A 112,794-nucleotide genomic window follows, 5' to 3' on the forward strand; every position below is an offset into this window, starting at 1 on the left:
CGGCGAGTTCGGCGAACCAGTTCGCCGCCTCTTCCAGAGGTCCGCCCTGGCTGGGTGTGAGAAGACTCAAGACACCAGTTCCAGGCAATGCAGCATGGCCTGGGCCATGTACTTCTTCACCATCCGCTCCGATACGCCCAGACGCCCTGCGATGACGGCATAGGTGAGCCCTTCCAGCTGTGCCAGCAGAAAGGCCTGGCGCACCCGGCCAGGCAGGCGGTCGAGGAGCGCATCGAGTTCGGTGAGGGTTTCCAGGATGAGCGCCTGGGCTTCCGGCGAAGGCTGTACGGCTTGCGGTCGCGCGGCGAGCGCTTCGAGATAGGCGCGCTCCAGGGCCTGGCGCCGCCAGTGGTTGGCCAGCAATCCCTGGGCGATGGTCGCAAGGAAGGCACGGGGTTCACGCAGCCGTTCCAGCTCTCCTTCCCGGGCCAACAGCCGGACGAAGGTGTCCTGGGCCAGGTCGGCCGCCTGCCCCAGGCAACCCAGCCGCCGCTGCAGCCGCTCGCGCAGCCAGCCGTGGTGGTCCAGGTAGAGGGTCCGGATATGTCCGTGCCGGTCGGACTCGAGCGTCTGCATCACCATCCTCGGAAGCAGCTGACTTCCGATAATGATAATGCTTCTCGATCACAAGATACAGGCCTGTTGCCCTTTCAAGGCGGCGGGATAGCGCAACGCTAGAGCGAGATCGGCTTGCGCCCGGCAAAGGCGTGGGTCAGGGTGCCGCCGTCGACCAGATCCAGTTCGCCGCCCAGGGGCACGCCATGGGCGATACGGGATATGGTCAGGCCCTTGGGCGCCAGCAGCTGGGCAATGTAGTAGGCGGTCGCCTCGCCTTCCACCGTGGGGTTGGTGGCGATGATCATTTCGGTGAAGCTACCCTCGCTGACGCGCCGCTCGAGTTCGGGCACGCCAATGGCGTCCGGCCCCAGGCCGTCGATGGGCGACAGGTGCCCCTTGAGCACGAAGTAACGCCCGCGATAGCCGGTCTGCTCCACGGCGAAGACATCCATGGGGCCCTCCACCACGCAGAGCAGGCTGTCGTCACGCCGGGTGTCGGCGCAGAAGCCGCAGATCTGGTCTTCGCTGAGGGTGCGGCAGCGCTGACAGTAACCGACCCCTTCCATGGCGGCGCTGAGGGCAGAGGCCAAGCGCTGGCCACCCTGGCGTTCGCGCTCGAGCAGTTGCAGGGCCATGCGCTGGGCGGACTTCTGGCCGACACCGGGCAGGACCCGGAGCGCATCGATCAATTGGCGAATCAGGGGACTGAAGCTCATGGACTACCGTACTGGAAGGCGGGAGAAACGGGTGTCCGACGGACACCCGCTATTGAAGCGTCTTAGAAAGGCATCTTGAAGCCGGGCGGCAGCTGCATCCCGGAGGTCATGCCGGACATCTTGTCCTGGCTGTTCTGCTCGATCTTGCGCACGGCGTCGTTCACCGCGGCGGCGATCAGGTCTTCGAGGATTTCCTTGTCTTCCTGCATCAGGCTGTCATCCAGGCTGACGCGCTTGACGTCGTGTCGGCCGGTCATGACGACGCTGACCAGGCCGGCGCCGGATTGCCCGGTCACTTCGGCGTTCGCCAGCTCTTCCTGCATCTTCTGCATCTTTTCCTGCATCTGCTGGGCCTGCTTCATCAGGCCGGCCATGCCACCTTTCATCATGTCTGCTACCTCGAACTATGAATGGAAAACCGGTCAGGCTTGGGTGTCGACCGGCTCGATGGTACCCGCGCGCACCGTGGCGGCGAACTGTTGCATCATCTGGCGGATGAGCGGGTCGTCCTGAATGGACTGCTCCGCCTGCCGCTGCCGCTCCGCCCGGCGCCGCGCAGCGGCCTGGGCGGGCGTCTCCTGCTCGGGGGTCTGGATGGTGACCTCGAGCGTGATGGGTCGTCCCTGCTGCTGATTCAACGCATCGTTGAGCCGGCGCTGCTGGTTGGCGTTGAACAAGGCGCTCTGCGCCGGATCCAGGTGCAGGTGCCAACGATCACCGTCCACCGCCACCAGTGTGCAGTTGGCCGCGATGCTGGCGGTCAGACCGCCCAGCTTGAGGTCGGGGAACAGCGCCTGCCAATCGGCCGCGAGGCCCGTGGCCGGCTGCACCGCAGGCGCTGGAGCCGCGGCTACCTCGTCGACCACCGGTTCGCCAAGGCTGTCGAGATAGTCGTCCAGCCCTACTTCGTAGTAATCCTCGGCTGGCGGCGGCTCTTCGTCACCGTCCAGATCGTCACCGGAGGTGTCCGCCGGCAACTCGGCGATCACCGTCGCCGCAGGGGTCGTCTCGACCCGGGGCGTGGCGAGTGCGCTGGGCGTCGCCTGGGGCGCTGGCGTAACGGGCCGCGCCACCGGAGCCGGCGCCTTTGCCGCCTCGACTACTGGTTGCGCAGGTTCCTCCCAGGGAAGATCGACCAGCGACTCTTTAGGGGTGGTATTACCCGAAGATGGCGATGCCTGTTCCAGCGCGGGTGCCGTTTGAGGCGAGGCTGCAGGCGCTGCCGGCGTCGGGACCGCTGCGGCCACCAGACGGGGGTTGGAGTCAGCCGTGGCCGGGCTGGCTCCCGTCGTCTTTAAGGCCGGTCGCTCGGGGATGGCCGCACCCGCCGGCCGGAAGGCCAGCATGCGCAGCAGGACCATCTCGAAGCCGTGCCGCGGGTCCGGTGCCAAAGGCAGATCGCGCCGGCCAACCAGACCCAACTGGTAATAATACTGGACGTCTTCCGCCGGCAGCGTCTGCGCCAGGGTCAACACCCGCTCGCGATCGCCCTGGCCATTGTCCACCGCATCGGGCAACACCTGGGCGATGGCCACGCGGTGCAGCACGTTGAGCAGCTCGGCCAGAACACCGCCCCAGTCGGGACCCTGCTCGGCCAGATGACGGACCGCATCCAGCACGGCGCGACCATCCCCTTCCAGCAGGGCCTGGAGCACATCGTAGACCTGGCCATGATCGAGGGTCCCGAGCATGGCGCGCACATCGGCGGCCAGCACCTTGCCCTCGCCAAAGGCGATCGCCTGATCGGTCAGGCTCATGGCGTCGCGCATGGAGCCATCGGCCGCACGACCCAGCAGCCAGAGGGCGTCGTCTTCGAAGGGAATGCTTTCCGCGGCGAGCACCTGCTGCAGGTGGGCAACGACCCGCTCCGGCGGCATGTTCTTCAGCGAGAACTGCAGGCAGCGTGAGAGGATGGTGACCGGCAGCTTCTGCGGATCGGTGGTGGCGAGCAGGAACTTGACGTGAGGCGGTGGCTCTTCCAGCGTCTTGAGCAGCGCATTGAAGCTGTGGGTGGAGAGCATGTGCACCTCGTCGATGAGGTACACCTTGTAGCGACCGCGGGACGGTGCGTACTGCACGTTCTCCAGCAGCTCGCGGGTGTCTTCCACCTTGGTGCGACTGGCGGCGTCCACCTCGATGAGATCGACGAAACGGCCTTCGTCGATCTCGCGGCACACCGAGCAGCTGCCACAGGGCGTCGAGCTGATGCCGGTCTCGCAATTCAGGCACTTGGCCAGGATCCGCGCGATGGTGGTCTTGCCCACCCCGCGGGTGCCGGTGAACAGATAGGCGTGGTGCAGCCGCTCGTTGTCCAGCGCATTGATCAGCGCCTTGAGCACATGGGTCTGGCCGACCATTTCGCGGAACGACCGCGGGCGCCATTTGCGCGCAAGAACCTGGTAACTCATCGAGACCTGATCAGGAGAAGACGTGAGGGGAGCACATGCTAACGAAGAGGGGCCGCGAATGCATCCCGCGGCGTGGCATCGGAGCGATGCCGTGCGGGCTGCGGCTACCTCCCTAGATGAAGGCGGCCAAGCGGCTTTTCAAGCGATCAGGAGGGAAAGCGCCAGCGAAAAAGCCGTTTCAGGCACGCAGGCAGTGGTCTTCGCCATCGGCCAGGACCACGCTGGAGACGTAGGCTGCCAGGGCATCCAGCTGGCCACGCAGTCGGGTCACGGTGGCGTTCATCTTGAAGGGATTGCTTGCCTCCTCGTTGGTCAGGTCGATCCTGATCAGCAGCAGGGGCTCATTGGGATGGTAGATGTGGGCGATCAACGTCACCGCGGTATCGCGTCGGCAATCGATGCGATAGGGATGGAGACCATTGCTGAGGGCGCGTCCTGCGCTTTCGAGTCCGTTCTTCACGATGAATCCTTGGACATTTGTCCAGTAATGATGAGACGGCGCGCATGATGGCATAGAGCCATGAACCAAAACAGTGCATTTCGTCACGAAAGCCCTGTGGAGCGGTTAACCAGGCAGTGCGAGCGGAAGAAGGGAAGAAGGGAAGAAGGGAAGAAGGGAAGAAGGGAAGAAGGGAAGAAGGGAAGAAGGCAGGGAGAAAAAGCGGAGATGGGAAAAGCGGAGGGCAGAAATGGAGGTGGCCCCGCCAGCCACACCCCGGCACACGACATCACCGCTGCGGCTGCTCCCTTCCGGGCCTGACCGGGTTCACGGTTGATCGTTGCGGGGGGACCGACAGAGCCACCATAACGCCTCACCCTGAGGTGAGGTGCATCATTCTACGCGGTTGGGGCGAAGTTGCAAGCCATACAAGGACTTAGGTTCGCTAGGGTGCCGCCTGCAGGTCCCAGAGCGCGGCGAAACTGCCCTCCCCCTCGCGCAGCCGCTGCGGCGGGCCGTCCTCGACGATGACGCCCTGCTCCAGCACCAGGATGCGGTCGAAGCCGGTCAGGGTGGATAGCCGATGGGCCACCGCCACCACGGTGCGGCCCTCCATCAATTCCAACAGTGCCCGCTGGATGACCGTCTCGGAATGGCTGTCCAGCGCCGAGGTGGCTTCGTCGAGGATGAGGATGGGCGCATCCTTGAGAAAGGCCCGGGCGATACCCAGACGCTGGCGCTGACCACCGGAAAGCAGCACGCCGCGCTCGCCAACCGGGGTGTCGTAGCCCAAAGGCAACTCGCGGATGAAGTCGTCGCAATAGGCGTGGCGGGCCGCCGCCTCTACCTCGACGTCGCTGGCTTCCGGACGGCCATAGCGGATGTTCTCGCGAATGCTGCGATTGAACAGCGCGGTCTCCTGGGGCACCACGGCGATGCGCTGGCGCAGGCTGTCCTGACTGACCGTGCGGATGTCCTCGCCATCGATGCAGATCCGTCCCTGCTGGACATCGTCGAGGCGCTGCAACAGCCCGATCAGGGTCGACTTGCCGGCACCCGACGGCCCCACCAGCCCGATCTTCTGGCCGGCCGGCACCTCCAGATCGAAACCCTGGAACACCTGCCGCCCATCAGGATAGCGATAGTTCACGCCCGTAAAGCTCAGGGCGCCGCGCGCCTGGGTCAGGGGCCGCTCGACATCACTCTGGCCGTGGGGCTGGATAAGGATGCGCAGCGTTTCGCCGATGGCGCCCAGTTGCTGAGTGGTGTCCACCAGCGCCAGGGCCAGGTCACGGGAGCCGTGCAGGATGCGAAAGGTCAGGGCACTGACCATGACCACGTCGCCGGCGGTAATGCTGCCGCGGCTCCACAGTGCGATGGCCCAGGCCAGCATACCGCCGGCCATCAGCGACAGGCAGGTGTCATGGAGTACTCGGGCCTGCTCCAGATGCATCCAGCTGCTGCGCTGGGCACGCGCCTCGACGCCGATGGCCTGGGCCAGTCGCTGCACCTCGCGCTCCCGGGCGGAAAAGGCCTTGATGGTCCAGACGTTCTGCACCAGGTCCACCAGCTCGCCGCCGACATGGGCCGACTGGGCGGCGAAGCGCTGGTGCCGCGCCCGCCCGCGAATGCCGAAGGCGGTGATCACTAAGGCCACGATCAGCACGAAGGCCACCAGCGCTCCGGCCATGCGCAGGTCCACGGTGCAGAGCACCACCACCGCGCCGATGAAGTCGACGCAGGGCGGCATGATCTTCCAGGCCAGGCCGCCGTAGATGGCCCCCGCGGCCGCTCCGGTGGCGGAGATGCGATTGCCCAGGGCCCCGGCGAAATGCTGGGAGAAGTAGTGCATCGGATGGCCCGTGAGATAGCGGAACAGATCGACGCGCAGATCGGCGCAGCTGGCCACCACCGTACGGCAACCCAGCCAGCCACCGCTGCGCCAGAACAGGTTCTCCAGCACGATCAGCGAGATGAACAGCCAGAAGGGTCCCCACACCGCCGCCCGGCGAGCCGGATCGGCCATGGCATCGACCAGCAGCTTCATGCCGTATTGCACCGCCACCGCGCAGGTCGCCGCGCCGACCACCAGCAACAGCAGGCCGCCGAAGTGCCAGGGTCGCAGGCGGACATAGCGCCAGAGAAAGGCGCCGACCCGTTCCGGCAGGGGCCATTCGGCGCGCCGCCGCTCGCGGCGCCGGGCTGCGCTCATCGCCCCTCTCCGCCTGCCAGTATCTGGCGTTGGCGCTGCAGGACCTCGGCCAGGGGCTCGTGCAGCGCCCGGCGCCCTGCCCCGTCGGCCATGCCGAACAGCCCGGTGGGACAGAGGCGATCATCATCCCAGCCGGGATAGTCGAGCACCGGATACAGGCAGATGCCCTGCACCGGCACGCCCTGGCGCAGCGCCCGCCCGACCTGATCGGCGACGTGTTCCAGCCAGGCGGCCCGCGCCGGACCTTCGGCCCCCGTCTCGGCGATCAGCAATGGCCGGCCATAGCGCTGGTGGACTTCGGCCAGCATCCCCTGCAGGGGTCGATAGGCCGGATCGTCCGCCGCCAGGGTACCGCCGTCCAGATACCACTGGTTGTCGGAGTAGTAGTTCAGACCCAGGATGTCCAGGTAATCGGGGCGACCGCCCAGGCCGGGCCACTGACGCCCGCAGAGCAGGTCCCAGGCCTCAAACTGGGCCTGGCGATAGGCCTCCGCGGCCTGGCGCTGCTCGGGGCGGCGCGCGGCGACATGGATGAGCGGATCGATGGCAAGGAACCGCGCCTCGGGCAACTCGTCACGAATCGCCTCGATAGCGGCGATGCTGGCGCGCACCAGTTGATGCTTGAGCTCCTGACCGCGGCCTTGGGCGGTGGGATTGAACAGACCCTGGTCGCCGCCGGCCCAGGCCCAGTAGGAGATCTCGTTGATCGGCGCCAGGCAGGGATGGGTCTCGCCCTCCTCGCGCAACAGCCGGGCGAAGGCGGCGGCATAGCGGGCGAAGGCATCGACGAAGGCCGGTCGCCAGATATCCAGGTGATCGGGCCAGCCATAGTGACAGAGGTCCCAGATGACCTGGACGTTAGCCGCCCGCGCGGCACGCACCTGCGGCAGGACACTCGACCAGTCATAGCGCTCGGCTTGGGCCTCTACGCGGTGCCAGCGAACGCCGTCGCGCACGGTGCGTAGGCCCTGGGCGGCCACCGCGCGATAGTCTTCCGCGGCCCAGCGATCATGGCCAGTGCTGGCGAGCAGATCCAGGCGTCGGCCATCGGCGCGTCTATGGCTGGAGCATTCGAAGCCGGCCATGAAGAAACTCTGGAAGGGCGAGCGCTCGGCCATCACGTCTTTCATGGTGCCTGCCGTGCCAGGCTTTCGTGATGTTCGGCGCTCTCCCCCGCCGCCGGCCCCAGTTCCGCTTCCTCGATGCGCTTGTAGGCGGCCAGCGCCTGACCCACGACCTGGTCCATGTTGTAGTAGCGATAGGTCCCCAGGCGACCGATGAAGACGACATTGGGTGTCGCCTCGGCCAGGTGTTGGTAGCGCCGGAAGAGCTCGGCGTTTTCCGGGCGTGGAATCGGATAATAGGGCTCGCCTTCCGCACTGGGATATTCGTAGGTCAGGCTGGTGCGCTCGTGCGTCTGGCCGGTGAGGTGCTTGTACTCGGTGATGCGGGTGTAGGGCACCGCTTCGCTGGGATAGTTGACCACCGCCACCGGCTGGAAGCGCGGCGTATCGCGCGTCTCGTGCTTGAAGGTCAGGGAACGATACGGCAGGCGACCGAAGCGATAATCGAAGAATTCGTCGATCGGTCCGCTGTAGACCAGATGCTCATGAGGGATCAGTTCACGGATCTCACGGTAGTCGGTGTTCACCATCACCTTGATGTTGGGATGATCCAGCATCCGTTCGAACATGCGGGTGAAGCCGTGCAGGGGCATCTGCTGGAAGGTGTCGCCGAAGTAGCGATCGTCGGTGGTGGTTCGGGTCGGTACCCGCGCCGTCACCGAGCGGTCCAGTTGCGACGGATCCAGGCCCCACTGCTTGCGGGTATAGCCGCGAAAGAAGGTCTCGTAGAGTTCGCGCCCGACCTGGTTGATCACCACGTCCTCGGAGGTGCGGATGTCCTCGACCGGCTCGGCGCGGGCGGCGAGAAAGGCTTCGGCGCCCTGCTCGTCCAATTCCAGACCGTAGAGGCGATTGAGGGTGGTCAGGTTGATCGGGATGGGCACCTGTTGACCCGCGACGTCGGCCAGGACCCGGTGCTCATAGGGCCGCCACTCGGTGAAGCGTGACAGGTAGTCGACGATGCGCTGGGAATTGGTGTGGAAGATGTGCGGACCATAGCGGTGCACCAGCACCCCGGCATCGTCATAGTGATCGTAGGCATTGCCGCCGATGTGCGGGCGCCGATCCACCACCAGCACGCGCTTGCCCAGTCCTGCGGCCAGCCGCTCCGCCAGCACGCTGCCGGCGAAGCCAGCCCCCACGATCAGGTAATCGAAACGCTCCAGCGCCGTTACCGCCATTGGATCTTCTCCCGCATCAGGTTACAGGTGCTGTCCCAGGACATCCCGGTCAGCAGGGCATCGGCGCGCGCCAGAAAGGCTTCGCGCTGGTCTTGACTGGCCAGGGCCGCCTCGCAGGCGGCGACAAAGGCCTCGGCGCCTTCGGCGATCCAGACCACACCGCTGTCGCCGTAGGTGCGCACCACATCGGTGATGGGGGTCGACACCACCGGACAGCCTCCGGCCAGGTATTCGGGCGTCTTGGTCGGGCTGATGAAGCGCGTCGCCTCGTTCAGCGCGAAGGGCATCAGGGCCACGTCCCAGCCAGCCAGATAAGCCGGCAACTCGTCATAGGTCTTGCCGCCCAGGTAATGCAGATTGGGCAGCTGCGGCAGGCTGGTCGGATCGATCTTGACCACCGGGCCCAGGATCACCCACTGCCACTGGGGACGCAGCTGCGCTACCGCGGCCAGCAGGTCGAGATCCAGACGCTCGTCGATCACGCCATAGAAGCCCAGCCGCGGTCGCGCCAGACCGGCCTGGTCTGCAGGCTCCGACAGGGCCGCGCGAGCCTGACCGAAGTGCGCCACGTCCACGCTGCTGGGAAAGGGAAAGACCCGCGGATGGCGGTCACGCTTGGCCTCGTAGAGGCTGTAGCCCCCGGTAAACACCAGATCGGCGCGCTGCAGCAATTCCCGCTCCCGCTGCAGCAGGGTCGGGGGCGCGCCGCGAAAGGCCGAGAGTTCATCCATGCAGTCATAGACCAGGGTCTGCGCCGGGATCTCGCCGGCATAGTCCAGCGCCATGGGCGTGAAATACCAGGCCACCGCCACCGGTTGCCGCAACTCCTGCAGATAGGTTTGCAGCAGTTCCTGCTGGGCGCAGGCTCGGGCTTCCGCGGAGAGGCCGCGAGGCAGATGCGGCACCAATACCCGCACCCCGTTCTCTTCCACCCGCACCTCAAGGTGCGACCGGCCATCCGTGGCATCCAGGGGCTCTTCGCAATAGAGCACGTTGTAGTGCTCGGCGAAGCGCACCATCTCGTGCTGCGGACGCTGGTAGACGAAGCTCCAGCGCAGATGGGCCAGGCATAGCAGCAGGGGCCTGGCAGGATCCAGGGGGCGCTCCGCAACGCGCGCGGGCTGTTTGGTCTTGCCGATCGTTTCGGTATGGGGGCCGGCCCAACTCATGGTGTGCTCCTGTGAGATCGAACGCCTGGCCGAGCGCGGCAAAACAGCCGCGCCCCGGCCGGCACCTTGGCAACTTGCAAAACGTCCAGAGACCGTCCCGAAGGTATCGGCAGGCTGACTGCGCGATATCGAGCAACGTTATCGACTTATCCAATTGGCAAGGGTTCATAACTTTGTCGATCAACTCCCGCTTCGCTAGAACCAATATCTTCATTCACCTTCAGAACAACGTCTACTCGATGAATTGGCATAACTAACGCTTCGCTCGACAAGAACTAAAGCGAAGCGTTAGTTGCACTCGAGCCTGAACGAAACAGTTATTTCGAATTAATAGCTACAGGTTTGCCGAGGACGGTTGCATGTTGATGATCACGGGCGGCGCAGGCTACATAGGTTCTCATACGACGCTGGAGCTGCTCCGTGCGGGCCACGAGGTGGTGATTCTGGACAACCTGGTCAACAGCCGCGTAGAGGTCGTGCAACGCCTTACCACGCTCGCCGGGCGGGCGCCTCTCTTCGTGCGCGGGGACGTCCGGGATCGCGCCCTCCTGGATCGGCTGTTTCAGGAGCTGCCGATCACCGGGGCCCTGCATTTCGCCGGCCTCAAGGCGGTCGGCGAGAGCGTGCAACACCCCCTGCGCTATTTCGACAACAACGTCGGCGGTACCCTGGTGCTCTGCCAGGCCATGGCCGCCGCCGGAGTGCACCAGCTGGTCTTCAGCTCTTCCGCCACCGTCTACGGCCACTGCATTCCACCCATCAGCGAAAGCTGCCCAACCGCCGAGCCGACCAACCCCTATGGCCAGTCGAAACTCATGGCCGAGCAGGTGCTGCGCGGGCTGGCCGGCGCCGATCCGCACTGGTCCATCGCCGTGCTGCGCTACTTCAACCCCATCGGAGCCCATCCTTCCGGACTGATCGGTGAAGACCCCCAGGGCACCCCCAACAACCTGGTGCCCTATCTGCTGCAGGTGGCCAATGGTCGCCGGCCCTGGCTGGACGTCTACGGCGACAACTACCCGACGCCCGATGGCACCGGCGTCCGCGACTACATCCATGTCCAGGACCTGGCCCGCGGTCATCTGGCGGCGCTGAACGCCCTGGCCCGACGCCCGGGCGTCTCGACCTGGAACCTGGGCACCGGACGCGGACATTCGGTCAAAGAGGTGGTGGCGGCCCTGGAACAGCAACTGGGCCGCGACATCCCCTGTCACTTCGCCCCGCGACGCGCGGGCGACGTGGCGCAGTGCTGGGCCGATCCGGAAAAAGCGTGGCAGGAACTGGGCTGGCGCGCCGAACGCAGCCTCGCCACCATGCTGGAAGATGCCTGGCGCTGGCAGTCGCTCAATCCCCATGGCTATCGCCAGACGACCAAGGCGGCTATCGCTGTGGAAGAAGTTTATGAGAAAGAACAACGTGCGAGCGAACCCACCACGCGCTTCGCTTGAACCCAGAACTTTTTCTTCTTAAAAATAAGGCTTCGCTTAAACCAGGCGAAGCCTTACTTTTTAATTCGTTAACATGGCACTGCTTGACAGCAATTTTAAGCGAAGCGATTAATACGCAGAAGTCTTGGCACCGCTTCGTTATAACCCAATAACGCCTGCAGTTATTGGCAGGAACAGTAAAGATCAGACCCTTGCGGGCCTGATCCCTGTCGCTAGCGAACGCCTTGCGCCTCGAGGATCTGCAGGAAGGCATCCTCGTCCAGCACCGTGACCCCTAGCTCGTTCGCCTTGGTCAGTTTGGACCCCGCCCCCGGCCCGGCCACCACCACGGCGGTCTTGGCCGATACCGACCCCGACACCTTGGCACCCAGGGCTTCCAGGCGCTCCTTGGCCGCATCGCGACTCATGGCCTCCAGGGTTCCGGTGAGCACCCAGGTCTGACCGGCGAAGGGTAATCCCTGTACAACCTGGCGCGTGCTTTCCCAATGCATGCCGAAGGCCTTGAGCTGGGCCTCGATGGCCAGCGCCTGGGCGACGTTGTCCGCCTCGGCGAAGTACTCGCGCAACCCCTGCTTGGCCCGCTCGTTGAGGCCGGACAGGGTCTTGAAGGTCAACCAGTCCTGGGAGCCTTCGATCAGCGCCGCGAGCGTGGGAAAGGCCGTGGCCAGGGTCTTGGCGCCGGTCTTGCCCAGATAGGGAATGTGCAACTGGTCGAGGAAATCGGCGAAGGCGGCGTAGCCGGAGAATTCGGCGTGCACCTCGCCCTCGTCGGCCAGCTCGATGCCGTTGGCCAGCAGCGCCTCCAGCACGTCACGGTTGTGCGCGGACTGGAAGAAGTTATGGATCTCGAAGGCCACCTCCGGCCCGATGTCCGGCAGGTAGACCAGCACCTCGGGCAGGGCCTCGCGGATACGCTGCAGGCTGCCCAGGGCGCGCGCCAGGCGCTTGGCGGTCTCCTCGCCCACCTCGGGAATTCCCAGGGCGAAGATGAAGCGGGCCAGCGCCGGTTTGCGACTAGCTTCGATGGCCGCCAGCAGGTTGCGACTGGACACCTCGGCGAAGCCTTCCAGCTCGACGACCTGCTCGTAGGTCAGGGTGTAGAGATCGGCCGGCGACTTCGCCAGCTCCCGGTCTACCAGTTGCTCGACGATGCGATCGCCCAGGCCGTCGATGTCCATGGCCCGCCGCGAGGCGAAATGAATGATCGCCTGTTTGAGCTGGGCCTGGCAGGCCAGCCGGCCAACGCAGCGATAGACCGCACCTTCGCTGACCGACTCCTTGCCCTTGCCGCGCTTGATCAGTTGGGTGCGCTCCACCGCCGAACCACACACGGGGCAATGGGTGGGGATCTCCACCGGCCGGGCATCCGCTGGCCGCCGCTCCGGTACCACCTGCATGATCTGCGGGATGACGTCCCCGGCGCGGCGCACGATCACGCTGTCACCGATCATCACGCCCAGCCGCGCGATCTCGTCCATGTTGTGCAAGGTAGCGTTGGTCACGGTGACGCCGGCCACCTGTACCGGCTTGAGCCGGGCGACCGGGGTAATGGCCCCGGTGCGCCCCACCTGGAATTCGACATTGAGCAGTTCGGTCAGCTCTTCGCGAGCGGGAAACTTATGCGCCAGCGCCCAGCGCGGCTCGCGCGCGCGAAAACCCAGCTCGCCCTGCCAGTCGAGCCGGTTGACCTTGTAGACCACACCGTCGATCTCGTAGGCCAGGGCATCGCGCCGCTGGCCGATGTCCTCGTAGTAGGCGCGGCAGCCTGCCGCGCCCTGCACCTTGCGCAACTCGCGGCTGATGGGGATTCCCCATTCACGCAGCCGCTGCAGGATGTCGTACTGGGTGTCCGGCAGCGCCCCGCCCTCGACCCGCCCGAAACCGTAGCAGCAGAACTCCAGCGGACGTTGGGCGGTGATCCGCGAATCCAGCTGGCGCAGGCTGCCAGCGGCAGCGTTGCGCGGATTGGCGAAGGTCTTGCCGCCGCTTTCCATCGCCCGGGCATTGAGTGCCTCGAAGCCGGCGCGGGACATGAACACCTCGCCGCGCACCTCCAGCACCGCCGGCCAGCCCTCGCCTTGCAGGCGTAGCGGAACGTTACGGATGGTGCGCACATTGGCGGTGATGTCTTCCCCGGTGGTGCCGTCGCCGCGGGTGGCGCCGCGGGTCAAGATTCCCGCCTCGTACAGCAGGCTGACCGCCAGGCCATCGAGCTTGGGCTCGCAGGTGTATTCGACGCCGGAATCCGGCCCGGCGAAGTCGGTCTCGCCGAATTCCTCGCGCAGGCGCTTGCCGACGCTCCGGTCGAAGTCCTGCAGATTCTCATCGGCGAAGGCGTTACCCAGGCTGAGCATGGGCACCTCGTGGCGGATGGTGCCAAAGGCGGCCAGGGCCGCGCCGCTGACCCTCTGGGTGGGCGAGTCGGGCGTCACCAGCTCGGGATGCTCGGCCTCCAGCGTCTTGAGTTCGCCGAACAGCCGATCGTACTCGGCATCGGGCACGCTCGGTTCGTCCAGTACGTAGTAGCGGTAGTTGTGGGCGTCGATCTCGCTGCGCAGGGCGGCGATGCGGGTGACAGCATCTTGGGCGTCGGTCATGGCGGTCTCTCACTGTCGCCACCCCAGGGGTGGCCCTGACGGCACCAGCGGCGCCGCGGCAAAACTTACAAACAAAAAGAGCAGCCGAGGCTGCTCTTGGTTCGCTCCGGCGCGATCAACGCTTGAGCATCAGGCTCTTGCGTTCGAAATCGACGATGCGCTGGCGGTAGTGTTCGATGGTCTGGGCGGTCATGACGCTGCGCTGCTCGTCCTTCAGCTCGCCATTGAGTTCGGACGACAGCTTGCGCGCCGCGGCGACCATCAGGTCGAAGGCCTGCTTGGGATGGCGTGGACCGGGCAGACCCAGGAAGAAGCTCACCGCCGGGGTGTGGAAGTCGTCGATGGCATCCAGATCGAAGGTGCCCGGACGCACGGCGTTGGCCATGGAGAACAGCACCTCGCCATTGCCCGACATGCTCTCGTGGCGATGGAAGATGTCCATGTCGCCAAATCTCAGCCCACTTTCGAGGATGTTCTGCAGCAGTGCCGGACCGGAGAAGCCCTTCTCGTCACGGGAGATCACGTTGATCACCAGCACCTCGTCCACCGGCGCCATGGCCGCCTGACTGTTGCCGCTGCTGCTGACGGGTTCGCTGACCGACTCGCGCTCGGGTGCCTTGCTGCTCAGCGGCTTTTCCTTGCGCGGCTTGTCGCGACCACGGGTCACGACTTCATCGGAATCGGCGGCCAGGCCTGCCAGGCTTTCATCGCTGGACAGATCGAAGCTGTCGGCACTGGGTTCTTCACGGCGTTCTTCACGACGCTTGCGCTGCGTGGAGCGCGGTGGCGTCGGCTCGCCCGGATCGTCCAGGGAAGGCTCCCTGGGTTCTACCACCCGCGTCGGACCGACGATTTCCGGATCCTCGTCTTCGTTTTCCGGCTGATTGTTCAACGACTGGTCAAGTTTGAACTTGAGCTTGCCCTTGCCGCTCATGCGACGCCAACCATCGAACAGAATACCGGCGATGACGATGACGCCGATGATGATCAGCCACTCGCGCAGACCCATATCCATGAAAAAGACATACCCCTGTGAAAATAATGGACCGACACCCGTCGGGAAACTTTGGAAAGTCGACGCTTGCGAGGTCTTTCCAAAACCTCCGAAACCTACGCCAAGTCAGTGTTCTTCTTAGCTTTTTCCACTTACCGCTAGCGCGGCCATAAGCTAGCACGACTATTGCCAACTTTACACCGCCAAGCCGCGAGGCTGTGGGGCATTAGGCATCGACCATGGCCACGGCCTCTTCCACATCCACCGCCACCAGCCGCGAACAGCCCGGTTCATGCATGGTCACACCCAGCAACTGATCGGCCATCTCCATGGCGATCTTGTTGTGCGTGATGTAAATGAACTGCACCTTCTCCGACATGCTCTTGACCAAGCGGGCATAACGGCCGACGTTGGCGTCATCCAGGGGTGCATCCACTTCATCGAGCATGCAGAACGGCGCCGGATTCAACTGGAAGATGGCAAATACCAGAGCCAGCGCCGTCAGCGCCTTTTCACCGCCCGACAACAAATGGATAGTGCTGTTCTTCTTGCCCGGCGGACGCGCCATGATCGCAACCCCGGTATCGAGTAAATCTTCCCCGGTAAGTTCCAGGTAGGCACTGCCGCCACCGAAAACTTTTGGGAACAAGGCCTGCAGGCCGTGATTGATCTGGTCGAAGGTATCCTTGAAGCGATTGCGGGTTTCCCGGTCGATCTTGCGGATGACGCTTTCCAGGGTCTCCAACGCTTCCACCAGATCGGCGTTCTGGGCGTCCAGATAGGTCTTGCGCTCGGCCTGCTGCTGATATTCGTCGATGGCCGCCAGGTTGATCGGTCCAAGCCGGCCGATCCGCGCCGCGACGGCTTCCAGCTGCTCCTCCCAGGCTGCCTCGCTGGCCTCCGCCGGCAGGGTCGCGATCACCGTCGGCAGGTCATAGCCATCAGCCGCCAACTGCTCGGCGAAGCCGCTGCGCCGGGTCGCCAAGCCCTGCCATTCCAGGCGATGCTGCTCCAACTGGCCGCGCAGCAGCGTCGCCTGCTGTTCCGCCTGCAGCCGCCGCCGCTCGAAATCGCGCAACTCCCGATCGGCATCTTCCAGCGCCAGGCGCGCCGTGCGCATTTCCTCGTCCACCTGCAGACGTCGCCCCAGCAACTCTTCCAGGCGCAGGCGTAATTCATCGAGGGGCTCGCCGCCTTCCTCCAGGTTGAGATTGAGCTGCTCGCAGCGCTCGCCGAGGCGTGCGGTCTGCAACTCCAGCCGCTCCAGCGCCTGGAAGGTCGACTGACGCTGGGCTCTTAGGGTGGTCAGCCGCACCGTCAGCTGATGCAGTTGTTCCTGAGCCTGGCGCTGGCGCTGGCGCGCCGCTTCCACCGCCTGCCGATGACGATCGCGCTGTTCCTGCAATAGCGCGCGCTGCTCGGTATCCACCGCCATGGCATCGAGGGCGTCCTGCAGGCGCAGCCGGCATTCACCCAACTCCTCCTGCTCACGCGCCAATTGTTGCTCGACGTCCTGGAGATCGGCCTCCAGTTGCTGCCGACGGATGCTCAGCTGCTCGGCCCGTGCCTGCTGGGCAGAGAGCTGGGCACGGGATTCGGCCAGCCGCTGCTGCTCCTGCTGCTGGCGCCGCCGCGCCTCTTCACGCTCGCCTTCCAGCCGCTGCTGGGCCGCGCGACGATCCTCCAGCCGTTCTTCCTGGAGGGCGAGCGCCTCGCTCAACTCCAGGCGTCGCGCCTGCAGCTCCTCCAGTTCGCGGCCGCGCGCCAGGACACTGCCCTCGGCGGCCTGGGCCCGCCGCACACGCAGGAAATGCCGGGAGACCCAGTAGCCTTCCGGCGTGATCAGACTCTGCCCTGGGGCCAGGGCCGGCCGCCGCGCCAGGGCTTCGTCGTAACTGTTCGCGATCAGCACCTGACCCAGCCAGGGCGACAGGTCGCGCGGTGCCTGCACCTGCTCCAGCAGGCTGCCGGCGGCGACCGGCAGCGAGCCGGGCAGCGCCAGATTCAAGGCACCGCTGGCGAAGGTAGCGAGACGCAGAGGCGCCAGGTCATCCAGGCAGACCGCCTGCAGATCGCTGCCGAGGACGGTCTCCACTGCCAGCTCCCAACCGGGGGTGACCTGGACATCGTCCGCCAGCTGTGGCGCCTGAGTGAGACCCTCGGCCTCGAGCCACTGGGCCGCGCCGGTATCGGGGGCCAGGGCCGCCTGCTGCAGGGCCTCCAGCGAGGCGATGCGGCCTTCGAGCCGCTGCAATTCGCCCTGGCGCTGACTCTGTTCCCCCGCCAGCGCCAGCAATTCTTCGCGCAACCGTTGCAGCCCATCCGCGACCTGCAACTCCTGCTCGGCCAGGCCCTCCAGCAGCAACTCGTCCTCGGCGATCTGCTCTTCCAGCATGACCAGACGCTCGGAAGGCCCGTCCTCGCCCAGCAGAGTGCGTTCATCACGCAGCCGGCGCTGCCGGTCCATGCCGCGCTCCAGGCTCTGCTCCAGCGAGCGGATGCGCGCCTGCTGCACATCGGCCTCCCGTTGCGGCTCGACACTCGCGGCACTGAGCGCTTCCCAGCGTTGCTGCCAGTCCGCCAGGGCCAGCTCCGCCTCTTCCAGCGCGGCACCGCCCTCCTCGCCCAACTCACGTGCCGCCTCTTCCTCGGGCTCGAGCATCGCCAGCTCTTCCTCAAAGGTGGCGAGCAGCACCCGGTCGTGCTCCAGGTGGGACTCGGCTTCGCTGCGGGCCTGTTCGGCTTCGCGCAGATCGTCCTGCAACTGACGCTGGCGCTGCTGGCCATGCTGGATGGTCTGCTCCAGGCGGGCGATGTCACCCCCCAGGGAGTAGAAGCGCCCCTGCACCAGGTTGAAGGCTTCGCTCAATTCATGATGGCCATCGCGCAGTCTTTCGATGCCGGCGTCCGCCTGGCGCTGTTCGGCGGTCAGGGCTTCGAGGGCCGTCTCCTGGTCGCGGATCACCTTTTCGCGCTGCTCGACGCGGCCATCCAGCTCGCGCCAGCGCACCGCCTGCAACTGCGCTTTGAGTTGCCGCTCCTCCTGCTTGAAGGCCTGGAAGCGCTCGGCCGACTGCGCCTGGCGATGCAGCCGCTCCAGCTGCCGCTCCAGCTCCTCGCGCAGGTCGGTGAGGCGGGCGAGATTCTCCTGGGTGCGGCGAATGCGATTCTCGGTCTCGCGCCGCCGCTCCTTGTACTTGGAGATGCCCGCGGCCTCCTCGATGTAGTGCCGCAGATCCTCCGGGCGCGCCTCGATCAACTTGGAGATCATCCCCTGCTCGATGATCGAATAGCTGCGCGGCCCCAGGCCGGTGCCGAGGAAGATATCGGTGATGTCGCGCCGGCGGCACTTGGTGCCGTTGAGGAAATAGGTGTTCTGGCCTTCGCGGGTCACCCGGCGGCGGATGGAGATCTCCGCGTAGCTCGCGTATTCGCCCACCAGGGTGTGGTCGGAGTTGTCGAAGATCAGCTCGATGGAGGCCTGGGATACCGGCTTGCGACTGTTGGAGCCATTGAAGATGACGTCCGTCATCGACTCGCCACGCAGATTCTTGGCCGAGCTCTCGCCCATCACCCAGCGTACGGCGTCGATGATATTCGACTTGCCGCAACCATTGGGACCGACCACCGCTGCCATGTTGCTCGGGAAATTCACCGTCGTCGGATCGACGAAGGATTTGAATCCCGCCAGCTTGATCGACCTCAACCGCATATCAGGAGCCCTTGTTCACCGCGCCGTGCCCAACCGCAGGCGAAAGGGCGAAAGTCTACCATTGGCGGCCACGACTGCCGTCGCTGAGCATGAGCTTATTTCCAGCCGTTCTGCACGCCGCCGGGACGACAGGCTATAGTCCTGCACCCCCCACTCGCAGGATGCCCCCATGAAGATCCTTCGCTTCACCCTGCTCGCCGCCGCCCTGGCGGCCAGCGCCCAGGCCCTCGCCGCCCCGCCGCTGCTCAACGTCTCCTACGACGTCATGCGTGACTTCTACAAGGACTACAACCCGGCCTTCCAGGCACACTGGAAAGCCGAGCACGGCGACACCCCGGTGATCCAGATGTCCCATGGCGGCTCCAGCAAGCAGGCGCGCGCGGTCATCGACGGCCTGCAGGCCGATGTCATCACCATGAACCAGGCCACCGACATCCAGGCCCTGGCCGATCGCGGCCTGGTGCCCAAGGACTGGGAAACCCGCCTGCCCGATCGCAGCGCGCCCTTCACCTCGGCCACAGTGCTCATCGTGCGCCAGGGCAATCCCAAGGGCATCCATGACTGGTCCGATCTGCTCAAGGACGGCGTCCAGGTGATAGTGCCCAATCCCAAGACCTCCGGGAACGGTCGCTACACCTACCTCTCCGCCTGGACCTACGCCCTGCGCCAACCGGGTGGTGACGAGCAGAAGGCCCGCGGCTTCGTCGCCGAGCTGTTCAAGCACGTGCCCATCCTGGATACCGGCGGTCGCGCCGCCACCACCACCTTCATGAAGAATCAGCAGGGCGATGTCCTGGTGACCTTCGAGAACGAAGCCGAGATGATCGCCCGGGAATTCGGCCGGGGCGGCTTCGAGGTGGTCTACCCGAGCATCTCGGTGCAGGCCGAGCCGCCGGTGAGCGTGGTCGACAGTGTCGTCGACAAGAAAGGTACTCGCGCCGAGGCCGAGGACTACCTCAGGTATCTCTGGTCCGAAGAAGGCCAGAAGATCGCCGCGGACAACTTCCTGCGCCCGCGCAACGCCCAGGTCCTGGCGCAGTACGCCGACCGCTTTCCCAAGCTCGAACTGATCGATGCGCAAAAGGAATTCGGTCCCTGGAGTGGCATCCAGAAGACCCACTTCGCCGATGGCGGCGTCTTCGACCAGATCTATACGCCTCAATAGGACGCTCGCGCCCGGCTTGGTGCCGGGCCTCTGACCGACATAAAAGCCGCGCACACAAAAACACCGCCCTTAGGCGGTGTCTTTGTTTATTTGGAGCGGGAAACGAGACTCGAACTCGCGACCCCGACCTTGGCAAGGTCGTGCTCTACCAACTGAGCTATTCCCGCAATGTGGCGTCCCCTAGGGGACTCGAACCCCTGTTACCGCCGTGAAAGGGCGGTGTCCTAGGCCACTAGACGAAGGGGACGAAACCTCTTTCCGCAAGGCCTTTCACCTTGCATCCCACTGTCATGAAACCGTGAGATTGTGTTTGGAGCGGGAAACGAGACTCGAACTCGCGACCCCGACCTTGGCAAGGTCGTGCTCTACCAACTGAGCTATTCCCGCAATGTGGCGTCCCCTAGGGGACTCGAACCCCTGTTACCGCCGTGAAAGGGCGGTGTCCTAGGCCACTAGACGAAGGGGACGAAACCTCTTTCCGCAAGGCCTTTCACCCTGCATCCGCCCGCCCAAAGGCAACCGGATTGTATTTGGAGCGGGAAACGAGACTCGAACTCGCGACCCCGACCTTGGCAAGGTCGTGCTCTACCAACTGAGCTATTCCCGCAATATGGCGTCCCCTAGGGGACTCGAACCCCTGTTACCGCCGTGAAAGGGCGGTGTCCTAGGCCACTAGACGAAGGGGACCAGGTAGAATCCCTGAGGACTCTGGCCTACCACTCGGCTGCCGCTTGCCGCCGTTGGGAGTGCGCGCATTCTAGGGAGCCTTACCCTGGGCGTCAATAGCTGATTAAATACTTTTCAAATCAACGACTTCGCTCGTACGACAAACGGCGGGCAAGCACCATGGAGAAGGTCATGTCCTCAACGATGATTGCAGCGGTAGTGGGGCTTGGCATCCTCTTGTTGATCATGATCGCCTTCGTCAACCAGAAGCTCGAAGCGGGCCGCTTGGAAAAGCAGCGTCTGGTCGCCGACCTCACCGACCGCATCAAGCGCTGCGCCCAGCTGGGCAGCAGTCTGCCCGGCCAGCTGATGACCCCGGCGCTCAAGCAGCTGTTCCACCGTATCGAACTCGGCCTGATCGCCCGCCTTGCCGCCCTGCAAGCCCCTTCCGCCGGCCTTACCGCACGCAAGACCGAACTGGAAGACGCCCTGGCCAAAGGCGATAACATCGAACTCACCAATGCCGCCAGGCCAGTGCATACCGAGGCGCGGGTCAAGGAAGTTCGTGGCTATATGGAGATGCTGCACGCACTCGTCGCCCATGCCAATCAGATCGGCATTTTGGACGGCCAGGAAGCCCAGCGCTGGGTGGGCGAGATGCGCTACCTGCTCACGGCCACCTATGTGGAATTCTTTCGCTACCAGGCCGAACAGCAGATCAAGAGCGAACACTATATCCAGGCACGCCAGTCGTACGAACGGGCGATCATGCAGATCCGCAAGCAACAGCAACCCGAGCGCTATACCGAGTTGCTGGCCTATCTGGAAGAGCAGATTGCCCAGGTGAAACGCCAGCAGAGCGAACTGGTCGAGCAGGCCAGCAGCAGCGCCAACGAGCTGTCGGACAGCGTGGATACGCTCAAGGACGACAGCTGGCGCAAGAAGAACGACTACGAGTGAGGGCTTCCCTGCCCTCCCCCGCCGATCAGCAATCGGTCGCGGCCAGAAAGGCCTCTACCATGGCTTCGATACCCGCCTGATCCGCCGCGCTGAAGCGCGCCGGATGCGGGCTGTCCAGATCCAGCACGCCGATCAGGCGACCGTCCTGCACCAGCGGCACCACCAGTTCGCTGCGCGAGGCCGCGTCACAGGCGATATGCCCGGGAAAGGCGTGGACATCCTCGACGCGTTGGGTGCGGCGCTCCCGGGCGGCCGTGCCGCACACGCCCTTGTTGAAGGGAATGCGCATGCAGGCCACCTTGCCCTGGAAGGGGCCGAGCAGCAGCTGGTCTTCACCCTCGACGAAATAGAAGCCGGCCCAGTTCAGGTCCGGCACTTCCTGATAGATGAAGGCCGACAACTGGGCGGCATTGGCCACCAGGTTGCGCTCACCGGCCAGCAGGGCTTCCACCTGGGCGGCCAGCATGGCGTAGCCCTCGAGTCCTGCTCCTACGCCCGTCAGTTCTACGGTCATGCGTTCTCCAACAGTTTGAGCCCGACCCATTGCCGGGCGAATTGATAGGCACAGCGGCCATTGCGGTTGCCGCGACCGGACGCCCAGCGGATGGCCTCGCGATCCGCTTCTTCGGACCACTCCAGCTGCAGGCCGGACTTGCCGGCCAGGGTCGTGCACCAATGGCGCACCACGGCGAGATAGTGATCCTGGGTGAAGGGGTAGAAGGACAGCCACAGTCCGAAACGATCCGACAGGGCGATCTTGTCCTCGGCCGCTTCGCTGGGGTGCAGCTCGCCGTCGACGTGCTCCCAGTTGGCGTTGTCGCTCTGCCGCTCCGCCACCAGATGACGGCGGTTGGAGGTGGCGTAGAGGACCACGTTGTCCGGCGCCTGCTCCAGGGAGCCATCCAGCACGCTCTTGAGCACCCGGTAATCGTCGCTGCCGGAATCGAAGGACAGGTCATCGCAGAACACCACGAAACGCTGTGGCTGGCCGGCGAGCTGTTCCACGGCGCGGGGCAGATCGGCCAGGTCGTCGCGCTCGATTTCGATCAGGCGCAGGCCCTGCCCGGCATATTCCGCCAGCAGCGCCCGGATCAGCGACGACTTGCCGGTGCCACGCGCGCCCCACAGCAGACTGTGGTTGGCCGGCAGCCCGGCCACGAACTGGCGGGTGTTACGGGCGAGCTGGTCACGCTGCCGATCGATACCCAGCAGGTCGGCCAGGCGCAATTCCAGATTGACGTCGAGCGGCTGCAGATAGCCGCCATGGCCTTCCCGGCGCCAGCGCGCCGCATAGCAGTGCTGCCAGTCCAGCGGCTCGCGACGATGGGGCAACAGGGGTTCGAGGCGCTCCAGCACCTGCCGTGCGTGGAGCAGAAAGTCTTCTAGGGAGGCATTCACAGGGATGATCCTTGACGACGAAAAAAAGAACAGCGGACCAGCCGCCTTACAAGCCGCGCATTATCGTATGACTTTTGCCCTCCAGACAAAGTCCAGAGGGCTACCACGCTAGGACGCCAGCGCCTGGCGGACAGGCTTTTCCAGCTGGGAAGGACGGGTGATGGGCGCGAAGCGCTGGACGCGCCCCTGGGCCGGCGTGACGAGGAACTTGGTGAAGTTCCAGCGGATGGCGCCTCCCAACAAGCCCGGCGCCGCCTGCTTGAGCGCCACGAACAGCGGATGGGCGCCGTCGCCATTGACGTCGAGCTTGGCCATCACCGGAAAGCTGACATTGAAGCGGGTCAGGCAAAAGGTCTGGATCTCGGCATTGCTACCTGGCTCCTGACCACCGAACTGATTGCAGGGAAAGACGATCACCCGCAGTCCCTCGGCCAAATAACGCTGCTGCAGCGCTTCGAGGCCGTCGTACTGACGGGTGAAGCCGCAACGACTGGCGGTATTGACCACCAGGTAGGCCCGCGCCGGCCAATCGGCCAGACAGGCCCGCTGGCCATCGGCGGTCTCGAACGGCACGCTGAGGAGGTCCCTGATCACGCGGAGGCCCTGGGTTGCAACTGTAGCGCCACCGAGTTGATGCAATAGCGCAGACCGGTCGGCGGTGGACCGTCGGGGAAGACATGCCCCAAGTGGGCATCGCAGCGCGCGCAGAGCACCTCTATGCGCTGCATGCCGTGGCTGAAGTCTTCCTTTTCCCGCACCGCCTCGGCATCGATGGGCGCGTAGTAGCTGGGCCAGCCGCAGCCGGAGTCGAACTTGGTGCTGGAGTCGAACAGTGCGAGCTCGCAGCAGGCGCAGTGATAGACGCCGGGCGTCTTGGTGTTGCAGTAGGCACCGGTATAGGGTCTTTCGGTGGCGGCCAGGCGACAGACGCGAAACTGATCGTCGGTCAGGCGCTCACGCCAGTCTTCCGGGCTACGCTGTACTTTTTCCATGATGACCTCTCTGGATGCCGGCGCATCTTTTGTAACAGGCGATGCAGCCGTATGATTCCCGCTCAGTCTGGCATCCACCCGCGGATGCTGCCAAGCGCCGGTCGGCGTCCGTCCCCGCCGAGTCTTACTCGCCCCTTTTCCAGGATTCATTTCCCCATGCAGGTCTCCAAGTCGAACAAGCTCGCCAATGTCTGCTACGACATCCGCGGCCCGGTCCTCAAGCATGCCAAGCGCCTCGAAGAGGAAGGCCATCGCATCCTGAAGCTCAACATCGGCAATCCGGCGCCCTTCGGCTTCGAGGCGCCCGAGGAGATCCTGCAGGACGTCATCCGCAACCTGCCGACCGCCCAGGGCTACAGCGACTCCAAGGGCCTGTTCAGCGCGCGCAAGGCGGTGATGCAGTACTGCCAGCAGAAGCGCATCGAGGGTGTCGGCATCGAGGACATCTACCTGGGCAACGGCGTCTCCGAGCTGATCGTCATGGCCATGCAGGCCTTGCTCAACAACAACGACGAGGTGCTGATCCCGGCTCCCGACTATCCACTGTGGACCGCCGCGGTCAGCCTGGCCGGCGGCAAGCCGGTGCACTACCTGTGCGACGAGCAGGCCGGCTGGTTCCCCGACCTGGCCGACATGGAAGCGAAGATCACCAGCAACACCAAGGCGCTGGTGCTGATCAACCCGAACAATCCCACCGGCGCGGTCTATTCCAAGGAGGTGCTGGAAGGCATCGTCGAACTGGCGCGGCGGCACAACCTGGTGCTGTTCTCCGACGAGATCTACGACAAGATCCTTTACGACGAAGCCCAGCACATCTCCACCGCCTCCCTGGCGCCGGACGTCCTGTGCCTGACCTTCAACGGCCTGTCCAAGTCCTATCGCGTCGCCGGTTTCCGTTCGGGCTGGCTGATCGTGTCGGGCCCCAAGCACCGCGCCCACAGCTATATCGAAGGCCTCGACATCCTGGCCAACATGCGCCTGTGCGCCAACGTGCCGGCCCAGCACGCGATCCAGACCGCTCTCGGCGGCTACCAGAGCATCAATGACCTGGTGCTGCCGCACGGACGCCTGCTGGAGCAGCGTAATCGCACCTGGGAACTGCTCAATGACATCCCCGGCGTCAGCTGCGTGAAGCCGATGGGCGCGCTCTATGCCTTCCCGCGGATCGATCCCAAGGTCTGCCCCATCCACAACGACGAGAAATTCGTTCTCGACCTGCTGCTCTCGGAAAAGCTGCTGGTGGTCCAGGGCACTGCCTTCAACTGGCCCTGGCCCGACCACTTCCGGGTCGTCACCCTGCCCCGCGTCGATGATCTGGAACAGGCCATCGGCCGCATCGGCAACTTCCTTGGTGGCTACGCCCAGTAGCGGCAAAGCATTTCCGGGTCTTTCATCGGTTGACGCGCCTCGCGGCGTCAACCGGCGCAGGCACTCGCGCGACAGCCGCCAGCAGTTTCGCCAGCCCCCAGACGACACAGTTTGCAATAGTGGAAACATTGAATGGATCGGGGCCGAACCTTATATAGCCGGCAGATAAACCTGTGAGGAGCTATACCCCACCATGATGCGCATTCTGTTGTTTCTGGCTACCAACCTGGCGGTGCTGATCGTTGCCAGCATCACCTTGAAGGTGCTTGGCGTGGATCGCTACACCGGTCAGAACTATGGCAGTCTGCTGGTGTTCTGTGCCGTGTTCGGCTTTGCCGGCTCGCTGATCTCGCTGTTCATCTCCAAGTGGATGGCGAAGATGAGCACCCGTACCGAGGTCATCAGCCAACCGCGTACCCGCCATGAGCAGTGGCTGCTGCAGACCGTCGAGGAATTGGCCCGCGAAGCCGGCATCAAGACCCCCGAGGTCGGTATCTTCCCGGCCTACGAGGCCAACGCCTTCGCCACCGGCTGGAACCGCAACGACGCCCTCGTCGCGGTAAGCCAGGGCCTGCTGGAGCGCTTCTCGCCCGACGAGGTACGCGCGGTGCTGGCCCACGAGATCGGTCACGTCGCCAACGGCGACATGGTGACCCTGGCGCTGATCCAGGGCGTGGTGAACACCTTCGTGATGTTCTTCGCGCGGATCTTCGGCAACTTCGTCGACAAGGCCATCTTCAAGAATGAGGAAGGCCACGGCATCGCCTATTTCGTGACCACCATCATCGCCGAACTGGTCCTGGGTATCCTGGCCAGCATCATCGTCATGTGGTTCTCGCGCAAACGCGAATTCCGCGCCGACGAAGCCGGTGCCCGCCTGGCTGGTCCTAACGCCATGATCGGCGCCCTGCAGCGCCTGCGTGCCGAGCAAGGTATCCCGGTGCAGATGCCCGACACCCTGAACGCCTTCGGCATCAACGGCTCGCTGAAGAACGGTCTGGCCGGTCTGCTGATGAGCCACCCGCCGCTGGAAGACCGCATCGAGGCCCTGCGCCGCTACGGTCAGCGCTAAGCGCGAGCGATGAAAAAACCCGGCTTCGGCCGGGTTTTTTCATGGGCGGGTCAAGGATCGGATGGCATCGGCCAGCCCCTCGCCGGTCAAGGGAAACATCCACTGGGCCATGAGTTCGCGCAGCAACTGGATCGAGGTGCTGCTGGCCCAGCCGTCTTGCGGATAGGGATTGAGCCATACCGCCCGTGGGAAGTGCTGGCACAGCCGCTGGATCCAGAGCGCGCCGGGCTCTTCGTTCCAGTGCTCGACGCTGCCGCCGGGATGGGTGATCTCATAGGGCCCCATGCTGGCGTCGCCGACGATCACCAGGCGGTAGTCCGCGCCATAGCGGCGCAGCAGTTCGGCGGTCGCCAAGCCTTCCTCATGCCGACGGGCATTATCGCGCCAGACCCGCTCGTAGACGCAGTTGTGGAAGTAGTAGTACTCCAGGTGGCGGAACTCCAGGCGACAGGCGCTGAACAGCTCGCTGCACAGGCGCACATGCAGATCCATGGAACCGCCGACATCCAGCAGCAGGAGTACCTTGGTGGCGTTATGGCGTTCAGGGCTATAGCGCACGTCCAGCAACCCGCCCTCCCGCGCCGTGGCGGCAACGGTCTCATCCAAATCGAACTCCGCCGCCGCACCCTGGCGAGCGAAGCGCCGCAGCCGGCGCAGAGCCAATTGCAGATTGCGCCGATCCAGGGGCGCGCGATCGTCCAGATTGCGGTAGTCACGCTGCTCCCAGACCTTGGCCGCCCGCCCCTGGCGGGTACCGGCCTCGCCGACGCGCACACCGAAGGGATTGTAGCCACCGCTGCCGAAGGGACTGGTGCCACCCGTGCCGACCCATTTGTTGCCACCGGCGTGCCGCTCGCGCTGCTCGGCGAGGCGCTGCCGCAGGGTTTCGAGCAGTTCGTCGAGGCCGCCCAGGGCCTGGAGTCGCTGGCGGTCCTCGTCCGACAGCAAGCGCTGGAACTCTAGCCGCAACCAGTCCGCGGGAATCGCCTTGGTCTCCGCCAGACGTTCGGACCTGGCCAGCTCGCCGGCATAGACCTGATCGAAGCGGTCGAAGAAGCGCTCGTCCTTGACCAGCACGGCACGGGCCAGCAGATAGAAGGCGTCTGGATCGGCCACTGCCAGGCCCGCATCCAGGGCGGCGTGCAGATCCAGCAGTTCGCCCAGGGACACCGGAATGCCGGCGGCCCTGAGTCGGGTGAAGAAGTCGAGGAACATGCCCGCCCTCAGCTCCGCCGGCGGCGCATGAAGGCCTGGCGTTCGAGCAACTGCAGATCCTGCTCGTTCTTCACCAGGGCGCCCGCCAGCGGCGGCAGGCCACCCTCGCCGTGCAGGGCCCGCTGCGCCGCCTCATCGCCCAGCAACAGGGCCAGCCAGTCCACCAGTTCCGAGGTGGACGGCTTCTTCTTCAACCCCGGCACGCTGCGCAGATCGAGAAAGAGATCCAGGGCCTCCTTGATCAGGCGCGCCTGAAGGTCGGGGTAATGCACCTGGACGATACGCTCAAGGGTCTCCCGCTCCGGGAAGCGGATGAAATGAAAGAAGCAACGACGCAGGAAGGCGTCCGGTAGCTCCTTTTCGTTGTTGGAGGTGCTGATGATCACCGGTCGTCGCTGGGCGCGGATGGTCTCGCCCGTCTCGTAGACATGGAATTCCATGCGATCGAGTTCCAGCAACAGGTCATTGGGAAACTCGATGTCGGCCTTGTCGATCTCGTCGATCAAGAGCACCACCGGATCCTCGGCGGTGAAGGCGTCCCACAGCTTGCCGGGCTTGATGTAGTTCGCCACCTCCTGCACCCGGGGATCCCCGAGCTGGGAATCGCGCAGGCGACTCACGGCATCGTATTCATAGAGGCCTTGCTGGGCCTTGGTGGTGGACTTGACGTGCCAGGTGATAAGACGTGCGCCCTGGCTCTCGGCCACCTGCTCGGCCAGCAGCGTCTTGCCAGTGCCCGGCTCGCCCTTCACCAGCAGCGGACGTCCCAGCTGAATGGCGGCATTGACCGCCAGACTGAGCTCGGCCGTGGCCACATAACGCTCGGTACCCTGAAAGGCCATCATCTATCCTCTGGCAGCTGTTTCGCCTGACGATAACACGCCGTGCCTGGGCTGGACGCCATCGGACGCAAGGCCTAGGCTGCGAGTTTTCCGCGCCGTACAGGATCCGCCATGAGCCGCATCTTCGCTGACAACGCCCAGTCCATCGGCAACACGCCACTGGTCTACATCAACCGCCTCGGCCCCAAGGGCGTCACCCTGCTCGCCAAGATCGAGGGGCGCAATCCGGGCTATTCGGTCAAATGCCGCATCGGTGCCAACCTGATCTGGGACGCCGAAGCCAAGGGCCTGCTCAAGCCTGGCATGAGTCTGGTGGAGCCGACCTCGGGCAACACCGGTATCGGCCTGGCCTATGTCGCCGCCGCCCGTGGTTATCGCCTGGTGCTGACCATGCCGGCCTCCATGAGCCTGGAGCGGCGCAAGGTGCTCAAGGCGCTGGGGGCGGAGCTGGTGCTGACCGAGCCGGCCAAGGGCATGAAGGGCGCCATCGAGAAGGCTCGGGAAATCGCCGAGAGCGAGCCCGATCGCTACTTCATGCCACAGCAATTCGACAACCCGGCCAACCCGGCCATCCACGAGAAGACCACCGGCCCGGAAATCTGGAACGACACCGATGGTGCCATCGACGTGCTGGTGGCCGGCGTCGGTACCGGCGGCACCCTGACCGGCATCTCGCGCTTCATCAAGAACACCAAGGGCAAGCCGATCCTTTCGGTCGCGGTGGAGCCGGAAACCTCGCCGGTCATCAGCCAGACCCTCGCCGGTGCCGAGGTGAAACCCAGCCCGCACAAGATCCAGGGCATCGGCGCCGGCTTCGTACCCGGCAACCTGGACCTCTCCATGGTCGATCGCGTCGAGCAGGTCAGCGATGAACAGGCCAAGCTGATGGCCCAGCGCCTGATGCGTGAGGAAGGCATTCTCTGTGGCATTTCCTGCGGCGCCGCCATGGCCGCCGCGGTGCGGTTGGCCGAGACCCCGGAGATGCAGGGCAAGACCCTCGTGGTCATCCTGCCGGACTCCGGCGAGCGCTATCTGTCGACGATGCTCTTCGATGGCCTGTTCGACGAGCAGGAGCTGGTCCAGTAAGACCTAGAGGCAACTGCCCTCCTCCCTCCCGGAGGCGCTCGACAGGCACGGACACCTTTGTCGCCACCCAAGAAAAAGCCCGGTTTCCCGGGCTTTTTTCGTATCAGAGATGCTTGATCTCGGCCTTGGCATCCAGGGCTCGACGGTAGGCCGCGAAATCGACCTGCCCGGCTCGCGAGGCCAGGTAGCGACGATACAACGCCTTGTCCTCGGCGCTCAGGGCTTCCTTAGGTACGCCTACCCCCTGCAGACGGATCAGGACGAAGTCCCCGTTCTGCAGGCTGATGCCGGCATAGGACGGCTTGTCGGCTTCCGGCTTGGCCATGCGGAATGCAGCCTGCAGCACCTGGGGATCGACGCCCTCCTGGTTGCGCGTGGCGGCTTCGACGGTACGCCAGTCACCCGCGGCGGCCTTGCCGCCGGCACGCAACGCCTTGAGCTGCTCTTCGCCGGCCTGCTTGGCCACGGCTGCGGCCTTTTCCTGGGTCAGGCGGGTCACGATCTCTTTCTTGACCGCATCCAGGGGTTGCAGCTGCGGCGTACGGTGCTCCTTGTCACGGACCACCACCAGGGTCTCCGGGTCGAGCTGCAGGGCGGTGCTGTTGGCACCGTTACGCAGGACGTCTTCGCTGAAGGCCGCCTCGATCACCTGGCGGTTGGCGGTCAACCCCTCGCCACCTTCGCGACCGAAGGGTGCGCTGGTCTTGACCTGCAGACCCAGCTCCTGGGCCGGCTGGCTCAGGTCAGAGGATTCGTAGGCGGAGCTTTCCAGCTTGCGGCCCGCTTCCACGAACAGGCGGTCGGCGTCTTCCGCCTTGAGCTGCTGTTCCAGACGCGGCCGGACACTGGCCAGGGTGGGCACTTCCGGCGCCTGGACGCCCTGCAGCTTGATCAGGTGCCAGCCAAAGCTGGTACGCACCGGTGCCGAGACCTGTTGCGGTGCCAGGGCGTACAGTGCCTCTTCGAAGGCCGGATCATAGACGCCACGACCGGCGAAGCCGAGGTCACCGCCATTGGCCGCCGAACCCGGATCCTGGGAGAACTCCTTGGCCAGCTTGGCGAAATCTTCACCCTTGTTCAGGCGCTCTTGGATCTGCTGGATCTTGGCCTTGGCCTGCTCATCGTTCTGCTTGTCGTTGACCTCGATGAGGATGTGAGCGGCGTCGCGCTGCTCCGACAGATTGGCGATTTCGGACTTGTAGGCGGCCTGCAGGCGGCTTTCGTCGACCTTGGCCTTGGCCAGGAAGGCGGCCTTTTTCAGCTCGACGTACTCGATGACTACCTGCTCAGGCGTCATGAAGGCGTTCTTGTGGCTGTCGTAGTAGGCCTGGATCTCGTCCTGGGTCGGCGTGATGCCAGCCGGCGAAGCCTTGACGGTACGCATGGCGAAGTCGCGTGTCTGCCGCTCGAGCGCGGCGAAGGCCTCGATATCGGCATCGGTGACGAAATTGCTGCCGACGATACCGGCACGCAGCTGACCGATCAGCATTTCGTCACGCAGCAGATCGCGGAATTGCAGGCGGTTGTAGTTCATCTGGCGAACGGCCTGATCGAAGCGCTGGGGATCGAAACGCCCTTCGGTCTGGAATTCGGGGGTATTGAGGATCAACTGATCCAGTGCCTGCTCGGAGAAGGCGAAGCGATCGGTCTTGGCGCTCTGCAGCAGCAGTTGCTTGTCGATGAGTGCCTTGAGTGCGGACTCGCGCAGCAACCGGTCATCCAGGGTGGAAGGATCGAAGCCCTGCCCCAGTTGTTGCTGCAGCTGGCGACGCTGCATTTCCACGGCCTGGGCCAGCTCTGTCTGCTTGATCTCGTCGCCATTGACCAGGGCGACGGCACCCTGGTGACCCGTGGCGCGGATGATCGCTTCGAAGCCGGTCAGCGCCATCAGCAGGATAATGAATCCGATGATGACTTTGGCAATCCATCCCTGCGAACGGTCCCTGATGTTTTGTAGCATGTTCCCCCCACGAGCTGTGGCCAGACCGGCCATGGCGAAATCGTCGAATAGCAAATAGCGAAAAGGCGCATCTCGAGATGCGCCTTTTCGTCGATCAAGGACCTTGCATCCAGCAGGACGGCGGAACACCAGCAACCTTGGCTGGCGCCCCGCCCATCAAGCCCAAGGGCGCCGTCAGTGCGTACTGACGCGCTCCTTGCCTTCCTGATCCCGCTTCTCGTCCTTGCTGACGAGCTCCGGACCATCGTCCGGAAGCGGCTCCGGCGTGTATTGCAGCGCAACCTCCAAGACCTCGTCAATCCATTTGACTGGCTTGATCTGCAAGTCGGCCTTGATGTTGTCCGGAATGTCCCGCAGATCCCGGACGTTTTCCTCTGGAATGATCACGGTACGGATGCCGCCGCGGTGGGCCGCAAGCAGCTTTTCCTTGAGCCCACCGATGGCCAGCACCTGACCACGCAGGGTGATCTCGCCGGTCATGGCGACGTCGGCACGCACCGGGATACGGGTGGCGGCCGAGACCAGCGCCGTGCACATACCGATACCGGCGCTCGGGCCGTCCTTGGGCGTGGCGCCTTCGGGCACGTGGATATGGATGTCGTGCTTCTCGTGGAAGTCCTTGGGAATGCCCAGGCTGCGACCACGACTGCGGACCACGGTCAGGGCCGCGGTGATGGACTCGGCCATCACATCGCCCAAGGAACCGGTCTTGATCATCTGGCCCTTGCCGGGGACGACCGCGGACTCGATGGTCAGCAGTTCGCCGCCAACCTGGGTCCAGGCGAGGCCGGTGACCTGACCAACCTGATCCTGCTGCTCGGCCAGGCCATAGCGGAATTTGCGAACGCCCAGCCAGTGCTCCAGGGTATCCACGGTGACGCTGGCCGTGCGCTCCTTGCTCAGGGCATGCTGTTTGACCACCTTGCGGCAGACCTTGGCCACCTGACGCTCCAGACTCCGTACGCCCGCTTCGCGGGTGTAGTAGCGGATGATGTCGCGCAGGGCGTCTTCGTCGAATTCCACCTCGCCCTTCTTCAGGCCATTGGCCTTGACCTGCTTGGGAATCAGGTAGCGGGTGGCGATGTTGACCTTTTCCGCCTCGGTGTAGCCGGGCAGGCGAATGACTTCCATACGGTCCAGCAAGGGCGCCGGAATGTTCATGGAGTTGGCGGTGCAGACGAACATCACGTCGGAGAGATCGTAGTCCACCTCCAGGTAATGGTCGTTGAAGGTGTGGTTCTGCTCCGGATCCAGGACCTCGAGCAAGGCGGAGGCGGGATCGCCACGCATGTCGTTGCCCATCTTGTCGATTTCGTCGAGCAGGAACAGCGGATTGCGCACCCCGACCTTGGTCATCTTCTGGATCAGACGACCCGGCATGGAACCGATGTAGGTGCGGCGGTGACCACGGATCTCGGCTTCGTCACGCACGCCGCCCAGGGCCATGCGCACGAACTTGCGACCGGTGGAACGGGCGATGGACTCGGCCAGGGAGGTCTTGCCCACGCCGGGCGGACCGACCAGGCACAGCACCGGCCCGCGCACCTTTTTCACACGCTTCTGCACGGCGAGGTATTCAAGAATGCGTTCCTTGACCTCTTCCAGACCGTAGTGGTCCTTGTCCAGGACTTCCTCGGCACGGCCCAGGTCCAGGCGGACCTTGCTTTCCGCCTGCCACGGTACGTTCACCAACCAGTCGATGTAGGAGCGCACCACGGTGGCTTCGGCCGACATCGGCGACATCTGCTTGAGCTTGTTCAGCTCGGCCGTAGCCTTGGCCAGGGCATCCTTGGGCAGACCGGCGGCTTCGATGCGACGCTTGAGGTCGTCGACCTCGTTGTGGCCTTCGTCGATGTCACCCAGTTCTTTCTGGATGGCCTTCATCTGTTCGTTGAGGTAGTACTCGCGCTGGCTGCGCTCCATCTGCTTCTTGACGCGACCACGGATGCGCTTTTCCACCTGCAGGAGGTCGATTTCCGCATCCAGCAGGGCCAACACGTGCTCGACGCGTGCGCCCAGCTCGGTGATCTCGAGAATTTCCTGCTTCTGTTCGATCTTCAGCGCCATATGGGCGGCCATGGTGTCGACCAGACGGCTGGGATCCTCGATGCTGTTGAGCGAGGACAGGACTTCGGCAGGGACCTTCTTGCCGAGCTGTACATATTGCTCGAACTGACTCATCAGGCTGCGCGAGAACACCTCGGATTCACGATCCGGGGCTTCGCTGTCTTCGATCAGGGTGACCAGCGCACGGGCATAGGCCTGGTTCTCGACGAAGGATTCGATACGGCCGCGCTGCTCGCCTTCGACCAGGACCTTGACGGTGCCGTCGGGCAGCTTGAGCAGCTGGAGAACGGTCGCGACCGTACCCATGTGATACATGTCGTCCGCGGCGGGATCGTCATCGCCGGGATTCTTCTGTGCGACCAGCAGGATCTGCTTGTCGCCAGCCATGGCGGCCTCGAGGGCCTCGACGGACTTTTCCCTTCCGACGAACAATGGGATGACCATGTGGGGATAGACCACTACGTCACGTAGGGGCAGCAGGGGAAGTTCTATCGTCGTAGTCATGGGGTACGGGTCTCGGCAAATAATCGGCCGCAGATGCGGTTAAGGCCTCGGTTTCCCCTAACATGAGGTTGACCGCCGCAAAATACAACCGTCGCTGAAATGAAAAAGGGGCCGAAGCCCCTTCTGTCACGCGTCTGGCGCCGCCTTGGCGGGCTCGCTGTTCTCGTAGATGAGCAGCGGCTGGGAACTCCCCTCGATGACACTCTCGTCGATGACCACCTTGCTGACCTCCTTCTGCGAAGGAATCTCGTACATGGTCTCGAGCAGGATGCCTTCGAGGATGGATCTCAGACCCCGGGCACCGGTCTTGCGCTCCAGTGCCTTGCGGGCGACCGCCTTGAGGGCATCGGGACGAAATTCCAGATCCACGTCTTCCATCTCGAACAGCTTGGCGTACTGCTTGGTCAGGGCATTCTTCGGCTCGGTCAGGATCTGCATGAGTGCCGGCTCATCCAGCTCGTCCAAGGTCGCGATGACCGGCAGACGACCGACGAACTCGGGAATCAGGCCGAACTTGACCAGATCCTCGGGCTCGGCGTCACGCAGGGATTCGCCGATCTTCTTGCCCAGCTCCACGCTGCGTACCTCGGCGTTGAAGCCGATGCCGCCACCCTTGGTGGAACGGTTCTGGATGACTTTTTCCAGACCCGCGAAGGCACCGCCGCAGATGAACAGGATGTTGCGGGTATCTACCTGTAGGAATTCCTGCTGGGGATGCTTGCGGCCGCCCTGAGGCGGAACCGACGCCACGGTACCCTCGATCAGCTTCAGCAGTGCCTGCTGCACGCCCTCGCCCGAGACGTCGCGGGTGATGGAGGGGTTGTCGGACTTGCGCGAGATCTTGTCGATCTCGTCGATGTAGACGATGCCCATCTGGGCCTTTTCAACATCGTAGTCGCACTTCTGCAAGAGCTTCTGAATGATGTTCTCGACGTCTTCACCCACATAACCGGCTTCGGTCAGAGTGGTGGCATCGGCGATGGTGAAAGGTACGTTGAGCAGGCGCGCCAGCGTTTCCGCCAGCAGGGTCTTGCCCGAACCGGTCGGACCGATGAGCAGGATATTGCTCTTGCCCAGCTCGACGTCGTCTTTCTTCTCGCGCTGATTCAGACGCTTGTAATGGTTGTAGACAGCAACGGCGAGGACCCGCTTGGCACGCTGCTGACCAATGACATACTGGTCGAGGATGGCGCTGATTTCCTTCGGCGCTGGCAGCTTGTGCGCATTGCTTTCGGCCTGAGCTTCCTGGACCTCCTCGCGAATGATGTCATTGCACAGGTCGACGCATTCGTCGCAGATGAAGACGGAGGGTCCAGCGATCAATTTACGTACTTCGTGCTGACTCTTGCCGCAGAAGGAGCAGTAAAGCAGCTTGCCGTTATCGTCGCTATTGCGCGTATCTGTCATTCGATCGATCCAATGGAATGTGCTTACATCAACAAGATGGAGCCTATTGCACGGTTTTTCAAGCCTACCCGCCCAAACGACCGGCGCTTGGGCAGGTGGTCGAGGCGGGGTCAGGCGGGGATGTTGCGCTTCTCGAGGACCTTGTCGATCAAGCCGTAGGCAACGGCTTCGGGGCCACTCATGAAGTTGTCACGGTCGGTATCGCGGGCGATCACGTCCATCGGCTGACCGGTGTGATGCGCCAGCACCTTGTTCAGACGCTCACGGATGGTCAAAATTTCACGGGCGTGAATTTCGATGTCCGATGCCTGACCCTGGAAGCCGCCCAGCGGCTGGTGAATCATCATCCGCGAGTGCGGCAGGCAGAAACGCTTCTCGGCGGCACCGCCTGCCAGCAACAGGGCGCCCATGCTGCAGGCCTGGCCGATGCAGATGGTGGAGACGTCAGGCTTGATGAACTGCATGGTGTCGTAGATCGACATGCCCGCGGTCACCGAGCCACCCGGGCTGTTGATATAGAGGTGGATGTCCTTGTCAGGATTCTCCGCTTCCAGGAACAGCAGCTGGGCGACGACCAGATTGGCCATGTAGTCCTCGACCTGGCCAACCAGGAAGATGACCCGCTCCTTGAGCAGCCGGGAGTAGATGTCATAGGCGCGCTCGCCCCGGGCGGATTGCTCCACCACCATGGGTACCAGACCGCCAGCGGCTTGAATATCGGGCATGGATTGCATGTATGAATTGCGGGACATGTCCTGCACTAGCTCCCTATCTGGATAACCTGTCAAAAACACATAAGCCAGCACGAGGCTGGCTTAGGTGAACTAGCAACTGGAGGCAGATCAGGCTGCTTGGGGAGCCTCGGCCGGTTTGACCGCGTCCTCGTAGGAGACCTGCTTGTCGGTGACTTTTGCCTGCTTGAGGACAGTATCCACGACTTGTTCTTCCAGTACAACCGAACGCACTTCGTTCAGCTGCTGCTCGTTCTGGTAGTACCACTTCACTACCTGCTCGGGCTCCTGATAGGCCGCAGCCATCTCTTCGATCAGCTCGCGAACGCGGGCGTCATCGGGCTTGAGCTCGAACTGCTTGACCATCTCGGCGATGATCAGGCCCAGCAGCACGCGGCGCTTGGCCTGCTCGCTGAACAGCTCGGCCGGCAGTTGCTCGGGCTGGATGTTGCCGCCGAACTGCTGGACGGCCTGAACGCGCAGGCGATCCACTTCGTTGCTGATCAGGGCAGCCGGTACGTCGATCTGGTTGGCAGCCAGCAGACCGTCCATGACCTGGTTCTTGACCTTGGTCTTGAGCGCCTGGCGCAGCTCGCGGTCCATGTTCTTGCGCACTTCGGCGCGGAACCCTTCGACAGTGGTCTCTTCCACGCCGAACTGCTTGAAGAAGGCTTCGTTCAGCTCGGGCAGCTCGGGTGCGGCCACTTCCTTGACGGTGACCTTGAACTGGGCGGCCTTGCCGGCCAGATCCAGGTTCTGGTAGTCCTCGGGGAAGGTCAGGTCGAGCACACGCTCGTCACCGGCCTTGGCACCGACCAGACCGTCTTCGAAACCGGGGATCATGCGACCCGAACCCAGCACCAGCTTGGTGTTCTCGGCGGAGCCACCGGAGAAGGCTTCGCCATCCTGGGTGCCGACGAAGTCGATGGTGACCTGGTCGTCGTTGGCGGCAGCGCGGTCAACGGCTTCGTAACGGGTGCCCTGCTTGCGCAGCACGTCGAGCATCTTGTCGATGTCGGCGTCTTCGACGCTTGCGTCCTGGCGCTCGATCTCGATGCCGTCCAGGCCCTTGACTTCGAACTCGGGGAAGACTTCGAAGGTGGCGACGTATTCCAGGTCCTTGCCCTTTTCGAACACCTTGGGTTCGACGGCGGGTGCGCCGGCCGGGTTGAGCTTCTGCTCGACGACGGCTTCGTAGAAGGTTTCCTGAATGAGATCACCCAAGGCTTCCTGACGAGCCGAGGCTTCGTAGCGCTGGCGGATGACGCTCATGGGTACCTTGCCCGGGCGGAAACCGGGAACCTTGGCACGCCGTGCAGTCTGCTGCAGACGCTTGTTCACTTCGGTTTCAATACGCTCGGCCGGCACGCCAATGGTCATGCGACGCTCGAGAGCAGAGGTGTTTTCAACGGAAACTTGCATGGATATTCCTCGTGGCACAAGAACAGGCCGGCTTTCCGACCCCCCAGAATCAAGGGCGACCATTCTAGAGACAGTCTCAAGCGAAGTCACCTGGCTTGATCCAGCGGTACGTACGGCAATCAACGAAGGGCGTCTGGCCTGACCTGACGAAAGCAACATTTTGTTGCCCACCTTTGGTTGTACGACGTCGTATGTAGTGTTAAACCCTGAAAGGGCAAGCTAACGAAAAGGCCACTTCCGGCCCCTTCACAACAACAACAATCGTTAGGAGAACCGCCCTAATGGAGCGATCCGGTTCCGTCGAAAAATCCGTACCTCTGGCCAAGGAGCAAGGCTCCGGCCTGCGCCGCCTGGCGAAGCTGCTGGGCCCCGGCATCATCGCGGTGCTGTCCTGGCTGGGCGCTGGCGACCTCATCACCTCCTCGGTGGCTGGCGCCAACTATGGCTACGCCATGATGTGGGTGCTGGCGGTGTCCCTGCTACTGCGCTTTCTCATCGTCAACATCATCGCCCGCTTCCAGCTGTGCAATAACAAGGGCATGTCGATCCTCGAAGGCTATGCCCAGCTGCACCCGGTGTTCGCCTGGTTCATGCTTGGGTACGCGCTCGTCATGGGGCACCTGACCAACGCCTACATGCTCAAGGGCGCTGGCGAGGCCCTGGCCACCCTTCTCCATGTCGACTATCCGCTGCTTTGTTCGGTGGCGGTGGTGATCGCCGTCTGGCTGCTGGTGGGGCGCAACTTCTATGCCTTGATCGAAGGCGTGATGAAGGTGCTGCTGGCGGTCATGACCCTGGCCTTCATCACTCTGGCGGTGATGTCGGGCCCGGACCTGGGCGGTATCCTGCGCGGCACCATCGGCTTCAGCATTCCGCCGGACGAAGGCGTGCATGGGGCTCTGCTGGTGGCCGTGTCGGTCATTGGCGCCGTGGCCGGTTCCATCGCCAACTTCGTGCATCCCTATGTGATGAAGGAAAAGGGCTGGACCGGCCCGGAGCACAAGCGCATCCAGCGCAACGATCTGCTGTTCGCCGTGGTGGTTGGCATCATCATCAACCTGGCCATCTGGGTCGTCGGCGTGGAAATCCTCAGACCCAACGGCCTGCAGGTGAACACCCTGAACGACCTGGGCTCGGCGCTGGAACTGTTCTTCGGCTCGGGCGGCTGGTTGATTTTCTTCACCGGCGTTTTCGCCACCCTGTTCGCCAGCGTGGTGGGCAAGACCACCGCCTTCCCCATGCTGATCACCGATGCCCTGCAACACATCCGTCCGGAACGGCGCGAGCGCTATGGCAAGACCTTTCACAAGGACCCGGCGCACAAGTGGTTCCTGCTCTTCATCCTGGTGACGCCGCTGGTGTGGTCGCTGCCGGGCATGCCCGACTTCGTGACCCTGACCATCGGCGTGAATGCCTTGAACATCGTCGGCCTGCCGGTGATCTCCCTGGGCCTGCTGATCATGTCCAACCAGAAGTCGCTGCTGGGCGACGAGTACCGCAACAACTGGTTCGAGAACCTGGCCCTGGGTTTCGCCACCCTGTTGGCGATCTGGGTCGCGATCCAGCTGGGCCTGCAATTGCTGGGCTGAGCCCACCGCTTCAAGGGGCGGTTCGCCGCCCCTTCTCTTCCAAGGAGTCTAGAAATGGCTGAACAGAACCAACGTCCGCTGTTGCTGCAGGTGGGTCCGCTGCTGCCTGCGCTGCAGGACGCGCTGAAGACCCGTTATGAGGTGCTACGACTCTGGGAAGCACCCGATCAGTCCGAACTGCTCGCGGCACGCGGCCAGGACGTGGTGGCCGTGGTGACCTCAGGCGTGCACGGCGCGACCCGCGAACTGATGAGCGCCCTGCCCGCCCTAGCGGCGGTGTTCAGTTTCGGCGTGGGCTACGACAGCATCGACATCGCCGCGGCGCGCGACAGAGGCGTGCTCGTGAGCAACACTCCGGGTGTACTGGACGACTGCGTCGCCGACACCGCCTTCGCCCTGCTGATCGATGTAGCGCGGGGCATCAGTGCGGCGGATCGTTTCGTGCGCCGCGGCGACTGGCGCCTGGGCAAGTTTCCCCTGACCTCGCGCCTGGCGGGCAAGACCTGCGGCATTGTCGGTCTGGGCAACATCGGCAAAGGCATCGCCCGACGGGTGGAGGCTTTTGGCATGGAAGTGGCCTACCACGGTCGCCATCGGCAACCGGACGTACCCTATCGCTATCATGCCGATCTCGAAGCCCTGGCGGAGGCAGCGGACTTCCTGGTGCTGTCGCTGCCCGGTGGTCCCGCCACCGATGGGCTGATCGACGCGCGGATCCTCGCGGCCCTGGGACCGCGTGGCTATCTCATCAACATCGCTCGCGGCAGTGTGGTCGATGAGCCGGCCCTGGTGGCGGCCCTGCAAAGCGGCGCCCTGGGCGGCGCCGGGCTGGATGTCTTCGCCGAGGAACCCGAGGTGCCCACGGCGTTGCTGACGCTGGACAACGTGGTCCTCACCCCGCATCTCGGCAGCGGCACCCACGAGACGCGCCAGGCCATGGCTGACCTGGTGCTGGCCAATGTGGAGCGCTATTTCACCGACGGCACCCTGGTCACTCCCGTCTGAAAAGCGGCGGCCCGCGCGGCCGCCCTTTCCTACTCGATGGCGGGCAGGGTCTTGCTGCGGATCCGCCGTGCCAGCGAATCGTAGATCTCGCGGCAGCCTTCGTCCCAGAATCGGTCGGGATCGTCCTGGGGTTCGAGGGCAACGGAGAATTCGCCGTCGCGCTCCTTCAGCACGAAGTGGTCGTTGGTATAGAAGAAGGACAGCCCGATGGCGAAGGTCTGGGGCGTGCCGGCCAGGTCATCGACGATCACCGTGAGGTCGTAGCGCGCATAGACTTCCAGTTCGCGGACGATGTTGCCATCGACGCGCTTTTCCAGGCCCAACCCGGCATCGACCTGATCCGCGGGAGTGAGCCCCAGGTAGCGGGTGAAGCACTCCGGCAATTCATGCAGGCGGCGCTCCAGCTCCTGCCAGTAGGCTTCTTCCCGCTCGGCTGACTTGCTCAGCGCCTGACTCAATGCCTGATATCGTTCCATTGCCGTTCCCATCTGTTCACTGGAGGCCGTCGAAGGACGACCGACAGCTCTGAGACCCCGGCCGGGTCCCGGGGTGCCGCAGCGATCGGCGCCGGGCCTCAGGTCGCCGGCCAGCCCAGCACCGGCGCGCGGGTTTCGCCGAGCAGGAAGTCGCGATTGGCGTCGGTGCAGGCGCGCAGGTAGTCGGTCACCAGGGTGATGCGGCGCAGGCGGCGCAAGTCTTCGCGGTAGTAGAGCCAGAATTGCCGGGTGATCTGGATCTGTTCCGGCAGGAGCGCCGCCAGGCGCGGATCCGGCTCGGCGACAAAGCACGGCAGGATGGCCAGGGCGTGTCCGCACAGGGCGGCCTGATACTGGGCAATCACGCTGGTACTGCGCAAGCCGCTGCTGGCCTCCGGCAGGATGCGCTCCAGATAGAGCAGCTCGGGGCTGAAGGCGAGATCGTCGACGTAGGTGATGAACCTATGACGGTGCAGATCCGTGAGCTGCGCGATGGGCGGGTGGCGGGCCAGGTAGTCGGCGGTGGCATAGAGTCGCAGGCGATAGTCGCACAGCTTGCGGCAGACATAGGGCCCGCGTTCGGGGCGTTCCAGGGTGATGGCGATGTCGGCTTCGCGGCGCGACAGGTTGACGAAGTGCGGGACCGGTAGCACCTCGAGGGTGATCCCCGGATAGCGATCCTGGAAGAAGCTCAGCTGAGGCGCGACGAAGTAGCTGCCGAAGCCTTCGGTAGCACCGATGCGCACCTGGCCGGAAGGCGCCAGACGGGTATCGGAGATCTGCTCGCAGGCGGTCTGCAGGGTGCTTTCCAGGGTTTCGGCGTGCACCAGCAGCCGCTGCCCTTCCATGGTGAGGCTGAAGCCAGTGCTGCGCGACTTCTCGAACAGCAGGGCACCGAGCGCCTTTTCCAGGGCCGAGATACGCCTCGAGACGGTGGTGTAATCGACCCCCAACCGCCGCGCCGCGGCGCTGGCCTTCTGGGTGCGGGCGACTTCGAGGAAGAATCTGAGATCGTCCCAGTCGAGACGCGCTGCCGGGTTATTGGATTTTTGCATGTCGGTCGGGCGTTTTTGTCGGAAGCCAAGAGACTTTTGCCGGAACTATACTGCTTACCAGGGCGCGTCACGAGTGGTGACGGCGCGACCCGCTGCTACCCAACAACAATAAAGAGCAGGCAACCATGACCCACCCTCAGGCCCCATCCCGGCGCCAGGCCGGACGCTGCCCTTCCCTCCCGATCCTGCAGTCCGCGGGGTATCGCCCATGATGGCCAGCGACGCCTTCCGCGCAGCGCGCGACTTCCTGCTGCGCCATCGCACCGACTACGCCACTGCCGTCCGCGATTTTCGCTGGCCGGAACTGGAACACTTCAACTGGGCACTGGATCATTTCGATCGCTTGGCCGAGGAGCATGCCGGTCCGGCACTGTGGCGACTCGACGCCGAAGGTCGCGAAGAGCGCAACAGCTTCGCCGAGCTGCGCCAGGCCTCGAATCGCACCGCCAACTTCCTGCGGGCCCAGGGCGTGCGGCGCGGCGAACGCATCCTGGTGATGCTGGGCAACGAGGTGGCGCTGTGGGAGACGCTGCTCGGTGCTTTCAAGCTGGGCGCCGTGGTGGTGCCCGCCACCACCTTGCTCAGTGATGCCGATCTGCAGGATCGGGTGCAGCGCGGGCGCATCGCCCACCTGGTGGTGGGCAGTGCCCATACGGAGCGTTGCGCCAGTCTGGATCCGGGCCTCACCCGGATCTGCGTCGGGTCGCCGGTGGCCGGTTGGCAGCCCTATGCGCCGGGCGCCTGCGCCAGCGACTTCCTGCCGGACGGCCCTACCCTCGCCACGGATCCGCTGCTGCTCTATTTCACCTCGGGGACCACCTCGCGACCCAAGCTGGTCCTGCACAGCCACAGTAGCTATCCAGTCGGGCACCTGTCGACCCTCTACTGGATCGGCCTGCAACCCGGCGACGTACACCTCAACATCTCCTCCCCCGGCTGGGCCAAGCATGCCTGGAGTTGCGTCTTCGCCCCCTGGAACGCTGGTGCCTGCGTGTTCATCCATGATGTGCCGCGGTTCAAGCCCCAGGCGCTGCTGGAGGTGCTGGCGCGCTATCCGGTCACCAGTCTCTGCGCGCCGCCCACGGTGTGGCGCATGCTGATCCAGGAGGACCTCGCCGCCTATCGCGAGCGGCTGCAGCTGCGGGAGCTGGTCGGCGCCGGCGAGCCGCTCAATCCGGAGATCATCGACAGCCTGCAGGCGGCCTGGGGGCTGACCCTGAGAGATGGTTTCGGCCAGTCGGAGACCACCGCCCTGGTAGGCAATACCCCGGGCCAGCCGCTCAAGCCGGGCTCCATGGGTCGTCCGCTGCCAGGGTGCCACGTCGAGTTGCTGGATGCCGATGGCCAGCCGGGCAACGACGGCGAGGTGGCCCTGTCGCTGCAGCCGCGCCCCGCCGGGTTGATGCTGGGCTACGAGGACAGTCCGGAGAAAACCGCCGAGGTGATGCGGGACGGCCACTACCGCACCGGCGATACAGCGGTGCGTGATGCCGAGGGCTACATCACCTTCGTCGGGCGAGCCGATGACGTCTTCAAGTCGGCGGACTACCGCATCAGCCCCTTCGAACTGGAAAGCGCCCTGATCGAGCACCCGGCCGTGATGGAAGTGGCCGTGGTGCCGAGCCCCGACCCCTTGCGCCTCAATGTACCCAAGGCCTTCGTCATCCTGGCTGCCGGCCACGCGCCTTCGCCTGAACTCGCGCAGGAGCTGCTCGGCTTCGCCCGTGGCTGCCTGTCCCCCTACAAGCGAGTACGCCGCCTGCAATTCGTCGGCGAACTGCCCAAGACGCTGTCCGGCAAGATCCGCCGCATCGAGCTGCGCCTGGGCGAGGCACAGCGCCGCGCGGCTGGCACAGCCTACCTCCACGACTATGCCGAAGAAGACTTCGCCAACCACCCTGCCCCGGCCTCCGTTGCCACCGCCCAGGAATCCCTGTCATGACCCAGACCGCCATCAAAGACGTGCCGCTGCTGATCGACGGCCAATTCGTCACCTCCACCAGCCGCGAAGGCCGCGAAGTGATCAACCCGGCCACCCAGGAGGTGCTGGCGCGGGTGCCCTTCGCCACCACTGAGGAGATACAGCGCGCCGTGGCCAGTGCCAAGGCGGCCTTCGCCACCTGGCGCAAGACGCCCATCGGCGCCCGGGCACGCATCTTCCTGCGCTACCAGCAGCTGATCCGCGAACACATGAGCGAACTGGCCGCCCTGCTCACCGCCGAGCAGGGCAAGACCCTGGCCGACGCCGAGGGCGATGTCTTCCGCGGCCTGGAGGTAGTGGAGCACGCCGCGGCCATCGGCAATCTGCAACTGGGCGAACTGGCCAACAACGTCGCCAGCGGGGTAGACACCTATACGCTGCTGCAACCCCTGGGCGTCTGCGCCGGCATCACCCCCTTCAACTTCCCGGCGATGATTCCGCTGTGGATGTTTCCCATGGCCATCGCCTGCGGCAATACCTTCGTCCTCAAGCCCTCGGAGCAGGATCCGCTGGTGACCATGCGCCTGGCCGAGCTGGCGCTGGAAGCCGGGGTACCGCCCGGGGTGCTCAACGTGGTCCATGGCGGACCGGCGGTGGTGGACGCTCTCTGCGATCACCCGGATATCAAGGCGCTGTCCTTTGTCGGCTCGACCCGCGTCGGCACCCATGTCTATCGCCGCGCCAGCGAAGCCGGCAAGCGCGTGCAGTGCATGATGGGCGCCAAGAACCATGCGGTGGTGATGCCCGATGCGCCGCGCGAGCAGACCCTGGCCAACCTGGTGGGCGCCGCCTTCGGGGCGGCGGGTCAGCGCTGCATGGCGGTCTCGGTGGTGGTGCTGGTGGGCGAAGCCAACAGCTGGGTGCCGGATCTGGTGGCCAAGGCGCGCAGCCTCAAGGTGGGCGCGGGTCACGAGCACGGCACCGACGTCGGTCCGCTGATCTCCTGCCAGGCATTGGACCGGGTCAGCGGCCTGATCGAGCGTGGCGTGAGCGAAGGCGCGACCCTGGAGCTGGACGGCCGCAACATTCAGGTCGAGCGCTACGAGAAAGGCAATTTCGTCGGCCCGACGCTGTTCTCCGGGGTGACCACGGAGATGACCCTGTATCGCGAAGAGCTGTTCGGCCCGGTGCTCTGTGTGATGCACGCGGCCACCCTCGACGAGGCCATCGCCCTGATCAACGCCAATCCCAACGGCAACGGCGTCGCCCTCTTCACCCGCTCCGGCGCCGCGGCCCGCCGCTTCCAGGAAGACATCGACGTCGGCCAGGTTGGCATCAACGTGCCCATTCCGGTACCGGTGCCGCTGTTCTCCTTCAGCGGTTCGCGCGCCTCCAAACTGGGTGACCTGGGGCCCTACGGCAAGCAGGCGGTGCTCTTCTATACCCAGACCAAGACCATCACCACGCGCTGGCCCGACGAGCAGGACGTCGGCAGCGCCGGGGTCGTCAACACCACCATCACCCTCAAGTAAGGGAGACGCCAGCATGCATCTGGGATTTCTGGGACTAGGCAACATGGGCGCGCCCATGGCCCGCAACCTGCTCAAGGCCGGCCATCAGCTGACCGTCTTCGACCTCTCCACCGCCGCGCTGGAAGCGCTGCGCGCCGAAGGGGCCGAGGTTGCCGCCTCGCCCACCGCCGTGGCGGAAAGTGGCGCGGAAGTGATCATCACCATGCTGCCCGCGGCCGCCCATGTAAAGACGGTCTATCTCGGTGAAGACGGGCTGATCGCCCGGGCCCGCCCGGGCACCCTGCTGATCGATTCCTCCACCATCGATCCGCTCAGCGCCCGGGCGGTGGCCAGCGCCGCCGCCGAACGTGGCCTGGAAGTGCTGGACGCCCCGGTCTCCGGCGGCACCGGCGGCGCCGCGGCCGGCACCCTGACCTTCATGGTCGGCGGCAGCGAGGCGGGCTTCCAGCGTGCCCAGCCGCTGCTGGCCGCCATGGGTCGCAACCTGGTGCACTGCGGCGCCAGTGGCAACGGCCAGGTGGCCAAGGTCGCCAACAACCTGTTGCTGGGCATCTCCATGATCGGGGTGGCCGAGGCCATGGCCCTGGGTACCCGCCTGGGCATGGACGCCAAGACCCTGGCCGGGGTGATCAATACCAGCAGCGGGCGCTGCTGGAGTTCGGAGGTTAACAACCCCTATCCGGACGTACTGCCCCAGGCGCCGGCCTCGCGCGGCTACCAGGGCGGCTTCGCCGCCGAGCTCATGCTCAAGGACCTGGGCCTGGCCACCGAGGCGGCGCGTGCCGTGCGCCAGCCGGTGATCCTTGGGGCGGTCGCGCAGCAGCTCTATCAGAGATTCAGCCGCGCGGGTGGCGGCGGCCTGGATTTCTCAGCCATCATCCAGGACTACCTGGACGAGGACGGTGCATGAGCGACGCCAAGGTACTGCTGGAAAGACGTGGCGGGGTCGGCTATCTGACCCTCGATCGCCCGACCGGGCTCAATGCCCTGGACCTGGAGATGGTGCGCGCGCTGCACGGAGCCCTGCGCGACTGGGAACAGGACCCCGGCGTGCGGGTGATCGTGCTGCGCGGCAACGGCCCCAAGGCCTTTTGCGCCGGCGGCGATGTCCGTGCGCTCTACGACAGCTACCAGCGTGGCGACGACCTGCACCTGACCTTCTTCACCGAGGAATACGCCCTGGACCTAGCGCTGCACCGCTATCCCAAGCCGGTGCTGGCGCTGGCCCACGGCCTGGTCCTGGGCGGCGGCATGGGCCTGGTGCAGGCGGCGCGCCTGCGGATCGTCAGCGAGCGCACCCGCATGGCCATGCCGGAAACAGCCATCGGGTACTTCCCCGATGTCGGCGCCAGCCACTTCCTGCCACGCCTGCCGGATCAGCTGGGCCTCTATCTGGGCCTGACCGGCGTGCAGATCGGTCCGGCCGATGCCCTGGCGGCCGGCCTGGCCGATGTCTTCATTGCCGAAGCGACGACCGACGACCTCCTCCAACGGCTGGAGGCGGCCACTGCCCAGGGGCCGACCGATCTGGCCGCCCTGCTGCAGGAGTTCGCCACGGCGCCGGCCGAGTCGGCGCGTCTGACCGACCTGCGCCCCGCCATCGCCGAACACTTCGCCGCGGCGACCGTGGAAGAGTTGCGCGGCAGCCTGCAGGCGGAAAGCTGCTCCGCCTATCGCGACTGGGCCCAGGAGACCCTGTCCACCCTGGACGCCCGCTCGCCACTGGCGGTCGCCACCGCCCTGGAATTACTGCGTCAAGGCAGCGGGCTGTCGCTGGAGCAGTGTTTCGCGCTGGAGCTGCACCTGGATCGTCGCTGGTTCGAAAAGGGCGAGATCATCGAGGGGGTGCGCGCCATGCTGGTGGACAAGGACCGCACGCCGCACTGGAATCCGGCTCGCTGGCAGGATCTGGATCCACGCCGCGTCGCGGCCTTTTTCACCGATTTTCGCCATTCCTGAGGAAGGCTTCCATGCACGACATCGAACTCACCGAAGAACAACGCATGATCCGCGACATGGCGCGCGACTTCGCCCGCCGCGAGGTCGCGCCCCACGCCCGGGCCTGGGAAAAGGCCGAGTGGATCGACGACGCCGTGGTCGCCCAACTGGGTGAACTGGGCCTATTGGGCATGGTGGTGCCCGAGCAATGGGGCGGCACCTATATGGACTACGTCGCCTATGCCCTGGCCGTGGAAGAGATCTCCGCCGGCGACGGCAGCCTCGGCGCCCTAATGAGCATCCACAGCTCGGTGGGTTGCGGCCCACTGCTGCGCTACGGCACCGCCGAACAGCAGGATCACTGGCTGCCCGACCTGGCCGCCGGCAAGGTCATCGGCTGCTTCTGCCTGACCGAACCCCAGGCCGGCTCCGAGGCCCATAACCTGCGCACCCGCGCGGTCCTCGACGGCGACAGCTGGGTGCTCAATGGCAGCAAGCAGTTCGTCAGCAACGGGCGCCGCGCCGGCCTGGCCATCGTCTTCGCGGTGACCGATCCGGAGCTGGGCAAGAAGGGCCTGTCGGCCTTTCTCGTACCCACCGACACTCCCGGTTTTCGCGTCGAGCGCACCGAACACAAGATGGGCCTGCGCGCCTCCGACACCTGCGCGGTCACCCTGGACAACTGCCGGATCCCGGCGGCCAACCTGCTGGGCGAGCGCGGCAAGGGGCTGGCTATCGCCCTGTCCAACCTGGAAGGCGGGCGCATCGGCATCGCCGCCCAGGCCCTGGGCATCGCTCGCGCGGCCTTCGAGGCGGCGCTGGGCTACGCCCGCGAACGTATCCAGTTCGACAAGGCCATCATCCAGCACCAGAGCATCGCCAACATGCTGGCCGACATGCACACCCGGCTCAATGCCGCGCGGCTGCTGATCCTGCATGCGGCGCGGTTGCGCACGGCGGGGCAGCCCTGCCTCAGCGAGGCCTCCCAGGCCAAGCTGTTCGCCACCGAGACGGGCGAATGGGTATGCTCCAAGGCCATCCAGATCCATGGCGGCTATGGCTACCTGGAGGACTATCCGGTGGAGCAGTACTACCGCGATATCCGCATCACCCAGATCTACGAAGGCTCCAGTGAAATTCAGCGTTTGCTGATCACCCGGGAACTCGATCGCTACGAAATGTGAGGGCGTCCGGGATGACGGCCGTGACCTGCCCAGCAAAAGCCGAAGATGACACCCAAGCGTCATCAGCAGGCGCTGGGCGGGTGCTACGCTCCTGACAGGGATCGTGTCTGGTCCCGGTCTCGTCAAGGAATACCGTTATGGCCTCCCTGCTCGCCTGCATCGATGGATCCCCCCACGCCGAAAGCGTCTGCGACCACACCGCCTGGTTGTCGCGGCGGCTGGATGCACCCGTCACCCTGCTGCACGTGCAGGAATCGGCCAACAGCGGCAAGAAGGTCGCCAACGGCGCCCCGGTCTATCTGGACGATGATGTCGGTGCCGGGATGGCCAAGGCGCTGTTGCTCAATGCCCGCCAGCGCCTGCTGCAGCAGGGCCTGACCTCCGCCCCGCAGATCCTGCGGCGGCCCGAGGGCCTGGTGGATACCCTCAAGACCCTGGAAGCCGACACCCGCCTGCTGGTGATCGGCAAGCGCGGCGAGCGCTCAGGGGACAGCGGCATCGGCAGCCAGCTGGAAGCCGTGGTGCGCGCCGTGCACCGGCCGATCCTGATCTGCTCGGGGCCATTCAAGCCGCCACGGCAATTCACCATCGCCTACGACGGCCGGGAAGCCACTCACCAGGGCATCCTGGCGCTGGCGCGCAGTCCGCTGCTGGCCGGCATGAGCGGCACCCTGCTGCGGGTCGGCGAAGACGATCCGATCCTGCGCAAGCGCCTGGAGGACCTGGCCCTGCTGCTGCGCAGCGCCGGTTGCCGGGTGGACACCACCGTCGCGCATGGTGACGTGGAGCGCATCGTCCCCCGCCACCTCGACGAACGCCGGGCGGATCTGCTGATCATGGGTGCCTACAGCCACTCTTCGGTCTGGCGCTTCCTGCGCGGCAGTCGCACCACCCAGTTGCTGCACAAGACCGAAGTGCCGATGCTGCTGCTGCGCTAATCTCGCGGCTGCGCTCAGGCGCAGCCCATCCGTCTGGGACGCGCTTCGTCGGCCAGCCGACGCCAGCACTCAAGCCCGGCCGAAAGTCGCCGAAGCAACTCCTATAGAGCCCGCCTTCCGCCGGGCTCCCCGGCGCGTCGGTAGGCCCCATGAGCACCCATGTCATCCATTTCACCGGTCCCATCAATTCCACCAGTTGCGGCCAGCTGATCGCCCAGTGCTCTCAGGCGGTCCAGCAGGACGCCTCGCGCATCCTGCTCAAGATCGCCACCATGGGCGGCGATTGCAGCTACGGCTTCACGATGTACAACTTCCTCCTGTCCCTGCCGGTACCGGTGCACACCCACAACCTGGGTACCGTCGAATCCATGGGCAACATCCTTTTTCTCGCCGGTGAGCAGCGTACCGCCAGTCGCCACAGCAAGTTCCTCTATCATTCCTTCTACTGGAATCTGAACAACTCGGTGGACCACGCACGCATGGCCGAATACGCCATGTGCCTGGACTACGACCTCGACCTCTATGCCCGCATCGTCGCTGAGCGCACCGCCGGTGCCGCAGAGGCCCTGGACATCTACAGCTGCCTCAAGGCCAACGCCCGGCTGCTGAGTCCGGAAGCGGCCCTGACCACCGGGGTGATCCATGCCGTGGATGAATGCCGGGTGCAGGCGGGAGAGGTCACCACCTTCATCCATCTTTAAGCGGGCAACAAAAAACCCGGTGGCCGTTGGCCACCGGGTTTTTTGTTGCCTGATCCCGAGGATCAGCGACTGAAGGACATCAGGGTGTTGGGATAGCCGACGCTGGCATCCAGCCGGCTGGCATCGAAGAACACGCCCAGGTTTTTCGCCCCATCCTGCACGTAGCTGATCTTGAGGATCTGGCCGTTGACGAGGCGTACCGAGCCACCCAGCTTGAAGGCCGAGCGATTGGCTGCGGTCGCCGGGATGGAGATGGCCGCAGCGCGACGGTAGACACCGCGGTTCCAGTCGGCGTTGGTGAAGTCGTTGATGGCACTGCTGACGCTGGCGGCGCTGGTCACCCCGGTGGGCGAGACCGTCACGGTCTTGGGATAGCCCACGGCGTTGCCGTTGAAGGGCGTGCCCTCGGTGAAGACGCCCAGGCTGTTGCCGGCCTGCACCGAGGAGATCCGCCGTACCTGGCCATCCGCGGTGGTCAGGTAGGCACCGGCCTTGAAGGCAGCGCGATTCACCGCGGTTCCGGGTACCGAGATCGCAGCCTTTTTGAGGAACACGCCCTTGTGCCAGTCCGGGTTGGTGAAGTCGTTGACCACCGAGGTGACAGTGCCTGCGGTGGCACCGGTGCTCGGCGGAATCTGGACCCCGGCGTTGCTCCCCGTATTGCCGGTGTTGCCGGTGTTGCCAGCGCTGCCACCACCGGAATTGCCCACGGCGCCGGCATTGCCACCGGTGGAGCCGCTGTTGCCCGTGCCGGTACCGCCGGCGGCCGGCACGGTGCTGCCACTGGCGTTTGGACCGATGGCGGTGCAGCTGCTGTCGTCCAGGTATTTGCGCAGGGTCGGCCACTGCGGGCGCTCCTGGCCATTGATGGGCTCCACCGACATGAAGTAACTGCCCCAGCCGGGACCTGCGGCCCAGTAGGAGGCCGGAATGCAGTTCTGCTTCAGGTAGGCCAGCATGTTGTCCATCAGCAGGTTCCAGCGCGGATTGTTGTCCGGGACACCGAATTCGCCGATATAGCCACGCTTGCCGTTCTTCTTCAGCCAGTCGACGAAGGGCTTCACCCGCGTCACGCCATAGTTGGCATCGAGCTTGTTGACGTCGGTCTTGTCGTAGCTGCCGCCGGCGTTCTCGTCGAAGTAGGAGTGCGCCGAAAAGATGATGTTGTTGGCCGGATCCTTCAGCCCCAGCAGGGCATCATTGAATTCAGCCCATCGGGTGGCGCTCGACCAGCCGTTACCTTCGACGATCACCGGCCGGGTGCTGTCCACCGCCCGGACGCCATTGATGCCGTACTGGGCCGCGGTCGGCCAGTAGGCCATGGCATCGTGGGGCTCGTTCATGATGTCGTAGGCGTACAGCGAGGACTGGCCGCTCCACTGCCGCGCGATGTGGGTCATGATCTCTTGATAGCGGGCATAGGGTACGCCGCTGGTACCTATCACCTGACCGCGATAGCGGGCGTAGTTGTGCAGGTCGAGGATGATCTTGATGCCATGCTTCTGCGCATAGCCGAAGGTCTGGTTCACCAGGGCCACGTAGGCGCTATCCAGGGGTCCGCCCAGGCGTGGCTGCAGGCGTTCCCAGATGATGGGGAAGCGAATCAGCTTCACGCCCCGCGCGCTCCACTGCTGGAAGTAGGCTTCCACCGGGAAGATGTAGTTGGTGCCATTGATGCCGGGCAACACCTGGGGCGCGAAGCCCGCACCAGACAGATTCAGACCTACCAGGCTGACAGGCTCGGCCTGGGCGAAGCCAGCGGACAGCGCGACGACAGCAGCGGCCGCGGCGAGCGGACGACGAAGGGCGGTAACAACGGAGCGAATAGGTGTCATGGACAGGTACTGCTTTGGGAGGCGTGGCGTCGATGTCCTTTGTGTACGAGCAAAGCCTGGGTTTAGGTAAGGCCACTGGGACGTGACAAAAAAAGCGCTCTGCGTCCTGCAGTTGTCTCACCTAATACAAGTCATATGCCAGCCAAGTGAAACCTTTCATCCAACAGGAAGTCACAGCGTCCAAAGAAACGCTGAAAGCACCGGGACAGAGCCCTTGCGGCAAACGTAACCAAATGTGCGTGACACAGGGTCGCAGCTTGGAAAGCGGGCACCTGGTTGGTCTTTCGACCTCGAGAAGACAGAAATCTGACGCCAAAATTCTCCGAACTCTCTCAGGGAATTTTCCTCTACCGTTACCCTCCAAGGCTCAGCAATGTCTTGTATATAAGGTCCAGTCATGCGCGCAGAACAGCCGGGAACCCCTGTCTTCCGACCCACTCTCCTGGTGGTGGACGACGAGCCACTGGTAGCGGATTTCGTCCGCGAAATCCTCGAGCCCGAAGGCTTCAACATCATCGCCGCTGACTCGGCCGACACCGCCCTGTCGTTGCTGGAGAAAGAAGACGCCAACATCGACATTCTATTGACGGACATTCGCATGCCCGGCTCGATGGATGGCGCGCAACTGGCCAACATGGTGTGCCAGCGGTGGCCAGACATGCCGATTATTGTCATGTCCGGCTACGAAACGCCGTCCACGGCCAGCATCAAATGCAAGGTTCGGTTCCTGCCCAAGCCCTGGTCGATCGGTCAGCTGATCGACGCGGTGAATGGCGTGGCCTATTCGGTGACGCCCAGCGCCTGACTGGCGAGGAACCTCGGCAATGTGAACGCTGTCACATTGCCACCTCGACCGTCCGGACCGCCATAATGCTCGCCCTGACCCAGCAATTCGTTGCCCAGCTCCCCAACGTCACCTGCCTGTTCGGCCCGCTCACGCCGGATGGCGGTCTGCCCGCCCAGCTCTGCAACTCCTCCGGTCGACGTCGCCTGACGCTGATGCTGGATATCGCCCGGCTCCGCGATTCGAATTATTGTGCCGTTCAGGCGCAGCAGGTGCGCCGCTCACTGGGCACCTAACCGCTCGCTCGATCGTTCAGAGGGGTGGCGCTGGCCTGAGCAGGACCGCCTTGAGCGAAAAGGCCGAGGTCACACTGGCCACCCCGGGAATGCAGGTCAGGGTATCGGCCAGAAAGTGCTGGTAGGCCGCCAGATCCTGCACCACCACCCGCAACACATAGTCGGCATCGCCGGTCATCTGGAAACAGCTCATCACCTGGGGCGCCTTGACGATCTCCCGTTCGAAGGCGCGCAGGTAATCGGTGGACTGCTTCTCCAGACGTACCGAGACGAAGACGCTGACACTGCCGGCCAGCCGGGTTTCGTCGAGCTGGGCGTGATACCCCTGGATATAGCGCTCCTCCTCCAGACGCTTGACCCGCCGTAGCGTCGGGGTCAGCGACAGCCCGATCTTCTGTGCCAGATCGCGCCAGCTCAGCCGGCCATCGGCGGACAGGGCATTGAGGATGCGCAGGTCGATACGGTCCAGACCAGCCATGGTGCAAAACCTCTACTGTTGTTCTTGTAGAGAGTTCAATAGCACCAAACGACCCTGCTGCCCACCTCCAAATTGCGGCAAAACGGCTAGCGGAGCCGGCCTATACTCAGGTGACCAATAACAAGAATGCCGAGGCCTCCACCATGTGGCACCCTGCATCGCACCCGGACGGCCAACCCGTCCTGCGACCCGCCCGCCCCCTTACCTACCTGGGGGGTCGGCCATGAGCGACTACCCACCCCTGCGCCTGCACGTCCCCGAACCCAGCGGCCGACCGGGCCGTCCTACCGACTTCAACTATCTGCAGCTCTGCCCCGCTGGCCGTGCGGAAAAGCCACCCGTCGACGTAGCGCCGGTGGATACCCGTGAGCTGGCGACCCAGCTGATCCGCATCCTCGATGAAGACGGCTGCGCCGTCGGGCCCTGGGCCACGGAAGAAGCGCCCGACCTGTTGCTGCAAGGCCTGAGGGCCATGCTCAAGACGCGCCTGTTCGACGCCCGGATGCTCAAGGCCCAGCGGCAGAAGAAGCTGTCCTTCTATATGCAGTGCCTGGGCGAGGAAGCGATCGCCGTCGGCCAGACCCTGGCGCTGCGCCCGGACGACATGCATTTCCCTACCTACCGCCAGCAGGGCATCCTCATCGCCCGCGAAGCGCCGCTGGACGAGATGATCTGCCAGCTGCTGTCCAATGCCCGGGATCCGCTCAAGGGTCGCCAGTTGCCGGTGATGTACTCCTACCGCGACCTCGGTTTCTTTTCCATCTCCGGCAACCTGGGCACCCAGTACATCCAGGCAGTGGGCTGGGCCATGGCCTCGGCGATCAAGGGGGATACCCGCATCGCCGCCGGCTGGATCGGCGATGGCGCCACCGCCGAAGGCGACTTCCACGCCGCCCTCACCTTCGCCCATGTCTACCGGGCACCGGTGATCCTCAACATCGTCAACAACCAGTGGGCCATCTCCACCTTCCAGGCCATCGCCGGCGGCGAGGGCATCACCCTGGCCACCCGCGGTATTGGCTATGGCATCGCCGCCCTGCGGGTGGATGGCAACGACTTCCTCGCGGTACTGGCCGCCTCGCGCTGGGCCGCCGAACGCGCCCGGCGCAACCTGGGGCCGACCCTGATCGAATGGGTGACCTATCGCGCCGGTCCCCACTCCACCTCCGACGATCCGTCCAAGTACCGACCCGCCGATGACTGGGCGCACTTCCCCCTGGGCGACCCCATCGACCGGCTCAAGGCGCATCTGATCGGTCGTGGTCTCTGGTCGGACGCGCAGCACCAGGCGCTGGCCGCCGAGCTGGAAGCCGAGGTGGCCGCCGCGCAGAAGGCCGCGGAAGCCCACGGCACCTTTGCCAGCGATCTCGCCCCTAGCGCCGCCGACATGTTCGAGGAGGTCTACCAGGACCTGCCGCCGCACCTGCGCCGCCAACGCCAACAGCTCGGGAAGTGACGCCATGACCGTACAACAGGAAACCGACCTGCCGACCCAGGCCGGCAGCCGCAGCACCCTGACCATGATCCAGGCCATCCGCTCGGCGATGGACGTGATGCTCGAACGCGACGACAACGTGGTGGTGTTCGGCGAGGACGTCGGCTACTTCGGCGGCGTCTTTCGCTGCACCGAGGGCCTGCAGGCCAAATATGGCGCCTCGCGGGTATTCGATGCGCCCATCTCGGAGAACGGCATTGCCGGCGCCGCGGTGGGCATGGGCGCCTACGGCCTGCGCCCGGTGGCGGAGATCCAGTTCGCTGACTATGTCTATCCCGCCATCGACCAGATCGTCTCCGAGGCGGCGCGCCTGCGCTATCGCTCGGTCGGCCAGTTCACCTCGCCGCTGGTGTTCCGCATGCCCTGTGGCGGCGGCATCTATGGCGGCCAGACCCACAGCCAGAGCCCGGAGGCGATGTTCACCCAGGTCTGCGGCCTGCGCACCGTGATGCCGTCCAATCCCTATGACGCCAAGGGCCTGTTGATCGCCTCCATCGAGAGCGACGACCCGGTGATCTTTCTCGAACCCAAGCGCCTCTATAACGGCCCCTTCGACGGCCATCACGACCGCCCGGTGACGCCCTGGTCGGGACACCCGGCCAGCGCTGTGCCGGATGGCTATTACCGCGTGGAGCTGGAACGGGCCGCAGTGGTCCGCCCTGGCAAGCAGGTCACGGTGCTGACCTATGGCACCACCGTCTGGGTCGCCCTGGCGGCAGCCGCCGAGACCGGCATCGACGCCGAGGTGATCGACATCCGCAGCCTCTGGCCGCTGGACCTGCAGACCCTCACCGACTCGGTGACCAAGACCGGCCGTTGCGTGGTGGTGCATGAAGCGACCCGTACCTGCGGCTACGGCGCCGAGCTGGTGTCCCTGATGCAGGAGCACTGCTTCCATCGCCTGGAGGCGCCCATCGAGCGCGTGACCGGCTGGGACACCCCCTATCCGCATGCCCAGGAGTGGGACTACTTCCCGGGTCCGTCCCGGGTCGGCGCCGCGCTCAAGCGCGTCATGGAGGTCTGAGATGGGTACCCATGTCATCAAGATGCCCGACATCGGCGAAGGCATCGCCGAGGTGGAATTGGTCAAGTGGTACGTGGCGGTAGGGGATGAAGTCGGCGAGGACCAGACCCTGGCCGACGTCATGACCGACAAGGCCATGGTGGAGATCCCTTCCCCGGTGGTGGGCCGGGTAGTCGCCCTGGGCGGCGAGCCCGGCCAGGTGCTGGCCGTGGGCGCCGAGCTGATCCGCCTGGAGGTGGCCGGTGACGGCAATCTGCGCGGGGCCAGTCGCGCCGTGCCGATGGAAGCCGCGCCGGCGCCAGCACCCAAGGCGGAAGCGCCCAAGCCCGAGGCGGCCCCTGCTCCGCGACACCCGGAAGCGGAGCTCCCGCGCGACGACGATCGTCCGGCCTCCCGACCAGCCCCCGGCAGTCCGCCGCTGGCGTCTCCCGCGGTGCGCCAGCACGCCTGGGACCTTGGCATCGAATTGCGCTTCGTCACCGGCAGCGGTCAGGGGGGGCGCATCCTGCATGGCGATCTGGAAGCCTATGTGCAGCAACGCGACGCCGGACTGCCACCGGCCACCGGCGGCGGTGGCCTGACGAAACGCAGTGGCGAGGAGCGCATCCCGCTGATCGGCCTGAGACGCAAGATCGCCGAGAAGATGCAGGCCGCCAAGCGGCATATCCCCCACTTCACCTATGTGGAAGAGGTGGATGTCACCGAGCTGGAAGCCTTGCGCGCCACCCTCAACCAGCGCTGGCAGGGTCGTCGTGCCCATCTCACCCTGCTGCCCTTCCTGGCTCGCGCCCTGGTAGTGGCGGTGCGGGACTTTCCGCAGATGAATGCGCGCTTCGACGAAGAGACCAGCACCGTGACGCGGTATGGCGCGGTGCACCTGGGCATCGCCACCCAGGGCGAACAGGGCCTGGCGGTACCGGTGGTGCGCCACGCCGAGGCGCTGGATCTCTGGGGCTGTGCCCAGGAGGTGGCCCGGCTGGCCACCGCGGTGCGCGGCGGCAAGGCCGGGCGCGACGAACTGTCCGGCTCTACCCTGACCATCAGCAGCCTCGGTCCGCTGGGGGGCATCGCCTCCACGCCCATCATCAACCATCCCGAGGTGGCCATCATCGGCGTCAACCGCATCGTCGAGCGCCCGGCCTTCCGCCATGGCCTGGTGGTGCCACGCAAGCTGATGAATCTTTCCGCCTCCTTCGACCACCGGCTGATCGATGGCCAGGACGCCGCCAGTTTCATCCAGGCCGTGCGCCAGCTGCTCGAACAACCCGCCACCCTCTTCCTGGAGTAGCCATGGACACCCGACTCCTCATCATCGGCGGCGGCCCCGGCGGTTATGTTGCCGCCTTGCGCGCCGCCCAGCTGGGCATCGCCACCACCCTGGTGGAGGGCACCGCCCTCGGCGGTACCTGCCTCAACGTCGGCTGCATTCCCTCCAAGGCGATGATCCATGTCGCCGAGGAATACCAGCGGGCCTGCGGTCGCGCTGAGCATGGCAGCCTGGGCATCCGCCACGGCCGCCCGGAGCTGGATCTTGGCCAGGCCGTGGCCTGGAAGAACGGCATCGTCGATCGTCTCACCACCGGCGTCGCCGCCCTGCTCAAGAAGCAGGGCGTGACGGTAATCGAGGGCTGGGCCGAAATCCTCGATGGCAAGACCGTCGAGGTGCAGCGCGCCGGCGGCGAGCGGCTGCGCATCCGCACCGAGCACCTAGTGCTGGCGATGGGCTCCACCTCGGTGGAGCTGCCCAACCTGCCCTTCGGTGGCCCGGTGATCTCGGCGACCGAGGCGCTGTCGCCCACGGAGATTCCCGAGCATCTGGTGGTGGTGGGTGCCGGCTACATCGGCCTGGAACTGGGCATCGCCTATCGCAAGCTGGGCGCCCAGGTCGCCGTGGTGGAAGCCCAGTCGCGACTGCTGCCCGGCTATGACGCCGAGCTGACGACGCCGCTGCGCCAGCGGCTGGAACGCCTGGGCATCGAGCTGCACCTGGGCTGTACCGTCGCCGGTCTGGCCGCAGACGGCGCGGGCCTGCGGATGACCCGTGGCGACGGTCGGGAAGAGCTTCTGCCGGCCCAGCGCATCTTGGTCGCCGCCGGCCGCCGCCCCCGCACCGAAGGCCTGGAGCGCCTGCCGCTGGACTACGACGGTCGCTACATCCGCGTCGACGACGGTTGTCGTACCAGCATGACCGACGTCTGGGCCATTGGTGATCTCACCGGCGAACCCCTGCTGGCCCACCGCGCCATGGCCCAGGCCGAGGTGGTGGCCGAGCTGATCGCCGGCAAGCGGCGGCGTTTCGCCCCGGTGGCCATCCCGGCGGTCTGCTACACCGATCCGGAGATCGTGGTGGTAGGCCTCACCCCCGAGCAGGCCAAGGCGCAAGGCCTGGAGACCAAGGTCGCCAGCTTCCCCTTCGCCGCCAATGGCCGCGCCCTCACCCTGGAGGCGCCGGAAGGCTTCGTGCGGGTGGTGGCCCGCGCGGATGACCATCGCATTCTCGGCTGGCAGGCCACCGGGCAGCAGGTGGCGGAACTGGCCACGGCCTTTTCCCACAGCCTGGAGATGGGCATGCAGCTGGAAGACGTGGCCGCCACCCTGCACCCCCACCCCACCCTGGGTGAGGCGGTGCAGGAGGCGGCGCTGCGTGCCCTGGGCCGGGCGCTGCACCTGTGACCGACCTGCCGCGCGACAGCCTGGCGCGGGGCATCCTCGACGAGGCCCTGGCCGGGCTGTGCCGGCGCAGTGGTCTGGCGCCAGACGCCCTGCTCGCCGCCGAAGGCGTCCAGCTAGCCGACCTGCTGCTTGGCCGCGAGCGCCTTTCGGCGCCGCTGTTCGGCCAGCTGTGGTATCGCCTGGCGCGGCGTTTCGATGATGAATTCTTCGCCCTCGGTCCGCGTCCGCTGCCGGCGGGCAGCTTCGCCTTTCTCTGCCAGAGCACCCGCCTGCAACCGACCCTGGGCGATGCCCTGCGGCACAGCGCCGACTTCCTGCGCCTGACCTTGGGTGTGGATCTGCGGCTGCAACGCGACGGAGAGCGGGCGACCTTGCGACTGGCACCCGGTGGTCTGCCGGGCAGCTTCGCGGTCTTTACCCTCTGGCTGATCCTGCATGGCCTGGCCTGCTGGCTGGTGGGCCGCCGGCTGCCGCTAGAGGAGATCCGTCTGACCGCTCAGGCGCCGGGAGCGGACCTGCTGGCCGACTATCTGCAACGCTTCGGGCCACGGCTAAGCTTCGCCAGCGATGACGACTGCCTGGCGCTGGACGCCGCCCTGCTGGTCCTGCAGATCCGGCGCAGTGCCACGGACGCGCGGCGTTTCATCGCCGCCGCGCCGGGCAATCTGCTGGTGCACTATCGCGACGACGCCAACCTGATCGCCCGCATCCGCACCCTGTTGCGCAGCCGTGCACCCGAAGATTGGCCGGACGCCGTCGGCCTGGCGGCAGACCTGGGGCTCTCGCCCGCCACCCTGAGACGCCAGCTGGCGGCAGGCGGCCAGTCCTACCAACGCCTCAAGGACGAACGCCGGTGCCGGCTAGCCTGTCGCCAGCTGGATCAAGGCGCCCTGCCCCTGGAGGAGTTGGCCCTGCGCCTGGGTTTCGCCGATCCCCGCTCCTTCCAGCGTGCCTTTCGCAAGTGGACGGGCTTGAGCCCCCTGGGCTATCGCCAGCGCCAGGTCCGCGCCGTTTAGCCCGCCATCAGCTGGGCCGCGATGGCAGCGGTATCTATCACCGAGCGCACCTCGCGGATTCGCCCGTTCTCGAAGCGATAGAAGACGTGCTCGCTGAAGCGTACCCGCCTCCCGTTCACCGCCACCCCGAACAGCTCGCCACGCGGCGTGCAGTCGAAATCCAGCTGCGCGGCTAGCCAGGGCGCCTCCACCACCAGCAATCGCGCGGCGAAGTGCAGATCGGGAATGGCGGCATGATCGCTTTCCAGCATGGCCTGGTAGCCCGCCAACCCCAGGGGCCGGCCGTTGTGCTCGACGGCTTCGTCGACATAACGGCCCAGCTCTGTCCAGGCCTGGCGGTTGAGGCAGTCGAGGTAGGCCTGATAACGCTCGCGTAACCCGTCGACTGACACGATCTGCCTCTCCTCGTCGCTAGGGCCTAGCGATGCTCGAACTTCGCCGGACGCTTCTCAACGAAGGCGGCCATGCCTTCCTTCTGGTCGGTGCTGGCGAACAGCGAATGGAAGACCCGGCGCTCGAAGCGGATGCCCTCAGCCAGACTGGTTTCGAAGGCGCGATTGACGCTTTCCTTGAGCAGCAGGGTCGCTGGCAGGGAGCGACTGGCGATACCGCGGGCGGCCTCCAGGGTGCGCTCCAGCAGCTCGTCGGCGGGAAAGACCTGGGCGACCAGGCCGGCGCGTTCGGCTTCGGCGGCCTCCAGCTGTCGACCGGTCAGACACAGTTCCATGGCCTTGGCCTTGCCCAGGGCACGGGTCAGGCGCTGGGTGCCGCCGATGCCGGGAATGACGCCCAAGGTGATCTCCGGCAGGCCGAAGCGGGCGGTGTCGGCGGCGTAGATGAAGTCGCACAGCAGCGCCAGTTCGCAGCCACCACCCAGGGCGTAGCCGGCCACGGCGGCGATCAAGGGCTTGCGGCGCTCGGCGATGCGGTCGGCGACGCGGAAATAGTCGTCCAGATAGATCTGCGGATAACCCTGCCCGGCCATTTCCTTGATGTCGGCGCCGGCGGCGAAGGCCTTGGCCGAGCCGGTGAGCACCACGCACCCCACCTCGGGATCGGCGTCCAGCCGCGCCAGCATGGCGTCCAACTCAGTGAGTAGCTGGGCATTGAGGGCGTTGAGCGCCTTGGGTCTGTTGAGGGTGATGAGGGCCACACGGTCCTCGATGTCTAGCAACAGGGTGGATTCGGCAGAGGCTTCGCTCATGATCTTGTCCTTGTCTAGTCGTTGAGTTCCAGGGCCATGGCCGTAGCCTCGCCGCCGCCAATGCAGATGGCGGCTACGCCCCGCCGCAGGCCACGCTGGCGCAGTGCCTGGATCAGGGTCACCAGGATGCGCGCGCCGGAGGCACCGATGGGATGGCCCAGGGCACAGGCACCACCGTGCACGTTCAACCGCTCCGGGTCCAGCCCCAGGGCATCCTGGGCGGCCAGCGCCACCACGGCGAAGGCTTCGTTGATTTCGAAGAGATCGACATCCGCCAATTGCCAGTCGATGCGTTCGAGCAGCGTGCGAATGGCGCCGATGGGGGCGGTGGGAAAGTCGCCTGGCGCGCCGGCATGGGCGGCATGGCCACGGATGGTCGCCAGCGGGGTCAGGCCCTCCCGCGCGGCCCTGCTGGCGCGCATCAGCAGCAGCGCCGCGGCGCCATCGGAGATGGAGCTGGCATTGGCCGCGGTCACGGTGCCGCCTTCGCGGAAAGCCGGCTTGAGCGTAGGAATCCGCGCAGGGTCGGCGCGGCGGGGTTGCTCGTCGGTGTCGAGGCGCAGGGTCTCCTTGCGCGTCACCACCTCCACCGGGACGATCTCGGCGGCGAAGGCGCCGCTGGCCTGGGCCTGACGTGCCCGTGCGAGAGACTGCTGAGCATAGGCATCCTGGCGTTCGCGGCCGATGCCCAGACGTGCGGCGCAATCCTCGGCGAAGGTGCCCATCAGGCGCCCGGGTTCATAGGCGTCTTCCAGGCCGTCGAGAAACATGCTGTCGATCAGGGCGCCATGGCCAAGGCGATAGCCGCTGCGGGCCTTTTCCAGCAGATAGGGCGCACGGCTCATGCTTTCCATGCCGCCCGCCACCACCACCTCGGCGCTGCCAGCGCGCAGCAGGTCGTGACCGAGGATGGCCGCCTGCATGCCCGAACCGCACATCTTGTTCAGGGTGGTGCAGCGCGTGCTCTGGGCCAGACCGGCGCCAAGCGCCGCCTGGCGTGCCGGTGCCTGGCCGAGGCCTGCGGGCAGCACGCAACCCAGCAGCACCTCGTCGACCCGTTCCGGCGACCAACCCGCCCGCTCCAGTACGGCGCGGACCACGGTACTGCCCAGTTGCGGCGCTGACAGCGCGGCCAGCTCGCCACCTAGGGCGCCCATGGGCGTACGGGCGGCGGCGACGATGACAATGGGATCATTCATGGCGATTCTCCTAGCGCGGGGCCATGCGCAGGGCGCCGTCCAGACGGATCACCTCACCGTTGAGCATGGAGTTCTCGATGATGTGGCGGACCAGGGCGGCGAATTCCTCGCCGCGACCGAGCCGCGGCGGAAAGGGCACGCTGGCGGCCAGGGCCTCGCGGACCTCGGGGGTCATGCCGGCCATCATGGGTGTCTCGAAGACACCCGGCGCTATGGTCATGACCCGGATGCCCTGCCCGGCCAGTTCGCGCGCTGCCGGCAGGGTGAGAGAGGCGACACCGCCCTTGGAGGCCGCATAGGCCGCCTGGCCGATCTGGCCGTCGAAGGCGGCGATGGAGGCGGTGTTGATGATCACCCCGCGCTCGCCACCGGCATCGGCCTCGCCCTTGGCCATGGCGGCTGCGGCCAGGCGCAGAACGTTGAAGCTGCCCACCAGGTTGACCGTGACGATACGAGCGAAGGCGGCGAGATCATGGGGACCGTTGCGTCCGAGGATGCGGGCGCCACCGACGATACCGGCGCAATTGACCGCGCCCTGCAGACTGCCCCAGCGGGCCAGTACGGTATCGATGGCCGCGCTCAGGGCCTCGGCATCGGTCACGTCCACCGGCAGCGCCAGGGCCCGCTCACCCAGTCGTTCCGCCTGGGCCTGCACGGCATCGGCCTGCAGATCCAACAGCGCCACCCGGGCGCCTGCCGCGGTCAGTACCTCGGCCGTGGCGGCGCCCAGGCCGGAGCCGGCGCCGGTTACCAGAAAGGTTCGCTCGTCGATGCGCATGATGACACTCCCCAGGGTGGTGTCTGCATCTTCGATCCTCGACAGAGGTCGGACAAGGGCCAGAACGCTCAGCCGTGCTGAGCGATCCGGTTCCTCGCTCACCAGGGCAAGGCTTGCCCCTGATAGTCGAGAAAGGCGCTGCCGCTTTGGCCGGCCCGGGCGTCGATGGTCGCGACCAGACCCGCGACGCTATCGGCCACCTCGACCGGCGCCTGGTCGCCACCCAGTTCGGTGCGGACCCAGCCCGGGTGCAGCGCCAGCACCGCGAAAGCCGGCTGCCGCCCAACCACCCAGCTCTGCAGCAGGCTGTTCAGCGCCGCCTTGCTGGCGCCATAGAGCGGCATCTCGGCGGCACGCGCCAGGCTGACGCTGCCCATCTGCGAACTCAGGCAGGCCACAACCCCCGCGGCGGCCATCCGTGGCGCCAGGGCGTCTAGCAGGCGTAGCGGGGCCACGGCATTGGTGAGAAACAACTCCCCTAGCTCCGTGGCGGTCGCCCGCTGCCCGTCTTCCTCCAGCGGCCCCATGATCCCGGCATTGACGATCAGCCGGTCCAGCGAGCCGTCGCCCAATTCGTCCAGCAGTCGCGTGCCCAGCTCGGGATCGCGCAGATCGCCAGTCACCACCCGCAGCCGCCCCCCTGCTGTAGCCGCCAGGGCATCCAAGGCCGCATTCGGCGTTCGCACCAGCGCCAGTACCTGGTCGCCGCGGGCCAGATAGGCCTTTACCACCCCTAGTCCTATGCCACGCGAAGCACCAATCACCCAGTTGTTCATGTCGTTCTCCTCAGTCCACCACCGCGATGCGCAGGTGTCGTTTCTTGCCCAGACTCACCCGCCGGCCGGCGTCGCTCGCCGTCAGCAGGACATCGGGATCCACCACCGGTTGCTCGTCCAGCCGCAGGCCACCGCCCTCTGCCAGCCGGCGGACCGCACTGCGCGACGGTTGCAGTCCCGCTTCGACCAGCAACTCCACCAGGGTGACGCCTGCGTCCAGCTGCCGGCGGCTCAGGACGACCTCCGGCAATTGACCCGCGCCGTCGCGAGCGGCGAACACCTGGGCGGCCGCGGCCTCGGCCTCGCGCTGGGCCCGCTCGCCATGGGCCAGTCGGGTCGCCTCGTTGGCCAGCACGGTCTTGGCCAGGTTGATCTCCGCCCCACCCAGGGCGCCGAGCCGCCGGACCTCGTCCAGCGGCAACTCGGTGAACAGCGCCAGGAAACGCTCGACATCGGCATCGTCGCAGTTGCGCCAGAATTGCCAGAAGTCGAAGGCCGACAGTCGCTCCTCGTTGAGCCAGACCGCGCCCTGGGCCGACTTGCCCATCTTGCGCCCGTCACGGGTGGCCAGCAGCGGCATGGTCAGGCCATAGAGTTGGGGACCGCCCTGCCGGCGCGACAGCTCCACACCATTGATGATGTTGGCCCACTGGTCCGCGCCGCCTAGTTGCAGGGTGCAGCCATAGCGCCGCGACAGCTCGACGAAGTCGTAGGCCTGCAACAGGGTGTAGCCGAATTCCTCGAAGGACAGCGAGTGCTCGCGGTCGAGACGATTCTTGATGGCATCGAAGGTGAGCAGCCGGTTGATGGAAAAATGCCGGCCGACGGCGCCGAGAAAATCCAGGTAGCCCAGGCCGTCGAGCCACTCGGCGTTGTCCACCACCTGGGCACGACCGTGGCCATCGCCCACTTCGAGATAGCGGTGAAAGGCCTTGGCGATGCCGGCCATGTTCAGGGCGATCTGGCCGTCGGTGAGTACCGGGCGACTGCTGTCGCGGAAACTGGGGTCGCCGATGCGGGTGGTGGCACCACCGATCAGCAAGAGGATGGGATGGCCAGCACGCTGCAGCCAGCGCATCAGCATCAGGCCCTGCAGATGGCCGACATGGAGGCTGTCGGCGGTGGCGTCGAAGCCGAGATAGCCGGTCACCGGCCCTGCGGCGAAGGCGCGCGCAAGGCCGTCCCGGTCGGTGGTCTGGTGGATGAAACCGCGGGCTTCGAGGGTGGTGAGCAGGTCTTGCGTGGTGCTGTCCATGGGGTCTCCTGTGGCTGGACGGTGCCAGGGAGACCGGGAGAAGTTGCCTTGACCGAGCCGCCCTAGGCGGTTCGGTCATGCAGCGCAGTACCTACCACCCGATGTTGGTCAGGTAGTAGTAATAGGCGCTGATGGGGCAAAGAAAGGTTCGCATGGGTCGCCACGCTACCGGCTCGCCTGCCGCTTGGCAACTGCGAACCGCTCGCACTGCCGCTTCGACCAGATGTCGCACCTCCTCTGGCAGCGGCTGAACGAACAGCGAGAGTGGCGTTCCGACTCCTGTCCTTTGCCAGCAGTATCGAGACGCAGAGATGAACGTACCCGCTCCACCCCGCGAGATCCCCAGCACCGGCATGGCAGTCCCAGGCGTACCTGGACATGGAAAAGCCTTTGCGTGAGAGGATCCCCCCAATGAAATGCATTACCCCAGCCAACCTGCTGTTGCTGCTGCTCTGCCTCACGGTGCTGGCCTACGCCACCGACCTGATCGGCTAGACGAGACCTGACCGTCCGGACGGTCAATCGGGTGGCATGGCAGGGCCACGGTTGCCCTCGGCCGTCTCTTGGCCTAGCGTTCAGGGCCTGTCCGTCAGAGAACTACAGCGTCATGCCCAGCCAACCCTCCAGTACCGTCGAAAGCATCGAGCTGATGGCGTCCCTGGATTCCGTCGCGGCGCTCCTGCGCGTCGTCTGTGATGTCAGCGGCCTTGGGGTCGCCACCGTTGCCGAGGTCACCGAGCAGCGCTGGATCGCCTGTGCGGTGGAGGATCGCATCGCCTACGGCCTGCAACCCGGCGCTGAACTGGATCTCGAATCCACGTTGTGCAACCACGTGCGCTCCTCCCACGACGCCGTGATCATCAGCGACGTGACCCAGAATCCCACCTACTGCGATCATCCGGCGCCCGGCCTCTATGGCTGGAAGAGCTATCTGTCGGTCCCGGTGTTTCGTCCCAACGGGACCTTCTTCGGGACGCTATGCGCCTTCGATCCCCAGCCCAGGCCGCTGCTGGAGCAGCGCTCGGTGATCGATACCCTGGACGGTTTCGCCCGTCTGCTGGGTGAATTGCTCGCCCGCGAAGAACAGCGTCGCGAAGAAAGCCCCGGTGCGCGCGTCGACCGGGATCTGACGCCCTTGCACGACCAACTGCTGGTACTGCTAGAGGAGGATCTGCAGCGCCCGCTGCAGGCGCTGGCTGCGCAGGACCTGCACGCGGACGCATCCCAGATGCGGCACTGGCACACCGAGGCCCAGCGCCTGGCCGAACGCAGCGGCGTGGCCGCCGACTTCGTCCGCGCGCGCCTGGGCCATGGCCTGCCCCTGAAACCGGCGCTGGTTGACGACTTCAATGAGCAGCTCCTGGGCTTGTTCGCCACGCTGCAAACGCGCTTTCCCGGGCAGACCTTGAGCAGCAAATTGCCGGCCTTACCGGCTGCCTTGCGGCTGGATCTGCCGCGGGTGCTGCAGGCGCTGGACGCCGTGCTGGAGCAGGTCGCTTCCCGCAATCCTTCTGGGGGCAACCTGTTGCTGCGTGGCGCGATCAAGGATCGCTGCTACAGCCTTATCGTGGAAAGCAGCACCGCCGTGGTGGAACCTGGCACCCTGAGTCAACTGTTCCAGCCGGCGCTGACCAGGGCCGACCTTGCGCAGCCCGCCCGCCTGGACCTGGGCCTCTATCTCGCCCAGGAAATCGCCCGCGGCCATGGCGGCAGTCTGGTCGCGCGCTTGGAAGCCGGTCACTTGAGATTCCTCCTTACCCTGCCCACTGCTCTGGATTGATGCCCTTGCCCTTCCCTTCTCCCCTGCTGGTGATCCGTCACGGCGAAACCGACTGGAACGCCAGCGGTCGCCTCCAGGGTCGCCAGGACATACCGCTCAACGCGCGCGGTCGTGCCCAGGCCGAAGCCGTGGGCCTGGCCCTGCGCGACCGCCTCGACATCTCTCGCTTCGCCTGCCTGAGCAGTCCGCTGCAACGCGCCAGCGTAACGCTCGATCTGATCCTGGCGCAGCTGCCAGGCACGCCAAGAAACCTGGGCCGCGATGCGCGCCTGGCGGAAAAGGCCTTTGGCGACTGGGAGGGCCTGGACATGCCCACCATCGCCCAGCGTTATCCCGAGCAGCACGCCCGCCGCGCCGCCGAGCCCTATACCTTTCGGGTATCCGGTGGCGAAAGCTATGCCGATGCCGCCGAGCGGGTGCGCCCGCTGCTGGAGGAACTCCAGGGCCCCACCCTGCTGGTGGCCCACGGTGCTCTGATCCGCAGCCTGCTGGTAGCGATCGGCCTGGCCAGTCCGGAGGTGGCGACCCGGATGGTCATCCACCAAGGCCGCTGGCTGGAGCTCACGACCGCGGGCTATGAGTGGTACAGCGCCCCGGGCTGGGGCGAACAGCCCTAACTCAGCCGGCGGGCGAATTGGCTGACCGCGCCCACCACCTGGCGGGCGCCATCCTGGATCTCGGTGATGCGCACCCCGGCGTTGCTGGCCAGGTGCAGCCCCTGCTCCGCCTGCTGCCGGCTGGCGGCCATGTTGCTGACCGCGGTCTGCGCCAGTTGCTGGTTCTGCTGCACCACCCCGACGATCTCCTCGGTGGCCTTGCTGGTGCGCCCGGCCAACTGCCGGACTTCGTCCGCCACCACCGCGAAGCCACGCCCCTGCTCACCGGCCCGGGCAGCTTCGATGGCAGCGTTGAGCGCCAGCAGATTGGTCTGCTCGGCGATGCCGCTGACGGTCTTGACGATGGCGCTGATCACCAGCGACTGCTTGCCGAGGTCTTCGATGCCGTTGGCGGCGACCTGGATCTCGTCGGCGATGCGGGTCATCACCGCCACGGTGTCCTGCACCACGGCCGCGCCCTGACGCGCGCTTTCGTCGGTGGTCTGGGAGATGTCGAAGGCGACCCGTGCGGCCTCGGCCACGGCCAGTTCCTGCTCCACCTGCTCGGTGATGACGGTGGCGAACTTGATGACCTTGTACAGCTCGCCGCGGGTGTTGAGGACGGGATTGTAGGAGGCTTCCAGCCAGACCGTGCGGCCATGGCTGTCGATGCGCTTGAAGCGACTGGCGACGTAGTCGCCACGATTGAGCCGCTCCCAGAAGACGCGATAGTCAGCGGACTCCGACTCTCCGCGGCTGCAGAACATCCGATGATGCTTGCCGACGATCTGCGCCAGCGAATAACCCATGCCCTGCAGGAAGCGCTCGTTGGCGGTGAGCACCTCGCCGGACAGGTTGAATTCGATCACCGCGGTGGAACGCAGCAGCGCATTGATGATGCCCGAGTGCTCGGTGGAAGTTTCCACCTGCTCGGTACGGTCATAGGCATAACAGCGGATCTGTTTGACCTGGCCCTGGGTGTCGCGCACGGGCGTCCAGATCGCATAGAGCCAGGCGACGCCACCCGTCCCGCGCAGCAGCCGATAGATGCCACTGGCCTGGCGACCTTCGTTGAAGCTGCGCTTCAGATCGCCATAGCAGACCAACTTCTTCACGTAGTCCGGAATGATGTCGTCCAGGTTCCGCCCGGTGAGGCTACCCGGCGCGTAACCCAGGCACTGGGCGAAATTGTCATTGAAGTCTTCGATCCGGCCCTGGGCGTCCAGCATTAGGCAAAGGGCGTCATTGCAGAACGCCGCGCGCAGCTGACGGTGCTCGGCCAGCTCGGCTTCGAGATCAGCGATACGGCGTTTGAGTGCAGAGTTGAACATGGGATCACCCAGGAAAGTTGTGTCTTTCTCTGGTTCGACGCGCCGCAAGATTTCTTGACCAGGTGCTGATGAACGCTGGACGCGGACACGTCAGGAGAAGCGTCGATGATGCGCCCCGCGTGGCGCCGGCTGGAAAGCGCCACGGGCTCTAGCCTGCCGCTACCGCTTTGATAACGAACTCCGCCGAGGTCGACGAAGGCGCTGGCGATCCGTTACCCGACCGCTCAGCGAAGTGACGAGCGGTCGAGTCAAATAGTCGCGAGCCCAGGCTCGGGCACGGCCTGGCGGGCCTGTCGTTCCAGGCGCTGCACCAGCGCGCCAAGATCGATCAGGGTGGCCTGGCGGCTGTTCCCCCCGGTACTTACGCCCACCCAGCTCTGCGCCCGCTGTGCCGGCATCGCCCCGCCCTCCCCGGGCAATTGCCAGCTGCGCGCCAGGGCATCCGCCCGCAGGTCGGTAAAGGCCTCGATGGCCTCCACCCGCTGTACCACGAAGCCCAGGCGCTGGCGCTGTCCTTCCACCACGATCACCTGATCGCCCGGACCGGACTCGACCCTCTGCGCACCGGCCAGGGTCCGCAGGCACACCAGGGTGATCTGCTGGCCCCGGACCTCCATCACCCCCAGCAGCCGCGGATCCCGCTGCCCGAGGCGCAGGTAGCGCGACGGCAGGGGCAAGACCTCGGCCACCTGCTCCAGCGGGACGGCGAACAGCAATTCGGCAAGAAAGGTGAGGCAGGGCTGGCGGCGGACCTGGCGCCGTTCCTCCTGCAACAGATCGCGGTCGGTGCGATAGATCCGCGCATAGGCGACCGCCGCCGCCTGGCAACCCAGGACCAGGTGATCGATCACGATCGCCGTCTCGCCATCCGCTGCGCTGAAAACCCCGCACAACAGCTCGGGCTGCTCCAGGCCAAAGCCGAGCAGCGGCGCGCACTGCGCCGGATCCCGTCGCCACATGCCGAGCAGCCGCTCGAAACCGAAGGCCACCCGATACTGACCCTGGTCGCCCGCCGCCAGCACCAGCAGTTGCTCACGGCGACTGTGCGCGGGCGTGGTCAGCCCCAACAGTGCGGACAGCTCCAGCACCGGCAACGTCTGGCCGCGTAACTGCACCTGGTGGCGACAGCTGTCGCTGGCGAATTCGCTAGGCGCCAGCTGCGGTCGATCCACCAGTTCCTGCACCACCGCCGCATCCAGGCAGAGGCGACGCCCGTCGCATTCGAACAGCAGATAGAGCCGCTCGCCATCCTTGCCAGCGCTGGCCCCCTGCCGATGGGCGTGGGGCACGTCGGCGCTGACCTCGAAGCCTGGCAAGGCGGCCAGGGCTTCCAGGTCCAGCAGATGGACCAGCCGGCCGCTTTCCGGACGCAGGTGGACCTGCCCCAGGAGGCGCCCGGGTGCCCCCTGCAACTGCACGATGGCGTCCGCCGGCAGCCTGAGGATATCCACCACGTTATCGATGGCCAGGCCGAAGCGACCGCCGCCCTGGCGAATCACGGCGATCCGGCGCTCGCGCTCGACCGGCGGCACCCCCAGCAAGCCATGGCCGTCCACCAGCGGCAGTGGCTGACCGCCCAACTCGAAGAGACCGAGCAGCCAGGGCACCGGACTCGGATGGGCGGCCAGGCGGTCCGGCCAGGGCACCACGCGTTCCAGGGCCTGGGCGGGCAAGGCGACTTCCAGTTCGCCGATCCGCACGACACCCCGCATCACGAACGGGTGCCTCCGATGATGGGCGCCACCGTGGTGGCCGCGTCGAGCTCCTGGATCAACTGATTGACCCGCGCCGCATCGTCGAGCTGGGCGGCGGTGGAGCCGTTGATCGCCTCGATGGACTGTTGGGTCTTGCCCACCCCTTCGGCGATCAGCCCGAAGGCCTCGCCCACGCTGCGCGAGATTTCGCTGCCCTGGGCGATGCTCTTGACCGATTCCAGGATCAGCTTGTTGATCTCCTTGGTCGCCTGGGACGACTTCTCGGCCAGCTTGCGCACCTCGTCGGCCACCACCGAGAAGCCCAGGCCATGCTCACCGGCGCGGGCGGCTTCGATGGCCGCGTTGAAGGCCAGCATGTTGGTCTGGTTGGCGATATCGCTGATCACCTGGACGATGTCCTGGATGCCGCCGGCGGTGGTGCCTATGGCCGCCATGGCGTCCAGCGAGCGCGTCAAGGTCAGGGAGCCGCGCTCCGCTTCCTCCAGCGTGCGGCGGGCCATGCGGTTGGCGTCATCGGTGGTCTCGGCGATCTGGTTGATGGAGCGGGTCAGGGCGTGCAGCGAGAGATTCATCTGCTCGATCTTCTGCCGCACATGCTGCTCCATCTCCACCTGGCGGGTGATGTCGGTAGCGAACTTCACCACCTTGTGCACCTGGCCTTCGGCATCGAAGATCGGGTTGTAGGTGGCCTGGATCCAGATGCGCTGACCGAACTTGCTCAGGCGCATGAAGCGGCCGCCGAACACCTCGCCCTGGGCCAGCCGCGCCCAGAATTCGCGGTACTCGCTGGAGGCGACGTGGTCGGCCTCGCAGAAGATGCGGTGGTGCTGACCGCGGATCTCCTCCAGGCGATAGCCCAGGGTCGCCAGGAAATTGCGGTTGGCCTCGAGGATCTTGCCGGTCAGGTCGAATTCGATCACCGCCTGGCCGCGGTCGACGGCCGCCACCTTGCCGGCATAGTCGCTGTTGCGAATCTGGCTTTCGGTGATGTCCACGGCGAACTTCACCACCTTGCACGGCTTGCCGTCGGCGTCGAAGATGGGGTTGTAGGTGGCCTGGATCCAGATCTCCTCACCCCGGCTGTTGCGCCTCTTGTACACCCCGGCGTCGAATTCGCCGCGCGCCAATTTATCCCAGAACAATCGGTACTCGGCCAAACGGGCGTAGTCGTCGGAGCAGAAGAGGCGGTGGTGTTTGCCCACCACCTCGTCGGACTGGTAACCCAGGGCCAGCAGGAAGTTGCGGTTGGCGGTGAGCACCGTGCCGTCGACGGAGAACTCGGCGATGGCCTGGGATCGGTCGATGGCCGCCACCTTGCCTTCGTAGTCGCTGTTGCGCAGCTGGCTCTCGGTCACGTCGCTGGCGAACTTGACCACCTTGTAAGGCTTGCCCTCGGCGTCGAGGATGGGATTGTAGGTCGCCTGGATCCATACCTGGTGGCCGTCGCTGGCGCGTCTCTTGTACAGGCCGGCATCGAAGTCGCCCCGACCGAGTTTTTCCCAGAACAGGCGATAGCCCGGCGAACGGGCATGCTCGGGTTCGCAGAAGATCCGGTGATGCTTGCCACGTACCTCGTCCAGGCTGTAACCCAGGGCGGACAGGAAGTTTTCGTTGGCGGAGAGGATGTTGCCGTGCAGATCGAATTCGATCACCGCCTGGGCGCGGTCGATGGCGGCCATCTTGCCTTCGAATTCGGCAGCCTGCAGTTGCGCGTCTGTGACATCAGTGGCGAACTTCACCACCTTGTAGGGACGACCGTCGCTGTCGAGGATGGGATTGTAGGTGGCCTGGATCCAGATCGGCCGGCCATCCCGGCGGATGCGCTTGTAGACCCCAGTATCGAAGAGACCCTGCCCCAGGCGATTCCACAGCAGCGCGTATTCTGGCGAACGGGCATAGTCGGCCGGGCACATCAGGCTGTGATGGCGGCCGCGCAACTCCTCCAGCGCATAGCCGGTCATGCCGAGGAAATTGTCGTTGGCCCAGAGCACATTGCCCTGCAGGTCGAATTCGATCACCGCCTGAGAGCGGTGAATGGCAGCGATCTTGCCCTCGTACTCCACCGCCTGCAGGCGACTCTCGGTAATGTCGGTGGCGAACTTGATGATACGCTGCGGTCGTCCCTCGGCATCCAGCAGCGGATTGTAGGTCGCGCGGATCCACCTCAAGCTGCCATCCTTGTGCTGGCGCCGATAGACGCCGCTGTGGAACTCGCCGCGCCCCAGGGTCTGCCAGAACTGCTGATAATCCTCGCTCTCCACCACCCCTGGCGGGCAGAACAGACGATGATGCCGGCCGCTGACTTCCTCCAGGCGATAACCGAAGGCCTGCAGGAAGTTGTCATTGGCGTGCAGCACCGTGCCTTGCAGATCGAATTCGATCACTGCCAGGGAACGGTCCAGCGCCTGACGCAAGGCATGATAGGCGGAGGTATCGTCGACAGTGACAGATTCGGAAAACATGGGCAGCTCCAGGAAGGGGACTCGACAATCAGGCTATCGGCAATCGCGATAACAAATTGAACGCTGCCTATCCTAGAACTGTTTTCCGCTGGTGGAATCGCCAATGGTCGTCCGACGAACGACCCCCATGCTGGCCAGACGCCTTCAGACCACCAGCTTAGTGCCTATGACCAATAGCATGACCGCCAGACAGGGCCGCAGCACGCCATCCGGTACCCGCCCCGACAGGTGACTGCCCAGGAAGATGCCTGGCAGTGAGCCCAACAGCAGAAAGCCCAGCACATGCCAGTCCAGATTGCCCAGGCCGGCATGCCCAAGTCCCGCCACCAGGGTCAGGGGCACCGCATGGGCGATCTCGGTGCCGACCAGGCGCCGAGTCGCCATCAGCGGATAGAGCAGGAACAGCGCCACCGTGCCCAGGGCGCCGGCGCCGATGGAGGTCAGGGTCACCATGAAGCCCAGCACCGCACCGGTCAGCACCGTGAGGGCATTGAGACGCCCCGCACTCAGGTGAAATCGGTCGCCGGCGTGTCGGCTGGCGAAGGCGAAAATCTGTTGCTTGAACAGGATGGCCAGGGCGGTCAGCAGCAGCACGATACCGAGGGCATGCTTGATGAGCGCATTGGTGGCGTGTTGGTCACCCGGGAGCAAAGCCAGCGCGAGGAGTGTGAGAGCCGCGGCGGGTACGCTGCCAGCGGCCAGCCAGCCGGTCACCGTCCAATCGATGTTGCGATTACGTTGATGGACGAAGACGCCGCCCGCCTTGGTGATGGCGGCATAGAGCAGATCGGTGCCCACGGCCGCGGCCGGGTTGATGCCGAACCAGAGCAGAATGGGCGTCATTAGGGACCCACCGCCTACCCCTGTCATACCCACGATGAAACCTACCACCAGCCCCGCGATCACGAAGCCCATTGCCCCAACTTCCATTACAGCCCCAATTGCCGTTGTCGGCTCATCTTGCGGCCGCACAGGATAACCACTCAGGTTATGCCGGGGTATATTGAAAGAGTCTTTGCTTATAACAGCTGGAACTATGAATCAGCCGTCATCGTGGGCGACGGGCGTCCAGATAGGCCAGGACTTCCTCATCGCCATAGCCCGCACGTCGCGCATGGGCCTCAATGGCCGCGCGGCAAGCGGGATCGGTGATGGTCGCCGGCATTGAGGCGCCGCAGGGCGCCAGGGCGGCCTGGGCCAGGAAGCTGTCCAGATCCTGCTTGTGTTCGTCAGCGACGGCGTGGGTGCCCGTGGTGGGCGCATGCGCTGCGACTGGCGGCGTGGTAGTCGCCACGACGGCGGGCTCGCTGGCTGTCGAATCGCCTTTGTGCGTGGTCGCCACCGCAGCCACCACCAGCAGGCCAAAGCCTGCCGTCAACACCAGCAACTTGCGTGTCGAACTTCCGCTCATGATCTCTTCTTCCCTCTAAAAAGCTTACCGTCCTGGACCTGAAAGCGACCTGGGCCGCCTAACGTCCGACTTTTGACCAATCGAATTGGACAATATTTTTCCAGCTTGTGTTCAGCCCAAGGTGGGTCATGCCACACTCGGCGGCATCAGGAGACAGGAGCGGCTCATGCAGCAGAAGGATTTCGTCGGCCCCCGTTTGCGCCAGCTCAGCGCCGATCTCTCGCTCGCCGATCGACTGGCCGAGAGCGCTCAAATCGATCTCAACGCCGATCTCAAGCGCCGGGTCCGGGATGACCTCGAACGGGCGCTGCGGGAGATCGGGCAGCTCAGCGAAGAGCAGACCCTCTGGCTGAACTGGGCGAACACCTAATCCAGGCACGCCCAACGTCGTCGCGCTGTAACGCGCGACTGCTATTTGTAGCGGCATCCACCCTCTGGAGCCGAGCATGAAAGCGGAATACGAAATCAGTGACGACATCGCCCAGTTCGTCGGCGGCGCCTTGATCAGCCTGGTATTGCTCAGTGGCGGAGCCATCGGCGGCGCCTGCTTCCTGCTGGCCGAGACGCTTGGTTGACCGCCCGCCGCCTGCCCCCTAGCTAGCGTCAGGGCTGCGCAGCCATTCTTGAGCGAATGCCTGGCCGCCTACCCGGCTGACATCCATTGATTCATAGGCAACTTGCATTGCGCTGAGGGCGCATTACTCTTGAAAGGTGACAGTAACAATTAGCGCACGCAGTTAAGAGGTCGGATCATGCGAACCCAACTGACCCGCTCGATCACCCTGTTCGACGCCCCTCGCCCCCAGGCGCAAGCCAAAGATGAGTCGGCGGTGCCCGCCGATAACGGTTTTACCGGTCGCACCAACCAGCGGTGGACGGCAACCTTTCTCTGCGGCACCGCCCTGGCGTTCGTCTTCTGCGCGCCACTGTTCCGGCATCTACACTAGCTCTGCTGGCCGATAGCAGCTATTCGGGAACGGTGCGCAACCATGGAGTTCCAGCTGCTAGCTGAATCGCGGGCACAAAAAAACCGGCGCTGGGCCGGTCTCTTGCTGTGCATCTTGAATGGTGCGGACGGAGAGACTCGAACTCTCACACCTTGCGGCGCCAGAACCTAAATCTGGTGTGTCTACCAATTCCACCACGTCCGCGAGACGCTTGAAAGACGAACGCCAGACACGAGGTCTGGCGTTCGCTGAATATGGGGTGGACGATGGGAATCGAACCCACGACACCAGGAGCCACAATCCTGTGCTCTACCAACTGAGCTACGCCCACCATATCTTACCTGCTTGCCGTCGCCGAACCGCCAATGGCGCGCCCGGCAGGACTCGAACCTGCGACCATCCGCTTAGAAGGCGGATGCTCTATCCAGCTGAGCTACGGGCGCCTGTTACGGCAGCTGCCCTAGCAGAGACTTCCTTGGTGAGAAGTCTCTTGCCTGGCCCTTGTCAGTGACTTGGGCTGTGCTCGGCAAGCGGGGCGAATGTTATAAAGCTCCCGCAGGTCCGTCAACTAATTTTTTAAAAATTTTTAAGCAGAAAGAATGAGTTAGCCGCCACAGAGGCTTCTCTGTTGCCAGCAGGCCCGTCCATGCGAAAATAGCCGACCCTTTTCCGTCACCACCAGAAATCGCCCATGACCGCCCAACTGATCGACGGCAAGTCCATTGCCGCCCGCCTGCGCCAGGATATTGCCCAGCGAGTCTCTCAACGTCGTAGCGCCGGCCTGCGCGCCCCTGGCCTCGCCGTCATCCTGGTCGGCACCGATCCCGCCTCGCGCGTCTATGTGGCGCACAAGCGCAAGGATTGCGAAGAGGTCGGTTTCGACTCCTATGCCCATGACCTGCCGGCCAGCACCACCCAGGCCGAGCTGGAAGCCCTGATCGACCGGCTCAACGACGACACCAGCGTCGACGGCATCCTGCTGCAGCTGCCCCTTCCCGCGCACCTGGATGCTACCCAGCTGCTGGAGCGCATCCGTACCGACAAGGACGTGGACGGCTTCCACCCCTACAACCTGGGCCGGCTGGCGCAGCGCAACCCCCAGCTGCGCCCCTGTACGCCCAAGGGCATCATGACCCTGCTGCACAGCACCGGCGTCGACCTCTATGGTCTGGATGCGGTGGTGGTCGGCGCCTCCAACATCGTCGGCCGTCCCATGGCGCTGGAATTGCTATTGGCCGGCTGCACCGCCACCGTGACCCACAGATTCACCCGCTCCCTCGAACACCATGTCAGCCAGGCCGATCTGGTGGTGGTGGCCGTGGGCAAGCCTGGACTGGTCAAGGGTGAATGGATCAAGCCCGGCGCCATCGTCATCGACGTCGGCATCAATCGCCAGGCCGATGGCCGCCTGGTCGGCGACGTGGAATACGAAAGCGCCTGCGAACGCGCCAGCTGGATCACCCCGGTTCCGGGCGGCGTAGGCCCCATGACGCGGGCCTGCCTGCTGGAAAATACCCTGTACGCAGCCGAGCAGCTGCACAGCTAGCAAAACGGGCCCCGCGGGGCCCGTTCTTCATTCGGCCAGGCTTCAGGGCAGCCAGGACTTCACGCGATCCGGATGGGCCGCGATCCAGGCCTTGGCGGCCTCTTCCGGCTTCTTGCCCTCTTCCACGGCCAGCATCACCTCGTTGACCTCACCGGGTTGCCAGGCGAACTTCTTCAGGAAATCCCAGACCGGCTTGGCCTTGGCTTCCAGGGCCGGGTTGGCCACGGTGTCCACGTGCTCGGAACCGCCGAACACACCCTTGGGATCTTCGAGGAACTTGAGTTTCCACTTGGCGAACATCCAGTGCGGCACCCAGCCCGTCACCACGACGGCCTTCTGGTCCTTTTCGGCGCGGGTCAGCTCGGCGATCATGCCGCTACCCGAACTGGCCACCAGCTTGTAATCCAGACCGTAGTCCTTGATCGCCTGATCGGCCTTGAGCATGACCCCGGCACCAGCGTCGATGCCGACGATACGGCCACCGAAGTCGGCCTTCTGCGCCTGCAGATCGGCGATGCTGTTGGCCTTGACGTATTCCGGCACGATCAGACCGATCTTGGCGTCGGGTGTATTGACGTTCAGATTGACCACCTGGTCCTTCATCTTGTCGTAATAGGCACCATGGGTGACCGGCAGCCAGGCGGACAACATGGCATCGAGTTTGCCGCGCGCGACGCCCTGCCACATGATGCCGGCGGCGACCGGCATGAGCTTGACCTCGTAGCCCAGATTCTGGCGGATCACTTCAGCTGCGGTGTGGGTCGTGGCCACGCTATCGGCCCAGCCATCGACATAGCCGATGGTGATTTCTGGCTTGGCCGCCTGAGCCAGGCTCATGGCCGAGGTCAGCGCGACACCGAGTCCTATTCCCAACAGTTTCTTCACCATGCTCATGCAGCAGTCCTCTCGCTATGGAAGTCGGGCGGTTGCCCCACCCCCATCATTCGGGCAATGCAAGATGGCCACTACCGCCTGGACGACGCATAACGACCGGTTAGCGACAGGAGCTGCACTTTCCGCGACATCCGATGTCGCTTGACGCAGCCCGTCGACCGCTCTGTAATCGACGCCTCGCAGAAACCTGCGGCTGCCGATGCAACCTATTGGCGGACCGTTGTCTTACCTACGCTCTCAAGCCCTCTGAAAGGACTCTGTCCATGCGTCTTCCGTTGCGCGTCGCCGCCCTGCTGGGCGCGCTGTTTTCCGGCCTCTGGGGTACCGCGCACGCGGCCGCCGAAGTGGATGCCGCCACCTATGGCTATCCACTGGTCAATCCTTTCGAAGCCACCATCGTCACCACCCCGGAAAAATTCCGGCCCGAGCTGCCGCCCGAAAGCACCATCGACCAGGACGACTACAGCCTCAACCTGCGTCCCGAGCGGGAGTATCAGCTGCCCGGCAACTTCTGGCCGGTGAAGAAATTCCATTACCGGCTCGCGCGGCAGGACCATCCGGCACCGCTGATCTTCCTGATCGCTGGCACCGGGGCCAACTACTCCTCCAGCACCCAGGAATACCTGAAGCGGCTGTATTACGCGGCCGGCTACCACGTGGTGCAGCTGTCGTCGCCCACCAGCTGGGACTTCATGGTGTCGGTATCGCGCACCGCCACGCCGGGCTACACGCCGCACGATGCCGAGGATCTCTATCGCGCCATGCAGGCGGTGCGCGCCCAGCATCCCAAGCTGCCGGTCACCGACTATTACCTGACCGGCTACAGCCTGGGCGGCCTGGATGCCGCCTTCGTCTCCTATCTCGACGAGACCCAGCGCAGCTTCAACTTCAAGAAGGTGCTGATGGTGAATCCGCCGGTCAACCTGCTGACCTCGGTACGCAACCTGGATCGCCTGGTACAGACCGAGGTGAAGGGCGTTACCAACAACCGCACCTTCTATGAGCTGATCCTGTCCAAGCTGACCCGCTACTTCCAGGAGAAGGGCTACGTCGACTTCAACGATGCCGTGGTCCGCGACTTCCAGCGCTCGCCGGAGCGACTGAGCAACGAAGAGCTGGCCATGCTGATCGGCTCGTCCTTCCGTTTCTCCGCGGCGGACATCGCCTTCACCTCCGACCTGATCAACCGGCGCGGCCTGATCACCCCGCCGACCTACCCGATCAGCGAGGGCACCAGCCTGACGCGCTTCTTCGCCCGTTCGCTGCAGTGCGACTTCGACTGCTACATGACCGAGCAGGTCATGCCGTTCTGGCAAAAGAACTTCAAGGGGCAGAACCTCGACGATCTGGCGCGCAAATCCAGCCTCACGGCGCTGGAAGACTATCTGAAGAGCAGCTCCAAGATCGGCGTCATGCACAATGCCGACGACATCATCCTCGGCCCGGGCGACCTTGGCTTCCTGCGCAAGACCTTTGGCGATCGCTTGACCGTCTACCCCCACGGCGGCCATTGCGGCAATCTCAACTACCGCGTCAACGCGAACGCCATGCTGGAGTTCTTCGCCCGTGGTTAAGTCCCTGCTCGCTCTCCTCCTGATGGCCAGTGCCTCGGTATTCGCTGCCGAATCGAGCCCGCCGCCCTCCTCCACTCTGACCATCGGCTCGGACACCATGCCGGCCGCCCCCGTGGGCGCCGACGGTTTCAGCAATCCGCTGTCGACCCTGAAGTACAACCCGGGGCTGGATCAGCGCGAATTCGAACGGGCCTCCCTGGTCGCACTGGACGTCTACGATCCTTTCGAATCCTGGAATCGTCACGTCTACCACTTCAACTATCGGCTGGACGAGTGGGTCCTGCTGCCGGTGGTCAACGGCTATCGCTGGATCACCCCGCGCTTCGTGCGTTCGGGCGTGAGCAACTTCTTCAGCAATTTGGGCGACGTCAACAACCTGCTCAACAGCGTGCTGCAGTTCAAGGGCCGTCGCGCCCTGGACACCACCGGCCGGCTGCTGCTCAACACCACCGTCGGGGTGTTCGGCCTGTGGGATCCAGCGACCCGGGTGGGGCTGATCAAGCAGCCGGAAGACTTCGGCCAGACCCTCGGCTTCTATGGCGTGGGCGATGGTCCTTTCCTGATGCTGCCGATCCTCGGCCCGTCCAACCTGCGCGACACCGGCGGCTTGGCGGTGGATTTCGCCGCCGAGGCGCAGATCAACTTCCTCAACGTCAGCGACGAAAGCGGTCGCCACCCGGAGATCATGGTGCTGCGCGGCATCAACCTCAGGTACGTGACCGACATGAGATACGGCCAGCTCAATTCGCCCTTCGAGTACGAGAAGATCCGCTATTTCTACACCAAGGCGCGGGAACTGCAGATCGCCGAATAAGGCCTAGGCGCTGGCGAGAAAGGCCCGCAGCTCCGGCAGGCGGGCCTGCGCATCGGCCCGCCCCAGCGCCATCAGCTCCTGGCAGTAGGGGGCCTCGAACAGCAGATAGCTGAGCAGGGCGCTGCCCGAAGGCCGATTCACCCCAACCCCTCGCAGCAACTGCCGCAACGCCGGCGGCAGGCGCTTGCGGTGCCGGGTGGCGATGTCGCTCAGTGGCTGGCTGGGCGAGATCACCAGCATCTCCACCGGTCGGCACAGGCGGCCACTGACCGGATCCCCCGCCGGCAGCGCATTGCTCAGCAGGTTGAGGCGGCGCAGGGTTTCGGTATCGCTGTCCAGGGCATCGACAAAGGTGCTGTTGAGCAGGTGGCCGCCGATCTGCGCCACGGTTGGCGGCCGGCCCTGCACGCCATGCTCCTGGCCACCCGGCGCGCCCAGCCCTATCACCAGGATGCGATCCGCGCCCAGATGCAGCGCCGGACTGATGGGCGCCGTCTGCCGGACCGAGCCATCGCCCAGGAACTCACGCCCCACCTTCACCGGCGGAAAGAACAGCGGAATGGCCGTGCTGGCCAGCAGGTGGTCGACCGCCAGCCGCGCCGGCACCCCGACGCGCCGATGGCGGAACCAGGGATCGAGGACGCCCTGACTCTGGTAGAAGGTCATCGCCTGTCCCGAGGCATAGCCGAAGGCGGTCACCGCCACCGCTCGCAGCGCGCGCTGGCGCAAGGCCGCGGTGATGCCGGAGAAATCCAGCTCGCGGCTGAGCAGCGCCCGCAGGGGCGCGTTGTCGAGCAGCGCCAGCGGTTCCTGCCGCCAGGCACCGAACAGGGTCTGCAAGCCGAAGCGCGCCGCCTGGCGGGTCACCCCGCCCCAATCGCTGCGATAGATCATCGCGGTTTCCAGGCCCGACCAGACCGCGGCCAAGCGCTCCACCGCGCGACCGAAATCCAGGGCGCCGCAGCCCAGCACCGCCGCGTTGAGGGCACCGGCCGAGGTGCCGACCAGAATGGGAAAGGGATTCTCGGAGCGCACCGCCAGGGTATCCGCCACCACCTGCAGCACCCCGACCTGATAGGCGGCCCGCGCGCCACCGCCGGCCAGAATCAGCCCCGTGCGCCGCTCGGCGGCCAGGCTCATCTAGCGCCTCTTCTTCGGATACAGCTTGGGCTCGCCAGGCGGGCGGGTCTTGAACCGCCGGTGGGCCCAGAGGTATTGCTCGGGCAGCCGGCTGACGCAGCGTTCCACCCACCGATTGATGCGCAGGCAGTCGGCCTCCTCGCTCTCGCCAGGGAAATCGGCCAGGGGCGGATGGATGACCAGGCGGTAACCCGATCCATCCGCCAGACGCTCCTGGGTGAAGGGCAGCACCCGGGCCCGGCCCAGGCGGGCGAACTTGGTGGTGGCGGTAACGGTAGCGGCCGGAATGCCGAACAGTGGCACGAACAGGCTCTGCTTGGCGCCGTAGTCCTGGTCGGGCGCGTACCAGATGGCGCGACCGGCCCGCAGCACCTTGAGCATGGCGCGCACGTCCTCGCGCTCGATGGCGGTGGCGTCCAGGTTGTGGCGCTCGCGACCGCTACGCTGGATGAAGTCGAACAGCGGATTCTTGTGCTGGCGGTACATGCCATCGATGGTATGCCGCTGACCGAGCAGCGCCGCGCCGATTTCCAGGGTGGTGAAATGCAGCGCCATGAGGATCACGCCCTGCCCGTCGCGCTGAGCGGCCTGCAGATGTTCGAGGCCTTCGATATGGGCCAGCCGGGCCAGGCGCCGGCGCGGCCACCACCAGCTCATGGCCATTTCCAGCAGGGCCATGGCGCTGCTGGCGAAGTTGCGCCGCAACAGCCGATCGCGCGCCCGCTCGTCGAGCTGGGGAAAACAGAGCTCCAGATTGCGGCGAGCGATGGCCCGGCGCTGGCGGGCGACGTGGTAGAAGATCCAACCGAGGCCCTGGGCGAGACGCAGCAGCACGCCATAGGGCAGTTGCACCAGCAGCCAGAGCAGGCCAAGCCCCAGCCAGAGCGGCCAGTACCGTGGATTGAGAAAGGCGAGGCGGAAAGACGGCCGCTCCATCGGAACTCCTGCATGAAAAAGTCGCGCCATTCTACAGGCCTCGCGCAGATTTCCCGTAGCCTTCACAGTCACGGCCCCCCACACCCGGTGAGGGTTGCGGCACGCGGGGCATCCCGCTATAAGTCCCGCCATCCAAGCACAAGTACCCACCATGACCGCAGCCGATCCTTCCGAAAGCGACTCCGTCTTCCAGCTCAAGGGCAACATGCTCGCCGTGACCGTACTGGAGCTTCTCCGCAACGACCTGGGGCGCCTGGACCGGCAACTGGCCCAGAAGGTCGCCCAGGCGCCCAATTTCTTCCAGGAAACGCCGTTGGTGCTGGGCCTGGACAAACTCGCCGAGGACGCCGGCCCGCTCGACCTGGGCGCCCTCCTCGATCTCTGCCGTCGCCACGGCCTGCGTACCCTGGCGCTGCGCGCCAGTCGCAGCGGGGATCTGGCCGCCGCCAACGACTACGACCTGCCGATCCTGCCGCCCAGCTCCGGCGGTCGTGAGCGCCAGGTCGACCCACGTGACCGCGAACCGGTCAAGCCAGCCGAACCTGTCGTACCGCCCGCCCCGGCGATCAATCCGACCAAGATCATCACCGCGCCGGTGCGCGGTGGGGTGCAGCTCTATGCCCCGGCCGGAGACCTGGTGGTACTGGCGCCGGTCAGCCCGGGCGCCGAGTTGCTCGCCGACGGCAACATCCACGTCTACGGCCCCATGCGTGGCCGAGCATTGGCGGGCGTAAAAGGTGATACTAAAGCGCGGATTTTCTGCCAGCAGCTGACCGCGGAACTGCTCTCCATCGCCGGCCAGTACAAGGTCGCCGAAGACCTGCGACGCCATCCGCAATGGGGCAATCCGGTACAGGTCGCTTTGGTGGGAGATGTGTTGAACATCACCCGCCTTTAACGGATAATTTCGCGAATTTTTCGCAATTGGCGCCTAAACCGCCAAGGGCAATACGAAGCGCGACACTGCCTGCAATCTCGTCACCGAGGGCACCGAGTCGCTTCAGTTATTACTTTCGATCAAGGTGAATCAGTTTGGCCAAAGTACTCGTAGTCACCTCCGGCAAGGGCGGCGTCGGCAAGACCACCAGCAGCGCTGCCATCGGTACCGGTCTCGCTCTGCGCGGCCACAAGACCGTCATCGTCGACTTCGACGTTGGCCTGCGTAACCTCGACCTGATCATGGGTTGCGAGCGCCGGGTGGTGTATGACTTCGTCAACGTGATCAACAACGAAGCCACCCTGAGCCAGGCCCTGATCAAGGACAAGCGCCTCGAAAACCTGTTCGTGCTGGCTGCCAGCCAGACCCGCGACAAGGACGCCCTGACCCAGGACGGCGTCGAGCGCGTGATCAACGAACTCAAGCAGACCTTCGACTTCATCGTCTGCGACTCTCCCGCAGGGATCGAGAAGGGTGCCCACCTGGCGATGTACTTCGCCGACGAGGCCATCGTGGTCACCAACCCCGAGGTCTCCTCGGTGCGTGACTCCGACCGCATGCTCGGCCTGCTGGCCAGCAAATCGCGCCGCGCCGAAAAGGGCGAAGAAGCCATCAAGGAGCACCTGCTGCTGACCCGCTACAACCCCGAGCGTGTCACCAAGGGCGAGATGCTTGGCGTCGAGGACGTGGAAGAGATCCTGTCCATTCGCCTGCTCGGCGTGATCCCCGAATCCCAGGCGGTGCTCAAGGCCTCGAACCAGGGCATTCCGGTGATTCTCGACGAACAGAGCGACGCCGGTCAGGCTTACAGTGATACCGTGGAGCGACTGCTCGGCAAGGAAGTGGCCTATCGCTTCCTCGACGTGAAGAAGAAAGGCTTCCTGCAACGTCTGTTCGGGGGTGGTGCCGAATGAACATCTTCGACTTCTTTCGCGACCGGAAGAAGCAGAACAGCGCTTCGATAGCCAAGGAACGGCTACAGATCATCGTGGCCCACGAGCGTGGTCGCCACGAGCAGCCGGACTATCTGCCGCAGCTGCAGAAGGACCTGCTGGAAGTGATCCGCAAGTACGTGCCGATCGAGCAGGACCAGATCCAGGTAGAGCTGGAAAACCAGGGCAGCTGCTCCATCCTCGAACTCAACATCACCCTGCCCGACCGCTAACGCGAACCAGGCAGGACAGCGGCGGCCCCAGGGCCGCCGTTGGCGTTTAAGCCCTGTCGAATTTCCGGGCACCTGCCAAGCGGACGCCAGGATTCGAAACCATGGCCTCTAGGAATCCCATGCCTCTCTCCAACATCCGCATCATTCACCAGGACGACGCCCTGCTGGTGGTCGACAAGCCCACCCTGCTGCTGTCGGTCCCCGGTCGCGCCGAAGACAACCGCGATTGCCTGGTGACCCGCCTGCAGGACAACGGCTATCCAGAGGCCCGCATCGTCCATCGACTGGACTGGGAGACCTCCGGGGTCATCGTGCTGGCGCGGGATGCCGACAGCCATCGCGAGCTGTCGCGACAGTTCCATGATCGGGAAACGGAAAAAGCCTACACCGCGCTCTGCTGGGGCGAGCCGGAGGCCAACAGTGGCCGCATCGAATTGCCGCTGCGCTACGACCCGCCGACCAAGCCGCGCCATGTTGTGGATCACGAACTGGGCCGCCATGCCCTGACCTTCTGGCAGCTGCTGGAGCGCCACGGCCACTACAGCCGGGTGGAACTCACCCCCATCACCGGACGGTCGCATCAGCTGCGGGTCCATATGCTAAGCATCGGTCATCCGCTGCTGGGCGATCAACTCTATGCCGAGGGCGAGGCCCTGGCGGCCCAGCCGCGGCTCTGCCTGCACGCGCGCCTGCTGACGCTGACCCATCCCCTCTCGGGCGAGCGCATGAGCTTTACCAGTCCCGCGCCTTTCTGACCGTCGGTGCTGGCATACTGAGGCGCTCAGCCAAAGGAGTGCCTCTTGTCCTCCTGGACCTCCTACTACGCCGCCACCGCCCAGGGTGCCCCGCGCGACACCCTGCTGCAGGCGCTCGCCTGCTGGTCGAGTCCGCCAGGATTGGCGCTGGATCTGGGCTGTGGCACCGGACGCGATACCCTCGTCTTGCTGGAACGCGGCTGGCAGGTGCTGGCGGTGGATGCCGAGGCCGAAGCCCTGAGCGGATTGCGCCAGCGCGTGCCGGTCCTGCTGCAGGCCCGTCTGGAGACCCGCCAAGAGCGCTTCGAGACGGCCAAAATTCCCCGCTGCGACCTCGTCAATTCCAGCTTCGCCCTGCCCTTTTGCGAACCGGCGCGTTTTCCCGCGCTCTGGACCAGGATCACCGCGGCCGTGCGCCCGGGTGGTCTGTTCTGCGGCCAGCTCTTCGGCGAGCGGGACAGCTGGGCCAGCAGGGGCGTGACGGTCGTCGCCGCCGCTGCCCTGGAGCAGCTGCTCCAGGACTGGCAAGTCCTCCAGCATGTCGAGGAGGAAGAGGACGGCCACACCGCGGTCGGACGGTCGAAGCACTGGCACATCCACCACCTGGTGCTGCAGCGCCGTTGAGCCTGGGCGCTACGCTCGACTCCCCTTGGTCCAGAACCTAGACTGGACGCCTTGTCGTCCGGAGTCGTCCATGCGTACCGATCAGATCCAAGGCCTCATCGATTTCCTCTCCACTTCGCCCACGCCCTTCCACGCCACCGCGGCCCTCGCCCGCCGTCTCGAAGCCGCCGGCTACCAGCGCCTGGACGAACGCGAAAGCTGGTCCGTGCAGCCGGGTGGCCGCTACTACGTCACCCGCAACGATTCCTCGCTGATTGCCGTGCGCCTGGGCGCCCAGCCGCTGGAGCGTGGCCTGCGCCTGGTCGGCGCCCATACCGACAGCCCCTGCCTCAAGGTCAAGCCGCAGCCGGAGCTGCAGCGGCAGGGCTTCTGGCAACTGGGCGTCGAGGTCTACGGCGGCATGCTCATGGCGCCCTGGTTCGACCGCGACCTGTCCCTGGCGGGCCGGGTGACCTATCGCGCCGCGGGCCGGGTGCAGAGTCGGCTGATCGACTTCCGCAAGCCGCTGGCGATCATCCCCAACCTGGCCATCCACCTCAATCGCGAAGCCAACCAGGGCTGGGCCATCAATGCCCAGAACGAGCTGCCGCCGATCCTGGCCCAGGTGCCTGCCGGCGAGCGGCGCGACTTCCGCGCCCTGCTGGCCGCGCGCCTGCACCAGGAACACGGCATAGACCAAGCCGAGGTGCTGGATTTCGAACTGAGCTTCTATGATGTCCAGCCCGCCGCCCTGATCGGGCTGGACGATGACTTCATCGCCGCCGCTCGCCTGGACAACCTGCTGTCCTGCCATGCGGGTCTGGAAGCCCTGCTGGCCGCCGAGGGCGACGAGAACGCCGTGCTGGTCTGCACCGATCACGAGGAAGTGGGCTCCACCTCCTGCTGCGGCGCCGATGGTCCCTTCCTCGAACAGGTGCTGCAACGCCTGCTGCCCGCCGGGGATGCCTTTACCCGCACCCTGCAACGTTCGCTGCTGATCTCGGCCGACAACGCCCATGGCGTGCACCCCAACTATGCCGACAAGCACGATGGCAACCACGGCCCGAAACTGAACGGCGGCCCGGTGATCAAGGTGAACGCCAACCAGCGCTATGCCACCAGCAGCGAAACCGCGGCCTTCTTCCGCGACCTCTGCCAACGCGAAGCGGTGCCGGTGCAAAGCTTCGTGGTACGCAGCGACATGGGGTGCGGCTCCACCATCGGCCCCATCACCGCCGGTCAGCTGGGAGTGCGCACCGTGGACATCGGCCTGCCCACCTTCGCCATGCATTCCATCCGCGAATTGGCCGGCAGCCACGACCTCGGCCATCTGATCAAGGTGCTGACGGCCTTCTATGCGAGCAGCGAACTGCCGCTCTGAAGCCAGCCTAGTCCGGTACTTCGACCCTGACCTGGATGGCGTCGTGCCGCCAGAATTCCAGGTCGCAATCGATCAGTCGCCCCTGCTGGTCGTGGTTGATGCGGGTGATGTGCAGCGCCGGACTACCCTGCGCCACTCGCAGGGCCTGGGCAGCCTCCGGCAACAAGGCGGTCGGCAGAATTTCGAAGCGCACCTCGCCGTAGCGGATGTCGTAGCGGTCGCGATACAGCTCGGTGAGGGAACGCTGCAGGTCGTGCTCCAGCAAGCCCGGGAAGTAGGCCGCATTGAGGTAGTGCTCGACATAGAGCACCAGCCGGCCGTCCACGCGGCGCACCCGGCGGATCTGATAGACGCTGGACAACGCCGGTAACTCCAGCAGGCGACATATCTCCGCGGACGCCAGCATCTGCCGCGCCGCCAACACCTCGGTGGCCGGTCGACGACCCTGGGCTTCCACCATGGCGTGGAAATGGGTGCGGGCCAGGGGGTTGTAGGCCAGGCGTGGCGGCGCAACGAACCAGCCGCGCCGCTCTTCGCGATAGATCAGGCCCAGGGCTTCCAGTTGCAACAGGGCCTCACGCAGGGTGATGCGGGTGGTGGCGAACAGCTCGCTCAGCTGGCGCTCGGACGGCAAGCGCTCCATCGCCAGCAGCAGGCCATGGGCGATCTGCTCCTGCAGCGCCTGGCGGATGGCGCTGGCGCCCGGCGCACCTCTTTGGACTAGACCAGCTTCGGATTGGTGCACCCGGAACGCCTCGACTAGGGTTTGCTGGGAGACTAGGGCGGCCAGATGACCGCTTGGTGACGACTGCAGCGCCGGTGCCAGCGGTGGAACGGGGCGAACTGCCATCAAATCGTCATACCTCGCTCCTAGATTGGCCGGTGTCTTGCTGACCTAGACCAAGCCCTAACACCTGGAGCGCCCGTATGACCCGTCTGCTTGCTTCCTTGTTGGCCACTGCCGTTGCGGTACAGGCCGGTACCGCCTTCGCCGATACCGTCGATCTCAAAGCCCTCGAAGCCGCCGCCCGCAAGGAAGGCCAGGTGAACAGCGTCGGCATGCCCGATACCTGGGCGAACTGGAAAGGCACCTGGCAGGACCTGGAGCAGAAGTACGGCCTCAAGCACCAGGACACCGACATGAGCTCCGCCCAGGAGATCGCCAAATTCGCCGCCGAAGGCGAAAACGCCTCCGCCGACATTGGTGACGTCGGTGCCTCCTTCGGCCCCATCGCCGTGCAGAAGGGCGTTACCCAGCCCTACAAGCCGAGCACCTGGGACCAGGTGCCGAGCTGGGCCAAGGACAGCGACGGGCACTGGGCGCTGGCCTACACCGGCACCATCGCCTTCATCGTCAACAAGCAGACCGTTAAGGACGTGCCCCACTCCTGGGCCGACCTGCTCAAGGGCACCTACAAGGTCACCATCGGTGACGTCAGTGCCGCCTCCCAGGCGGTGAGCGGCGTGCTGGCCGCGGCCTACGCCAACGGCGGCGACGAGAAGAACATCAAGCCGGCGCTGGATTTCTTCGCCAAGCTGGCCAAGCAGGGCCGCCTGTCCTTCACCAACCCGGTAGTGGCCAACCTCGAGAAAGGCGAGGTAGAGGTGGGCGTGGTCTGGGACTTCAATGCCCTGAACTACCGCGACCAGATCGACCGCTCGCGCTTCGAGGTGCTGATCCCTTCCGACGGCTCGGTGACCTCCGGCTACACCACCATCATCAACAAGTACGCCAAGCACCCCAATGCCGCCAAGCTGGCTCGTGAGTACATCTTCTCCGACGCGGGCCAGATCAACCTGGCCGAGGGCTATGCCCGGCCGATCCGCGCCGAGCACCTGACCCTGCCGGCGGACGTCCAGGCCAAGCTGCTGCCCCAGGCGCAATACGCCAAGGCGCGCCCCATCACCGACGCCAAGGCCTGGGAAGAGACTTCCAAGCGCCTGCCACGGCTCTGGCAGGAACACGTCCTGATCAACATGCAGCAGTGACGTCATGAAGGTCATCCTGGTCGTGCTGGACGGACTCGCCCTGAGGGTCGCCGAACACGGACTCGGCTTCCTTCAGGCGCTATGCCTGGCCGGCCGGGGTCGCCTCTACCGCCTGGAGTGCGAGTTGCCTTCGCTCTCCCGGCCGCTCTACGAATGCCTGCTCACCGGGGTGCCACCGGTGAGCAGCGGCATCGTCCACAACGGTGTCAATCGACTCTCGACCGAGACTAGCCTGTTCCATCTGGGGCGGGCCGCCGGTCTCACCACCGCGGCAGCCGCCTATCACTGGGTCAGCGAACTCTATAACCGCAGCCCCTTCGAGCAGGGCCGGGACAGGCACGTCAGCGACACCGGCCTGCCGATCCAGCACGGCCACTTCTACTACGCCGACCACTACCCGGATTCCCACCTGTTCGACGACGCCGAGCACCTGCGCCTCACCCATGCCCCGGACATCCTGCTGGTGCATCCGATGAACATCGACGACGCGGGCCACAAGCACGGTCTCTCCAGCCCCGAATACCGCAATGCCGCGCGCCGCGCCGATGGCCTGTTGTCACACTATCTGCCTACCTGGCTGGACGCCGGCTACCAGGTGCTGGTGACCGCCGATCACGGCATGAACGATGACCGTAGCCATGGCGGGACGCTGGCGGAAGAACGCGAGGTTCCGCTGTTCGTGTTCGGCGAAGGCTTCTCCCTGGGCGAGGCCACGCCGCGGCAGGTGGAGATCTGCGGAACGGTGTGCAGCCTGCTGGGGCTGGCCCACGACAAACCCTGGTGCCGGGAGCTGCTGGCATGAAGCGGCCCTGGCTCGCCCTGCTGCTGATCCTGCCTTTCCTGCTGGTGTTCGGCGCCTTCCAGCTGGCGCCCCTGACCTGGATCGCCTTCAACAGTTTCGACTCCAGCGAAAGCGGCTGGGGCCTGGGCAATTACGCCGAGATCCTCGGCTCGCCCTTCTACCTGCAGGCCATCCGCTTCTCCCTGGAGATCTCGCTCTGGTCCAGCGTCTGCGGCCTGCTCATCGCCCTGGTCGGTGCCTATTCGCTGACGCGGGTGGACTCGCGACTGCGCGGCTTCGTGGTGGCCTTCACCAACATGACCAGCAACTTCGCCGGGGTACCGCTGGCCTTCGCCTTCATCATCCTGCTCGGCATCAATGGCTGCCTGACCCTGGCGCTCAAGCAGCTGGGACTGATCGAGAGCTTCAACCTCTACACCAAGGGCGGCCTGATCCTCATCTACACCTACTTCCAGATCCCCCTGGGCGTATTGCTGCTGTTTCCGGCCTTCGAGGCCCTGAAGCAGGACTGGCGCGATGCGGCGGCACTGCTCGGCGCCGGCACCTGGCAATACTGGCGGCATATCGGCCTGCCGGTGCTCAGCCCGGCGCTAGTGGGCACCTTCATCATCCTGCTGGCCAACGCCCTGGGCGCCTACGCCACCGTCTACGCCCTCACCGTGGGCAACTTCAACGTGGTGCCGGTGCGCATCGCCGCCCTGGTCTCCGGCGACATCTATCTGGAGCCCAACCTGGCCGCCGCCCTGGCCATGCTGCTGGTGGCCTTCATGACCCTGATCACCCTCGTCCATCAGTGGCTGCTGCGGCGGAGTCGTCATGTCCAGAGCTGAGCATCTCTATCATCGCCTGGTGGTCTGGCTGCTGTTTCTGATCCTGTTCGCACCCCTGGCCGCGACCCTGGTCTATTCCCTCGCCACCCAGTGGTCGGCGACCCTGCTGCCGGCCGGCTTCACGTTCAAGTGGTACCTGCAACTGTGGAGCGATCCGCGCTTTCTCGCCGCCTTCGGCCGCTCCCTGGCGATCTGTTTCGGCGCCCTGGCGTTGTCCTGCGTGCTGATCCTGCCGGCCATGTTCGCCATCGCCTACCACTTCCCGCGGCTGGATGCATTGATGAATGTACTGATCCTCTTGCCCTTCGCGGTACCGCCGGTGGTCTCGGCCGTGGGTCTGCTGCAGCTCTATGCCGGCGGCCCACTGCCGCTGACCGGCACACCCTGGATTCTGGTGTTCTGCTACTTCACCATCGCCCTGCCCTTCATGTACCGGGCCATCAGCAACAACCTCCAGGCGCTCAACCTGCGTGACCTGATGGACGCCGCCCACCTGCTCGGCGCCAGCTCCTGGCGCGCCGCGCTGCTGGTGGTGCTGCCCAATCTGCGCACCGGGCTGATGGTGGCGCTGTTCCTGTCCTTTTCCTTTCTCATCGGCGAATTCGTCTTCGCCAACCTACTGGTGGGAACGCGCTACGAGACCCTGCAGATCTATCTCTACAACCTGCGCAACGGCAGCGGCCACCTGACCAGCGCCCTGGTCATTTCCTACTTCTTCGCGGTGCTGCTGATGACCTGGATCGCCAATCGCCTGAATCGGGAGCGGACATGAGCTATCTCGCGGTCAAGGGACTGCACAAGCGCTACGGCGCCAACACCCTGTTCACCGACATCGAATTCCACGCCGAACAAGGCGAACTGGTGACGCTGCTCGGCCCCTCGGGCTGCGGCAAGTCCACCCTGCTGCGCTGCCTGGCCGGCCTCACCGAGGTCGATCGCGGTGCCATCGTGCTGGCCGGCCAGGACATCACCAAGCTGCCGCCGCAACGCCGTGGTATCGCCATGGTGTTCCAGAGCTATGCCCTGTTCCCCAACATGACCGTGGCGCAGAACGTCGCCTTCGGCCTGCGCATGCAGCGGCTGGCGCGGGACGAAATCGGGCAGCGGGTGGGCGAGGCCCTGACCCTGGTTGAACTGCAGGGCTTCGCCGAGCGCTATCCGCATCAGCTCTCCGGTGGCCAGTGCCAGCGCGTGGCCCTGGCGCGCTCGCTGATCGTGCGGCCGCGCCTGCTGCTGCTCGACGAACCCCTCTCAGCGCTGGATGCCCGCATCCGTCGCCACCTGCGTGAACAGATCCGCGCCATCCAGCAGGAGCTGGGCCTGACCACGGTGTTCGTCACCCATGATCAGGAAGAAGCCCTGACCCTGTCCGATCGCATCGTGCTGATGCGCGAAGGACGCATCGTCCAGAGCGGCGATGCCGAGACGCTCTACACCGCGCCGGTGGATGCCTTCGCCGCCGGCTTCATCGGCAACTACAACCTGCTCAGCGCCGACCAGGCCAGCCGGCTGTTCGGCCAGACCTTTCAGGGGCAGGTGGCGATTCGCCCCGAGGCCATCCGCCTCGGCGTGGCGGGCGGCTTCAACGGACGCATCGTCGGCCACAGCCTGCTGGGTAACGTGATCCGCTACCGGATCGCCACCGAAGCCGGCGAACTCAATGTCGACGTTCTCAACCATGGCCCGACGGCCTTGCAGCCGAACGGCACAGCCGTCACCCTGGCCGTCGATTCCGACAGCCTGAGAGAAGTGGCATGACCCTGGCGATTTTCGATCTCGACGAAACCCTTATCGACGGTGACTGCTCCAGTCTCTGGAGCCAGCAGATGGGCGTCCTTGGCTGGGTCGACCGCGAGTCCTTCGTGCAGCGCGACAGCGAACTGATGGCGGCCTATGCCCAGGGCGAACTGGCCATGGAGGACTACATGGCCTTCCACCTCGAACCCCTGGTGGGCCGTACGCCCGAAGAGGTGGATTTCGAGGTCGGACCCTGGGTCGAGGACGTCATCGAACCGCTGATCTTCAGCGACGCCATGAAGTGCATCGCCGCCCACCGCGCCGCCGGCGACCGGGTGATCATCGTCTCGGCCTCCGGGGTGCACTTGGTGGAGCCCATCGCCGAACGACTCGGCGTGGAAGAGGTGCTGGCCATCGACCTGCAGGTCAGCCACGGCGTCTACAGCGGCCAGGTGGAGGGGGTCATGACCTTTCGCGAAGGCAAGCTCACCCGCCTGCTGGAACTGCTCGGCGGCGACCGCAGCCTGCTGGATTCCGCCAGCTTCTACTCCGACTCACGCAACGACCTGCCGCTGCTGGAAGCAGTGGGCAAGCCACACGTGGTCAACCCCGATCCGGTACTGCGCGAACGCGCCACAGCGGCCGGCTGGCCGATCCTCAGCTGGCGGTAACTCGCATCGCGTCCATGGCGGCGCGGGGACGTAGGTTGGGCTGAGACGGCTTTATCGTCGAAACCCAACATGGCCGGTTCCGAGCAAGATCCGTTGGGCTTCGCTGCGCTCAACCCAACCTACGGGCGCTCCCATGGATTACCGATGTTCGTAGGTTGGGCTGAGACAGCCCCATCGTCGAAGCCCAACATAGCCGGCTCCGAGCAGGGCCCTGTTGGGCTTCGCTACGCTCAACTCAACCTACGACCGCTCCTACGGACGCCGATGCTTTCGTAGGTTGGGTTGAGACGGCTCCCTCGTCGAAGCCCAACATGGCCGGTTCCGAGCAAGATCCCGTTGGGCTTCGCTGCGCTCAACCCAACCTACGGGCGTTCCCATGGAGTACCGATGTTCGTAGGTTGGGCTGAGACGGCTCTATCGTCGAAGCCCAACATGGCCGGCTCCGAGCAAGACCCGTTGGGCTTCGCTGCGCTCAACCCAACCTACGCCCAATCGTCGGCGGACCGCCCTGACCGCGATCAATAGGCGCCTGCCGGTACTATTCCAACCCTTCGTCCAGCACCAATACCACCTTGCCGTTCACCTCGTTGCTTTCCAGGGCGGCAAAGGCGGCTTCGGCGTTCTGGGCGGTGAAGCGGCGTTCCAGGTTGACGTTCAGCTTGCCTTCGGCGAACAGCGGCCAGACCTTGGCTTCCAGGGATCTCATGGTCTTGGCCTTGAATTCCACGGAGCGGTTGCGCAGGGTCGAGCCGATGATGCGAATGCGCTTGCCAAGCACCTTGCCTAGATCCATCTCGGCCTGGCGGCCGCCCATGAGACCGATCAGCACCCAGCGCCCGTCCTGGCCCAGCAGATCCAGATTGAGCGACGCATAGTTCGCCCCGACCGGATCGAGGATGACGTGGAAGGGCGCGAAGTCGCGCAGGCCTTCCAGATCGGTCTTGCGCAGCACCCCACCCTCGGCGCCGAGGCGCTCGCAGTGGGCCAGGCGCTCCTGGGAGCCGACGCTGACCCAGCAGGGATTGCCGAAGGCTTTGCACAGCTGGATGGCGGCCGAGCCGACGCCGCTGGCACCAGCATGCAGCAGCACCTTTTCCCCCGGCTGCAGCGCGGCCAGGTCGAACAGATTGCTCCAGGCGGTCGCCCAGACTTCGGGCAGCGCCGCCGCCTCGATCAGCGACAGGCCGTCCGGCACGGACGCCGCCTGGCGTCCATCCACCATCACCTCGCTGGCCATGGCACCGCCGGCCAGCAGCGCGCAGACGCGGTCACCGACCTGCCAGCGCGAATCCGCGGTGGTCTCGCTGACCACCCCGGCGCATTCGAGACCCAGGGTGGCCGGCGCACCGGGCGGCGGCGGATAGTTGCCGACCAATTGCAGCAGGTCGGCGCGGTTGAGACCGGCGGCCGCCACCTTGATGCGAATTTCCCCGGGCGCCAGAGCGCGAGCGCTCAGTGACTGCCATTCCAGTTGCCCTTCGATACCTTGCAATGCGTTCACGGTGCCTCCATAGTGGCTCAGGCTTTGACGAAAAGCGCCTGCGCCGGCGGGTTCTGCGGGAGTCGAGCGGACCGGAAGACGCGGGGCTGTCACAGCCGTCCCCTCCGATCGTCGCTATCCTTCAGACCGCCGTCAGACGACTTTCGTCAGCGCCCGTCATACTTCCCCAGGCCGCGGAACCGCCCGGGCCGGGAAGGGCCTATAGCCTATTCCTTTCCGTGCATTAGTCGAATACACATGAAGCAGCTCTTGTCCCGTACCGCCCTCGTTGTCCTGCTTGGCGTCAGCGCAACGCCCCTCTTCGCCAAGCCCAACGCGCCGGTAGGCGCCGAGAAACTGCAACCCGACCGCGACCAGGTCATCGCCAGCCTCAACATCGTCGAGCTGCTCAAGCGCCACCATTACAGCAAGCCGCCGCTCAACGATGCCCAGTCGATCAAGATCTACGACAGCTATCTGAAGATGCTTGATCCCGGCCGGCTGTATTTCAATGCCGCCGATATCCGCGAATTCGACGCCGCGCGCACCCGTTTCGACGACTACCTCAAGCAGGGCAATCTCGAACCGGGCTTCGCCATCTACCGCCGTTATGCCCAACGCATGACCGAGCGGCTGAACTACGGCCTGGGTCTGCTCAACGCCGGTATCGGCAAGCTCGACTTCACCGTCGACGAATCCTTCAACACCAATCGCGAGAAGGCGGCCTGGCCGGCGGACACCGCCGCATTGGACGATCTCTGGCATCGCAAGCTCAAGGACGAGGTCCTGCGCCTGCGGCTGTCCGGCAAGACCGACCCGCAGATCCAGCAGCAGTTGACCAAGAGATACAAGAACCAGCTGGCACGCCTCAACCAGACCCGCAGCGAAGACGTCTTCCAGGCCTATATCAACGCCTTCGCCGAGTCCTATGACCCGCACACCCAGTACCTCTCGCCGGAAAGCGCCGAGAACTTCGACATCAACATGAGCCTGTCGCTCGAAGGCATCGGCGCGGTACTGCAGAACGACAACGACTACGTGCAGATCCTGCGCCTGGTCCCGGCTGGCCCGGCCGACAAGTCCAAGCAGATCGCGCCGGCGGATAAGATCGTTGGTGTCGCCCAGGGCGATGGCGAGATGGTCGATGTCATCGGCTGGCGTCTGGACGAGGTGGTCAAGCTGATTCGCGGACCCAAGGGTTCCAAGGTGCGGCTGGAGATCATTCCGGCGAGCAACGCGCCGAACGACCAGAAGACCAAGGTGGTCGCCATCACCCGCGAAGCGGTCAAGCTCGAGGAACAGGCCGCCCAGAAGCACGTGATCGACGTTCCCCACGAGGGCAAGCACTACAAGCTCGGGGTGATCAACGTGCCGGCCTTCTACCTGGACTTCAAGGCCTACCGCGCGGGCGACCCGAACTACAAGAGCACCACGCGTGACGTGAAGAAGCTCATCGGCGAGCTGCAGAAGGAAAAGGTCGACGGCATCGTCCTGGACCTGCGCAACAACGGCGGTGGCTCGCTGCAGGAAGCCACCGAGCTGACCGGTCTGTTCATCGACCAGGGGCCCACCGTGCTGGTGCGCAATGGCGACGGCAAGGTCGAGGTGCTGGCCGACGACGAAGGCGGTGCCTTCTACAAGGGCCCCCTGACCGTGCTGGTCAATCGGCTGTCCGCCTCGGCGTCGGAGATCTTCGCCGGTGCCATGCAGGACTATCACCGCGCGCTGATCGTCGGTGGCCAGACCTTCGGCAAGGGCACCGTCCAGACCATCCAGCCGCTCAACCATGGCGAGCTGAAGCTGACCATCGCCAAGTTCTACCGCGTCTCCGGTCAGAGCACCCAGCACCAGGGCGTGCTGCCGGACATCGACTATCCAGCGGTGGTGGATACCAAGCAGATCGGCGAAAGCGCCCTGCCCGACTCCATGCCCTGGGACACCATCCCTCCGGCGGTGAACGGCCTGAGCAACCCCTTCGCCAACTATCTGCCGGAGCTGGTCAAGCGGCATGACGTGCGGGTGCAGAAGGATCCCGACTTCATCTTCGCTCGCGAGCGGCTGAAGCTCGCCCAGGAACTGGCGGCGGATACCACCGTCAGCCTCAATGAGCAGAAGCGGCGCGCCGCACAGACCGCCCTGGACAATCGCCAGTTGGCCATGGAAAACCAGCGTCGCCAGGAGAAGGGCGAAGCCCCGCTCAAGGAGTTGAAGAAGATCGACGAGGACAATCCCGCGATCGACGACGACAAGACCAAGCCGCAGGATGACGCCTACCTGATGGAGTCCGGTCATGTAATGCTGGACTATCTCGACCTGAGTCAGACACCGCCCAAGCGCTGACATCAAAGCGTCACATCTCTGTCGTGAAATGCCCGGGGGTCGCCAAGTGCGACCCCCGGGCATTTTCGTTTCTGGGTTCTTACAGGTTTACCATGACGCTTAACGACCAGGCTGGGGTGTTGGATCGCATTCTCGCCAACCGCGAGCTGCATTCGCTCTTTCAACCCATCGTTTCGTTGAGCGAGCGGCGCATCCTGGGCTATGAGGCTCTCATTCGCGGCGCCTCCAATACCCCGCTGCACTCGCCCTTGCCCCTCTATGCCACCGCCCGTCAGGCCGGGCGCCTGTCCGAATTGGAAATCGCCGCGCGCCAGCAGTCCTGCCTGACCTTCCGCGAGCTGGCCCTGGATGGTCTGCTGTTTCTCAACGTCTGCCCGGAAACCCTGCTGGAACCGGCGCACCAGTCGGGCCAGACCCTCAAGTTGCTGCAGCGCCTGGGGTTGTCTCCCGCGCAGGTGGTCATCGAACTGACCGAGCAGGCGCCCATCGATGACTTCGCGCTGCTGGCCACCGCCCTGCATCACTACCGGGCCATGGGCTTTTCCATCGCTCTGGACGATCTGGGTGCCGGCTATTCAAGCCTCAGACGCTGGTCGGAATTACGCCCGGACTTCGTCAAGATCGATCGGCATTTCATCGAATCCATCCACCGCGATGCGGTGAAGCGCGAATTCGTCGGCTCCATCCTGAAGATGGCCGCAGCCTCCCGCGCCCAGGTCATCGCCGAAGGCATCGAGACCCACGAAGAGTTGTCGACCCTGGCCAGCATGGGTGTCGACCTGGTCCAGGGCTATCTGCTGGGCCGCCCCACCGCCGCGCCACCGCGGGAGATCCAGACCCTGTTGCCGGTCATGGTCAGCCGCAGTTCGGAGCTCGCCGAGGAGTCCACCACGGTTGCCGGCCTCCGGGTGGAACAGGTCGCCGTAGGCCAGGACATGCTGATCCCGGCGGTGCTGGAGCGCTTTCGTCTGCAACCCAGCCTCAATACCCTGGCGGTGGTGGATGACGACGACCGCCCGGTAGGCATCGTCCATCACCACGAGCTGAGTTCGGCGCTGCTCAAGCCCTTCGCCCACGAGGTGTTCGCCCGCAAGCCCATCGCCCGGTTGATGAGCGAGGACTTCCTGGCGACCGAATCCAACCAGTCGCTGCAACAGGTCAGCCGCCTGCTCACCACCCGCGCCCGCCAGCGCATCGAAGAGGACTTCATCATCACCGAAGGCGGCCGCTATGTCGGGGTCGGTCGAGTCATGGATGTCTTGCGGCTGATCACCGAGCAACGCATTCAGCAGGCCAAGCATGCCAACCCGCTCACCCAGCTGCCCGGTAATGTGCCCATTCAGCAGTGCCTCACGCGTTTGCTGGATCAGCAGCGCGAAGCCGTGGTGTGCTACGTCGACATCGACGGTTTCAAGCCCTTCAATGATCTCTATGGCTACGCCAAGGGCGACGAGGTCCTGCTCTGCCTGGCGCAGACGCTTTCCGAGCGCCTGGATCCGCAGCAGGATTTCGTCGGCCACATCGGCGGCGACGACTTCCTGGTGGTGCTGGGTTCGGCGGACTGGCGGAAAAGACTGAACGGTCTGATGGCGGCCTTCCAGGAGCGCTGCCGGCATTTCTATCGCAGCGAGCACCTGGAGGCTGGCTGTTTTCTTGCCTACGACCGAGATGGTCGCCGTCGCGAGTATCCGCTGTTGTCGCTGTCACTGGGGGTCGTGGAGCTGGACAAGGAGGCCGGCAAGCGAGTGGATGCCAGCGGCCTGGCCGGCCTCGCCTCGGAAGCCAAGCGCAACGCGAAGCAGGTGCCCGGCTACAGCCTGCACCTGATGCGCGCCTGACGCCTACTCCTGGTGGTGATCGGGATAGCGGTGCTCGAACACCCGCGTCACCTCGGCCGCATGCCAGCTGACGGCATCGGTCACCTGGGGCGAGCCTTCCAGCGCACCCAGGCGCAGGGCGCAATCAAAGAAGCCCTCACGGGGGATACGGGTGCCGCTCTGGCTGACCACCAGCGCACTGCGCAGCGGTCGACCCTCGCGACGATCGAGAGCGGCCAGGTATTCCAGCGCCGTGGTCAGGGTCACCATCGCCGGCTGGGGCAATCCCAACCGTTCGATGACCGAGCGATAGGTCAGAAGGCTGCGGCTACGCCGCGCGCTCTCCAGTTCATCCAGCAGGGCCAGCCAGTGCTGGCGACTGATGCGTACGCTCAAGCCGTTCAATCCCGCAGCTGATCGAGGGCGACACCTGCCGCCGGCCGCTCGTGCTTGTCAGGCAGGGCCGCCAGGGCCGCCTGCTGACTCGCGGTACGGTTATCACGCCAGGCACGGAAGCCGTCCAGCTCATCGCTGCAGGCCTTGCCGATCCAGGCCAGGACGGCGAGGTCGTCGAGCAGACCGAACATGGGTACCCAATCGGGAATGAGGTCGATGGGTAGGAGGAAGTAGACCAGGCCGCCCGCCACGGTCAGCAGCGTCTTGCGGCTGATCCCGCGGTATTGACCACGCCACCAGGCCAGCAGCAGTTGATGGAACAGGCTCAGGGTATCGCGCGCCTCGCCGAGCTTGAGCCCCCGCTTGCTGGTCTTGCGTGCGACTCCCAGCAACAGGGCTGGCAGCCGGCCGCGGATCAGCAGCCGCTGGGCGATACCAAGGTAGCGATCAAAGTTCTTCGGCGGCTTCATGGACACCTCGAGCGGGTAAGGACGATAGGTGCGGACCTGCAGGGCACAGGGCGTTGCACACCCGGGTTTGGATCGCACCGATGTCCCAGGGTTTCCCCGGCACCATGTAAAACGCCCTGCGAGCAGGGCGTTTGGCGGAGCGAGAACCCGTTACTTCTTGGCCGGGGCCTTTTCGGCAGCGGCCGGAGCATCGGCAGCCGGAGCAGCCGGGGCGTCTTCGGCGTCCGCGGCAGCGGCGTCCTTGATGCCGAGCAGTTCCAGGTCGAACACCAGCACGGAGTTGGCCGGGATCGCCGGGCTCGGGCTCTGGGCGCCGTAGGCCAACTCGGAGGGGATGTACAGCTTGATCTTCTCACCGACGTGCATCAGCTGCAGCGCCTCGACCCAGCCCGGGATCACGCCGTTGACCGGCAGGTCGATCGGGGTGCCACGCTTGATGGAGCTATCGAACACGGTGCCGTCGACCAGCTTGCCCTCGTAGTGCACGGTGACCACATCGGTGGGCTTGGGCTGCGGGCCGTCGGCCTTCTTGACCACTTCATACTGCAGGCCGGAGGCGGTGGTGATCACGCCAGGCTTCTTGCCGTTCTCTTCGAGAAACTTCTTGCCGGCCTTGGCGTTGTCTTCGCTGACCTTGGTCATCTTCTCTTCGGCACGCTTCTGCAGGGCGGCGAAGGCTTCGGTGAGCTGCTGATCGGTCAGCTTCTGATCCTTCTTGCCTACCGCATCCTCGATACCCAGGGCGACGGCCTTGGGATCCAGGTCGTCGATGCCTTCCTGAGCCAGGCTCTTGCCCATGTTCAGGCCGATGCCGTAGGACGCCTTCTGGGCCGGGCTTTCCAGCTCGACCTTGGGCTTGGAGTCGCAGCCGCTCAGAACCAGACCCACCAGGGCCACCGCTGCTGCCAACCGATACTGTTTCATGTTGATTCCTTATCCGTGCGCATTGTGCGCGTTCAAATAACTGATCGAGCTTACAAGGAGACCTGCTCGCTTGCCATCGCCAGGCCTCTAAATGGCTGCAAAGGATAAGATTTCAAGCTTATGTCTGCCTGAACATCGCGTGAACGAGCGGCGGGCAGCCCCTGCGACGTCTTGTCCGGGGCGCCCGAGCAGTGGCGACCTCCAGGCGTCCAGGCGCTAAACTAGCGCCTTCTTCAGTGCCTGCCAGAGACCTCCATGTTCGAGCCCAACGATCTGAATCGCCCGCCCCTCGACCTCGCCCGCGAATCGCGCAAGGCCGGTGGCTACGGCTTGCTGTACTCGGTGCTGCTGGCGATCGGCATTCTGCTCTATCACCACTGGGTGCCCAGTGCCTTCCCCGGTAGCCTGCTGCAGATGTCCCTGGCGCTGCCCGTCATCCTGTTCGCCGGCAGCGCCGTGTACTACCTCACCATGGTGCGCAAGTGCGAGCGCCTGCAGCGCGAGGAAGACGAGAAGACCGGCAAGGGCAAGACCAGACGCCGCTAGCTGCGCTGAACGTCGCCGCCCGCGCCCGGTCGATTGCAGACCACGACCGGCGCTGGAGGCGCGATGCTGACCATCACCGATCTGCACAAGAGTTATCCAACGCCCCAGGGCCCACTGCCGGTCCTGCGCGGTGTGGACCTTAGCCTGGCACGGGGCGCGAGTCTGGCGCTCATGGGCGAATCCGGCAGTGGCAAGAGCACCCTGCTACACCTGGTCGCCGGGCTCGACCGGCCTGACCAGGGCCACATCCAGGCCGCTGGCCAAGCGCTCTCCAGCCTCAACGAACGGGCCCTGGCTGCCTGGCGCCGCGAGGGCATCGGGCTGATCTTCCAGCAATTCAACCTCATCGCCAGCCTGACGGTGGCCGACAATCTCGCCTTCCAGGCGCGGCTGGCCGGCCGTCATGATCCGCGCTGGCAAACCGAACTCGCCGAACGCCTGGGGCTGGCCGCCCTGCTGGAGCGCTATCCGGAGCAGCTTTCCGGCGGCCAGCAGCAACGCGTGGCCCTGGGGCGCGCCCTCGCCTCCCGGCCGCCCCTGCTGCTGGCCGATGAACCCACCGGCAATCTCGACGAAGCCAGCGGCGACCAGGCCCTGGCGCTGCTGCTGGAGCTGGTGGCCGAGACCGGCAGCAGTCTGCTGATGGTGACCCACAGCGCGCGCATCGCCAGCCATCTCGATCGCATCCTGCAGCTGGAACGCGGACGCCTTGGCGGCGCAGCCGTGGCCCGGCCATGAGGCTGCTCTTCTGGAGTCTGCACAGCCTGGTCAGCCACTGGCGGCGGCATCCCCTGCAACTCGCCGGCCTGATCGCCGGCCTGTGGCTGGCGACGGCATTGCTGATCGGGGTGCTGGCGCTCAATGCCCAGGCCCGCCAGAGCTATGCCCAGGCCAGCGCGCTCTTCGGTGCCGACCAGTCGAGCCTGGAGGCCCGCGACGGCAAGCGCTTCACCCAGGCGCTGTTCGTCGAATTGCGCCAGCAGGGCTGGCCGGTGTCGCCCGTCCTGCAGGGCCGCCTGACCCTGGCGGAGCGCGAGGGCACCCTGCCGTTGCTGGGCATCGAGCCGGTCAGCCTGCCCAGTGACCAGGGGGTAGCGGCCGGTGCCTCGCCCACGGCCCTGTATGACTTCCTCAGTCCGGCCGGGACCACCTGGATCGCGCCGGAAACGCTGCGTGAATGGCAGCTCCAGGCGGGCCAGGTGCTACATCGCGCCGACGGCCTGCCGCTGCCACCGCTGCAACCCCGGTCCGGCCTGGCGCCCGGCACCCTGGTACTGGACATCGGCCAGGCCCAGCGCCTGCTGGACGCCCCGGACCAGCTCTCCCGGCTGATCCTGCCTAAGACCTTTCAGCGCGCGCTGCCCACCTTCGCCGGCGTCGACCTGCACCGGGTGGAAAACGACCAGGGCGCTGAGCTGGATCGTCTGACCGACAGCTTCCACCTCAATCTGCTGGCGCTTGGCCTGCTGGCCTTTGCCGTCGGCCTGTTCATCGTCCATGCCGCCACCGGTCTGGCGCTGGAACAGCGCCGCGCCCTGCTGCGAACCCTGCGCGCCTGTGGTCTGTCGGCCGCGACCCTGGTGCTGGCGCTGACCCTGGAGCTGGCGCTGATCGCCCTGGTGGCCGGCGCTCTGGGGGTTGCCAGCGGCTATCTTCTGGCGGCGCTGTTGCTACCCGATGTGGCGGCCAGCCTGCGTGGCCTCTATGGCGCCGAGGTCGCTGGCAGCCTGACCCTGAGCCCGGCCTGGTGGCTGGCCGGCCTCGGCCTCAGCCTGGGCGGCGCCCTGCTGGCCGGTGCCGATGGTCTGTGGCGTGCGGCGCGGCTACCGCTGCTGGCCCTGGCCCAGGGCGAAGCCTGGCGCGCCGCCCATGGTCGCTGGCTCAGGCGCCAGGCCCTGGGCGCCCTGCTGGCGGGCCTGGCAGCGCTGGCCCTATGGCTGGGCGGCAACAGCCTGGCCAGCGGCCTGGCCCTGCTCGGCTGCCTGTTGCTGGCTGCCGCCCTGGCGCTGCCGCCGCTGCTGAGCGCCCTGCTGGATCTCTTGCTGAAGCGAGCGAGGCGCCCCCTTTCGCGCTGGTTCCTGGCCGACGCCCGGCAGCAACTGCCCGGGCTATCCCAGGCGCTGATGGCGCTGCTGCTGGCCCTGGCGGCCAATGTCGGCGCCGGCAGCATGACCGAGGGTTTTCGCCGCACCTTCGATGGCTGGCTCGACCAGCGCCTGGCCGCCGAACTCTATTTGCGCCCGCAGGATGCTACCCAGGCAGCGGCCCTGCTCGACTGGCTGCCCCGGCAACCCAGCGTGGGCGCGGTGCTGCCGGTGTACGAACTGGAGACGGGCATTCAAGGCCAGCCGTCCACCCTGAGCGGTATCCTGGACGCTGATCTCTATCGTCGACACTGGCCGCTGCTGGATGCCGGTGGCGAGGCCTGGACGCCCTTCTTCGCCGGCGACGGCCTGATGCTCAGCGAGCAACTGGCCCGCCGCCTGGGCGTGGTCAAGGGCCAGCGGGTGGAGCTGCAGGGGAGCCAAGGTCGCTGGTCCGCCCCGATATTGGCCACCTACGCCGACTATGGCAATCCGCGCGGTCATGTGCTGCTGTCCCAGGCACGGCTGCGGGCGCTTTGGCCGGAGGCCCCCCTGGTGCGCATCGTCGTTCGCATGGCGCCCCCGCAAGTAGAGGCCTTGCGCAGCGAGCTGCAGCAGCGCTTCGGGCTGGACACCAGCCATTCCATCGACCAGGGGCAGTTGCGTCGCTATGCCGATCAAGTCTTCGAGCGCACCTTCAGCGCCACCGCGGCGCTCAACGCCCTGACCCTGGCGGTAGCCGGCCTCGCCCTCTTCATCGCCCTGCTCGGCCAGGCGCAGCGGCGTCTGGGCCAGCTCGCGCCGCTCTGGGCGCTGGGCATCGAGCGTCCACGACTGATCCTGCTCAGCCTGGGGCAACTATTGGGGCTTGCCCTTCTTACCCTGGCCCTCGCCATGCCGCTGGGCATCCTGCTGGCCTGGTGCCTGGTGGCGGTAGTGAACGTCCAGGCCTTCGGCTGGCGACTGCCCCTGCAGGTCTTCCCAGGTCAACTGCTGGCGCTTTCTGCCATTGCCCTGCTGGCGACCCTCCTGGCGGCCGCTTGGCCGTTGTTGCGGCTGCAGCGCAGTCAACCACTGGATCTGCTGCGAGAACTCGGCAATGAACGCTAGGGCCCTGCTGGTCGCACTCCTGCTGCTCACCGGTTGCGACAAGCAGCCGGCATCCGAGGGCTTCGCCGGCCTCGGCCAGAGCAGCGAAGACTTCGCCCCGGTGGTACCGGGCAAGGTGTTCAGCTTTCCCGCCGATCACGGTCCCCATCCGGATTTTCGCATCGAGTGGTGGTACGTCACCGCTAACCTCAGCGATGCCGAGGGTCATCAGTACGGCGTGCAGTGGACGCTGTTCCGCAATGCCCTGCGCCCCGGCGCCGACCAGCCTGGCTGGGGCAATGGCAACCTTTGGCTGGGCCATGCCGGGCTCACCAGCGAAACCCGCCAGTTCTCCGCCCAGACCCAGGGTCGTGGCGGAGTCGGCCAGGCCGGGGTGACGGCCGCCCCCTTTTCCGCCTGGATCGACGACTGGCGGCTGAGCGGCGACCTGACCGGGCGGGCCGAGGTCCAGGCCAAGGGGCCGGGTTTCGCCTATCAGCTGGATCTCGCCGCCACCGGTCCACTGGTGCTCCAGGGCGAAGGCGGGGTGAGTCGTAAATCCGCCAGCGGCCAGGCGTCCTACTACTACAGCCAGCCCTTCTTCCAGGCCCAGGGCGAACTGCAGATCGAAGGTCGGCGCGTGCCGGTCAAGGGTCTCGCCTGGCTGGATCGCGAATGGAGCAGCCAGCACCTGGCCGCGGACCAGCTCGGCTGGGACTGGTTTTCCCTGCACCTCGACGACGGTCGCCAGCTGATGCTCTATCGCCTGCGTCAGGCCGACGGCCAGCATTATCTGTTCGGTAACCTGATCGCCGCCGATGGCCATAACCAACCCCTGCATCCCGGCGATATCCGCCTGGCACCGGAGTCCACCCACAGGGTAGCCGGACGCGAGGTGCCGGTACGCTGGTCCATCACCCTGCCCGGGCAGCAGCTCGACCTGCGCATCGCGGCGATCAACCCCGATGCGTGGATGGCCCTGGGTACGCCCTACTGGGAGGGACCGGTCAGAGTGGAGGGCAGCGCCAAGGGGGTGGGCTATCTGGAGATGACGGGGTACTGACAAGGGCAGCGGGACGCACCCAGGAGACTGCCACCCCGGAACTCCCGGCCCCGCTCCCGCCTCGAATCCATACCTGTCCCTGCCGTCACGCAGGGCTCCTTAGCGTGATAACCGAGGTTTCTCGATGAATGTCAAAGAGCTGAATCAGCAGATCAAGGCCGGCGCGGTCAAGGAAGTCAATCTGGTGTCCATGGAAGGTGGCTCCTATGTCATCCATGCGCTGGTGGACGGCACCTCGGTACCGGTCGCCGACGACAAGGGCGCGACCCTGCACGTGGCCTCGGTGGAAGAAGCCCGGCGTATCCTCGACGACGTCAAGGATGTTCGCCTGTTCATCGCCCAGCCGGCGGTCTATGAAGAGATGGTGGGCCAACCGGTGAGCGACACGGATTCGCGCGAAGAGATCCCGCTGCGCTCGAAGATCGAAAATCGCTGATTCGCCTTCCCCTTCCGTCGCCGGCAGCCGACGGCGACCTTGCCTTGCCCTGACCTAGACGCCACGAACTGGCGTCATCCCCCAACGATGTGTCCGTACAGCTCACCTGCTCCAGGCAAGTTGTTATATTATAACAATTGCACTTTCGCCTGAGGATAACGCCATGTCCGTCGCGACGCCTGGCTACGCGCCTGTTCGCTCCAATGAAGAAATCGCCTGCCTTGCCGGGGCCAAGGCCGCCCTGCATACCTGGGCCGCGACCGTGGCCACCCGCGAGGTGGAAGCCATTCTCGCCCTCTATGCACCCGACGCCATCCTGGTGCCTACCCTCTCCAACGAAGTCCGGGACTGCGAGGACAGCCGACGCCAATACTTTCGCAACTTCCTCGCCAACGAAGGGCTGGTGTGCGATGTGCAGATCTTCAAGAAAAGGGTCAGCAGCACGCTCGGCACCGTGGTCGTCGGCGGGCTCTATGTCTTTCACTATCGGGAAGGTGAACAGGTCGTCAGTGTCCCCGCGCGCTTCCTCTTCACCTTCGAGCAGATCAAGGGTCGCTGGCTGATCACCGGCCACCATTCCTCCCGAGAGGCCTGACCTAGAGCGGTTGCATTTTGTAAAACTGCAACCCTTGCTGAATGTGCGCGAGTTCGAAATCCTGTATGGGTGACCCGGGCCCCTCTGACGGCGTGTGCCGCCATGTCGAGTCATAGTCTTGCAACTTGACTAAGGAGGGGCTCATGAACGCCCTGCATGCATTCTTCTTCGCCGACTTCCTCGGCACCGCCACCTGGATGTGGCTTACCTTCTTCACCGTCGTCATCGCCCTGCTGGCCTTCGACCTGGGTGTCCTCCACAAGGAGAACAAGCCCATCGAGGTCAAGGAGAGCCTGCTGCTGTCCGCCGGCTACATCACCGCGGGTCTGCTGTTCGCCCTCTTCGTCTGGCAGCTCAAGGGCGCCGATGCCAGCCTCGACTACGTCACCGGTTTCCTGATCGAGAAGTCGCTGTCCATGGACAACGTCTTCCTCATGGCGGTGATCTTCGGCTTCTTCGCCATTCCGCGCGAGTACCAGCACCGGGTGCTGTTCTGGGGCATCCTCGGGGTGATCGTGCTGCGGGCCATCATGATCGGCCTGGGCGCCGCCCTGATCCACCGGTTCGACTGGATCCTCTATGTCTTCGGCGCCTTCCTGGTGATCACCGGGGTCAAGATGCTGTTCGCCAAGGTGGACGAAGAGCCCAAGCTCGACGACAACGTCTTCATCAAGTTCCTGCGCAAGAAACTGCGGGTGACCGATGAGCTGCATGGCCAGCACTTCTTCGTGCGCCAGCCCGATGCCAGCGGCAAGACGGTGCTCTGGGTGACGCCGATGTTCCTGGCGCTGATCGTGATCGAATGCGCCGACCTGGTGTTCGCGGTGGACAGCGTGCCGGCGATCTTCGCCATCACCCAGGATCCCTTCATCGTCTACACCTCCAACGTCTTCGCCATCCTGGGCCTGCGCGCCCTGTACTTCGCCCTGGCGGCGATGATCCACCGCTTCGCCTATCTCAAGTACGCCCTGGCGCTGGTACTGGTGTTCATCGGCTGCAAGATCTTCCTGGTGGGCATCATCGGCAAGATCCCGCCGGTGATCTCCCTGAGCGTGACCCTGGGCCTGCTGGCCGGTGGCGTGCTGGTCTCGCTGTACAAGACGCGCGGCGAAGCCAAGCACACCGCCGCCGGTCAGGAATCACGCGATTCGCTGAATCGGCCTTCGTGAACAGGAGCAGTCGACCATGAACACCAGAGCCATCCTCAGTCTTGCCGGCATCCTCCTGCTGCTCGGCCTCGGCGGTTGCGACAGCGCGGAGAAGGCGGCGGACAGCTTCGCCACCAAGGTGGAAGAAGCCGCCCGCGAACAGGCCCGGGAAACCCTGGGCGGGACCCTCGACGAGCTGAACAAGAAGGTCGACGAGGCCCAGAACCAAGGCCGCGCCTGGCTGGATCAGCACCGGCCAAAGCAGGAAAAGGAAGAGGCAAGCCCGCCCCGGGCTACCAAGTCAGTGGAGGGCGTCGAAGCCTAAGGCTTTGGCCGCAAGAGCGTGTAGGTCGGGCTGAGACAGCTTCATCGTCGAAGCCCAACAGGGCATACATCGAGGCTGGGCGCTGTTGGGCTTCGCTGCGCTCAACCCAACCTACGGTGTTCCTTTGGTAGCGCGGATCGTCGGTTGGGCTGAGACGGTTCCATCGTCGAAGCCCAACAGAGCTTGTACCAAGCCTGGGCTCTGTTGGGCTTCGCTAACGCTCAACCCAACCTACATTGTTCCTTTGGCAGCGCGGATTGTAGGTTGGGCTGAGACAGCTCCATCGTCGAAGCCCAACAGGGCATGCACCGAGGCTGGACTCTGTTGGGCTTCGCTGCGCTCAACCCAACCTACGGTGATCCCTGAGGGCAGCCTGACGCTCAGTGCACCGCCACGATCTCCTGGCGGTGCACCTTGCCCTCCACCGTCACCGCCACCTCATCACCCTCCTCCCGACCGAGTAGTGCCTGCCCCAGGGGCGCGCGGGGCGAGATCACCAGCACCTCCTGGCCGTCCAGCCTGACCTTGAGCCCCGCCGCATCCGGGCCGAGGAACAGCCAGCGGCTGGCCGTCGGGGTGGTCAGCTCGATCAGGGCACCGACGCGGATACCATCGGTCATGGCCACGGGCGTCAACGCCCGGTAGGCGGCCAGCGCCAGCTCGATCTCGTGCAGGCGGCGGCGTTGGCCGTCGGCCAGATAGGCCGCCTCCAGACCACGAGTGTCGTACTTGTTCTCGGCCTTGCTTTCGCTGTGGGTAGCCGCTTCGTGACTGGCCGTCAGCTGTTGGCTGATGACGTCGCGGTCGGCTTCCAGTGCCTGAAGAATGAGGGTGAGCAGTCGTGCCTTGTCCATGTACCGATCGCCGGGCAAAGGGTGCGAGCCTAAGGCCTAACGCCGCCTCCCGCCAGCACCCTGGTGCGCCTGTCCGCCCGCCAGAACCCGCACGCGGGCTGCCGGTCAGTACAAGGCAGGATGTAACAGGACATAACAGATGCGCACCCGTACCGGACTCACTCTTCTGGCCCGCGGCGGCTATGCCGCCCGCGGTCTCGTCTATCTCATCATCGGCGTGCTGGCGTTGCTGGCCGCACGGGGCTCCGGCCAGCCGGCGGACAGCCATGACAGCCTGGAAGCCCTGCTCGCCCAACCCTTCGGCCACTTTCTGGTCGGCCTGGTGGTAATCGGCCTGGTCGCCTTCGCGGCCTGGCGCATCCTCCAGGCCATCCGCGATGTCGATGACCATGGCAGCAAGCCCAAGGGCCTGGTCATCCGCGCCGGTCTGCTGGTGGGTGGCATCACCTATGGCGCCCTCGCCTTCTTCGCTCTGGGCCTGCTGGTGAGCGGCCTGCGCCAGGGCGGTGGCTCGGGTGGCGACACCAATGACTTTCTGCAGATGCTGCTCAGCTGGCGCTATTCCAACCTGCTGGTGTACGTCGCCGCGCTGATCCCCCTGGGAGTGGGCCTCGCGCATTTCGTGAAGGGCTGGAAGGCCAGCTTCGAGCGCTATCTCGAAGCCAGTCCGGAACAGCTGCGGCTGATCCGCCCCATCGGTCGCTTCGGCCTCATCGCCCGCGGGATAGCCTTCGTCGAGATCGCGGTGCTGCTGGTGGTCAGCGGCTCGCGCTATCAGGCGCTGCATCCGCCGGGCATGAAGGACGCCCTGAACGGCCTGCAGAATCTGCCCTTCGGCGGACTGATCCTGTCCGTGGTAGGCCTCGGCCTGATCGCCTTCGCCTGCTACAGCTTTGCGGAAGCCTGGTGGCGGCGCATCGAGATGGACCTGCCGGATGTGGGCGGGTCATTGCGCCAGGTATTGCCACGCTAGACCGGCGCCAGACATCAACGCCTGGCGCGCCAGTCCGAGCGGTACGCCGAGAGCCTCGATCTGATGCTTGACGCCTGCCACCGCCGTGCACTCGAACCGGATCACCCAACCGCGACGGGCCGCGGTCAGAAAGCGTTCGCGGGCGCCGTGGACGCGAAAACTGGCCTGGGTCCCGCTGTCACTAAGACAATGTCCGACCCGGGCCAGCGGTGGCTCCGATGAATGACCGCGCTAGGCTTCCACCTGGCTCCACTGCTTGTTCAAGCGCTTGTCCGACACCGGCATCCGGGTCCCCAGTTGCTGGGCCCAGAGCGACACCCGGTACTCTTCCAGCATCCAGCGATAGAGCTCCAGGTTGGCGTCGCGCTTGCCCTCCTGACCATGCTTGGCGGCGCGGGCGCGATACTGCTCCCAGAGTCCGGCCAGCTCGCCGCTCCAGACGCGATCACGCTGCACCTGGCCGCCGAGCTTGTCGAAACGCTGCTCGATGGCCTTGAGGTAGCGCGGGTATTCCTTGAGCCATTCCAGCGGCGTATCCCGGACGAAGCCGGGATAGACCAGGCTGGCCAATTGCGCCTTGATGTCGTTCAGGGCCACCGCCTGAGCCAGGTCGATGCGACCCTTGAATTTCTTCTGCAGGCCATGCCAGAGCTTGAGGATCTCCAGGGTCAGGCGTGCGATCCGTTCGGCCTGTTCGGTCCAGCCCGCCTTGCGTCGCTCGGCCAATGAAGCCAGGCCGGCGCCATCGCGGGGCAGCTCGGCTTCGTCGGCGAGGATGGCGGCGTCCAGGCTGGCCAACAGGATGTCTTCCACCAGGGCTTCCGGCCGACCCAATTCGCGGTGCAGCAGACTCAGCTCGGTGAGGCCGGGCAACTTGCCGCGCAGGAACTTGGCCTGCTCGGTCAGTTGCTGCAGCAGCAGTCGCTGCAACGCGCGACGGTGCTGGTAGCGGGCCTCGGCCTGGGTGGCGAAGCGGCCTTCGCGTACGGTGCCCTGCTCGTCCACCAGTGCCGGATAGACCGTCATCGACAGTCCTGCCACCTGCTGCTGGGTCTTGGCCGCCACCTCGGCGAAGGCCTTGGCCTCCACCGGGCGCTGCTCCTGACGCTTCTGTGTCGGTAGCGCCAGTGCCGCCTGGCTTTCCTGGGCGAAGCGCGCCGTCACCTCGGCCAGATCGCGACCTTCGCCCAGGGGCTTGCCCTGGGCATCGACGACTTCGAGATTCATGCGCAGATGAGGGTCCAGGCCGGCTTCGGCTTCCGGCCAGGCTTCGTCGGGAATGCGCGCGCCGGTCATGCGCTGCAGTTCGCGCCCCAGGGCTTCGTGGAGCGAGCCCTCGCCGAAGGGAATCTTGTCCAGGGCGGCGCGAACGAAATCCGGAACCGGGACGAAGTTCTTGCGCAGGGCTTTGGGCAGGTTGCGCACCAGGGCCACGCAGCGATCATAGAGCAACCCCGGCACCAGCCAGTCGAGGCGCTGGGGTGGCAACTGTGGCAACAGCGGCGCGGGCACCCGCAGGGTGACGCCATCGCGGGGATGGGTCGGGTCGAATTCGTAGGACAGCGGCAAGATCAGTTCGCCCAGGCGCAGGGTGTCCGGGTACTGGGTGGCGGTCACCTCGCTGGCTTCGCGGGCGAGGACGTCCTCTTCACGCATCAGCAAGAGGTCAGGCTGCTTGGCGCTCTCGCGGCGATACCAGCTGTCGAAGGTGGCGGTCTGGTAGACGTCCGCCGGCAGGCGCGCGGCATAGTAGTCGAACAGCGTCTCTTCGTCGGCGAGGATGTCACGGCGCCGCGCCTTGGCCTCCAGCTCGTCCAGGCGTTCCAGCAGGGCGCGGTTGGCCGCCAGGCACTTGGCGCGGCTGTTGATCTCGCCACGCACCAGGCCTTCGCGGATGAACAGCTCGCGGGCAGCAGGCGGATCGATGGGGCCGAAGTGCACCGGGCGGCGGCCGACCACGATCAGGCCATAGAGGGTGACCTGTTCATAGGCCACCACCTGGCCGCGCTTCTTCTCCCAGTGCGGTTCCAGATGGGTCTTCTTGACCAGGTGGCCCGCCACCGGCTCGATCCAGTCCGGTTCGATCTTGGCCACCATGCGGGCGAACAGCTTGGTGGTCTCCACCAGTTCCGCGGCCATGATCCAGGTGGGTTTCTTGCGGCCGATGACGCTGCTGGGATGGATCCAGAAGCGTCGCTGACGCGCGCCCAGGTAGTCGCCGTCCTCGCTCTTCTGGCCGATCTGGCTGAGCAGACCGGCGAGAATGGCCTTGTGCAGCGCCGCATAGCCGCGGGCACGCACCGCCGCCTCGCTGGCCTCGGCCTGTTGCTGGGCCTTGGCGTTGACGTGCTTGTCGGTGGTAGGCGCAGGTCTGTTGCCGACCTCCGCGGGTGCCGGCGCCGGACTTTCGGTCTTGCGCGCCTGGAGCCCCAGCTCGCGGCAGAGCAGGGTCAGCTGGCGATGGGCATCGCGCCATTCGCGCAGCCGCAGGTAGTTGAGGAAGTGCTTGCGGCACCAGCTGCGCAGGGCATTGGAACCTAGCGCCTGGCGCTGCTCCTCGAAGCCGTGCCAGAGATTGACCAGGGCGGCAAAATCCGAATCCGGGTCCTTCCACTGGGCGTGGGCTTGATCGGCCTGGGTCTGGCGATCGGCCGGGCGCTCGCGCGGGTCCTGCACCGACAGGGCACTGGTGACGATCAGCACCTCGGCGAGACTGCCCTGCTCCGTCGCCTCCAGCAGCATGCGGCCCAGGCGCGGATCGACGGGCAGGCGCGCCAGTTGCCTACCCAGGGGCAGCAGGCGGCCTTCGACATCGACCGCCGAGAGCTCCTGCAACAGGGTGAAGCCGTCCTTGATGGCCTTGCCATCCGGCGGCTCGATGAAGGGGAAGTCTTCGATGCGACCCAGGCGCAGGTGCAGCATCTGCAGGATCACCGCCGCCAGGTTGGTGCGCAGGATTTCCGGATCGGTAAAGGTCGGGCGACCGAGAAAGTCCTCTTCGCTGTAGAGGCGAATGCAGATGCCCGGCTCGACCCGCCCGCAGCGGCCTTTGCGCTGGTTGGCGCTGGCCTGGGAGACGGCTTCGATAGGCAACCGCTGGACCTTGGCTCTATAGCTGTAGCGACTGATGCGCGCGGTGCCGCTGTCGATCACGTAGCGAATGCCCGGCACGGTCAGCGACGTCTCGGCGACGTTGGTGGCCAGCACGATCTTGCGTCCGGGACGCGGCTGGAAGATCTTCTGCTGCTCGGCCGGGGTCAGCCGCGCATAGAGCGGCAAGACCTCGGTGAATTTCAGCTGGGCCTTGCGCAGCACCTCGGCGCAATCGCGGATCTCGCGCTCGCCGGGCAGAAACACCAGCACATCACCCGGGCGCTGGCCAACGCTGCGCTCGTGGGCCTCGATCTCGTCCAGGGCCTGGAGGATCCCCTGATCCACGGAGAGGTCGTCCACCAGCCGCTCGCCGTCTTCGTCCACCTCGGCGCTGAGGGGGCGGTACCAGGTATCCACCGGATAGGTCCGCCCGGACACCTCGACGATGGGGGCACCGTCGAAGTGCTGGGAGAAGCGCTCCAGGTCGATGGTGGCCGAGGTGATGATCAGCTTGAGATCGGGGCGGCGCGGCAGCAGGGTCTTGAGAAAGCCCAGCAGGAAGTCGATGTTGAGACTGCGC

Annotated in this window: 103 protein-coding genes, 9 tRNA genes, 1 other RNA gene and 2 pseudogenes (2 of these 115 running past the window's edge); 53 read left to right on the forward strand and 62 right to left on the reverse strand. The window is 65.3% G+C overall.

The features are described 5' to 3' along the window. From BMZ43_RS00880 to BMZ43_RS00930, 11 genes are all read right to left on the reverse strand, one after another. Positions 1-70: the 5' end (the start) of a DUF4880 domain-containing protein gene (locus tag BMZ43_RS00880; RefSeq protein ID WP_093249062.1), read on the reverse strand. It extends 860 nt beyond the left edge of the window; the window shows 70 of its 930 coding nt (coding positions 1-70); its start codon is at positions 68-70; its stop codon lies beyond the left edge, outside the window. After that, positions 67-576, reverse strand: coding sequence for a sigma-70 family RNA polymerase sigma factor (locus tag BMZ43_RS00885; protein WP_017639625.1), 510 nt, complete (start codon positions 574-576; stop codon positions 67-69). Before BMZ43_RS00885 ends, BMZ43_RS00880 begins: the two co-directional genes overlap by 4 nt. A 98-nt stretch (positions 577-674) precedes the next feature. After that, positions 675-1,274 carry a recombination mediator RecR gene (gene recR, locus BMZ43_RS00890; protein ID WP_093249065.1) on the reverse strand — a complete coding sequence of 200 codons (600 nt, stop codon included), beginning with the start codon at positions 1,272-1,274 and terminating at the stop codon, positions 675-677. A 62-nt stretch (positions 1,275-1,336) separates the two neighbouring features. Further along, complete coding sequence (locus tag BMZ43_RS00895) at positions 1,337-1,663, reverse strand: YbaB/EbfC family nucleoid-associated protein (protein WP_007162246.1); 327 nt, start codon at positions 1,661-1,663, stop codon at positions 1,337-1,339. A 33-nt stretch (positions 1,664-1,696) separates the two neighbouring features. Then, entirely contained in the window at positions 1,697-3,682 is a 1,986-nt protein-coding gene (gene dnaX, locus BMZ43_RS00900) for a DNA polymerase III subunit gamma/tau (protein WP_093249068.1), read from the reverse strand. Positions 3,683-3,860: 178 nt separating this feature from the next. Then, the gene (locus BMZ43_RS00905; protein ID WP_093249071.1) at positions 3,861-4,142 is read right to left on the reverse strand and encodes a hypothetical protein; all 282 of its coding nucleotides are present in this window, start codon (positions 4,140-4,142) and stop codon (positions 3,861-3,863) included. Between the two features lie 239 nt (positions 4,143-4,381). Further along, an RNA gene (gene ffs, locus BMZ43_RS00910) (signal recognition particle sRNA small type) lies at positions 4,382-4,478 on the reverse strand. An 88-nt stretch (positions 4,479-4,566) separates the two neighbouring features. Then, entirely contained in the window at positions 4,567-6,333 is a 1,767-nt protein-coding gene (locus BMZ43_RS00915) for an ABC transporter ATP-binding protein (protein WP_093249074.1), read from the reverse strand. Next, entirely contained in the window at positions 6,330-7,451 is a 1,122-nt protein-coding gene (locus BMZ43_RS00920) for a glycoside hydrolase family 1 protein (protein ID WP_017639611.1), read from the reverse strand. Before BMZ43_RS00920 ends, BMZ43_RS00915 begins: the two co-directional genes overlap by 4 nt. Positions 7,452-7,459: 8 nt before the next feature. Beyond that, positions 7,460-8,638 (reverse strand): UDP-galactopyranose mutase, encoded by a 1,179-nt coding sequence (gene glf / locus BMZ43_RS00925; RefSeq protein WP_093249076.1) that lies wholly within the window; start codon positions 8,636-8,638, stop codon positions 7,460-7,462. Continuing rightward, positions 8,629-9,807: a glycosyltransferase family 1 protein gene (locus BMZ43_RS00930; protein ID WP_093249078.1), complete on the reverse strand. Its 1,179-nt coding sequence runs from the start codon at positions 9,805-9,807 to the stop codon at positions 8,629-8,631. The genes glf and BMZ43_RS00930 overlap by 10 nt, the downstream gene beginning before the upstream one ends. A gap of 359 nt (positions 9,808-10,166) precedes the next feature. On the opposite strand from BMZ43_RS00930, the gene galE reads away from it, so the two are divergent. Continuing rightward, positions 10,167-11,255 (forward strand): UDP-glucose 4-epimerase GalE, encoded by a 1,089-nt coding sequence (galE, locus tag BMZ43_RS00935; protein ID WP_093249079.1) that lies wholly within the window; start codon positions 10,167-10,169, stop codon positions 11,253-11,255. Between the two features lie 212 nt (positions 11,256-11,467). Here galE and ligA read toward each other — a convergent pair whose 3' ends face one another. The 3 genes from ligA to smc all read right to left on the reverse strand — a co-directional run bounded on the left by ligA (position 11,468) and on the right by smc (position 18,558). Next, positions 11,468-13,852, reverse strand: a complete 2,385-nt coding sequence (gene ligA / locus BMZ43_RS00940) for an NAD-dependent DNA ligase LigA (protein WP_093249081.1) — start codon at positions 13,850-13,852, stop codon at positions 11,468-11,470. A gap of 115 nt (positions 13,853-13,967) precedes the next feature. Next, a complete protein-coding gene (gene zipA / locus BMZ43_RS00945) occupies positions 13,968-14,867 on the reverse strand; it encodes a cell division protein ZipA (RefSeq protein WP_093249084.1) in 900 nt (299 codons plus the stop codon). Positions 14,868-15,072: 205 nt separating this feature from the next. Beyond that, a complete protein-coding gene (gene smc, locus BMZ43_RS00950) occupies positions 15,073-18,558 on the reverse strand; it encodes a chromosome segregation protein SMC (protein ID WP_093249087.1) in 3,486 nt (1,161 codons plus the stop codon). A gap of 169 nt (positions 18,559-18,727) precedes the next feature. Between smc and BMZ43_RS00955 the strand changes: the two genes are divergently transcribed. After that, a complete protein-coding gene (locus tag BMZ43_RS00955) occupies positions 18,728-19,723 on the forward strand; it encodes a sulfate ABC transporter substrate-binding protein (RefSeq protein WP_017639604.1) in 996 nt (331 codons plus the stop codon). A gap of 91 nt (positions 19,724-19,814) precedes the next feature. Here BMZ43_RS00955 and BMZ43_RS00960 read toward each other — a convergent pair. The 6 genes from BMZ43_RS00960 to BMZ43_RS00985 all read right to left on the reverse strand — a co-directional run bounded on the left by BMZ43_RS00960 (position 19,815) and on the right by BMZ43_RS00985 (position 20,410). Further along, a tRNA-Gly gene (locus BMZ43_RS00960) sits at positions 19,815-19,890 on the reverse strand. Positions 19,891-19,894: 4 nt separating this feature from the next. After that, a tRNA-Glu gene (locus tag BMZ43_RS00965) sits at positions 19,895-19,970 on the reverse strand. Positions 19,971-20,034: 64 nt separating this feature from the next. Further along, a tRNA-Gly gene (locus BMZ43_RS00970) sits at positions 20,035-20,110 on the reverse strand. Between the two features lie 4 nt (positions 20,111-20,114). Beyond that, positions 20,115-20,190, reverse strand: a tRNA-Glu gene (locus BMZ43_RS00975). Between the two features lie 64 nt (positions 20,191-20,254). Further along, a tRNA-Gly gene (locus BMZ43_RS00980) sits at positions 20,255-20,330 on the reverse strand. A gap of 4 nt (positions 20,331-20,334) precedes the next feature. Continuing rightward, a tRNA-Glu gene (locus tag BMZ43_RS00985) sits at positions 20,335-20,410 on the reverse strand. 171 nt (positions 20,411-20,581) lie between these two features. Here BMZ43_RS00985 and BMZ43_RS00990 point away from each other — a divergent pair. Continuing rightward, positions 20,582-21,349 carry a hypothetical protein gene (locus tag BMZ43_RS00990; RefSeq protein WP_256562845.1) on the forward strand — a complete coding sequence of 256 codons (768 nt, stop codon included), beginning with the start codon at positions 20,582-20,584 and terminating at the stop codon, positions 21,347-21,349. Between the two features lie 25 nt (positions 21,350-21,374). Here the strand turns inward: BMZ43_RS00990 and BMZ43_RS00995 are convergent, their stop codons facing one another. The 4 genes from BMZ43_RS00995 to msrB all read right to left on the reverse strand — a co-directional run bounded on the left by BMZ43_RS00995 (position 21,375) and on the right by msrB (position 23,739). Beyond that, the gene (locus BMZ43_RS00995) at positions 21,375-21,863 is read right to left on the reverse strand and encodes a GAF domain-containing protein (RefSeq protein WP_093249091.1); all 489 of its coding nucleotides are present in this window, start codon (positions 21,861-21,863) and stop codon (positions 21,375-21,377) included. Beyond that, a complete protein-coding gene (locus BMZ43_RS01000; RefSeq protein ID WP_017642578.1) occupies positions 21,860-22,747 on the reverse strand; it encodes an ATP-binding protein in 888 nt (295 codons plus the stop codon). Before BMZ43_RS01000 ends, BMZ43_RS00995 begins: the two co-directional genes overlap by 4 nt. Before the next feature lie 108 nt (positions 22,748-22,855). Beyond that, positions 22,856-23,341, reverse strand: coding sequence for a glutathione peroxidase (locus BMZ43_RS01005; RefSeq protein WP_093249094.1), 486 nt, complete (start codon positions 23,339-23,341; stop codon positions 22,856-22,858). Then, the gene (gene msrB, locus BMZ43_RS01010) at positions 23,338-23,739 is read right to left on the reverse strand and encodes a peptide-methionine (R)-S-oxide reductase MsrB (RefSeq protein ID WP_093249097.1); all 402 of its coding nucleotides are present in this window, start codon (positions 23,737-23,739) and stop codon (positions 23,338-23,340) included. The genes BMZ43_RS01005 and msrB overlap by 4 nt, the downstream gene beginning before the upstream one ends. A gap of 156 nt (positions 23,740-23,895) precedes the next feature. Here msrB and BMZ43_RS01015 point away from each other — a divergent pair, with 156 nt between their 5' ends. Both BMZ43_RS01015 and htpX read left to right on the forward strand, forming a co-directional pair. Next, positions 23,896-25,107: a pyridoxal phosphate-dependent aminotransferase gene (locus BMZ43_RS01015; RefSeq protein WP_017642581.1), complete on the forward strand. Its 1,212-nt coding sequence runs from the start codon at positions 23,896-23,898 to the stop codon at positions 25,105-25,107. Positions 25,108-25,300: 193 nt separating this feature from the next. Next, entirely contained in the window at positions 25,301-26,179 is an 879-nt protein-coding gene (gene htpX / locus BMZ43_RS01020; RefSeq protein ID WP_017642582.1) for a protease HtpX, read from the forward strand. A 39-nt stretch (positions 26,180-26,218) separates the two neighbouring features. On the opposite strand, the gene BMZ43_RS01025 is transcribed toward htpX, so the two are convergent. After that, complete coding sequence (locus BMZ43_RS01025; protein WP_093249100.1) at positions 26,219-27,394, reverse strand: vWA domain-containing protein; 1,176 nt, start codon at positions 27,392-27,394, stop codon at positions 26,219-26,221. An 8-nt stretch (positions 27,395-27,402) separates the two neighbouring features. Continuing rightward, the gene (locus tag BMZ43_RS01030; RefSeq protein ID WP_093249103.1) at positions 27,403-28,236 is read right to left on the reverse strand and encodes an AAA family ATPase; all 834 of its coding nucleotides are present in this window, start codon (positions 28,234-28,236) and stop codon (positions 27,403-27,405) included. Positions 28,237-28,347: 111 nt separating this feature from the next. On the opposite strand from BMZ43_RS01030, the gene cysK reads away from it, so the two are divergent. Continuing rightward, entirely contained in the window at positions 28,348-29,322 is a 975-nt protein-coding gene (cysK, locus tag BMZ43_RS01035) for a cysteine synthase A (protein ID WP_093249106.1), read from the forward strand. Between the two features lie 103 nt (positions 29,323-29,425). Here cysK and BMZ43_RS01040 read toward each other — a convergent pair whose 3' ends face one another. The 5 genes from BMZ43_RS01040 to tig form a co-directional block, all read right to left on the reverse strand. Further along, positions 29,426-31,282 carry a SurA N-terminal domain-containing protein gene (locus BMZ43_RS01040; RefSeq protein ID WP_093249109.1) on the reverse strand — a complete coding sequence of 619 codons (1,857 nt, stop codon included), beginning with the start codon at positions 31,280-31,282 and terminating at the stop codon, positions 29,426-29,428. A 174-nt stretch (positions 31,283-31,456) separates the two neighbouring features. Then, positions 31,457-33,853, reverse strand: a complete 2,397-nt coding sequence (gene lon, locus BMZ43_RS01045; RefSeq protein WP_064308841.1) for an endopeptidase La — start codon at positions 33,851-33,853, stop codon at positions 31,457-31,459. Between the two features lie 126 nt (positions 33,854-33,979). Then, positions 33,980-35,260, reverse strand: coding sequence for an ATP-dependent Clp protease ATP-binding subunit ClpX (gene clpX / locus BMZ43_RS01050; protein ID WP_017642587.1), 1,281 nt, complete (start codon positions 35,258-35,260; stop codon positions 33,980-33,982). Between the two features lie 110 nt (positions 35,261-35,370). Next, entirely contained in the window at positions 35,371-36,012 is a 642-nt protein-coding gene (gene clpP, locus BMZ43_RS01055; RefSeq protein WP_007162222.1) for an ATP-dependent Clp endopeptidase proteolytic subunit ClpP, read from the reverse strand. Between the two features lie 90 nt (positions 36,013-36,102). After that, entirely contained in the window at positions 36,103-37,413 is a 1,311-nt protein-coding gene (gene tig / locus BMZ43_RS01060) for a trigger factor (protein ID WP_026084027.1), read from the reverse strand. A gap of 281 nt (positions 37,414-37,694) precedes the next feature. On the opposite strand from tig, the gene BMZ43_RS01065 reads away from it, so the two are divergent. Both BMZ43_RS01065 and BMZ43_RS01070 read left to right on the forward strand, forming a co-directional pair. Then, the gene (locus BMZ43_RS01065; RefSeq protein ID WP_017642590.1) at positions 37,695-39,002 is read left to right on the forward strand and encodes an Nramp family divalent metal transporter; all 1,308 of its coding nucleotides are present in this window, start codon (positions 37,695-37,697) and stop codon (positions 39,000-39,002) included. Positions 39,003-39,056: 54 nt separating this feature from the next. Next, positions 39,057-40,007 carry a 2-hydroxyacid dehydrogenase gene (locus BMZ43_RS01070; protein WP_093249113.1) on the forward strand — a complete coding sequence of 317 codons (951 nt, stop codon included), beginning with the start codon at positions 39,057-39,059 and terminating at the stop codon, positions 40,005-40,007. 29 nt (positions 40,008-40,036) lie between these two features. On the opposite strand, the gene BMZ43_RS01075 is transcribed toward BMZ43_RS01070, so the two are convergent. Both BMZ43_RS01075 and BMZ43_RS01080 read right to left on the reverse strand, forming a co-directional pair. Then, positions 40,037-40,483 (reverse strand): hypothetical protein, encoded by a 447-nt coding sequence (locus BMZ43_RS01075; RefSeq protein WP_173148240.1) that lies wholly within the window; start codon positions 40,481-40,483, stop codon positions 40,037-40,039. Between the two features lie 98 nt (positions 40,484-40,581). Then, a complete protein-coding gene (locus BMZ43_RS01080; RefSeq protein ID WP_093249117.1) occupies positions 40,582-41,538 on the reverse strand; it encodes a LysR family transcriptional regulator in 957 nt (318 codons plus the stop codon). Between the two features lie 208 nt (positions 41,539-41,746). On the opposite strand from BMZ43_RS01080, the gene BMZ43_RS01085 reads away from it, so the two are divergent. From BMZ43_RS01085 to BMZ43_RS01115, 7 genes are all read left to right on the forward strand, one after another. Continuing rightward, on the forward strand, positions 41,747-43,480 hold the full coding sequence (locus BMZ43_RS01085; RefSeq protein WP_093249120.1) for an AMP-binding protein: 1,734 nt from the start codon (positions 41,747-41,749) through the stop codon (positions 43,478-43,480). After that, positions 43,477-44,991 (forward strand): CoA-acylating methylmalonate-semialdehyde dehydrogenase, encoded by a 1,515-nt coding sequence (locus BMZ43_RS01090; RefSeq protein WP_093249124.1) that lies wholly within the window; start codon positions 43,477-43,479, stop codon positions 44,989-44,991. The genes BMZ43_RS01085 and BMZ43_RS01090 overlap by 4 nt, the downstream gene beginning before the upstream one ends. Before the next feature lie 13 nt (positions 44,992-45,004). After that, entirely contained in the window at positions 45,005-45,901 is an 897-nt protein-coding gene (gene mmsB / locus BMZ43_RS01095) for a 3-hydroxyisobutyrate dehydrogenase (RefSeq protein WP_017642596.1), read from the forward strand. Continuing rightward, on the forward strand, positions 45,898-46,950 hold the full coding sequence (locus tag BMZ43_RS01100; RefSeq protein ID WP_017642597.1) for an enoyl-CoA hydratase/isomerase family protein: 1,053 nt from the start codon (positions 45,898-45,900) through the stop codon (positions 46,948-46,950). The genes mmsB and BMZ43_RS01100 overlap by 4 nt, the downstream gene beginning before the upstream one ends. An 11-nt stretch (positions 46,951-46,961) precedes the next feature. Beyond that, on the forward strand, positions 46,962-48,113 hold the full coding sequence (locus BMZ43_RS01105; RefSeq protein WP_064308847.1) for an acyl-CoA dehydrogenase family protein: 1,152 nt from the start codon (positions 46,962-46,964) through the stop codon (positions 48,111-48,113). Positions 48,114-48,250: 137 nt separating this feature from the next. After that, on the forward strand, positions 48,251-49,051 hold the full coding sequence (locus BMZ43_RS01110) for a universal stress protein (protein ID WP_064308848.1): 801 nt from the start codon (positions 48,251-48,253) through the stop codon (positions 49,049-49,051). A gap of 149 nt (positions 49,052-49,200) precedes the next feature. Beyond that, the gene (locus BMZ43_RS01115) at positions 49,201-49,752 is read left to right on the forward strand and encodes an ATP-dependent Clp protease proteolytic subunit (protein WP_064308849.1); all 552 of its coding nucleotides are present in this window, start codon (positions 49,201-49,203) and stop codon (positions 49,750-49,752) included. Positions 49,753-49,814: 62 nt separating this feature from the next. Here BMZ43_RS01115 and BMZ43_RS01120 read toward each other — a convergent pair whose 3' ends face one another. Next, on the reverse strand, positions 49,815-51,587 hold the full coding sequence (locus BMZ43_RS01120; RefSeq protein ID WP_093249126.1) for a glycoside hydrolase family 5 protein: 1,773 nt from the start codon (positions 51,585-51,587) through the stop codon (positions 49,815-49,817). Positions 51,588-51,984: 397 nt separating this feature from the next. Here BMZ43_RS01120 and BMZ43_RS01125 point away from each other — a divergent pair, with 397 nt between their 5' ends. Continuing rightward, a complete protein-coding gene (locus tag BMZ43_RS01125) occupies positions 51,985-52,392 on the forward strand; it encodes a response regulator (RefSeq protein ID WP_026084051.1) in 408 nt (135 codons plus the stop codon). A 65-nt stretch (positions 52,393-52,457) separates the two neighbouring features. Next, positions 52,458-52,667 (forward strand): hypothetical protein, encoded by a 210-nt coding sequence (locus BMZ43_RS01130; protein WP_017642825.1) that lies wholly within the window; start codon positions 52,458-52,460, stop codon positions 52,665-52,667. A gap of 16 nt (positions 52,668-52,683) precedes the next feature. Here BMZ43_RS01130 and BMZ43_RS01135 read toward each other — a convergent pair whose 3' ends face one another. Beyond that, entirely contained in the window at positions 52,684-53,145 is a 462-nt protein-coding gene (locus BMZ43_RS01135; protein WP_017642824.1) for an Lrp/AsnC family transcriptional regulator, read from the reverse strand. Positions 53,146-53,368: 223 nt separating this feature from the next. Between BMZ43_RS01135 and BMZ43_RS01140 the strand changes: the two genes are divergently transcribed. Genes BMZ43_RS01140 through BMZ43_RS01160 form a run of 5 tightly spaced genes read left to right on the forward strand, consistent with a single transcriptional unit; the run spans position 53,369 to position 59,353 of the window. Next, positions 53,369-54,601, forward strand: a complete 1,233-nt coding sequence (locus tag BMZ43_RS01140; protein WP_093249129.1) for a thiamine pyrophosphate-dependent enzyme — start codon at positions 53,369-53,371, stop codon at positions 54,599-54,601. Positions 54,602-54,605: 4 nt separating this feature from the next. Further along, positions 54,606-55,664, forward strand: coding sequence for an alpha-ketoacid dehydrogenase subunit beta (locus BMZ43_RS01145; protein WP_017642822.1), 1,059 nt, complete (start codon positions 54,606-54,608; stop codon positions 55,662-55,664). Position 55,665: 1 nt separating this feature from the next. Then, positions 55,666-56,952, forward strand: coding sequence for a dihydrolipoamide acetyltransferase family protein (locus BMZ43_RS01150; protein ID WP_093249131.1), 1,287 nt, complete (start codon positions 55,666-55,668; stop codon positions 56,950-56,952). Positions 56,953-56,954: 2 nt separating this feature from the next. Beyond that, positions 56,955-58,337: a dihydrolipoyl dehydrogenase gene (gene lpdA, locus BMZ43_RS01155; RefSeq protein ID WP_093249133.1), complete on the forward strand. Its 1,383-nt coding sequence runs from the start codon at positions 56,955-56,957 to the stop codon at positions 58,335-58,337. Further along, positions 58,334-59,353: an AraC family transcriptional regulator gene (locus BMZ43_RS01160; protein WP_093249135.1), complete on the forward strand. Its 1,020-nt coding sequence runs from the start codon at positions 58,334-58,336 to the stop codon at positions 59,351-59,353. Before lpdA ends, BMZ43_RS01160 begins: the two co-directional genes overlap by 4 nt. Here the strand turns inward: BMZ43_RS01160 and BMZ43_RS01165 are convergent. The 6 genes from BMZ43_RS01165 to tyrS all read right to left on the reverse strand — a co-directional run bounded on the left by BMZ43_RS01165 (position 59,350) and on the right by tyrS (position 64,565). Then, positions 59,350-59,745 (reverse strand): ester cyclase, encoded by a 396-nt coding sequence (locus tag BMZ43_RS01165; RefSeq protein WP_093249137.1) that lies wholly within the window; start codon positions 59,743-59,745, stop codon positions 59,350-59,352. The two genes, BMZ43_RS01160 and BMZ43_RS01165, sit on opposite strands and share 4 nt — an antisense overlap. A gap of 26 nt (positions 59,746-59,771) precedes the next feature. After that, complete coding sequence (locus BMZ43_RS01170; protein ID WP_093249140.1) at positions 59,772-60,557, reverse strand: enoyl-CoA hydratase; 786 nt, start codon at positions 60,555-60,557, stop codon at positions 59,772-59,774. Positions 60,558-60,571: 14 nt separating this feature from the next. After that, positions 60,572-61,756, reverse strand: a complete 1,185-nt coding sequence (locus BMZ43_RS01175; protein WP_093249142.1) for an acetyl-CoA C-acyltransferase — start codon at positions 61,754-61,756, stop codon at positions 60,572-60,574. A 10-nt stretch (positions 61,757-61,766) separates the two neighbouring features. Beyond that, positions 61,767-62,534, reverse strand: a complete 768-nt coding sequence (locus BMZ43_RS01180) for an SDR family NAD(P)-dependent oxidoreductase (protein ID WP_093249144.1) — start codon at positions 62,532-62,534, stop codon at positions 61,767-61,769. A 98-nt stretch (positions 62,535-62,632) separates the two neighbouring features. Beyond that, a complete protein-coding gene (locus BMZ43_RS01185; RefSeq protein WP_064308925.1) occupies positions 62,633-63,310 on the reverse strand; it encodes an SDR family oxidoreductase in 678 nt (225 codons plus the stop codon). Positions 63,311-63,320: 10 nt separating this feature from the next. Then, positions 63,321-64,565: a tyrosine--tRNA ligase gene (gene tyrS / locus BMZ43_RS01190; protein WP_064308924.1), complete on the reverse strand. Its 1,245-nt coding sequence runs from the start codon at positions 64,563-64,565 to the stop codon at positions 63,321-63,323. A 607-nt stretch (positions 64,566-65,172) separates the two neighbouring features. Here tyrS and BMZ43_RS01195 point away from each other — a divergent pair. Further along, positions 65,173-66,345: a GAF domain-containing protein gene (locus BMZ43_RS01195; RefSeq protein ID WP_064308923.1), complete on the forward strand. Its 1,173-nt coding sequence runs from the start codon at positions 65,173-65,175 to the stop codon at positions 66,343-66,345. A gap of 5 nt (positions 66,346-66,350) precedes the next feature. Beyond that, positions 66,351-66,962, forward strand: coding sequence for a histidine phosphatase family protein (locus BMZ43_RS01200; RefSeq protein WP_177344758.1), 612 nt, complete (start codon positions 66,351-66,353; stop codon positions 66,960-66,962). On the opposite strand, the gene BMZ43_RS27100 is transcribed toward BMZ43_RS01200, so the two are convergent. The 7 genes and pseudogenes from BMZ43_RS27100 to BMZ43_RS01225 form a co-directional block, all read right to left on the reverse strand. Then, positions 66,959-67,501 carry a methyl-accepting chemotaxis protein gene (locus BMZ43_RS27100; RefSeq protein WP_371913850.1) on the reverse strand — a complete coding sequence of 181 codons (543 nt, stop codon included), beginning with the start codon at positions 67,499-67,501 and terminating at the stop codon, positions 66,959-66,961. The genes BMZ43_RS01200 and BMZ43_RS27100 overlap by 4 nt on opposite strands. Beyond that, positions 67,502-68,272, reverse strand: a pseudogene (locus BMZ43_RS27105) (PAS domain-containing protein); the annotation flags it as partial. It abuts the gene before it with no gap. A 248-nt stretch (positions 68,273-68,520) separates the two neighbouring features. After that, positions 68,521-69,984, reverse strand: coding sequence for a chemotaxis protein CheW (locus tag BMZ43_RS01210; RefSeq protein ID WP_256562877.1), 1,464 nt, complete (start codon positions 69,982-69,984; stop codon positions 68,521-68,523). Further along, on the reverse strand, positions 69,984-70,592 hold the full coding sequence (locus BMZ43_RS27110; RefSeq protein WP_371913851.1) for a methyl-accepting chemotaxis protein: 609 nt from the start codon (positions 70,590-70,592) through the stop codon (positions 69,984-69,986). Before BMZ43_RS27110 ends, BMZ43_RS01210 begins: the two co-directional genes overlap by 1 nt. Positions 70,593-70,595: 3 nt before the next feature. Then, a pseudogene (locus BMZ43_RS01215) lies at positions 70,596-72,449 on the reverse strand (PAS domain S-box protein); the annotation flags it as partial. A gap of 144 nt (positions 72,450-72,593) precedes the next feature. After that, positions 72,594-73,379, reverse strand: a complete 786-nt coding sequence (locus BMZ43_RS01220) for a sulfite exporter TauE/SafE family protein (protein ID WP_064307149.1) — start codon at positions 73,377-73,379, stop codon at positions 72,594-72,596. A 118-nt stretch (positions 73,380-73,497) separates the two neighbouring features. Beyond that, positions 73,498-73,860 carry a hypothetical protein gene (locus BMZ43_RS01225; RefSeq protein ID WP_017642806.1) on the reverse strand — a complete coding sequence of 121 codons (363 nt, stop codon included), beginning with the start codon at positions 73,858-73,860 and terminating at the stop codon, positions 73,498-73,500. A 166-nt stretch (positions 73,861-74,026) separates the two neighbouring features. Here BMZ43_RS01225 and BMZ43_RS01230 point away from each other — a divergent pair, with 166 nt between their 5' ends. From BMZ43_RS01230 to BMZ43_RS01235, 3 genes are all read left to right on the forward strand, one after another. Next, on the forward strand, positions 74,027-74,230 hold the full coding sequence (locus BMZ43_RS01230; RefSeq protein ID WP_017642805.1) for a hypothetical protein: 204 nt from the start codon (positions 74,027-74,029) through the stop codon (positions 74,228-74,230). A gap of 76 nt (positions 74,231-74,306) precedes the next feature. Beyond that, the gene (locus BMZ43_RS26810; protein ID WP_017642804.1) at positions 74,307-74,435 is read left to right on the forward strand and encodes a hypothetical protein; all 129 of its coding nucleotides are present in this window, start codon (positions 74,307-74,309) and stop codon (positions 74,433-74,435) included. Between the two features lie 177 nt (positions 74,436-74,612). Continuing rightward, positions 74,613-74,807 carry a hypothetical protein gene (locus tag BMZ43_RS01235; RefSeq protein ID WP_064307152.1) on the forward strand — a complete coding sequence of 65 codons (195 nt, stop codon included), beginning with the start codon at positions 74,613-74,615 and terminating at the stop codon, positions 74,805-74,807. A 119-nt stretch (positions 74,808-74,926) separates the two neighbouring features. On the opposite strand, the gene BMZ43_RS01240 is transcribed toward BMZ43_RS01235, so the two are convergent. The 3 genes from BMZ43_RS01240 to BMZ43_RS01250 form a co-directional block, all read right to left on the reverse strand. After that, positions 74,927-75,011 (reverse strand) — tRNA-Leu (locus tag BMZ43_RS01240). Positions 75,012-75,062: 51 nt separating this feature from the next. Beyond that, a tRNA-His gene (locus BMZ43_RS01245) sits at positions 75,063-75,138 on the reverse strand. Between the two features lie 35 nt (positions 75,139-75,173). Beyond that, positions 75,174-75,250: transfer RNA gene (locus BMZ43_RS01250), tRNA-Arg, on the reverse strand. A gap of 248 nt (positions 75,251-75,498) precedes the next feature. Between BMZ43_RS01250 and folD the strand changes: the two genes are divergently transcribed. Next, positions 75,499-76,353 (forward strand): bifunctional methylenetetrahydrofolate dehydrogenase/methenyltetrahydrofolate cyclohydrolase FolD, encoded by an 855-nt coding sequence (gene folD / locus BMZ43_RS01255; protein WP_017642802.1) that lies wholly within the window; start codon positions 75,499-75,501, stop codon positions 76,351-76,353. Between the two features lie 42 nt (positions 76,354-76,395). Here folD and BMZ43_RS01260 read toward each other — a convergent pair whose 3' ends face one another. After that, on the reverse strand, positions 76,396-77,241 hold the full coding sequence (locus BMZ43_RS01260; protein WP_371099831.1) for a glycine betaine ABC transporter substrate-binding protein: 846 nt from the start codon (positions 77,239-77,241) through the stop codon (positions 76,396-76,398). A gap of 269 nt (positions 77,242-77,510) precedes the next feature. Here BMZ43_RS01260 and BMZ43_RS01265 point away from each other — a divergent pair, with 269 nt between their 5' ends. Continuing rightward, a complete protein-coding gene (locus BMZ43_RS01265) occupies positions 77,511-78,821 on the forward strand; it encodes an alpha/beta fold hydrolase family protein (protein WP_017642800.1) in 1,311 nt (436 codons plus the stop codon). Between the two features lie 97 nt (positions 78,822-78,918). After that, positions 78,919-79,635, forward strand: a complete 717-nt coding sequence (locus BMZ43_RS01270) for an MlaA family lipoprotein (protein ID WP_256562879.1) — start codon at positions 78,919-78,921, stop codon at positions 79,633-79,635. 3 nt (positions 79,636-79,638) lie between these two features. Here BMZ43_RS01270 and BMZ43_RS01275 read toward each other — a convergent pair whose 3' ends face one another. Continuing rightward, positions 79,639-80,775: a patatin-like phospholipase family protein gene (locus BMZ43_RS01275; protein ID WP_093249157.1), complete on the reverse strand. Its 1,137-nt coding sequence runs from the start codon at positions 80,773-80,775 to the stop codon at positions 79,639-79,641. Beyond that, the gene (locus tag BMZ43_RS01280; RefSeq protein ID WP_093249162.1) at positions 80,776-81,711 is read right to left on the reverse strand and encodes a lipid A biosynthesis lauroyl acyltransferase; all 936 of its coding nucleotides are present in this window, start codon (positions 81,709-81,711) and stop codon (positions 80,776-80,778) included. Between the two features lie 151 nt (positions 81,712-81,862). Between BMZ43_RS01280 and minC the strand changes: the two genes are divergently transcribed. The 6 genes from minC to BMZ43_RS01310 all read left to right on the forward strand — a co-directional run bounded on the left by minC (position 81,863) and on the right by BMZ43_RS01310 (position 86,552). After that, the gene (gene minC, locus BMZ43_RS01285; RefSeq protein ID WP_017642795.1) at positions 81,863-82,609 is read left to right on the forward strand and encodes a septum site-determining protein MinC; all 747 of its coding nucleotides are present in this window, start codon (positions 81,863-81,865) and stop codon (positions 82,607-82,609) included. 134 nt (positions 82,610-82,743) lie between these two features. Then, positions 82,744-83,562, forward strand: coding sequence for a septum site-determining protein MinD (minD, locus tag BMZ43_RS01290; RefSeq protein WP_017642794.1), 819 nt, complete (start codon positions 82,744-82,746; stop codon positions 83,560-83,562). After that, complete coding sequence (minE, locus tag BMZ43_RS01295; RefSeq protein ID WP_017642793.1) at positions 83,559-83,813, forward strand: cell division topological specificity factor MinE; 255 nt, start codon at positions 83,559-83,561, stop codon at positions 83,811-83,813. The genes minD and minE overlap by 4 nt, the downstream gene beginning before the upstream one ends. A 119-nt stretch (positions 83,814-83,932) precedes the next feature. Then, positions 83,933-84,568, forward strand: coding sequence for an RluA family pseudouridine synthase (locus BMZ43_RS01300; RefSeq protein WP_064307155.1), 636 nt, complete (start codon positions 83,933-83,935; stop codon positions 84,566-84,568). Positions 84,569-84,613: 45 nt separating this feature from the next. Continuing rightward, entirely contained in the window at positions 84,614-85,192 is a 579-nt protein-coding gene (locus tag BMZ43_RS01305; RefSeq protein WP_017642791.1) for a class I SAM-dependent methyltransferase, read from the forward strand. Positions 85,193-85,262: 70 nt separating this feature from the next. Beyond that, positions 85,263-86,552, forward strand: a complete 1,290-nt coding sequence (locus BMZ43_RS01310; RefSeq protein ID WP_064307156.1) for a M18 family aminopeptidase — start codon at positions 85,263-85,265, stop codon at positions 86,550-86,552. Positions 86,553-86,559: 7 nt separating this feature from the next. Here BMZ43_RS01310 and BMZ43_RS01315 read toward each other — a convergent pair whose 3' ends face one another. Next, on the reverse strand, positions 86,560-87,297 hold the full coding sequence (locus tag BMZ43_RS01315; protein ID WP_017642789.1) for a UTRA domain-containing protein: 738 nt from the start codon (positions 87,295-87,297) through the stop codon (positions 86,560-86,562). A 182-nt stretch (positions 87,298-87,479) separates the two neighbouring features. On the opposite strand from BMZ43_RS01315, the gene BMZ43_RS01320 reads away from it, so the two are divergent. The 6 genes from BMZ43_RS01320 to BMZ43_RS01345 are packed head-to-tail and all read left to right on the forward strand — an operon-like array spanning position 87,480 to position 92,581. Then, positions 87,480-88,541, forward strand: coding sequence for an ABC transporter substrate-binding protein (locus BMZ43_RS01320; protein ID WP_017642788.1), 1,062 nt, complete (start codon positions 87,480-87,482; stop codon positions 88,539-88,541). A gap of 4 nt (positions 88,542-88,545) precedes the next feature. Next, entirely contained in the window at positions 88,546-89,343 is a 798-nt protein-coding gene (locus BMZ43_RS01325) for an alkaline phosphatase family protein (protein ID WP_093249167.1), read from the forward strand. Beyond that, positions 89,340-90,173 (forward strand): ABC transporter permease, encoded by an 834-nt coding sequence (locus tag BMZ43_RS01330; RefSeq protein ID WP_093249171.1) that lies wholly within the window; start codon positions 89,340-89,342, stop codon positions 90,171-90,173. Before BMZ43_RS01325 ends, BMZ43_RS01330 begins: the two co-directional genes overlap by 4 nt. Further along, a complete protein-coding gene (locus tag BMZ43_RS01335) occupies positions 90,160-90,945 on the forward strand; it encodes an ABC transporter permease (protein ID WP_017642785.1) in 786 nt (261 codons plus the stop codon). Before BMZ43_RS01330 ends, BMZ43_RS01335 begins: the two co-directional genes overlap by 14 nt. After that, the gene (locus BMZ43_RS01340; RefSeq protein ID WP_017642784.1) at positions 90,942-91,931 is read left to right on the forward strand and encodes an ABC transporter ATP-binding protein; all 990 of its coding nucleotides are present in this window, start codon (positions 90,942-90,944) and stop codon (positions 91,929-91,931) included. The genes BMZ43_RS01335 and BMZ43_RS01340 overlap by 4 nt, the downstream gene beginning before the upstream one ends. Beyond that, positions 91,928-92,581 (forward strand): HAD family hydrolase, encoded by a 654-nt coding sequence (locus BMZ43_RS01345; protein ID WP_093249175.1) that lies wholly within the window; start codon positions 91,928-91,930, stop codon positions 92,579-92,581. The genes BMZ43_RS01340 and BMZ43_RS01345 overlap by 4 nt, the downstream gene beginning before the upstream one ends. Positions 92,582-93,119: 538 nt before the next feature. Here the strand turns inward: BMZ43_RS01345 and BMZ43_RS01350 are convergent. After that, on the reverse strand, positions 93,120-94,082 hold the full coding sequence (locus BMZ43_RS01350) for an NAD(P)H-quinone oxidoreductase (RefSeq protein ID WP_177344759.1): 963 nt from the start codon (positions 94,080-94,082) through the stop codon (positions 93,120-93,122). Between the two features lie 237 nt (positions 94,083-94,319). Between BMZ43_RS01350 and BMZ43_RS01355 the strand changes: the two genes are divergently transcribed. Both BMZ43_RS01355 and BMZ43_RS01360 read left to right on the forward strand, forming a co-directional pair. Then, a complete protein-coding gene (locus BMZ43_RS01355; RefSeq protein ID WP_017642781.1) occupies positions 94,320-96,401 on the forward strand; it encodes a carboxy terminal-processing peptidase in 2,082 nt (693 codons plus the stop codon). 92 nt (positions 96,402-96,493) lie between these two features. Beyond that, positions 96,494-98,239, forward strand: a complete 1,746-nt coding sequence (locus tag BMZ43_RS01360; protein WP_093249181.1) for a bifunctional diguanylate cyclase/phosphodiesterase — start codon at positions 96,494-96,496, stop codon at positions 98,237-98,239. A gap of 3 nt (positions 98,240-98,242) precedes the next feature. Here the strand turns inward: BMZ43_RS01360 and BMZ43_RS01365 are convergent, their stop codons facing one another. From BMZ43_RS01365 to BMZ43_RS01375, 3 genes are all read right to left on the reverse strand, one after another. Continuing rightward, a complete protein-coding gene (locus tag BMZ43_RS01365; RefSeq protein WP_064307163.1) occupies positions 98,243-98,614 on the reverse strand; it encodes a hypothetical protein in 372 nt (123 codons plus the stop codon). 5 nt (positions 98,615-98,619) lie between these two features. Beyond that, entirely contained in the window at positions 98,620-99,084 is a 465-nt protein-coding gene (locus tag BMZ43_RS01370) for a YkvA family protein (protein WP_017642778.1), read from the reverse strand. Between the two features lie 150 nt (positions 99,085-99,234). After that, on the reverse strand, positions 99,235-100,008 hold the full coding sequence (locus BMZ43_RS01375; RefSeq protein WP_017642777.1) for a BamJ family beta-barrel-assembly machinery protein: 774 nt from the start codon (positions 100,006-100,008) through the stop codon (positions 99,235-99,237). A gap of 255 nt (positions 100,009-100,263) precedes the next feature. On the opposite strand from BMZ43_RS01375, the gene BMZ43_RS01380 reads away from it, so the two are divergent. The 8 genes from BMZ43_RS01380 (at position 100,264) to BMZ43_RS01415 (ending at position 107,294) form a co-directional block, all read left to right on the forward strand. Continuing rightward, positions 100,264-100,554 carry a hypothetical protein gene (locus tag BMZ43_RS01380; protein WP_017642776.1) on the forward strand — a complete coding sequence of 97 codons (291 nt, stop codon included), beginning with the start codon at positions 100,264-100,266 and terminating at the stop codon, positions 100,552-100,554. A 63-nt stretch (positions 100,555-100,617) separates the two neighbouring features. Continuing rightward, a complete protein-coding gene (locus BMZ43_RS01385; protein WP_093249184.1) occupies positions 100,618-101,292 on the forward strand; it encodes an ABC transporter ATP-binding protein in 675 nt (224 codons plus the stop codon). Further along, positions 101,289-103,748, forward strand: a complete 2,460-nt coding sequence (locus tag BMZ43_RS01390; RefSeq protein WP_093249188.1) for an FtsX-like permease family protein — start codon at positions 101,289-101,291, stop codon at positions 103,746-103,748. The genes BMZ43_RS01385 and BMZ43_RS01390 overlap by 4 nt, the downstream gene beginning before the upstream one ends. Then, positions 103,738-104,790, forward strand: a complete 1,053-nt coding sequence (locus tag BMZ43_RS01395; RefSeq protein ID WP_093249191.1) for a lipocalin-like domain-containing protein — start codon at positions 103,738-103,740, stop codon at positions 104,788-104,790. The genes BMZ43_RS01390 and BMZ43_RS01395 overlap by 11 nt, the downstream gene beginning before the upstream one ends. A gap of 124 nt (positions 104,791-104,914) precedes the next feature. Continuing rightward, the gene (locus BMZ43_RS01400; protein ID WP_017642772.1) at positions 104,915-105,226 is read left to right on the forward strand and encodes a DUF6482 family protein; all 312 of its coding nucleotides are present in this window, start codon (positions 104,915-104,917) and stop codon (positions 105,224-105,226) included. Between the two features lie 163 nt (positions 105,227-105,389). Further along, the gene (locus BMZ43_RS01405; protein ID WP_093249195.1) at positions 105,390-105,821 is read left to right on the forward strand and encodes a DUF4440 domain-containing protein; all 432 of its coding nucleotides are present in this window, start codon (positions 105,390-105,392) and stop codon (positions 105,819-105,821) included. Positions 105,822-105,964: 143 nt separating this feature from the next. Beyond that, complete coding sequence (locus tag BMZ43_RS01410; RefSeq protein WP_017642770.1) at positions 105,965-106,990, forward strand: TerC family protein; 1,026 nt, start codon at positions 105,965-105,967, stop codon at positions 106,988-106,990. 16 nt (positions 106,991-107,006) lie between these two features. Continuing rightward, the gene (locus tag BMZ43_RS01415) at positions 107,007-107,294 is read left to right on the forward strand and encodes a hypothetical protein (protein WP_064307169.1); all 288 of its coding nucleotides are present in this window, start codon (positions 107,007-107,009) and stop codon (positions 107,292-107,294) included. Positions 107,295-107,674: 380 nt separating this feature from the next. On the opposite strand, the gene BMZ43_RS01420 is transcribed toward BMZ43_RS01415, so the two are convergent. Continuing rightward, a complete protein-coding gene (locus BMZ43_RS01420) occupies positions 107,675-108,148 on the reverse strand; it encodes a GreA/GreB family elongation factor (RefSeq protein ID WP_093249199.1) in 474 nt (157 codons plus the stop codon). A 139-nt stretch (positions 108,149-108,287) separates the two neighbouring features. On the opposite strand from BMZ43_RS01420, the gene BMZ43_RS01425 reads away from it, so the two are divergent. Beyond that, positions 108,288-109,121: a DUF1206 domain-containing protein gene (locus tag BMZ43_RS01425; RefSeq protein ID WP_093249202.1), complete on the forward strand. Its 834-nt coding sequence runs from the start codon at positions 108,288-108,290 to the stop codon at positions 109,119-109,121. Here BMZ43_RS01425 and BMZ43_RS01430 read toward each other — a convergent pair. Beyond that, positions 109,095-109,328, reverse strand: coding sequence for a ubiquitin family protein (locus BMZ43_RS01430; RefSeq protein WP_082900374.1), 234 nt, complete (start codon positions 109,326-109,328; stop codon positions 109,095-109,097). The two genes, BMZ43_RS01425 and BMZ43_RS01430, sit on opposite strands and share 27 nt — an antisense overlap. A 24-nt stretch (positions 109,329-109,352) precedes the next feature. Then, on the reverse strand, positions 109,353-112,794 hold the 3' portion of the coding sequence (gene hrpA, locus BMZ43_RS01435) for an ATP-dependent RNA helicase HrpA (RefSeq protein WP_093249206.1). Its footprint extends 584 nt past the window's final position; 3,442 of the gene's 4,026 nt are visible here — the last part of the coding sequence; the start codon falls outside the window, past its right edge; it ends in the stop codon at positions 109,353-109,355.

Origin of the sequence: Pseudomonas sp. Snoq117.2, assembly GCF_900110545.1 — a bacterium.
GTDB lineage: Bacteria > Pseudomonadota > Gammaproteobacteria > Pseudomonadales > Pseudomonadaceae > Chryseomonas > Chryseomonas benzopyrenica.

Coding starts and splice junctions, on each gene's coding strand:
- BMZ43_RS00885 (WP_017639625.1), bottom strand. CDS start 576: ATGCAGACGCTCGAGTCCGACCGGCACGGACATATCCGGACCCTCTAC.
- recR (WP_093249065.1), bottom strand. CDS start 1,274: ATGAGCTTCAGTCCCCTGATTCGCCAATTGATCGATGCGCTCCGGGTC.
- BMZ43_RS00895 (WP_007162246.1), bottom strand. CDS start 1,663: ATGATGAAAGGTGGCATGGCCGGCCTGATGAAGCAGGCCCAGCAGATG.
- dnaX (WP_093249068.1), bottom strand. CDS start 3,682: ATGAGTTACCAGGTTCTTGCGCGCAAATGGCGCCCGCGGTCGTTCCGC.
- BMZ43_RS00915 (WP_093249074.1), bottom strand. CDS start 6,333: ATGAGCGCAGCCCGGCGCCGCGAGCGGCGGCGCGCCGAATGGCCCCTG.
- BMZ43_RS00920 (WP_017639611.1), bottom strand. CDS start 7,451: ATGGCCGAGCGCTCGCCCTTCCAGAGTTTCTTCATGGCCGGCTTCGAA.
- glf (WP_093249076.1), bottom strand. CDS start 8,638: ATGGCGGTAACGGCGCTGGAGCGTTTCGATTACCTGATCGTGGGGGCT.
- BMZ43_RS00930 (WP_093249078.1), bottom strand. CDS start 9,807: ATGAGTTGGGCCGGCCCCCATACCGAAACGATCGGCAAGACCAAACAG.
- galE (WP_093249079.1), top strand. CDS start 10,167: ATGTTGATGATCACGGGCGGCGCAGGCTACATAGGTTCTCATACGACG.
- ligA (WP_093249081.1), bottom strand. CDS start 13,852: ATGACCGACGCCCAAGATGCTGTCACCCGCATCGCCGCCCTGCGCAGC.
- zipA (WP_093249084.1), bottom strand. CDS start 14,867: ATGGATATGGGTCTGCGCGAGTGGCTGATCATCATCGGCGTCATCGTC.
- smc (WP_093249087.1), bottom strand. CDS start 18,558: ATGCGGTTGAGGTCGATCAAGCTGGCGGGATTCAAATCCTTCGTCGAT.
- BMZ43_RS00955 (WP_017639604.1), top strand. CDS start 18,728: ATGAAGATCCTTCGCTTCACCCTGCTCGCCGCCGCCCTGGCGGCCAGC.
- BMZ43_RS00990 (WP_256562845.1), top strand. CDS start 20,582: ATGTCCTCAACGATGATTGCAGCGGTAGTGGGGCTTGGCATCCTCTTG.
- BMZ43_RS00995 (WP_093249091.1), bottom strand. CDS start 21,863: ATGACCGTAGAACTGACGGGCGTAGGAGCAGGACTCGAGGGCTACGCC.
- msrB (WP_093249097.1), bottom strand. CDS start 23,739: ATGGAAAAAGTACAGCGTAGCCCGGAAGACTGGCGTGAGCGCCTGACC.
- BMZ43_RS01015 (WP_017642581.1), top strand. CDS start 23,896: ATGCAGGTCTCCAAGTCGAACAAGCTCGCCAATGTCTGCTACGACATC.
- htpX (WP_017642582.1), top strand. CDS start 25,301: ATGATGCGCATTCTGTTGTTTCTGGCTACCAACCTGGCGGTGCTGATC.
- BMZ43_RS01025 (WP_093249100.1), bottom strand. CDS start 27,394: ATGTTCCTCGACTTCTTCACCCGACTCAGGGCCGCCGGCATTCCGGTG.
- BMZ43_RS01030 (WP_093249103.1), bottom strand. CDS start 28,236: ATGGCCTTTCAGGGTACCGAGCGTTATGTGGCCACGGCCGAGCTCAGT.
- cysK (WP_093249106.1), top strand. CDS start 28,348: ATGAGCCGCATCTTCGCTGACAACGCCCAGTCCATCGGCAACACGCCA.
- BMZ43_RS01040 (WP_093249109.1), bottom strand. CDS start 31,282: ATGCTACAAAACATCAGGGACCGTTCGCAGGGATGGATTGCCAAAGTC.
- lon (WP_064308841.1), bottom strand. CDS start 33,853: ATGACTACGACGATAGAACTTCCCCTGCTGCCCCTACGTGACGTAGTG.
- clpX (WP_017642587.1), bottom strand. CDS start 35,260: ATGACAGATACGCGCAATAGCGACGATAACGGCAAGCTGCTTTACTGC.
- clpP (WP_007162222.1), bottom strand. CDS start 36,012: ATGTCCCGCAATTCATACATGCAATCCATGCCCGATATTCAAGCCGCT.
- tig (WP_026084027.1), bottom strand. CDS start 37,413: ATGCAAGTTTCCGTTGAAAACACCTCTGCTCTCGAGCGTCGCATGACC.
- BMZ43_RS01065 (WP_017642590.1), top strand. CDS start 37,695: ATGGAGCGATCCGGTTCCGTCGAAAAATCCGTACCTCTGGCCAAGGAG.
- BMZ43_RS01070 (WP_093249113.1), top strand. CDS start 39,057: ATGGCTGAACAGAACCAACGTCCGCTGTTGCTGCAGGTGGGTCCGCTG.
- BMZ43_RS01075 (WP_173148240.1), bottom strand. CDS start 40,483: ATGGAACGATATCAGGCATTGAGTCAGGCGCTGAGCAAGTCAGCCGAG.
- BMZ43_RS01080 (WP_093249117.1), bottom strand. CDS start 41,538: ATGCAAAAATCCAATAACCCGGCAGCGCGTCTCGACTGGGACGATCTC.
- BMZ43_RS01085 (WP_093249120.1), top strand. CDS start 41,747: ATGATGGCCAGCGACGCCTTCCGCGCAGCGCGCGACTTCCTGCTGCGC.
- BMZ43_RS01090 (WP_093249124.1), top strand. CDS start 43,477: ATGACCCAGACCGCCATCAAAGACGTGCCGCTGCTGATCGACGGCCAA.
- mmsB (WP_017642596.1), top strand. CDS start 45,005: ATGCATCTGGGATTTCTGGGACTAGGCAACATGGGCGCGCCCATGGCC.
- BMZ43_RS01100 (WP_017642597.1), top strand. CDS start 45,898: ATGAGCGACGCCAAGGTACTGCTGGAAAGACGTGGCGGGGTCGGCTAT.
- BMZ43_RS01105 (WP_064308847.1), top strand. CDS start 46,962: ATGCACGACATCGAACTCACCGAAGAACAACGCATGATCCGCGACATG.
- BMZ43_RS01110 (WP_064308848.1), top strand. CDS start 48,251: ATGGCCTCCCTGCTCGCCTGCATCGATGGATCCCCCCACGCCGAAAGC.
- BMZ43_RS01115 (WP_064308849.1), top strand. CDS start 49,201: ATGAGCACCCATGTCATCCATTTCACCGGTCCCATCAATTCCACCAGT.
- BMZ43_RS01120 (WP_093249126.1), bottom strand. CDS start 51,587: ATGACACCTATTCGCTCCGTTGTTACCGCCCTTCGTCGTCCGCTCGCC.
- BMZ43_RS01125 (WP_026084051.1), top strand. CDS start 51,985: ATGCGCGCAGAACAGCCGGGAACCCCTGTCTTCCGACCCACTCTCCTG.
- BMZ43_RS01130 (WP_017642825.1), top strand. CDS start 52,458: ATGCTCGCCCTGACCCAGCAATTCGTTGCCCAGCTCCCCAACGTCACC.
- BMZ43_RS01135 (WP_017642824.1), bottom strand. CDS start 53,145: ATGGCTGGTCTGGACCGTATCGACCTGCGCATCCTCAATGCCCTGTCC.
- BMZ43_RS01140 (WP_093249129.1), top strand. CDS start 53,369: ATGAGCGACTACCCACCCCTGCGCCTGCACGTCCCCGAACCCAGCGGC.
- BMZ43_RS01145 (WP_017642822.1), top strand. CDS start 54,606: ATGACCGTACAACAGGAAACCGACCTGCCGACCCAGGCCGGCAGCCGC.
- BMZ43_RS01150 (WP_093249131.1), top strand. CDS start 55,666: ATGGGTACCCATGTCATCAAGATGCCCGACATCGGCGAAGGCATCGCC.
- lpdA (WP_093249133.1), top strand. CDS start 56,955: ATGGACACCCGACTCCTCATCATCGGCGGCGGCCCCGGCGGTTATGTT.
- BMZ43_RS01170 (WP_093249140.1), bottom strand. CDS start 60,557: ATGAGCGAAGCCTCTGCCGAATCCACCCTGTTGCTAGACATCGAGGAC.
- BMZ43_RS01175 (WP_093249142.1), bottom strand. CDS start 61,756: ATGAATGATCCCATTGTCATCGTCGCCGCCGCCCGTACGCCCATGGGC.
- BMZ43_RS01180 (WP_093249144.1), bottom strand. CDS start 62,534: ATGCGCATCGACGAGCGAACCTTTCTGGTAACCGGCGCCGGCTCCGGC.
- BMZ43_RS01185 (WP_064308925.1), bottom strand. CDS start 63,310: ATGAACAACTGGGTGATTGGTGCTTCGCGTGGCATAGGACTAGGGGTG.
- tyrS (WP_064308924.1), bottom strand. CDS start 64,565: ATGGACAGCACCACGCAAGACCTGCTCACCACCCTCGAAGCCCGCGGT.
- BMZ43_RS01195 (WP_064308923.1), top strand. CDS start 65,173: ATGCCCAGCCAACCCTCCAGTACCGTCGAAAGCATCGAGCTGATGGCG.
- BMZ43_RS01210 (WP_256562877.1), bottom strand. CDS start 69,984: ATGCGGGGTGTCGTGCGGATCGGCGAACTGGAAGTCGCCTTGCCCGCC.
- BMZ43_RS27110 (WP_371913851.1), bottom strand. CDS start 70,592: ATGGAGCAGCATGTGCGGCAGAAGATCGAGCAGATGAATCTCTCGCTG.
- BMZ43_RS01220 (WP_064307149.1), bottom strand. CDS start 73,379: ATGGAAGTTGGGGCAATGGGCTTCGTGATCGCGGGGCTGGTGGTAGGT.
- BMZ43_RS01225 (WP_017642806.1), bottom strand. CDS start 73,860: ATGAGCGGAAGTTCGACACGCAAGTTGCTGGTGTTGACGGCAGGCTTT.
- BMZ43_RS01230 (WP_017642805.1), top strand. CDS start 74,027: ATGCAGCAGAAGGATTTCGTCGGCCCCCGTTTGCGCCAGCTCAGCGCC.
- BMZ43_RS26810 (WP_017642804.1), top strand. CDS start 74,307: ATGAAAGCGGAATACGAAATCAGTGACGACATCGCCCAGTTCGTCGGC.
- BMZ43_RS01235 (WP_064307152.1), top strand. CDS start 74,613: ATGCGAACCCAACTGACCCGCTCGATCACCCTGTTCGACGCCCCTCGC.
- folD (WP_017642802.1), top strand. CDS start 75,499: ATGACCGCCCAACTGATCGACGGCAAGTCCATTGCCGCCCGCCTGCGC.
- BMZ43_RS01260 (WP_371099831.1), bottom strand. CDS start 77,241: ATGGTGAAGAAACTGTTGGGAATAGGACTCGGTGTCGCGCTGACCTCG.
- BMZ43_RS01265 (WP_017642800.1), top strand. CDS start 77,511: ATGCGTCTTCCGTTGCGCGTCGCCGCCCTGCTGGGCGCGCTGTTTTCC.
- BMZ43_RS01270 (WP_256562879.1), top strand. CDS start 78,919: ATGCCGGCCGCCCCCGTGGGCGCCGACGGTTTCAGCAATCCGCTGTCG.
- BMZ43_RS01275 (WP_093249157.1), bottom strand. CDS start 80,775: ATGAGCCTGGCCGCCGAGCGGCGCACGGGGCTGATTCTGGCCGGCGGT.
- BMZ43_RS01280 (WP_093249162.1), bottom strand. CDS start 81,711: ATGGAGCGGCCGTCTTTCCGCCTCGCCTTTCTCAATCCACGGTACTGG.
- minC (WP_017642795.1), top strand. CDS start 81,863: ATGACCGCAGCCGATCCTTCCGAAAGCGACTCCGTCTTCCAGCTCAAG.
- minE (WP_017642793.1), top strand. CDS start 83,559: ATGAACATCTTCGACTTCTTTCGCGACCGGAAGAAGCAGAACAGCGCT.
- BMZ43_RS01300 (WP_064307155.1), top strand. CDS start 83,933: ATGCCTCTCTCCAACATCCGCATCATTCACCAGGACGACGCCCTGCTG.
- BMZ43_RS01310 (WP_064307156.1), top strand. CDS start 85,263: ATGCGTACCGATCAGATCCAAGGCCTCATCGATTTCCTCTCCACTTCG.
- BMZ43_RS01320 (WP_017642788.1), top strand. CDS start 87,480: ATGACCCGTCTGCTTGCTTCCTTGTTGGCCACTGCCGTTGCGGTACAG.
- BMZ43_RS01325 (WP_093249167.1), top strand. CDS start 88,546: ATGAAGGTCATCCTGGTCGTGCTGGACGGACTCGCCCTGAGGGTCGCC.
- BMZ43_RS01330 (WP_093249171.1), top strand. CDS start 89,340: ATGAAGCGGCCCTGGCTCGCCCTGCTGCTGATCCTGCCTTTCCTGCTG.
- BMZ43_RS01335 (WP_017642785.1), top strand. CDS start 90,160: ATGTCCAGAGCTGAGCATCTCTATCATCGCCTGGTGGTCTGGCTGCTG.
- BMZ43_RS01340 (WP_017642784.1), top strand. CDS start 90,942: ATGAGCTATCTCGCGGTCAAGGGACTGCACAAGCGCTACGGCGCCAAC.
- BMZ43_RS01345 (WP_093249175.1), top strand. CDS start 91,928: ATGACCCTGGCGATTTTCGATCTCGACGAAACCCTTATCGACGGTGAC.
- BMZ43_RS01355 (WP_017642781.1), top strand. CDS start 94,320: ATGAAGCAGCTCTTGTCCCGTACCGCCCTCGTTGTCCTGCTTGGCGTC.
- BMZ43_RS01360 (WP_093249181.1), top strand. CDS start 96,494: ATGACGCTTAACGACCAGGCTGGGGTGTTGGATCGCATTCTCGCCAAC.
- BMZ43_RS01370 (WP_017642778.1), bottom strand. CDS start 99,084: ATGAAGCCGCCGAAGAACTTTGATCGCTACCTTGGTATCGCCCAGCGG.
- BMZ43_RS01375 (WP_017642777.1), bottom strand. CDS start 100,008: ATGAAACAGTATCGGTTGGCAGCAGCGGTGGCCCTGGTGGGTCTGGTT.
- BMZ43_RS01380 (WP_017642776.1), top strand. CDS start 100,264: ATGTTCGAGCCCAACGATCTGAATCGCCCGCCCCTCGACCTCGCCCGC.
- BMZ43_RS01385 (WP_093249184.1), top strand. CDS start 100,618: ATGCTGACCATCACCGATCTGCACAAGAGTTATCCAACGCCCCAGGGC.
- BMZ43_RS01390 (WP_093249188.1), top strand. CDS start 101,289: ATGAGGCTGCTCTTCTGGAGTCTGCACAGCCTGGTCAGCCACTGGCGG.
- BMZ43_RS01395 (WP_093249191.1), top strand. CDS start 103,738: ATGAACGCTAGGGCCCTGCTGGTCGCACTCCTGCTGCTCACCGGTTGC.
- BMZ43_RS01400 (WP_017642772.1), top strand. CDS start 104,915: ATGAATGTCAAAGAGCTGAATCAGCAGATCAAGGCCGGCGCGGTCAAG.
- BMZ43_RS01405 (WP_093249195.1), top strand. CDS start 105,390: ATGTCCGTCGCGACGCCTGGCTACGCGCCTGTTCGCTCCAATGAAGAA.
- BMZ43_RS01410 (WP_017642770.1), top strand. CDS start 105,965: ATGAACGCCCTGCATGCATTCTTCTTCGCCGACTTCCTCGGCACCGCC.
- BMZ43_RS01415 (WP_064307169.1), top strand. CDS start 107,007: ATGAACACCAGAGCCATCCTCAGTCTTGCCGGCATCCTCCTGCTGCTC.
- BMZ43_RS01420 (WP_093249199.1), bottom strand. CDS start 108,148: ATGGACAAGGCACGACTGCTCACCCTCATTCTTCAGGCACTGGAAGCC.
- BMZ43_RS01425 (WP_093249202.1), top strand. CDS start 108,288: ATGCGCACCCGTACCGGACTCACTCTTCTGGCCCGCGGCGGCTATGCC.